The sequence below is a fragment of the Haemophilus parainfluenzae genome, from assembly GCF_036288925.1.
GTDB lineage: Bacteria > Pseudomonadota > Gammaproteobacteria > Enterobacterales > Pasteurellaceae > Haemophilus_D.
In genome coordinates, this window is sequence record NZ_CP127167.1 from 1,376,329 (window position 1) to 1,491,671 (window position 115,343).

The following is a 115,343-nucleotide window of genomic DNA, read 5'->3' on the forward strand; positions in this document are numbered from 1 at the left end:
TACCAACATATGAAGCGCAATTAATAATATGCTGCTACCGATGGCGGGTTTGAGTTGTGGAAAAATCGCATGCCAAAATGTGTAAGCATAGCTTTTAGCCAATGAAAGGCTCACTTCTTCTAAAGAGCGGTCAAGTCTTTTTAAGGTAGCAGCGACGGGAAGATAGGCAAGCGGGAAAGAACTTAGCGTCATAATCCCAATCGTTCCCCAAAAGCCTTCCACTTTAAAAGTGAGACTGATCCAAGTAAAACAACTCACAAAAGCGGGGATACAAAGGGGGAGCGTCATGGCGACTTGGAAAAAGCCTTTTCCCCAGAAGCGATAACGTTCCAATAAAAAAGCACATGCCGTGCCGAGGATAATGGCAAAAAGCGTGACAAATACCATTAAAAGTAAGGTATTACTGAGCAATTCCCACATTCTTGGACGCCAAAGTAATTCAATGCTGCGAGCCAATCCGACATTTGCTGCTCGCTCAATAACATATAAAAAAGGGAGTAATAATGGCAAACTAATCAGCACGATTAAGGCAATAAGCCAGCGAGGTGGGCGATTAGACACAGAAAAATCCTTTAAAAAATATCAGAGTAGAGTAAATAGTAAAAGGGCGTGTATTACACGCCCTATATTGTATAGCAAATCAAAAATTATTTCAGGCCAGCTTCTTCAATAAGTTTGTTTGCATTGTTTTTGTCTTCAGAAGTCGTTGCTGAAACAACTGGTGCTTCTAATTTTGAGTAAGGTTCCATTTTGAATGGAGAAACTACGTCGGTACGAAGTGGGTATTCTGCACGTACGGAAACAAATGCTTCTTGTCCTTCTTTACTTGCTAAGAAATCGACAAATTTTTTCGCTTCTTCTTTATTTTTAGAGCCTTTTAATACAGCTGCCCCTGAATAAGTTACTAACGCACCAGGATCTTTATGACGAATAAAGTAAAGACGAGTTTTGAGGTTTTCAGCACCTTTTTCTTTTGCCATCGCATACCAGTAATAGTTATTAATTAACGCTGCGGGTACTTCACCATTTTCAACCGCTTGAAGAGCAACGCTGTTTTTCGCATAAAGTTTACCGTTTTCTTTTAAGCCTTTTAACCATTTAAGAGCGGCATCTTTACCTTTCAATTTGGTAATCGCAACCACTTGCTCTAAGAATGCGCCTGAAGTTGGAACGTAACCAATTTTATCTTTCCATTTTGGTGTTGCATAATCTAATACGGATTTTTCCATGTCTTTTTCAGATAATTTAGTGTGATCGTAAACCACAACACGAGAACGACCGCTTAATGCGACCCAGTCTTTTTTCGGTGCAACAGGCACGCCATTGTGTGCAGTTTGTTTAATAGTATCTGCAGAAAGCGGTTCTAATAAGCCTGCATCAGACAGGGCAGCGAAAGGTGCAGTTTGTTCAGAAAAGAATACGTCAGCAGGGGTTTTATCGCCCTCTTCTTTTAATTGACCTGCAAGTTGATCGCTTTTCGCACTGTTTAAGGTCACTTTAATGCCCGTTGCTTTTGTAAATGCATCAGCAACGGCTTGAGAACCTTCTTTGTGTTGGCCGTTGTAAACGGTAATATCTGCAGAAGCGAATCCTGCAAACGCCATTAAGCCAGTTAGTGCGGCAATTTGGAAGTGCTTAATTTTCATGAAAACTCCTTATGTTATTGGGCAAATCGCCCATTTTCTGAAAATAAAAGTTGCCCTATTCTAATCACTTAAAATAGATAATGCAAATAATTATCAGGTATTTTTTCTTATATCAAAATTTCATATCCCATTCCATTTTCTTCCTTTGTTCTATAGTGATTTTTTTACATAATGTGAAGTAGAAATATCTAATAAGGACGGCTATGAATATTCAGCAAATTATTAAGCAACATCATTTGGAACTCTTATTTCAACAAGGTTCTTTCGGCATAGAGAAGGAAAGTCAACGTGTACATGCTAATGGCTCAATTGTGACAACACCACATCCGAAAGCCTTTGGTAATCGTCGCTTTCATCCTTATATTCAAACGGATTTTGCGGAAAGCCAGTTGGAACTGGTGACTCCGCCTATGAAAAAATTAGAGGACACATTACGTTGGCTCTCGGCAATTCATGAAGTCACCTTGCGAACATTACCCGACAATGAATTTATTTTTCCTTTCAGTATGCCAGCCGGTTTACCGCCGGAAGATCAGATTAAGGTCGCTCAATTAGATAATTCAGAGGATGTGGCTTATCGTGAGCATTTAGTTCAATCTTATGGTAAATACAAGCAAATGGTCAGTGGTATTCATTATAATTTTCAGATTGAACCTAAGTTTATTGATGCCTTATTTTATGCGCAAAATGAAACACAAAGTGCGGTTGATTTTAGAAATGATTTTTACCTAAAAATAGCGAAGAACTTCTTACGCTATCAATGGATTCTGCTTTATCTGTTTTCTGCGACACCGACGGTAGAGGAAAAATATTTCAGAGGTAATTCCCCCCTTAAATTGCATCAATATGTGCGCAGTTTACGGTCAGGAAAATATGGTTATGTGAATGATCCGAAGATCCACGTCTCTTATGACAGTTTGCAAGACTATGTTGAGACGTTAGAACACTGGGTGAAATCAGGTGATCTGATTGCTGAAAAAGAGTTTTACTCGAGCGTACGTTTACGCGGTGCGAAAAAAGCGCGAGATTTACTCAAAAATGGAATTCAATATTTGGAATTCCGCTTGTTTGATCTCAATCCGTTTGCACCTTACGGAATAGAACTTAGTGATGCGAAATTCATTCATTATTTTATTTTATTAATGGCATGGCTTGATGATACCGCTGATCAAGAGGGTGTAAAATTAGGCAAAGCACGTCTTGCTGAAGTGGCATGGGAAGATCCAAAAAAGCAAAGTGTTTATGCGGTAGAAGGGGAATTAGTCCTCCTTGAAATGCTTAAAATGCTTGAGCAACTCAATGTAAGTGATGAGATTAAAACCATTGTTAAAGACAAATTAGGACAATTTGCTGATCCAAGCCAAACGCTTTGTGCAAAAGTTGTCTCGGCAATTGAACAGGTCGGCAGTTACCAACAATTAGGGGCTGATATCGCGCAATCCAATAAAGCAAAAGCCTTTGAATGTTTTTATGCATTAAGTGCGTTTGATAATATGGAACTGTCAACACAGGCGTTATTGTTTGATGCAATCCAAAAAGGATTAAACATTGAGATTTTGGATGAACGTGATCAATTTATTAGTCTTCAATTTGGCGAACATTTGGAGTATGTGAAAAATGGTAATATGACTTCTCATGATAGCTATATTTCTCCACTCATTATGGAAAATAAAGTAGTGACGAAGAAAGTGTTAGCAAAAGCAGGTTTTAACGTACCGCAAAGTATCGAATTTACCGATGTGAAAAGTGCGGTCGAAAATTTCCCACTTTTTGAGAATCGAGCCGTCGTGATTAAGCCAAAATCAACGAATTTTGGTTTAGGGATCAGCATTTTCCAACAGGGTGTAACGAATAGAGAAGATTTTACAAAAGCAGTAGAAATTGCTTTCCGTGAAGATAAAGAGATCATGGTTGAAGATTATCTACTTGGCACCGAATATCGTTTCTTTGTGTTGGGTGATCAAACGTTAGCTGTCTTATTACGCGTTCCTGCAAATGTAATTGGAGATGGTGTACACACCGTTGCTGAATTAGTTGCAGCTAAAAATGATCATCCTTTACGGGGCGATGGCAGTCGTACACCATTGAAAAAAATTGCATTGGGAGATATTGAGCAGTTGCAGCTTAAGGAGCAAGGATTAACCGTGAATTCTATTCCTGCAAAAGATCAACTTGTTCAATTACGTGCGAATTCTAATATTAGTACAGGCGGTGATTCTATTGATATGACGGATGAAATGCATGCCAGTTACAAAGAAATTGCGGTAGGGATTAGCAAGGCAATGGGGGCGGCAGTTTGTGGTGTAGATTTAATCATTCCTGATTTGAAACAGCCGGCAGAACCGAGTTTACGTTCGTGGGGTGTGATTGAGGCAAACTTTAATCCTATGATGATGATGCATATTTTCCCATTTAGTGGACAATCTCGACGATTGACAATGAATGTAATTAAGATGCTTTTCCCTGAATTGCCTTAATTTAGTTATCGGGCTTCATCAGTTGGTGAAGCCCGTTTTACATTCATCGTAATTAGGCTAAAATGGAAACAGTATTAACAATTCTAAAATGAAATTTAATGACAACTTTTACCTTAGAACCTCAAGAAAATGATCGTCTGCAATCCCTTTGCGGTGCATTCGATGAAAATATCAAACTGATTGAAAAAGAATTTAACCTCAATATTTCTCGCAATAACTTCACTTTTACCGTGAAATCAAATGATGAAAATCCAAAATCTCACCATGAACAATTAATTGATTGTGCGGTTAAATTAATCCAAACATTATATGTGGAGACTGCACCAATTAAAGGGAAAGTGAAAGAACTTGATTTGGAAAATGTGCATATTGCCTTGCAAGAGAGCAGAATGTTATCGCAAGAAGGTAGTGAGTCACGCAGTGAAAATCACGTCTATAGCACCACAATTAAAACCAAGCGTGGTTTGATTAAACCGCGTGGTGAAAATCAAATTCAGTATTTACATAATATTCTTACGCACGATATTAGTTTTGGGATTGGCCCTGCTGGTACAGGGAAAACCTTTTTAGCCGTCGCAGCGGCTGTAGAGGCATTAGAACGCCAAGAAATTCGTCGCATTTTGCTGACTCGTCCTGCGGTGGAGGCAGGCGAAAAATTAGGTTTCCTGCCCGGTGATTTAGGCCAAAAAATTGAACCTTATTTACGACCGCTTTATGATGCGTTATTTGAAATGCTTGGCTTTGAACGTGTACAAAAGTTGATGGAGCGAAATGTGATTGAAATCGCACCATTGGCTTATATGCGTGGTCGCACACTCAATGACAGCTTTATTATTTTAGATGAAAGCCAAAATACGACGGTCGAACAAATGAAAATGTTTTTGACCCGTATTGGTTTTAATTCTAAAGCCGTGATTACAGGGGATGTGACTCAAATCGATTTGCCGCGCAGCACAAAATCGGGTTTACGCCACGCTATGGAAGTGTTAAGTAAAGTGTCAGAACTAAGCTTTAACTATTTTGAGAGTAAAGATATTGTGCGACATCCTGTGGTAGCAAAAGTGGTGCAAGCTTACGAAGAATGGGAAGCTCAAGATGAAATTCGCCGTCAAGAAATCACAGCGCAGCGTCGAGCTGAACGTGAGCAAAAAGTGCGGTCAGAAAATGAAACGAATTTAGGAGAATAGCATGGGCAATATGATTATCGATTTGCAACTGGCCTGTGAAAATACAGAAGGCTTGCCATCAGAAGCGCAAATTCAGCAATGGGCAACCGCCGCAGTGCAACCAGAAAGTGATAATGTGGAAATGACGGTACGCATTGTGGATGAAGCAGAAAGTCATGACTTGAATTTGACTTATCGTGGTAAAGATCGTCCAACCAATGTATTGTCTTTCCCTTTTGAATGTCCTGACGAAGTGGAATTACCGCTGTTGGGCGATTTGGTGATTTGTCGCCAGGTAGTAGAACGCGAAGCTATCGAGCAAGAAAAGCCTTTAATGGCCCATTGGGCGCATATGATAGTGCATGGTAGCTTACATTTACTTGGTTACGATCACATTGAAGATGATGAAGCCGAAGAAATGGAAAGTTTAGAAACTGAAATTATGCAGAGTTTAGGCTTTGCCGATCCTTACCTTTCCGAAAAATAATGACGATTTGGAGCAATTATGTATAAAGCCGTATTCAGCGATTTTGATGGTACCTTATTAACGTCGGATCATCGAATTTCGCCTAAAACCTTAGATGCACTTCAACGCATTACCAAACAAGGTATTCCATTTACACCAATCTCTGCTCGTTCACCGCTGGGTATTTGGCCTTATGCGAAACTCATTGAAAATTACAACATCATTGTGGCATTTAGTGGTGCCTTGATTTTAGATAAAAAAGCTACACCTATTTATTCGGTACAAATTGATTCCGCTGATATCCAAGCCATTAATCAAGTATTAGCAGATCATCCTGCGTTGGGTGTCAATTATTATACTTATGATGATTGCGTCGCTCGCGATTTGGATAATAAATGGGTGATTTATGAGCGTAGCGTAACAGGCATTCAGATTGATCCTTATGATGAAAGTGCGGTCTATTCTCCACATAAAATTCAAATCATTGGTGAAACAGATGAAGTGATTGCTATTGAGCAAATCTTGAAAGAGAAATTCCCACATTTAAGTATTTGCCGTTCTCATGCGAATTTCCTTGAAGTGATGCATAAATCGGCGACAAAAGGTAATGCAGTACGTTTTCTCGAAGATTACTTTCATGTGAAGATGGAAGAATGTGTCGCTTTCGGTGATAACTTTAACGATTTAGATATGCTAGAAAGCGTGGGATTAGGCGTGGCAATGGGCAATGCACCGGATGAGATTAAACGGGCCGCCAATCGTGTCACCGCTTCGCATAATGATGATGGGATTGCATTGATATTGAATGAAATCTTTCCTGAATAAATAAAAGGCGCTTTTTATGAAAAAGCGCCTTATTCATTATAGTGCGGCTAGCGCAGCTTCATAATTTGGCTCATCTTTAATTTCAGACACCAATTCACTATATAACACGTTATTGTTTTCATCTAAGACAATCACTGAACGAGCAGTTAAACCTGCGATTGGACCTGTTGTGATGTTTACCCCTAAGTTTTCATGGACTTCTTTATGACGGAAAGTAGAAAGCGTTTCTACGTTCCCAATACCTTCTGCACCGCAGAATCGTGTTTGTGCAAAAGGTAAATCAGCTGAAATGCAAAGTACCACAGCATTTTTTAAATTAGCTGCTTGTTGATTGAATTTGCGAACCGAAGTTGCACATACACCTGTATCAATACTTGGAAAAATATTTAAAACTTTGCGTTTTCCTGCATAAGTATCAAGCGTGACGTCAGCGAGTTCTTTATTGGTGAGTGTAAGTGCGGTCACTTTCTCTCCTTTTTGGGGAAAGTTGCCGCTTACTTCAATGGGATTACCCATCATTGTTACTTGGGTCATAAAAGCTCCTATTTTTTATTGCTTAAATTAAGCACTTTTTTAAGTGCAGTAAAAAATTTGTCATTTTCTTGTGGCAAGCCAATGCTGATACGTAAGTGATTTGGCATGCCATAACCTACAATCGGGCGAACAATAATGCCTTCGTGCAATAATGTATCATAAATTGGTTTGGCAGGTTGTTTAAAATTAATGGTAATAAAGTTACCTTTAGACGGAATAAAGTCTAAACCATATTGCTGACAGAAGGCTTCATAACGTTTCATTTCTTGGCGATTATTCTCAGCTACTTTTTCAATAAAAGTATCATCGTTCATCACCGCAACCGCACTGGTTAAAGCTAGACTATTACAGTTAAACGGTTGACGAACACGGTTTAATAAATCTGCAATTTCAGAATTAGAGACTGCGTAGCCAATACGTAACCCCGCCAATCCATAAGCTTTTGATAGAGAACGAGAAACGATAAGGTTCGGGTATTTTTCCAGTAATGCAAAAGAATTAACGCGTTCGCTTGGATGAGTAAATTCAGTATAAGCTTCATCTAGTACCACAATCACATTTTCAGGTACTTTGGCCAAGAAAGCATCTAATTCTGCTTCCGTTAAGAAATTCCCCGTTGGATTGTTTGGATTAGCAATAAAAATCAGCTTGGTTTTATCTGAAAGTGCGGTCAAAAATCCGTTTAAATCATGACCCCAATTCTTAGCTGGAATTTCTTTTGCGACGGCATTAATGGCTTTGGTCACTAAAGGGTAAACAATAAAAGCATATTGTGAATAAATCACTTCATCATGCTCACCTGCAAAGGTATGAGCAAAGAGCTCTAATAAATCGTTAGAACCATTGCCAAGGGTGATTTGGTTTGGTTGCACACCAAATTTTTTTGCAATAGCCGCTTTAAGTTCAAAACCATTCGCATCAGGATAACGAGTTAAATGATCAAGTTGGGCTTGAATGGCTTTTTTCGCACTTTCAGGAAAACCGAAAGGGTTTTCATTTGAGGCAAGTTTAACGATATTAGTAATGCCTAATTCGCGTTCGAGTTCTTCGATTGGTTTTCCCGCTTGATAAGGCGAAAGAGATTTTACGCCTTGATTGGCGACGTTGATGTATTGCATAGGCTTTCCTTATAAAAACGAGCGGGCCTTTCAGCCCGCACGTTGAGTTTAATGAATCAGATAATTAGCTATTTTCAGCTTCAAATTTTTTCATGAATTCAATGAGCGCTTGTACACCCTCTAATGGCATCGCATTATAGATAGAGGCACGCATGCCACCTAGTACTTTGTGGCCTTTTAAGGCTTGAAGACCGGCAGCGGTAGATTCTGCGACAAATTTAGCATCAAGTTCAGGATTGCCTGTCACAAATGTGACATTCATGGTTGAACGGTTTTCTTTAGCTACGACGTTACGATAGAGTTTACTGCTATCAATGTAGTCATAAAGGGTTTGTGCTTTCACTGCGTTACGTTTTGCAATTTCTTTTAAGCCGCCGATTGCTTGAATATGTTTAAAGACCAATGAACAGAGATACCAAGCAAATGTTGGTGGGGTATTGATCATAGAATCCGCATCACGCTGCGTGGCATAATTCCAAATTGATGGGGTAGCTTGGCGAGCATGACCAATCAAATCATCGCGAATAATCACAAGCGTAATTCCTGCCGGACCAAGATTTTTTTGCGCACCCGCATAAATGACACCAAATTTGCTAATATCAATTTCACGAGAAAGAATATTAGATGACATATCTGCCACGAGAATAGCATCACCCACATTTGGTACATCAAAAATTTCCACACCACTGATGGTTTCATTTGGACAATAGTGAACGTAATCGTATTGTTCCGCAATGTCACTGAAATCAAGATTAGTAATGCGTGTGTGATCACCATTTTCCACAATGGTAATTTCATCAATTTCAGCAAAGTTACGTGCTTCTTTCGCTGCAGTTGCAGACCAGTGGCCGCTATTTAAGTAAAGTGCTTTGCCTTTCTCACCGATTAAGTTCATCGGTAATGCCGCAAATTGACCACGTGCTCCACCTTGTAGGAATAACACACGATAGTTATCTGGAATGTGATACACCTCACGTAGATCTTTTTCTGCTTGAGTAATCAATTCCATAAAATATTTGCCACGGTGGCTAACTTCCATCACAGACACACCTTGATCAAGCCAGTTAGTGAGCTCAGCTTGTGCTTTTTGTAGGACCTCAGGGAAAATCATGGCTGGACCCGCACTAAAATTAAAGACTTTTGACATTGTGTTTCCTTATTTTATTTTGAATAGATTCTTCATTTTTACCACTACCAAACAGGATAATCAACTAAATCACAGTGTTTTTTGATCTAACCCATCAATTTTACGTTAAGCTTTTGACGGACAGAAAAAAAAACGATACATTACGTTGAGTTTGTTTTTTAATTTTTAGAGAGTCAATCATGGGAAATGTAAATAAATCCTTCCAAGAAGTATTAGAGTATGTGCGTTTATATCGTTTAAAAAATAAACTTAAACGCGACATAGAAGACAACAACCGCAAAATTCGTGATAACCAAAAACGTGTCTTATTGTTAGATAACTTAAATCAATATATTCATGATGATATGAGCATTGAAGATGTTCGTGCGATTATCGAAAATATGCGTGATGACTATGAAGGCCGTGTTGATGACTATAATATTCGTAATGCGGATCTTTCTACTCAACGTCGAGAAGTGAGCGCGAAAATGAAAGAGCAGAAAAAAGCGCATGCGAAATTAGTAAAAGATTCATCAAATAAAATCACATTATAAACCCTCAAAATAAATGACCGCACTTTATCGAAGTGCGGTCATTTTTTATGGCATTTTTAGGATGATCTATAAATGATTAAACATCATAGGTGCCTATTACCACAGCTTGATCTAAAATATGCCCTTGCATCGCAAAATGTAGATCATTAAAACGGAATCCTGGTTTGAGGTTTAGTTTAGTATCGAGCGCATACACAATAAGCTCGTAACGATGTAAACAGTTTGGTGGTGCCATACCGCCATAGAATGAGGCTTCTTCAATATCAAATTGACCTAATTTACTCGCCCAAGTGTTTGCACCTTGCACATAATCTGTTGCAGTTTGGCTTTCATTTTCTTGAATAACTGTACGTTCAAGATCTGCAATAAGCCAATGAATCCACACAAAGCCACTTGCAGTAATTGCGTCTTTATCTTCTAAGACAACTGCAAAGGATTTAGTACCTTGAGGTGCATCATGAATTTCAAACGGGATAGAGTAGGTTGGCATACCATTTGGGCTAAATTGTGTGCCGCGTTTGCCATATTTATCTTCAAAGGCACCATTTTGAATGGCTGAACTGGTTACAAACATTGTTTTCTCCTTAATTTCTCACGGAATACACTTTAAATTTGGTGGTTTGAGCAAGGACTTCAAATTTCCCGAAATGTTGTGCTAATAAATCGGGATAGGGAAGAAATGCATTAGCTACGATACGCAGTTCTCCACCTGCCGTTAAATGCCATTTAGCCTGTTGAATAAGTTCTTTCACCGCACGATAAGCAGTGTCGATTCCATCGTGGAAAGGCGGGTTTGAAATAATCAGATTAAATTTCCCTTCAATATGGGAAAAAATATCGCTTGCGATAACCTGACCTTCAAGCTGATTTTCAGCAAGCGTTTGACGAGCAGATTGAATTGCCATTGCATGAATATCAGTCATTGTAACATCCGCTTTAGGATGATGTTTTTTGATCATGGAACCAATGACACCCGCCCCACAACCAATATCTAACACTTTGCCTTGAATTGGTGACGTTAAGGTAGAAAGTAGAAGTGACGTGCCACTATCAAGTTCATTAGCACTGAATACACCTGGCAAACTGAAAATACGGAGATCACCTAACGCATCATTTTGGTAGCATTTCCAATAAGATTGAAGATCAAAGTGCGGTTGTTTTTGTAAGGAAAAATGGTATAAACCGCAACGACGCGCTGAGTCGATTTTGCCAATTTCACCATAAGGTTCAAGCAATTTTTCAGCTGAACGGACGCCACAACGATTTTCACCGATAATCAACACTTCTTGACCAATTTTACTTTTGGCGAGTAGTTGCATCAGCTGAAAATTCACTTCTTGTTTATTCTTCGTCCAATAATAAATAATCAAATCAGATTGCGGCTGAAATTCAACCTCAAAATTGACCGCACTTTGGGTTTTGGCATAATCAAAATACCAACTCCAAACCTGCACAGATTGGCAATGTTTTTGCAATATTTGAGGAAAATCATCATTAATGCCGCCGGCAAGAAGAATTGATTTACCGCTAAAAAGGGGAAGATGGCGTTGTAAAACTTCGCTTTCGAGAGAAATCACGCTTTAAATCCTGTGGTTTATTGGTTAAAATTACGTGTTATTCTAACAAAAGAAAACGATTTAAACGTATTTATTAAGGAATTATTTATGAAAAAAATCATCACCGCAGTCGCAATGGCAAGTTTATTGTCTGGCTGTCAATTAATCGAACAACTTCAAGGTAGCAAACAAAAAACTTCAACCTTACCAACAACAAGCTCAAAAGTTGAATTACCTGCTGCACAAGCGCAAAGCTTAGATGCGCAGTTTGAGCGCATTAAAAAAGGTAACCAAGAAGTCACATTCAACGGTGAGAAATTCTATAAACAAACGAAAGCCTTTGATAAATCAGAAGATCCGCGTTTCTTAAGTGGAGCAGCGAATGTAGATCGTAGCAATCGTAAATTCATTATGAGCGAAACCTATTATTTAAAAGATGTTTCTCATGTTCCGGCATTAACGACAAAATATCTTGATGCAAACAAAAAAGTATGTGAGTTAAAAACAATTGGTAACGCTTCAGATGTTTACTATGCTTGTGATGGTAAAGATTTCCAACGTTTTATCGCCGTGATTTATCAAGCGAAAAACATTCTTTCTTTCCGTAGCTTAAAAGCGTATCAAGAAAAACCAACAGATGCGCAAGAAAAAGCGATTGTTAAAGGTTTAAGAGATTATCCGCTAGATACTATCGCTCGTTAATCTATGGATAGACGCAATCTTCTTTTAAATGAAATGGGGATAACCCGTTGGCAGCTCTATCGCCCCGAAGTATTGCAAGGGGCGGTTGGTGTGAGTGTGTCTGAACAAGTGAAATTTATTGTGGTGACTAATGATAATCTCTCGAGTTCACCACTTTTTGCAGATGTTCGACTTGCGCTAGAGCTCAAAAAAGAAGATTGCCTTTGCTTGAATTTTGATCAAATTCAACATATCACTTTACAGCATTCTGTGCGGTATTGGTTATTGGCTGAAAATGCTGATGAAATCGACCGCACTTTGCCTTATTGCTTAAATGCAGAGCGTGTTTATCGCTCTGTTGATTGGCAACAATTCCAGCAAAATAGCCAAGCTAAGCGTGAGCTTTGGCAACAAATCCAACAAATTTAATCATGATGCCTTCTCTTTTTCCTATTGAAGAATGCGATATGGATCGCTTATATGAAATTGAACAAGCAGCACATATTGTGCCTTGGTCATTGGGAACATTGAAAAATAATGTCGGCGAGCGTTATCTCAATTTGAAATTAGTGGAAAAGGAGAAAATGCTGGGTTTTGCTATTTGCCACACGGTATTAGATGAAGCCACATTATTTAATATTGCGATTGACCCCGCTCAACAAGGAAAGGGCTACGGTTCGTTTTTATTGCAAGGTTTAATGGATAAGCTTAGAGAGAAAGGTATTCAAACGCTTTGGCTTGAAGTGCGTGAATCGAATCCCGCTCGTTTCCTTTATGAAAAGTTAGGGTTTAATGAGGTTGATATTCGTAAGAATTATTATCCCAAACCAGATGGTGGACGAGAAAATGCTGTCGTGATGGCATGTTATCTCTAGAATGCAAAAGTGCGGTCAATGTGATCTGACCCCAAAAAGTTAGACTGTTATTTAAAGGATTGTTTTCGATATTGTATCGGACTCAGTCCTTTTAATTTTAGTTGAATCCGTCGGTGGTTATAGTAATCCAAATAATCTCTGACAGCATCAACTATCTCTTCTTTTGTTTTAAATTCCCGACCATAAAAACATTCCGTTTTTAATCGCCCAAAGAAACTTTCCATTGCGGCATTGTCCAAGCAATTCCCTTTTCTCGACATACTTTGAATGATGCCATGTTCAGCTAAAATTCGACGATAAGCTACCATTTGATATTGCCATCCCTGGTCTGAATGTAAAATGACACCACAAGCTTTATTTAATCCTTTGACGGCTTGCATTAACATGTCCTCTACTTGCGCCCAATTTGGGGAATAGCTGAGATTATAGGAGACTATCTCATTGTTAAATAAGTCTAAAATTGGAGATAAATAGACTTTACTCCCATCTTTCGCCTTAAACTCGGTGATATCTGTCACCCATTTTTGTTTCGGGGCCGTTGCACTAAAATCGCGTTCAAGATGATTCGGTGCAATTACCCCTATCGTGCCTCGATAGGTGGTAAATTTCTTGCTTTTTCTTGACCGCACTTGAAGCCCAAGTGTCTGCATTAAACGTTGAACTTTTTTATGATTCACGCCTGGCAAGCTGGCATGAACACGTCGGTAGCCATAATCAGGATGATTGGCTTTGATGCGTTTAATGGCCTTTTTCAGCTCCTCATCCTTATCCGGTTTAATCTGAAGTTTCGCAAAAAACGTACTACGCGCTAACTGTGCAAAGCCTAAAAGCCATTTTAACGGATAGCGTGTTCTTAACCTTTGGATAATTTCCGTTGCTCGGCTTCGTCCTGAAGTCTGAGCCTTCTCAACTCCTTTAGGTAGGCTACCTCCGCTTCAAGCTGTAAAATTCTCAGGCGTAAACGGTCTTCTTCAGTTTTGGGTGGCGGTGGCATTCTGGCATATTTAGGTTTCATAGGCGGTCGTCCTGATGGTTTACGGGGAATAAGTCCCTTTATGCCACTTTTTTCAAACCGTTTCAACCATGTCCCGACTAGGGCGTTGGAAGGAATATTGTAAAAACGAGCTGCTTCTCTAATACTCATTTTTCCATTCAAAATAGGTTGAAGAATTTGTAATTTAAATTCGATTGTGTAGTGTTTACCCATAAAAAATCTGCACCTCAATTGTTGGTTTGTTGAGTCCAACTTTTGGGGTGCAGATCAATGTTGATCGCACTTTGTTTATCTCAAAAATAAGACATTACACTTCTTCTGCAGGGAATACAAATGGATTTAATCCACTGCGTGCGAAGCCTTTTTCTTCCATTTCAATATCTAAGAAAATTGATGCTAAATCATCCGCTACTGCTTCAACATTTGGATCTTTTTCTTGGAACATGATTTTTAAATAGCTTTGGCAATCACCACAGGTTTCAGCACGAATGAGTGCAAGCTCTTCATTTAATGACCACATTTCAAGATTTTTGTGCTCATTGCAGTTTGTACATTGTGCGCGCACTAAATTCCACTCACTTTCACAGAGATTGCAGTGCAAATAGCGTAACCCTTGTGAAGTACCGATATGCACCACACTTGACACGGGTGCAGAACCACAAACAGGGCAGTAATGTAGGTTATCTGTGCCTTCTTGGCGGCTGTTATGAGGAATTTGTTGAGCCAGTTGTAGCCAATAAAGAGAAAGCGCCGCCCAGATAAAGACAGCTTTATCGGTGCTCACCAAATTAAATTCTTGGCTTAAAAGATGGCTAGCCATTTCTTCAAGTTCTTTATCAGAGGCTTTTTCAAGATTCTCAATCGTAGCAAGAACCTGTTCGTTTGCTTTTGGTTTAATGGTATGTAAAATTTCTTTGAGATATTCAATCCAAATGCTTGAGCGTTTAAATGTTTGAGTATTTAACGGTTCAAGTTCATTTAAATTATCGAGATGCTGTTTTTCTAATGGATTTTTTTCAAATACGCTTAATTGGCTTTCCACAACATCTGCAGCAAAGAGTAAATAATCAGCCAATGGATGATCTTTCGCTAATTCTCTTAAACGTTTTGCACGACGTTGATAAAGATTTTTAGGGTTAGCAAATAGCACAGGCGGAATATCGTATGAATTTGTTTTTTGTTTGATTTCGTTTGCAGATAAGATTTTGATACTCATAATAGTCTCTTAAGTATTGATAAGAAAAAGTGCGGTCATTTTAACCGCACTTTTTGATTTTAGCCATTGATACCTTTGAACAATGCTTTGGTTTTTACTTTTTTACCTTCAGCTTCGTTTTTAAGATCTTCTTCTAGCTTAGGAAGTACTTCGTCGTTATACCATTTAGGGTGGTGTTTTTTCGCCCAGCGAACGGTTACCCAACCTTCCACGATACCACGAATGGAGCCTTTCACCCAGAATGCCATGTACATGTGTACCAAGATACCGGTGAACAACATGAATGCACTTAGTGAGTGAAGTAAAATCGCAAAACGCAACACTGGGATAGAGAAGTAGTGTGAGAAATATTGACGCCACATAATGATGCCTGTTACAAGCAAGGTAACCATCGCCAAGTTCAATGTCCAGAATAACATTTTTTGACCAAGGTTATACTTACCGTTATAAGCAACAGCGTGTTCATTTCCTTTCAATACTTCAAGCATGCCTTTTAACCAGCGGATATCGTTTTTCTCTGGAATATTGTGATCCCAGTAAAGATAGCCAAGGAAAATAAAGGCTACGAACATAATGATACCGGTGAACGGGTGAATTGCTCGAGCCAGTTGCGGAGTACCTAAAATTTCAGTTAACCACGCAAAATCTGGGAAGAAGAATGCCACACCAGTGAACATCGTCATAAAGAAGCAGATTACGAGTAACCAGTGGCTAAAACGAGCAGGCGTTCTATGACGAATGATTCGAGTATCATTGCTAATCTCAATCTTACTCATCTTTGCCCCCTTTTTTATCTTCTTCTTCAAATTCATGGTGATGATCTTCTACGTCTTCTTCAACGTTTGGACCCACAGCTAAGTAGTGAGCGATTTCAGCAAGTGCTAGACCACCCATTGCTACAGCCGCTACTGGTTTCAATACATCTTTCCAAAGGGTGACGGTGAGGTCAACTTTTGGATCTTTTGGAAGACCAGAATAAAGCTCAGGTTTATCCGCATGGTGTAATACATACATTACGTGAGTACCACCTACGCCTTCAGGGTCGTAGATACCTGCGTTTTCGTAACCACGTGATTTTAAGTCAGCAACACGTTGTTCTGCGTAGAGTTTCATCTCTTCTTTAGAACCGAAACGAATTGCACCGGTTGGACAGGTTTTCACGCAAGCCGGTTCTTGGCCCACAGAAACACGATCTACACAAAGGGTACATTTGTACACGCGGTTGTCTTCTGGGTTCATACGTGGAATGTTGAACGGACAACCTGCGATACAGTAACCACAACCGATACATTTATCAGATTGGAAATCCACGATACCGTTCGCATATTGGATAATTGCGCCTGGTGCAGGACAAGCTTTTAAACAGCCTGGTTCTGAACAGTGCATACAACCATCTTTACGGATTAACCATTCTAAACGATCATTTTCTTCAACTTCGTTAAAGCGCATTACCGTCCATGCTTTTGCATTAAGATCTACTGGGTTATCGTAGATCCCCACACATTGAGCATTAACATCAGAACGGATGTCATTCCACTCTGAACAGCCCACCTGACAGGCTTTACAACCGATACAGGTGGATACATCGATTAATTTTGCTACTTCAACTTTATGATCACGCGCTTGAGGTGCTGGTGTTAAACCAGACGTAGCGGAGACCTTGATAATGTCTTGCGATTGAACGCCTTGACCACTTCCTGCCATATTATGCCTCCGCTTTCTCAATGTTTACCAAGAATGTTTTATATTCTGGTGTTTGAGTGACTGCTTCACCCCAAGATGGTGTTAAGGTGTTGGTGGAGAAACCACGATTACCTTTACCATTTAAGGCTTTCATATTCCAGTGAATTGGAATACCCACGTGATGTACGGTACGTCCGTCGACTTCTAAATCTTTCAAACGTTTTGTTACCACTGCAACGGCTTTAATGTAGCCACGGCGAGAAGTAATTTTCACCATATCACCTTTTTGGATGCCTTTTTCTGCTGCTAATTTCTCACCAATTTCCACGAATTGTTGTGGTTGAGCGATGATATTTAACGCAGATTGAGCTGTCCAACTGTGGAAGTGCTCGGTCAAACGATAAGTCGTTGCCACATAAGGGAAGTCTTTGTTTGAACCGATAAATTCACGGTCTTCTTTGTAAATACGAACAGTCGGATCAGAGACGACACTTGGATGTAGTGGGTTAGTGTCAATCGGACTTTCAATTGGTTCATAGTGCTCAGGCATAGGACCATTCGCAATTTTATCTACAGCGAATAGACGGCCCACACCTTCCGCAGACATAATAAATGGACCTGCGTCAGAACCTGGTGGCTGTGTACCATAGTCAGCGACATCTAACCAGTTCCAGTTTTTACCGTTCCATTTGATTAATTGACGGTGTTTATCCCAAGGGTTACCGTTAATATCAAGTGAAGCACGGCTATAAAGGATACGACGGTTTGCTGGCCATGCGAAGCCCCAACCTAATGTACAACCTAAACCTGATGGGTCAGAGTTGTCACGGTTTGCGGTTTGGTTACCTTTTTCAGTCCATTGACCCACATAGATCCAGTTACCTGCAGAGGTTGTACCATCATCACGTAAGTGAGCGAATCCGTTAAGTAATTGACCTTTTTTATACATGACGTTGCCATCAGCATCGAGAAGATCAGCAAGCGCGTAGCCGTTTAATTCTTTCGCTAACTCTACAGAACTTGGTGAATGTGGTTGAGCATAGTTCCAAGTCATTGCTTCGAAAGATTCGATACCACGACCACCTTCTTTTTGGTAAAGACGGTGCATCTCTTCACGAATCATAGAAAGAATTTCAACATCCGGTAATGCTTCACCTGGTTGATCACAGCCTTTCCAGTGCCATTGAGCCCAACGACCAGAGTTAGCAATCGAACCATCTTCTTCAGCAAAACAGGTGGTTGGTAAACGGAATACTTCAGTTTGAATATCTGCTGGAGTTACATTGTTTGATTCACCAAAGTTTTTCCAGAATTCAGAAGATTCAGTTTGAAGCGGATCCATCACGATTAAGAATTTCAATTTACTCATACCCGCAACAGTTTTGTTTTTGTTCGGTAATGAGTTTAATACGTTGAAACCTTGTAAGATCCAACCGTTTAGTTTGCCATCATTCATTAACTTCACATGAGTGATAGGGTCGTATAAGCGATCTGCTTTTGGTAAGAAATCGAAGCCCCAACCATTTTCTTTGGTGGCTTTATCACCATAGAACGTTTTCATCATACTCACGAAGAATTTCGACGTATTACGATAGTAGTTCACTTGGTTTGGTACGATATCTTTTGGTGTAATCGCGTTGATGTACTGCTCATAAGAGGTATCTTTATCATTTGGCAAACGCATATAGCCCGGTAAAGACATCGGCAACAAGCCCATATCTGTTGTACCTTGTACGTTTGAGTGTCCACGTAATGCATTGATACCGCCACCTGGCATACCCATATTACCTAAGAGTAATTGGATCATCGCCATTGAGCGAATGTTTTGTGTACCGATTGTGTGCTCAGTAAAGCCTAACGCATATAAGTGCGTCATGGTTTTATTCGGTGCAGAGGTTTTACCAATTTCTTCACAGATTTGTAAGAAGAGTTTTTGCTTAACACCGGTAATACGTTCAACCATTTCTGGCGTATAGCGAGAAACGTGATCTTTCAAGATATTAATCACACAACGTGGATCTTGTAAGGTCATATCACGTTTAGCATTACCATTTTCATCAAATTGGTAATTCCATTTAGATTTATCGTAAGTGTGTTTTTCTTCATCAAAACCTACGAATAAACCATCTTCAAATTTGAAGCCTTCATCAACTAAGAATGAAGCATTGGTATAGTATTTAACGTATTCGTGTTGGATTTGATTGGTTTCCAATAGGTAACGGATCACACCCATTAAGAATGCGATATCAGAACCGGAACGAATTGGTGCGTGAAGGTCAGCGACAGAAGCTGTACGGTTAAAGCGAGGGTCAACCACGATGATTTTCGCACCGTTTTTCTTCGCTTCGATCGCCCAACGGAAGCCAACAGGGTGAGCTTCAGCAGGGTTACCACCTTGAACAATAATAAGATTGGCGTTTTTGATGTCAACCCAGTTATTTGTCATGGCACCGCGACCAAATGATGGAGCAAGACTTGCTACCGTTGGTCCGTGTCAAGTATTCGCTTGGTTACACATCGGCACCATGCCCAACATCCGCACCCATTTATGAGTAAGAAGTGCGGCCTCGTTGCTCATGGCGGAGGCGGTCATAATACCTGTAGATGTCCAACGGTTAACGGTTTTGCCACTTGCATCTTTTTCAACAAAGTTAGCATCACGGTCATCTTTAAGTAAACGAGAAATGCGTTTGATTGCTTCTTCCCAAGAAAGACGAACCCATTTGTCAGAACCCGGTGCGCGGTATTCAGGGTATAATGCACGGCTTTCACTATTAACATAGTCCAACGCGCCAGCACCTTTAGGACATAATGCCCCACGGCTTACCGGATGGTCTGGGTCACCTTCAAGGTGGAATAATTTAGAACGGGTATTGGTGCCTGTATGGCTACTTAAGGAATCGTAAGGTTTACCTGTGCTATATAACAACATACCACAGCTTACAGCACAATATGTACAGGTGTTACGAGATTCAAATGCTCGTAATAGTTTATATTCGCGTGGCGCTGCCAAAACCGATGAAGGGGCAAACCCCAACATTGCCGCAGACGTCCCCGCCATACCACCTGCACAGATCTTAAAGAACTTACGTCTAGAGACCTGCATAATCACTCCTTCATAACGGCGAACCGTTAAGATATTTTGATAGTATAAATTCGTATAGATAATTTATTTGATTTCGTTAAAATAACGTATCAGCCATTAAATCGGTTATAACAATGACCAATTTAAACGGAGATAATTTTAACTATTTTTTAACCGAAAAGCTATAATCAATCCTTGTTATAGTGGCTTAAAAAATTGAGCTAGATCACAAAATGAACGTTATTTGTTAAGAAAACGTAACATTTTTGATGAGGCCATTTTATTGGAATAACATCATGCACTGGGTAATTCAAAAAACGATCAGTTTCTTTAAAAAAACATCAGAAAATCAGACCGCACTTTGTTGCGAAAAACAAGATAATTTAGCTGCTGAAGTCCCCGTATCTCTTGTCTATAATGGTATTGCACATACCGTCATGATGTGCTCTCCGCAAGATTTAGAGGATTTTGCTTTAGGTTTTTCACTCGCAGAAGGTATTATTGAGAAAAAAGCAGACATTTATGGTATTGATGTGGTGGAAGTATGCAATGGCATTGAAGTACAAATTGAATTATCTAGCCGTCAATTTGTGGCATTAAAAGATCATCGTCGTACTTTAACGGGAAGAACAGGATGTGGTATTTGCGGCACAGAACAAATCTCACAAGTCTATAAAAAATTGCCGAAATTAGACCATACTTTCCAGTTTAATTTAAATTTATTAGATGGCTGTTTAGAACAATTACAAGCTAATCAAGCACTCGGAAAAGAAACGGGAGCAACGCATGCAGCCGCCTTTTTTGATTTATCTGGTCATTTACTGGCGATTCGAGAGGATGTCGGGCGGCATGTAGCGCTAGATAAATTAATCGGTTGGCATGCTAAACAGAACCAACCTCAGGGATTCATCCTTGTTTCAAGTCGAGCCAGTTATGAAATGGTGCAAAAATCGGTGGCTTGTGGTATCGAATTACTTGTCGCGATTTCTGCCGCAACAGATCTTGCTGTCAATATGGCCGAACAACACAATCTCTCCCTTATCGGCTTTGCTCGCCCTGGAAAAGCGAATATCTATGCAGGGAAAGAGCGGTTGGTTTTAGTTTAGTTTCATATGTTGAAAACAAGTGCGGTCAAAATATCATAATTTTTGATCGCACTTTGTGTATTTCTGTTATTCTTTTGGCGATTTACCCTCTAAGAGTACTTCAGCAACCCAACGTTGGGTAAGGCGTTTGCCTTCTTGATCTGTACCAAATTTCATAAAATCAATATCCACCAATTTTAATTTGCTAGCTGGTAAGAAACCAGGTGCAGGTTCTGCATGGATATTGGTTGGAAGTTGATAAGAGTCTGATTCTTTCCACGGAATTTCTTGTGCTTCTTTGCTTAGCACGAAATCCATAAACAGTTTGGCATTATCAAGGTTTCTCGATCCTTTAATGATGCTTGCCCCGCCTAAAGAATAGCCTACGCCTTCGCATGGTAAAATGCCTTCAACTGGCGCACCATTTTTCTTCTCACGCGGGTAAACCAGCATAAAACCTAAATCAATCGCCACGGTACCGTTAGCCAAATAATTGCTTGCTAGGCCTGTTTTGGTATGTTGCATGAGATTGGGTTCTAGTTTTTTCAGATAATCAAAGGCTTTTTCTTCTCCCCATAATGTGGAAAAAGTACTGATAAGTGAGTAACCCGTGCCGGAAACACGTGGATCCGGATATTGAATTTGCCCTTGATATTCAGGTTTTAGTAGATCTGCATAACATTTTGGTGCAGGAATATTCAATTCTTTTAATTTTTTAGTATTGACCCCAATGCCAAGTTCCATTAAGTAAATTGCAGAGGTGAAATTGCCGCGTTGCTCCATTAAAGATTTAAACTGCGGCATGATGTCTTTTTGTAATGGGGAGCGATAGGATTCAAGTAAGCCTAATTCTGCAGCTTGAAGATGGGGTTCAATTGTGCCACCAAACCAGAAGTCAGCTTGTGGGTTTTCTTTTTCAGCTTTAATTTTGCCTAATACGACGCCTGTACTATTACGTACAAATTGTGTATCTACATTGTATTTTTTACTAAAGGCTTGCGTGACTTTTTCGCATACAACGTTTTGTACGCTGCAATAAACAGTGAGTTTTCCTTCAGCCTGTGCGTGAGAAGTGTACGCGAGGGCGGTTAGGGCTGAAAGTGCGGTTAATTTTAGCGTTGTTTTAATTGACATTGTGTCTCCTTTAACTTCGTCAATGTTTAGTAATTATTTGATATTGCTAATATAAAGGGGCGGAGTAAATTTGTAAATATTAGGTTGTTTAAAAATATAATTCCCACTATAATCCCTGTAAATTTAACCAGATTAAAATAGAGCAATGGATATTTCAGAATTACTTGATGGCTTGAATGATAAACAACGTGAAGCAGTGGCTGCACCGCTTGACAATTACCTTGTGCTTGCAGGTGCAGGAAGTGGTAAAACTCGCGTCTTGACTCATCGTATTGCTTGGTTGATTGCTGTAGAAAATATTTCTGAAGGCAGCATTATGGCAGTTACTTTTACGAATAAAGCCGCTGCTGAAATGCGCCATCGTATTCAAGATACCTTATCCAAACATGCTCAATCGAATCTATTTGGTATGTGGATTGGCACATTCCATAGCATTGCCCATCGATTATTACGCGCTCACCATTTAGATGTAAACTTGCCACAAGATTTCCAGATTTTGGATTCTGAAGACCAACTTCGTTTAGTAAAACGCTTGATGAAATTGCACAATTATGATGATAAAGCATTTCCACCGAAACAAGCGTGCTGGTATATCAATAATAAAAAAGATGAAGGTTTAAGACCGCAAGATATTAATGATTTTGGTGATCGCCAGGAAAAAGAGTGGATTAAGATTTATCAAATTTATCAAGATACTTGTGATCGTGCGGGCTTGGTGGATTTTGCTGAATTGTTAATTCGTGCGTATGAATTATTTGCTAAAAAGCCTGTGATTTTGCAACGCTATCAGCAACGTTTTCAGCATATTTTGGTGGATGAGTTTCAAGATACCAATAAAATCCAATATGCCTGGATCAAAATTCTTGCTGGTAATACGAGCAAAGTGATGATTGTGGGCGATGATGACCAATCCATTTATGGTTGGCGTGGTGCACAGATCGAAAATATTCAAAAATTCCTAAAAGATTTCAACGCTGAAACTATTCGTTTGGAGCAAAACTATCGTTCTACCGGCAATATTCTAAAAAGTGCCAACCAACTTATTTCGAATAATAGTGATCGCCTCGGTAAGAATTTATGGACCGACGGTGAAATGGGTGAGCCAGTGGGTATTTATGCGGCATTTAATGAGTTAGATGAGGCGAAATTTGTGGCTTCTCAAATCCAAAATTGGGTAGATGAAGGTGGGAAATTAGATGATTGTGCTGTTTTATATCGTAGTAATAGCCAATCTCGTGTCATTGAAGAAGCGTTGATTCGTTGTCAAATTCCTTATCGTATTTACGGTGGGATGCGATTCTTCGAGCGCCAAGAAATTAAAGATGCATTGGCATATTTACGTTTAATTAATAATCGTCAAGATGATGCCGCGTTTGAACGTGTGATTAATACGCCTACACGCGGTATTGGTGATCGTACTTTAGATGTGTTACGAAATTTAACCCGTGAACGTCAAATTACCTTATGGCAAGCTGTGCAAGTGGCCACACAAGAAAATATGCTAACGGGACGTGCTTCAACCGCCTTGTTACGCTTCCAAGAGTTGATTAATTCTTTACAGGTGGATACAGCCGAGATGCCACTGTTTGCAAAGACTGATTTCGTGATTAAACATTCTGGTTTATACGATATGTATAAACAAGAAAAAGGCGAGAAAGGTGAAGTGCGTATTGAAAACTTAGAAGAATTGGTGACGGCAACCCGAGAATTTATCAAACCTGATGAAGCAGAGGATATGACCGAACTTACCGCCTTTTTAACTCATGCTTCTTTAGAAGCGGGAGAAGAGCAGGCTTCGCCGCATCAATCTTGTGTAGAAATGATGACCTTACACTCTGCAAAAGGCTTGGAGTTCCCGCGCGTATTTATGGTGGGGGTAGAAGAGGGGGTATTCCCAAGTTTCCGTTCATTTGAAGAGCCTGGTCGTTTGGAGGAGGAACGTCGTCTTGCTTATGTGGGCATTACTCGAGCTAAGCAAAAACTCACCATTTGTTATGCTGAAAGTCGTCGTGTTTACACGAAAGAAGAACGCCATTTGCCTTCACGATTTATCACAGAATTGCCACCAGAGTGTATTCAAGAAATCCGTTTGCGAGGAACGGTGACTCGAGTATTAAACCAAGCGAAAGTAGGGAGTTTAAGCATGAGTTTGCCAGAAAATGAATGGAAAATGGGGCAAAAAGTGAAACATGAAAAGTTTGGTTTTGGCACTGTCATAAACGTTGAAGGCTCAGATAATAACACTCGTTTACAAATTGCTTTCCAAGCTCAAGGCATTAAGTGGCTGATTGCGCATTTGGCAAAATTAGAAAAAGTGCGGTAGAATCGGGAGGATTTTATTGCAACGAGTATGAATATTAGTGTTCATATTCAATATGCCAGTGCGAAAACGTTCGCAGAAACGACCGCACTTTTATCATGTGGGAAGTAGATGTTTAAATTTATTTTAAAACGTATTTTAATGGTGATTCCTACCTTTATCGCCATTACTTTTGTGACTTTTGCTCTCATTCATTTTATTCCGGGTGATCCTGTGGAGATTATGATGGGAGAGCGAGGTTTAACGCCCGAAGTTCATCAACAAATGATGAAGCAACTTGGTCTGGATTTACCGTTGTATCAGCAATATTTCAACTATATTGGCAATGTGATACAAGGCGACTTTGGTGAATCATTCCGTACTCGACAACCTGTACTGACTGAGTTTTTCACACTCTTTCCTGCGACGTTTGAATTAGCTTTCTTTGCGCTATTTTGGTCGTTAATTGCGGGTATTACGCTCGGAACGATTGCTGCCGTCAAGAAAGATAGCTGGATTTCTCATACCGTAACAGCGATGTCCTTAACCGGTTATTCCATGCCAATTTTCTGGTGGGGATTGATTTTGATCTTATATGTTTCACCTTGGTTTGGTTTGCCACAAGGGGGACGTTTAGAAGATAGTTTCTGGATCGATACACCAACCGGTTTTATGTTAATCGATACTTGGCTTTCAGGTGTGCCAGGCGCTTTTGAAAATGCAGTTAAGTCATTGATTCTACCCGCTATTGTATTAGGTACTATTCCACTTGCAGTAATTACTCGAATGACACGTTCTTCAATGTTGGAAGTGTTAGGCGAAGATTATATTCGCACTGCAAAAGCGAAAGGCTTAAGTTATACCCGAATTGTCATTTTTCATGCGCTACGCAATGCACTTATTCCCGTAGTGACCGTTGTGGGCTTGATTGTAGGACAGTTATTATCTGGTGCGGTTTTAACCGAAACGATTTTCTCATGGCCGGGCATTGGTAAATGGATCATTGATGCGATTACCAATCGCGATTATCCCGTCTTACAAGGCGCCGTGTTGATTATTGCTACAATTATTATTGTGGTTAATTTGACGATCGATTTACTTTATGGCGTGGTAAACCCACGTATTCGCCATCAATAAGGAGCCTTATTAATGACGGAACAAACTTTATCTATTGAAACCTTTGCTCCTCGAACACCGTTGCAGGAGTTTTGGTTTTATTTCAAACAAAATAAAGGGGCGGTGATTGGACTCACTTTTATCCTTGCTTTGGCATTAATCAGTATTTTTGCCCCTTGGATAGCACCTTTTGATCCTATCGAACAAAATCGTTCAGCTTTATTGCTACCACCAGCTTGGTATGACGGTGGTAATTCTGCTTATTTACTGGGTACAGATGACATTGGTCGAGATATTCTTTCTCGCATTATTTATGGTACGCGCATTTCTGTTTTTGCGGGTTTCATTATTGTGATTTTATCTTGCATTTTAGGGACGAGTCTTGGCTTACTTGCCGGCTATTATGGCGGGGCATTAGATACATTAATTGTTCGTTTTATTGACATTATGTTGGCTATCCCAAACTTGCTTTTAACCATTGTGGTGGTGTCAATTTTAGAGCCTTCTTTAACGAATGCGACGTTGGCGATTGCCGTGGTTTCGATTCCAAGTTATGTGCGCTTAACACGTGCGGCAGTATTAAATGAGAAAAACAGAGATTATGTCACCTCTTCTCGCGTAGCGGGAGCAAGCGTATTACGTTTAATGTTTATTGTCATTTTGCCGAATTGCCTAGCACCTCTCATTGTACAAATGACGATGGGGATTTCTAACGCCATTTTAGAATTAGCGACTTTAGGTTTCTTAGGTATCGGCGCAAAACCACCCACACCAGAATTGGGTACTATGTTATCTGAATCACGTAGCTTTATGCAGGCTGCAAACTGGTTGGTTACCATTCCGGGTTTAGTGATTTTATCGCTTGTTTTAGCATTTAACTTAATGGGCGACGGGTTGCGTGATGCGCTCGATCCAAAATTAAAACAATAGGGGGCAGAATGGCATTATTAGATGTAAAAGAGCTTTCTGTTCATTTTGGTGATGAAAAAGCACCTTTTAAAGCGGTGGATCGTATTAGCTACCAAGTTAATCAAGGCGAAGTGTTAGGTATTGTCGGCGAGTCAGGTTCAGGAAAATCAGTAAGTTCCCTTGCTGTGATGGGCTTAATTGATTTTCCAGGGCGTGTTTCAGCGAAAGGCCTAGAATTTGGAGGAAAAGATCTTTTAAGCTTACCGCCAAAAGAAAAGCGGAAATTAGTTGGCGCAGATATTGCCATGATCTTCCAAGATCCAATGACAAGCTTAAATCCGGCTTATACGGTGGGTTTCCAGATTATGGAAGCCATTAAAGCGCATCAGGGTGGCAGCAAAAAAGAGCGCCGTGAGCGCACCTTAGAGCTATTACGTTTAGTCGGTATTCCTGATCCTGAATCACGTATTGATGTCTATCCGCATCAGCTTTCTGGCGGGATGAGCCAACGCGTTATGATTGCTATGGCGATTGCATGTAAACCGAGATTGCTCATTGCAGATGAACCAACCACCGCACTGGATGTGACCATTCAAGCTCAAATTGTAGATTTGTTGCTTGAGTTACAGCAAAAAGAATGTATGTCGTTGATTCTGATTACGCACGATCTTGCGTTAGTCGCAGAAGCGGCGCATCGTATTATTGTGATGTATGCAGGACAAGTAGTGGAAGAAGGACGAGCAGAAGATATTTTCCGTGAACCAAAACATCCTTACACTCAAGCGTTATTGCGTTCTTTACCGGAGTTTGCAGAAGGTAAATCTCGTTTGCAATCTTTACCCGGAGTGGTGCCAGGTAAATACGATCGCCCACAAGGCTGTTTGTTAAATCCACGCTGTCCGTATGCAACGGATCTTTGTCGAAGTGTGGAACCTGAATTACGCCAAGTAGGAAATCGACAAGTTAAATGTCACACCCCATTAAATGCTCAAGGAGAACCAAGCAATGTTTGATGTCGCACAAGAAAATGCACCATTGCTCAATGCCATTGGGCTGAAAAAATATTATCCTGTGAAAAGAGGCATGTTTGCGAAAACACAGCAAGTGAAAGCATTAGATGGCGTGTCTTTTTCCTTAGAGCGAGGTAAAACCCTTGCCGTAGTGGGTGAGTCTGGTTGTGGTAAATCGACACTTGGTCGTCTTTTGACGATGATAGAAGAACCGACAGAAGGCGAGTTATATTATAACGGACAAAATTTCTTAGAGAATGATCACGAAACGAAAGCATTGCGCCGTCAGAAAATCCAAATCGTGTTTCAAAACCCTTATGCATCACTAAATCCGCGTAAGAAAATCGGCACAATTTTGGAAGAACCTTTAGTCATTAATACCAATCTATCGGCTAAAGAACGTAAAGAAAAAGTATTGTCCATGATGGAAAAAGTAGGATTGCGAGCAGAGTTTTATGATCGCTATCCACATATGTTTTCGGGCGGACAACGCCAGCGTATTGCGATTGCTCGAGGTTTAATGCTTGATCCTGACGTGGTTGTAGCGGATGAACCAGTTTCAGCGTTAGACGTATCTGTTCGTGCGCAAGTGCTGAATTTGATGATGGATTTACAAGTTGAGCTTGGTTTATCTTATGTGTTTATTTCCCATGATCTTTCGGTGGTTGAACATATTGCTGATGAAGTGATGGTGATGTATTTAGGTCGTTGTGTTGAAATGGGCACAAAAGAGCAGATCTTTAAAAATCCACAGCATCCTTATACGCAAGCGTTACTTTCGGCAACGCCAAGATTGTCACCTGAATTACGTCGTCAACGGATTAAATTAACCGGAGAATTGCCAAGTCCAATTAATCCGCCAAAAGGTTGTGCATTTAATCCGCGTTGTTGGAAAGCAACGGATAAATGTCGAAATGAGCAGCCTAAATTGGAAAAATATCCTGATGATAAGCTCATTGCTTGCTTCCATCTCGATTAGAAAAGATAAAAGAAAATGACCGCACTTGAGTAAGTGCGGTCATTTTTTTAGATATTTTGAGAACGATAGCGGAAATTAAAGAAGACGAAGATACCGAGTGCAATAATGGCTAACGCTGCACCACTAAAGCCAATGTATTCAAGTCCTACATGTCGCATAATTTGATTCCCGAAGAGCGCTCCCGCACCAATCCCCGCATTAAAAATACCCGAGAAAATGGCTGTTGCTACATCAGTGGCATCGGGGGCAAGTTGCAATACACGCATTTGTAGTGCTAAACCAATGCAGGAGATGCCAATTCCCCAAATAAAGGATAAGGCAAACATTGTTGCGGTATAGCCAGCTGAAGTAAGCATAAATCCTAAAGAAAGCGCTAATAACAGTATCGCATGGATAATAAATTGTGCGGCACCTAAACGGTATAATCGATTAAAAATCACACTCGCTGTTACACCTGAAATACCAAAGACCAAGAGAATCATTGTGGCTAGATTAGGATCCATCTGTCCAATTTGAATCATAAATGGCTCAATGTAGGTGTAGGCTGTAAAGTGGGCCGAAATAATAATTACCGTGGTTGCATAAAGTCCAATAAGTAATGGACGTTTTGCCAAAATCGGCAGACTAGAGAGTGAGCCGGCATTTTTACTCGGTAACATTGGTAATAAACGAATAATCAAGAACATTATCATCAAAGCTAATATACCAATAATCGCAAAGGTAACGCGCCATCCCACAAGTTGACCGACTAGTCGTCCCAGTGGCAAACCGAGAATCGTAGCCAGTGATGTACCAATGGCTAACATACCAATGGCTTGTGTCTTTTTATTTTTAGGCGCAACGCGCATCACTAAAGAGGCAGTGATGGACCAGAATACGGAATGGGCCAACGCAATACACATACGGGCAATAAGAAGAATCCAATAATTCCATGCAATTACAGAAAGAATATGCCCGATGATAAAAATGATGAAAAGCTTAACGAGTAAGCTTTTACGTTCCATTTTTCCTGTGGCGAGCATTGCGGGCAGGGACATGATGAGAACAGTCCACGCATAAATGGTCATCATTAATCCGACATCAGAGGTTTGCATATTAAAGCTTTGCCCAATATCGGTGAGTAACGCAACGGGCACAAATTCCGTAGTATTAAAAATAAAAGCGGCGCAAGCCATGATAACTACGCGCCAAAATTGAGTTTTTTCTGCTTTTTGGTAAAACGACATTATTTTAATTTCTCTTTAATTAATTCCTTAAGTTGATGGCGGAAATTTTTATCAATATTTAACTTATATTGTGGGGCGTAACAGCTATCGAAAAAACGAATAGGTAACGCAAGTTTTTTGTATTTTTCGTTAGTCGATCTTAAAGTTAAATTGACGTCGCATTGTACATTATCTAAATCAATGGCTCCAGAACCTTCACCTAAAAGTGCGGTTGTTTTTAAGCTTATTTTATCTACTTTGAGTAAGTGGTTTTCAAGCGAAAGATTTGATTCAAAACGCTCGTAAGGCGTATTCATATTTCTGCTCGCAGTTAAATCACTGTTATAATTAATTGGTAAATACTGTGCTGCCATATCTAATAAATTCAATCCTAAAAGCTCGCCATCACGTGCATTAAAATCAAATTTCCCTTCGATTAATTCTGAATTTGTAAAGGCTAATTGAGTGTTAAAATCACTCGTGCCTGTCATGGTTTGTGGAAAATTGAGTAAAGCTAACAACTGCTTTAAAGGAAAATTTTTACCAGAAAAATTAACCACGCTTTTTTGTAGATAGCTATTAAATTTAAGTATGGCAAGGCAATTCGTGGCGCATATCGGTCGAATGTAAGCAATGGCCAGTTTTTGTGGTTTTGTTAGATCTGCATGAATTTCAATATAACCCAATTTTTGCTGATTAAGTTGAACATCATCAAATTGAATAAGAGATTCCCCTTTTTGACGAAGGGCTATATTGCCTTTGTTAAAAATAAAATCAAATGTGGTGGCATTGCCATAAACTGGCTTTTCAAGTGTTACCCAAACGTGATGGGTACCATTTAAAATAAGATCTTTTCTTAAAAATTGTTTGAGTGGAAAATCCGAAAATGCCATGCGAATATTGGCTGAATTTAGCGCATTCTCGGTAAAACTAGCTTGCTGAATTTGAATTTCATCAAGCATCGGATTGCCAAAAATAAATGAAAAAAAGGATAATTTTCCTTCAATTTTTTTTGCAGAAACAGCGTGGTATTTAACTTGTTCTAAGGAAATAGAGAGATGAGGAAAGAAGCTAAGACTAACTGCTTCAAGTTTTATATCACGTCTTGCAAATTGTTCGACAACCAGTGTTTTTGCTTGTTGAAGTTGAAGATAAAAAAAGAAAAAGATCGCAAACAGTACGATCGACAGGCTAATTGCGATCTTTTTCATTGATTAGTCCTCATTAATTCGACTCGCTACCGCATTTTGCTGATGTTTATATTTGGCATCTTTACGGCTAGTGTAAGGGCGCGCTGCCGAGCCGCTTAACACTTCGAAACTCAATGCGCCAATCACCATATTAGGACGCAATGCTAAAGGTAATTTGCCAGAATTGTAGAATTCCAACACAATTTTACCTTCCCAACCTGGGTCGATACGATGAGCGGTAACATGCACCATTAAGCCTAAACGGGCAAGAGAGGAACGACCATCTAACCAACCGATAATATTGGCAGGGAGTTTCACCGACTCTAATGTGGTTGCTAAGGCTAATACACCAGGGTGTAAGAAGAAGGCCTCATCATCTCCAATAATAATTTCATCACTCATGACTGATTCAAGTTGAGCTGAGACTTCTTCTTTCGGGCCACTTAAATCAATGTAAGGGGCAGAATGTTCACGAAATACGCGAAATGAATTGCCTAAACGCACATCAATGGTTGCACCATTGATTTTGTCGTTATCAGGACGAGGCGTTAACGAAATAAGACCATTATCCAAATAGCGTTCGATATCGGTATCGCAAAGACGCATGATTTTTCCTATTTTTCGTTTAATAAATGCAGAATTTGAGCTTTTAACATATTAATCGCAATACGGTTCTTGCCGCCACGAGGAATCACGATATCCGCATATTGTTTGGATGGCTCAATAAATTGTAAGAACATTGGACGAACGGTTGCGCGGTATTGGTCAATTACAGATTGTAATGAACGACCACGTTCTTCCATATCCCGTTGTAAACGACGGATAAAACAAATGTCTAATGGGGTATCTACGAAAACAGAAATATCAGCCAATTGGCGAACTCGCTCATCAGTGAGCAATAAAATCCCTTCTAAAATCACAATTTTTTTCGGGGTGAAGTGTTTGGCTTCGTCTGTTCTAGTGTGATCAACATAACTATAGACCGGAATATCGACAGCCTTTCCATTTTTTAAATCTTTTAAGTGTTGAATGAGTAACTCTCTATCCATTGAATTGGGGTGGTCATAGTTGGTTTTGACTCGAACACTCATCTCCAAATGGCTTTGATCTTTATAGTAGCTGTCTTCAGCAATAATTCCGATTTCTTCGCAACCTAAATCGTTACAAAGCTCTTTATGAACAGTAGAAGCAATAGAACTTTTGCCTGAAGCCGATGCGCCGGTAATGGCAATAATGATGCAAGATGAGTTTGACATAAAAAAAACTAAAATTTAGAAAGGTAAGAACTAAAGGAAATTATAAAGAAAAATCCGTTTAAATTCATCTTTCTTTTTCTTATATTTTTTCAAATTTGTGAAGCGCTTCACGGAAATTTTTTCCATTTTCATTTAACATTCATTCGCTTCCCTTATTTCATCTGTGTTATTTATAAGGAGTGTAAGATGAAAAAGAATAAAATTTCTCTCTCTATTTCAACCGCACTTTTAGCTGCAGGTTTCATAACATCATCCGCTGTTAATGCTCAAGGGCGTTTGGTGGTATATTGTAGTGCAACCAATATTCTGTGTGAAACGACAACGAAAGCCTTTGGCGAAAAATATGATGTGAAAACTTCATTTATTCGTAATGGTTCAGGTAGTACTTTTGCAAAAGTTGAAGCAGAAAAAAATAACCCACAAGCAGACGTGTGGTTTGGCGGTACGTTTGACCCTCAAGCACAAGCTGCAGAGTTGGGTTTAATCGAACCTTATAAATCTAAACACATTGATGAAATCGTGGAACGTTTTCGTGATCCAGCGAAAACCAAAGGTCACTATGTGTCATCTATCTACATGGGTATCTTAGGCTTTGGTGTGAATACTGAGCGTTTAGCAAAATTAGGGATTAAAGAAGTACCAAAATGCTGGAAAGATTTAACCGATCCTCGCTTAAAAGGCGAAGTCCAAATTGCTGATCCACAAAGTGCGGGTACAGCATACACCGCATTAGCGACTTTCGTTCAACTTTGGGGCGAAGATAAAGCCTTTGATTTCTTAAAAGCATTACATCCAAATGTCTCTCAATATACAAAATCAGGTATCACGCCATCTCGTAATACAGCACGTGGAGAAGCCACTATAGGGGTTGGTTTTTTACACGATTATGCACTTGAAAAACGTCAAGGTGCACCATTGGAATTAGTCGTACCTTGTGAAGGTACGGGCTATGAATTAGGTGGCGTGAGTATCTTAAAAGGTGCGCGTAACATTGATAACGCAAAATTATTCGTGGATTGGGCATTATCTAAAGAAGGTCAAGAGTTAGCGTGGAAACAAGGTGATTCTTTACAAATCTTAACCAACACAACCGCGGAACAATCGCCAACTGCGTTTGATCCAAACAAACTTAACCTCATCAATTATGACTTTGAAAAATATGGTGCAACCGAACAACGCAAAGCCTTAATTGAAAAATGGGTTCAAGACGTTAAATTAGCGAAATAATGTTTAAAGTGCGGTTGAAAACAGAGAAATTTTTGACCGCACTTTGCATTTGAACCCATAAAGTGGTTACTGCGATGAGCGCCAACTCATCTTATTTTTATAAAAAACACAGGAGTGAACCAATGAAATTGTCTAACGTTGCTTTAGCACTTTCTGGTATTGTATTTGGAGGCATGTTATTGAGTTCTCACGCATCTGCTGCAGAAGGGCGTTTAGTCGTTTATTGCAGTGCGCAAAACACGATGTGTGAGCAAGAAACCATGGCTTTTGAGAAAAAATATGGTATCAAAACCAGTTTTATCCGTGGTGGCACAGGCACAATTTTAGCTAAAATTGATGCTGAGAAAGACAACCCTCAAGGGGATGTGTGGTATGGCGGTACGCTTGATCCTCATTCTCAAGCCGGTGAAATGGGCTTGCTTGAAGCGTATAAGTCGCCAAATCTTGCACAAATTCCTGAACAGTTTAGAGATCCCGCTAAAATTAAAGGCAACTATTCCTCTGCGATTTACCTCGGTGTATTAGGTTTTGGGATTAACCCAGAACGTTTAAAAAAACTTAATTTACCAACCCCAAAATGTTGGAAAGATCTCGCTAATCCTGCTTACCGTAATGAGATCCAGGCGGCAGATCCGCAAAGTTCAGGAACAGGTTATACTCAGTTAGCGACCTATATCCAACTTTGGGGTGAAGATGAAGCGTTCAAATATCTCAAAGAACTCAATAAAAACATTTCCCAATATACCAAATCAGGTAACACGGCAACCCGTAATACAGCACGTGGTGAAACCGCAATCGGAATTGGTTTTTTACATGAATATTCTTTAGAGAAAGCAAAAGGTGCCCCAGTGGAATTGGTTGTACCTTGTGAAGGCACAGGCTATGAAATCGGCGGTGTGAGCGTGATTAAGGGTGCAAGAAACCTTGAAAATGCGAAATTGTTTGTGGATTGGGCATTATCAAAAGAAGCGCAAGAGCTAACCTGGAAAAAAGGGGAAGCATATTCTATTTTAACCAATAGTACCGCTGAGCAATCGCCTTATGCGCTCGATTTTAAATCCATCAATTTAATTAATTATGATTTTAACAAATACGGCTCAAGTGATTTACGTAAACGTTTGATCACAAAATGGGTTGATGATGTTAAATTAGCAAAATAATGATGTATACATAGCGAAATAATAGCTATTGTATTATTTCGCTTTTTTCTTTTATGCGAGGTTGTATGAACGCAAATAAACGTCCTATTATCCAATCAGCCAATTTTTGGATAATTCTTGCAGTGATTGCATTTCTTCTTCTTCCTTCTCATGCATTAGATTACGGCTTGTTTGAGAGTACTAGTGATGAATATTATGATGCAATGGGTTGGTCTTCGTTAAATATTACGGTCTTATGGTTTTTACCGATTCTTTTATACGGTTTAGTACCTTATCTTAAATTACCGAGGGCTACGCAAGCGAAAGTGGAACTTTATCTTATTGCCGCTGCGACGTTGTTTATCTTCGTCAGTGCGACCATTTATAAAGTCAGCCTAGGATACTCTGTGATTGTATTAATTGCGAGTTTAACCGCATTGGCGACGTTTTCTTTTGCAAAATTGCAGGTAATGCAAGGGGATAAATTTATTATTGCCTCTTTGCTTTGCATTATCTTATTAATTTTCTTCTTCATCGTTTATCCAACATTGGCGATCTTTGTATCCATGTTTTATGACGGTGATACCTTTGCACCGCAACAAGTGATGCGAATTTTGACTCAAAGCTATATTGTACGTGTTATTAGTAACTCGTTATTCTTATCAGGCTTTGTTGGCATTGTATCAACGATTTTCGGTTTGGCATTTGCGCTTTATACCACCCGCATTGCACGTAGAACGGCATTTGTTGGTAAAATTTTCTCTATTTTACCAATCGTCACACCACCGTTCGTTGTGGGTTTAGGGGTAACATTAATGCTAGGCCGTTCTGGTTATGTAACTGAGTTCTTATCCTCAACATTTGGATTTGAGAACCATAACTGGTTATACGGCTTCAACGGGATTGCCATTGCGCAGATTCTTGCTTTTGCGCCGATTTCATTCATGATTTTAGACGGCGCATTAAAATCTGTTCACCCATCAATTGAAGAAGCGTCTTACACCTTGCGTGCAAATCGTTATCAAACATTCTTCAATATCATTTTCCCATTACTACGTCCAGCATTAGCAAACTCATTCTTAATCGTGTTTATCCAATCCTTAGCGGACTTTAGTAACCCGTTAGTACTGGGCGGTAGCTTTGACGTCATCGCAACACAAATCTACTTCTATATCGCAGGCTCACAATTAGATTATGCTTCAGCAAGTACCTTAGGTTCGATGCTTTTAATTTTCTCATTAGCCGTATTTATCATCCAATATATTTGGATTGGTAACCGTTCTTATGTGACCGTTTCAGGCAAATCCTATCGTGGTGACGTGCAAGATTTACCAACCGGCTTGAAATATACCATCATCGGTATGCTTGGTTTCTGGGTACTCTTTAACTTAGCGTTATACGGCAGTATTTTCTACGGTAGTTTCACCGTGAACTGGGGTGTGGATTACACCTTAACCTTCAAAAACTATGCGATGTTATTCGGACAAAGTTTAAGCGATGGGGCATGGCCATCATTGATTAATACCTTAATCTATGCAGGAATTGCCGCACCATTGACCGCACTTTTCGGTTTATTAATTGCGTATATTGTGGTGCGTAAAGATTTCCAAGGTAAAAAATCTCTTGAGTTCTTAACCATGCTTTGCTTTGCCGTACCAGGAACAGTAGCTGGGGTATCTTATATTTTAGCCTTTAACAATGCACCGCTTTACATTACGGGTACTAGCATCATCGTGATCATCTCAATGGTCATGCGTGATTTACCAATCGGTATGCGTGCAGCCATTGCAGGTCTTGGTCAATTAGATAAATCACTCGATGAAGCGTCTCTTTCTTTAAAAGGTAGCTCATGGAAAACCTTGTGGTTTATCGTTTTACCATTGTTAAAACCAGCTTTACTTTCTGCATTGGTCACCAGCTTCGTTCGTGCGATGACCACCGTGAGTGCGATTATCTTCTTAGTCACCGCTGATACTCGCGTGGCAACCGCCTATATTTTAAACCGTGTAGAAGATGGTGAATATGGTGTTGCGATTGCATACGGTTCGATTTTAATCATCGTGATGATGGCCATTATTTTATTCTTTGACTGGATTGTGGGTGATACCCGAATTTCCCGTTCTAAAGCGAAAAAAATGAATTAACTCGTTAAGTTGTAGGTAAATATTATGAGTAATAATGATTTCTTAGTATTAAAAAATATCACTAAATCTTTTGGTAAATCCACAGTCATTGATAATTTAGATTTAACCATTAGACGTGGCACGATGGTGACCTTATTAGGCCCATCTGGTTGTGGTAAAACTACGGTGTTACGTTTGGTGGCAGGCTTAGAAAATCCCACTTCAGGTCAAATTTTTATTGATGGTGAAGATGTAACTAAATCCTCTATTCAAAACCGTGATATTTGTATCGTATTCCAGTCTTATGCGTTGTTCCCGCATATGAGTATCGGTGATAACGTCGGCTATGGTTTGCGTATGCAAGGCGTGAGCAAAGAAGAGCGCGCTAAACGTGTAAAAGAAGCGTTAGAGTTGGTTGACTTAGCGGGGTTTGAAGATCGTTTTGTGGATCAAATTTCGGGTGGTCAACAACAACGTGTGGCATTAGCACGTGCATTAGTGTTAAAACCAAAAGTATTACTTTTTGATGAACCATTAAGTAACTTAGATGCAAACTTACGTCGTTCTATGCGTGAAAAAATCCGTGAATTACAACAAAGTTTAGGTATTACCTCACTTTACGTAACGCACGACCAAACCGAAGCATTTGCGGTATCCGATGAAGTTATCGTCATGAATAAAGGTAAAATCATGCAAAAAGCGTCAGCAAAAGAGCTTTATTTGCGTCCAAACTCTTTATTCCTGGCAAACTTCATGGGCGAATCGAGTATCTTTGAAGGTAAATTGGAAAATAACACCATTGATGTGAATGGCTACAAATTACTATTAAGTAATGCGGCACAATTTAATTTATCGGATGGCGAATGTTTAGTGGGTGTACGTCCTGAAGCGATTTACTTAAAAGCAGAAGGTGAGGCAGCGCAACAATGTGAAATTAAGAGTGTGGTCTATATGGGTAACCACTGGGAAGTAGTGGCAATTTGGGCAGGCAAAGAATTGCTCATTAACACCAAACCAGAAGACTTCAATGCCGATCTCAAACAAGCTTATGTGAATTTCTCTGAACAAGGCATTTTCTTGCTGAAGAAAGAGAAATAATATCAATCTAAAGGCGTATGGAAACATACGCCTTTTCTTTTCAAACCCTTTCAACATTGATGGCAGATCGCACTTTTTCCAGATTTTCTTTTTTGATTTCAATCTGTATAATGCGCCCTTTTATGAATAAAGGTATTAAGTATAGATGAAATTAGTGATAGAACCTGATGCGTTGTTATTATTTTTACAACAGAAAATTGAGCAAAAAGACGCTTTTGGTCTTGTTGAAGGCATATGTCAATTGTTACGTAAAAGTAAGCCAACACAAATTCTTTTAGTTTTACAATTGTTGAAACATACTTTTCTACAAGATAAAGCGTTAGGGGAGGCCGTTGCAAAATTATTATGTGGTTGGCTATGTAGTTTACGCCTTTATCCTTTGTTTATTAGTAGTGGTATTCTTTCTCGTGAAGGCTTTGGACGAGAAATGAAAACACGTATTTATGAACGTTTTAATCCATCTTTCAAAGATATTAATGACTTACGTGATATTTTTTATCTCTTATTTAGTGACAAAAATGATATTCAGTGGATTAATACTATCCCATTAAAAGCATGGCGTTCAATATTTGTCGTTTTAGTTCATTATACTACAGAAAAAGATCGTGACCGTTTAAAAACACATATTGAAAGTGAAGGATTATTTGCTATTGAAATGCTTTCAATTTGGGTTGCGGCTGAAGATATGGAACCAGAACTAATGAGAATGGAGCCTTCTTTATTAAATGCTGATTCACCTTTTGTCGCTTTGCATCGAGAAGTTGTTGATTGGTTACAAGCACGTCGTCAATTTATATATTTTGATGATAGCCATTTACAGGTGATGTTTAATCAGTGTAAAAGATTAGTAGAGCGTTTAAAAAAGCGAGGAGCAATTATGGGATCCTCGCTAAATGTCGCCTATTTATTAGAACGTCTTTCTCAAACGTTAGAGCGATTGGAAACTTTAATGGCACTTTTTGCTTCAGAGCGCTATTTATCAAATAGAATATTGCTCCTTATTAATCATTTCGCACGCGCTGCCGCTGAGAAACATAGTATTTCTCGACTTTGGCAACAAAGTTCAAAATTAATTGCTCGCAGTATTACACAAAATGCAGGTGATCACGGTGAACATTATATTACCCGAGATAAAAAGGAATATTGGTCGATGTTTTATTCCGCAGCGGGGGGCGGTGTATTAATCGCATTAATGGCATTATTTAAAACCTATTTAGGTAGCATCATTGATGACAAAGTATGGAAAGGGATTGCTGAAGGCTTAAATTACGGCTTAGGATTTACACTCATTTTTATGTTGCATTTTACAGTGGCAACCAAACAGCCAGCAATGACTGCGGCTCGTTTTGCGGAGGCGGTAGAGAAAAACCCGCAAGGTAAAACCTTAAATATGACCTTAGCACAGTTATTGGTGGATGTATTTCGTTCACAAAGTATTGCCGTATTAGGCAATGTGGTCGTTGCGATGGGACTTGCAGCATTGATTGCTTTTATTTACCAATACCAGATGGGAGAGCCGTTAATGAATACTGAGCAAATCGCTTATCAGTTACATAGTATCGATCCTTTGGCAGGAACCTTATGGTTTGCGGCCATCGCTGGCGTTTGGCTATTTTGTTCAGGACTTATTTCTGGCTATTTTGATAATCGTAGTAATTATTTGAATATTCGTATGCGTTTAATACAACATCCGTTGCTGAAAAAAGTAATGACTGAAAAATGCCGAATTAAATTCGCTAATTATATGCATGAAAATTATGGGTCGATTATCGGTAATCTTTGTTTTGGGATGTTGCTCGGCATTACTGGCGTAGTAGGATACTTAACGCATCTTCCATTAGATATACGTCATGTGGCATTTTCATCAGCAAATGTAGGTTATATTGCCGTGAGTGGGCAATTTACTTATTCATTGCTTTTACAATGTATTGCTTTTGTTCTGTTGATTGGCTTGATGAATTTAATTGTTAGTTTTTCACTCACGCTTTGGGTTGCCTTGCGTTCTTTAAATGCTGAAATTGAGAGTTGGTGGGGAATTTGGCGAGAAGTTTGTCAAATTATGAAAAAACGACCATTGAGCTTATTTCTCCCTATTCAATTAGATAAATAATTGCGTTAAGTGCGGTCACAAATATTAATGTTTTTGACCGCACTTTCTTTTCGGCAAATTTAATTTGCGTTATTATGTTACTCATCTAATCTTATAACTTGATGAATTATTCTAATGAAACCCACATTTCTTGAACTTCGTCACCTTAGAACTTTGCTTGCGTTGAAGGAAACGGGCAGCGTTTCGATGGCGGCAAAACGTGTTTATTTAACACAATCCGCACTCTCTCATCAAATTAAGTTAATGGAAGAACAATTCGGTTTGCCCCTCTTTGAGCGCAAAAGTAATCCATTACGTTTTACTGCCGCTGGTGAACGTTTGATTCGTCTTGCAAATGAAATTTTGCCAAAAGTGATTGATGCCGAACGAGAGCTTGCTCGCGTAAAACATGGTGATGCAGGACAATTACGAATTGCAGTAGAGTGTCATACCTGTTTCGACTGGTTAATGCCTGCAATGGATGAATTTCGTCAGCATTGGAGTTTGGTGGAGTTAGATATTGTGTCAGGTTTCCATACCGATCCAGTAGGCTTATTGCTATCTCACCGTGCTGATTGGGCGATAGTATCAGAAGTTGAAGAAAATGATGATATTTTATTTAAACCATTGTTTTCTTATGAAATGGTGGGTATTTGCGCTAAGGATCATCCATTAGCTAATAAAGACGTTTGGCAAGCGGAAGATTTCGCTGAAGAAACTTGGGTAACCTATCCCGTTCCTGATGACATGTTGGATTTATATCGTCAAGTGTTGAAACCAAAAGATATTAATCCGCCGCGTCGTACAACGGAGTTGACGATCGCATTAATTCAATTAGTTGCGAGTCGTCGTGGTATTGCTACCGTGCCTTATTGGGCAGCCTTGCCTTATTTAGAAAAAGGTTATGTGGTGGCGCGCAAAATTACAGAAGAAGGGTTGTATAGTAACCTTTATGCGGCAATTCGTAAAGAAGATGCTAATTTAGCTTATAGCGAAGATTTCCATCAAACAGTAAAAGCACAAAGTTTTTCGACCTTACCTGGTTTGTCTGTTTTAGAGCTGTAGTAGGTCAATATGTCAGAAGTTGTGACAGAAAATCCCATAAAAGCCGCGGCAAAAGCGGCATTTCCTTACAGCATGCCAATGCTTGCTGGCTTTTTATTTTTAGGCATTGCATATGGCATTTATATGAAAGCACTTGGATTCGGTGTTTGGTTCCCCGTTGCAATGGCAGCGCTCATTTATGCCGGATCTATTGAATTTATTGCCGCCGCCGCCTTAGTCATGCCTTTTTCGCCTTTAAGTGTTGCCTTGGTTACGCTGATGGTAAGTGGTCGCCAAATTTTTTATGGTATTTCCATGTTAGAAAAATATGGTGCTCAAATTGGGAAAAAACGTTGGTATTTAATTAGTACATTAGTAGATGAAAGTTTTTCCCTAAACTATATGGCGAAGATCCCCGATCATTTAGATAAAGGGTGGTATATGTTCTTTGTCAGTTTTTATCTCCACATTTATTGGATCGTCGGTGCAGGATTAGGTAACCTATTTGGTTCAATCATTCCTTTTGATTTAAAAGGGGTAGAGTTTGGGATGACAGCACTTTTCCTCGTAATCTTTGCTGAAAACTGGCTAAAAGAAAAATCTCATGAAAGCTCATTATTAGGTTTAGGCGTAGCTTTTGCATCACTGTTAGTTGTTGGGAAAGAACACTTTTTAGTGCCAACGCTAATCAGTATCTGGATTCTATTAACGGTACGACGTCCTAAACTTTCATCTAAATTGGAGGCACTAAAATGACATTGATGGAACAAATTATCACCATTATGATTTGTATTGTGTGCGTGCAATTTACTCGATTATTGCCATTCTGGATCTTTCCCGCAAATCGTCCGATTCCGGAATATGTTCGTTATCTAGGTAAAGTATTACCTGCCGCGATGTTTGGAATGTTAGTCGTGTATTGCTATAAAAATGTGGATGTGTTGAGTAGTTATCACGGCTTGCCCGATTTTATTGCGGGAGCTTTGGTATTGGGATTGCATTTCTGGAAAAAGAATATGTTTCTTTCCATCTCGGCAGGCACAATTTTTTATATGTTTTTAGTGCAAAAAGTCTTTATCTAAGGGAATGTTGAGCGAAATAAAAATTTCTTGATATTGCAATCGGTTGCTTTTATTTCGCCTCTTTCCCTGAATTCCAAAATCTTTTATGATGCCGCTTCAATCATTGTTGAGGGAGAGATTTATGGAATTTAATTTCATTGAATTATTAGGTTATTTGGCAACATTCTTTGTGGCTGTGTCTTTTTTATTTAAATCAATTGTTCATTTGAGAGTTGTCAATGCTATTGGGGCGATACTCTTTGTCATTTACAGTTTGATCATCAAATCTTATCCAGTTGCGCTTCTAAACGCATTCTTATTTTTCGTTAATTTGTATCAACTTTATCGTTTGAAAAAAGAGCAATCGGCATCAAAAGTGCTTAAATAATTGACCGCACTTTTTTTCTATTTACCCCCACATTTGATATAACGCAATCACTAGTGGCATAGTAAACATACAAAGCAGCGTCGTTATCCCATAAATAGCGCTGGCTTTTTGTGGATTGTTGTTATAAATCACCGCCATTTGTGTCACTGTCGAAGCTGAAGGGCTAGTGGTAGCTAAAAAGCTAATCAGCACGATAATTTCACCTTTTTCAACCCAATGTACAAAGCCAATGAGCTTTATTAATACCAACAACACAAGCGGAATAATCAACAAGCGCAATAGTGTGACTAAATAAATGCGTTTAGATGAAACAATGCTTTTTAATGGAATTGCGGCAATTAACATACCTGCAACAAGCATGGCATTTGGACCAATAAACAAACCTATGGAAGAGAGCGTGCCATTGATAATGTTTGGCAACTTAATTTGAAAAGCAAACAAAAATGCGCCGACGAGAATTGACCAAATATTGATATTTTTGGCGATCGTCTTCAGCGACAAATTTCCTTTTCCTACAATAATCAAACGGCAATGTGTCCAAAATAGAAAGGTTTGAACCACAATAAAACAGCTTGCGTAAATGACCCATTCTTTACCAAATAGCGACATCACAATCGGAATAATCAAGTTGCCAGAATTAGAATAAATGGCAGTGGCATGCTCAATGGGATCAAGGTTTAATAAGCGCTTTAATAGACTGCCAATAATAATCAGAATACCCTGAAGAAATACGGCCATAAGTAGTGAAAGCTGCAAACCTTGCAGGATTTCAGGTGTGTAATCAATTTGAAATGCTTCAATCATCACCGCTGGACTGATGACATAAAGTCCAATAATGGAAAGCGGCTTGCTATCTTCTGATTTTAATAATTTTGATTTAACCAACCCATAGCCGATAAGCACAATAAGTGTTAGTTCAATAATTTTAGTGCCGAGTAAAAAAGTGATATCCATAGTGAATCTTGATAAGAAAAGTTGTGGATATTAAACAATAGATAAAAGAAAAGGGCAAAATAATTTGCCCTTTAAATTGATTTAGGTTATTCCCACTCGATCGTTGCTGGGGGTTTTCCGCTGATGTCATACACGACGCGGGAAATGCCGTTCACTTCATTGATGATGCGGTTAGACACTTTGCCTAATAAATCATAAGGTAAGTGAGCCCAATGTGCGGTCATAAAATCGATGGTTTCTACTGCACGTAGGGAAATAACCCAATCGTATTTACGACCATCGCCCATCACACCTACAGATTTCACTGGTAAGAATACGCTGAAAGCTTGGCTCGTTTTTTCATACCAACCGCTGTTGCGTAATTCTTCGATAAAGATCGCATCCGCACGGCGTAATAAATCGCAGTATTCTTTTTTCACTTCGCCTAATACACGCACGCCTAAGCCTGGGCCAGGGAATGGGTGGCGATTGATCATTTCAGCCGGTAAGCCTAATGCTAAACCGATTTTACGTACTTCATCTTTAAATAATTCACGTAAAGGTTCAACTAAACCAAGTTTCATATAGTCTGGTAAGCCACCTACGTTGTGGTGTGATTTAATCACATGTGCTTTACCGGTTTTGCTTGCTGCTGATTCGATCACGTCAGGGTAGATCGTACCTTGTGCCAACCATTTCACGTTAGTGAGTTTTTTTGATTCATCATCGAATACATCCACGAACACTTTACCGATAATTTTGCGTTTCGTCTCAGGATCGGATACGCCAGCAAGTTCGCCTAAGAAACGGCTTTCAGCATCAACACGGGTAATGTTCAAGCCGAATTTGTCACCGAACATTTCCATGACTTGATCGCCTTCGTGTAAGCGGAGTAAACCGTTATCCACGAATACGCAGTGTAAGTTTTTGCCGATAGCACGGTGTAAAAGTAATGCAACCACAGAAGAGTCTACACCACCAGATAAACCTAAAATCACTTCATCATCGCCCACTTGCTCTTTAATGCGAGCAACAGCATCTTCGATAATGTTTTCTGCTGTCCATTTGGTTTCGCAACCACAAATGTTCACCACGAAATTCATCAATAATTCCAAACCTTTTTTTGTATGGGTTACTTCAGGGTGGAATTGTACACCGTAGAAACGACGGCTTTCATCAGACATTGCGGCAATTGGGCAGGTTGGAGTCGTACCAGTAACTTGGAAGTTTTCAGGTAAACGCGTTACTTTATCGCCATGGCTCATCCATACATCTAATTTGCTATCGCCATCATTTAAATGAGCGAAAAGTGCGGTTGGATTATCCATTAAAACAGAAGCATAACCGAATTCACGATGATCAGAGGTCTCAGTTAAACCACCAAGTTGCATTGCCATGGTTTGCATGCCGTAGCAAATACCCAATACAGGCACGCCAGCATTAAATACGTATTCAGGTGCACGCGGGCTGTTTTCTTCAGTGGTACTTTCAGGGCCACCAGAAAGAATGATACCGTCTGGATTAAATTCACGGATTTGTTCTTCAGTCACATCCCACGCCCAAAGTTCGCAGTACACACCGATTTCACGCACACGACGCGCAATCAGTTGAGTATATTGTGAACCAAAGTCGAGGATCAGGATTTTATGGTTGTGGATGTTTGTCATTTATAATGCTCTTATTCTTGATAGTGTGGACGGTCAATTTCCCCTAAAATTTTGCAAAAATCAACCGCACTTTAAAATAACAAAAGGCGGGCAAAGCCCACCTTACGGATTAGCCCATACGATAGTTTGGCGATTCTTTAGTAATCGTTACATCATGAACGTGGCTTTCTTTAATGCCTGCACCACTAATTCGAACGAATTCTGCTTTTGTGCGTAATTCTTCGATAGTTGCGCAGCCAGTTAAGCCCATGCAAGAACGTAAGCCACCCATTTGTTGGTGGATGATTTCTTTTAAGTAACCTTTGTATGGAATACGGCCTTCGATACCTTCTGGTACGAGTTTGTCTGCAGCGTTATCCGATTGGAAGTAACGGTCTGAAGAGCCTTTCGCCATGGCACCTAATGAGCCCATACCACGGTAAGATTTAAATGCACGACCTTGGTAAAGTTCGATTTCACCTGGAGCTTCTTCAGTACCTGCAAACATAGAGCCAACCATTACACAGCTTGCGCCTGCAGCGATAGCTTTTGCAATATCACCAGAGAAACGAATACCACCGTCCGCGATAACTGGAATACCACGATCTTTTAATGCCGCAGCAGCATCTGCGATAGCGGTGATTTGTGGAACACCTACACCGGTCACGATACGAGTTGTACAAATTGAACCAGGGCCGATACCTACTTTCACTGCGCTTGCGCCTGCGTCTGCAAGTGCGATAGCACCTTCAGCTGTTGCGACGTTACCCGCAACAATAGGTAAGTTTGGATATTTTGTACGAGTTTCACGAACACGTTGTAATACGCCTTCTGAATGACCGTGAGAAGAGTCGATTAACAATACATCTACGCCTGCTTTCACTAATGCATCAATGCGTTCTTCGTTACCTGGGCCTGCACCTACTGCTGCGCCTACGCGTAAACGACCGAATTCATCTTTACATGCATTTGGTTTTTGTTCCGCTTTTTGGAAGTCTTTAACGGTGATCATGCCTTTTAATTTGAAAGCATCATCTACAACAAGTACTTTCTCTACGCGGTTTTGATGCATTAATTCTAAAATTGTTTCACGGCTTGCACCTTCTTTTACGGTAACTAAGTCTTCTTTTTTCGTCATTAATTGTGAAACAGTTTTGCTTAAATCTTTTACGAAACGCGTGTCACGGCCAGTGATGATACCGATTAAGTTATTTTCACCGTCTACAACAGGGTAGCCAGCGAAGCCGTTTTTCTTCACCATTTCAGCAAGTGCTGCAAGAGTTAAATCTGGTGAAACAGTCACAGGTTCAGAAACGATACCACTTTCGAATTTTTTCACTTTACGAACACGATCCGCTTGGCGTTCGATCGTCATATTTTTGTGAATAAAGCCGATGCCGCCTTCTTGTGCTAAAGAGATCGCTAATTTGGTTTCTGTGACAGTATCCATCGCTGCAGAAAGCATCGGAATATTTAAGCGAATTTCTTTGGTGAGTTGAGTTGAGAGGTTGGCTGTGTTCGGAAGAACAGTTGAATGAGCTGGGACGAGTAGAACGTCGTCAAAAGTCAGAGCTTCTTGTTTGATTCTAAGCATGGCAATATCTCACTGTTAAGAATTGTGTTAAAAAATATTGCGGCGGGATTATACAGATTTTTCATGTGGTTGAAAATGAATTTTTTCGCTTTTATGGTAAGATTTGCCAAGATTTTTATGAGAAGGAATGAATATGCCATCGTTATTGGATTGTTTGTCTGATTGCCACCCTAAAGTGCGGTCAGATTTGATGTCGTTTTTAAATATTACGTCAAATGAATTGGCGCAAGAAATAGCATTATTGAGAGAATCGGGATTGAATATTCAAGAAGAAAATGATGTTTATCAGTTAGTGCCAGAAATGCCTTTGTTAAATCCGCAAACAATTTCGACCGCACTTTTCCCTTATTCTGTGCATTATCATCGAACCATTTCTTCAACAAATGAATTTATAACGAATCAAATTAACCAATTAAAAAAAGGTGATTTGTGTCTGGCAGAATATCAAACCGCAGGGCGGGGACGTCGTGGTCGTCAATGGCTTTCACCGTTTGCAGGGCAGTTAATTTTCAGTTTTTATTGGACTATCGATCCTAAAAAAGCATTGGATGGATTAAGTTTAGTAATCGGTTTAGCGATTGCAGAAGCGTTAAATGCGAAAGTGAAATGGCCAAATGATATTTTGCTTTCAGGGCGGAAGCTTGGTGGCATTTTAGTGGAAATCATTAATCATAAGAATGGGTTGCTTAATTTAGTGGTTGGTATTGGGATCAATGTAAAATTACCACAATCAACCGAAATTAGTCAGCCGTATGCGCAGCTAACCGAACAGGATCCAAATATAGATCGTGAAACGATCCTTATTAAAGTGATTCAACGTATTTATTCTCGATTAGCTCAATTTGAAGAAAAGGGCATTGATGAGGAATTTATGCAACAATGGATAAACCATAATGAATTTTTTGGTGATAAAGTGAATGTCTTTACTGAACAAGGTGCGATTTCAGGTATAGAGCAGGGAATTGATAAGCGCGGTTATTTGAAACTCATAACCGATGAAGGCGAGCGGTATTTTAATGCCGGAGAGGTTTCTTTAAGAAGAAGGTAAATAAAAAGTGCGGTTAAAATTAACCACACTTTTTATATGTATGCTAAACCACTTTTTGAATAAGCGCTGAAATGTCATCTGCAAATTTTTCATCTCTTGCCATTTTCTCAATTTCCTCAGCAGAATATTTTTCACCGTTATACACGACAACAATGCTGAGATCATTGGGTTGTAAGAAATGCGTTTCGCCGAACTCGGTATAACGGGTGGCGCCAATACTAATAATCGCTTGTTCAGGATAGTTTGCTTGCTCTAACAAAGAAGCAATATGATTCATCGGTCCCTCATCGGGTTGATTATTCATTCTATCCACGATCCAATCTAATAATTGTTGGTGGAAATAGCTATAACCAATAGCAGGGCTGTCAATACCATACGTATTGAGCTCGCCATTGCGTTTATGGAAGCAAGCGATACGATATTGATCAATTTCACTTCCCTTAACAAAGAAAGAAAGTGGAATCAGTTTTGATGAAATACCTTTACTTGCCGATCCCCAGTTTTTCTTTTCACAGATTTTTTTCGCATTAGGGCGACGAATAGAGCAGTCATTATAGGCTGCAAAATAGTGCGGAATAATATGCTCAACTTGCTTTCCTTTATAGGTAAGATCACAAATAAGCGTAATTTCAGGTTCAATTTGAAGATTATCCGCGCCTTGTGGAAAATTAATTTGATTGTGACTTAAAGGAAAGGTAGAAAGAAAGCCCGCTTTTTCGCTTGGCACATAAAACGGGAAAATCGCTTTGGGTTGAATGGCATTTTCTGTTTTTACTTGAGTGAAATCAGCCGCCTCGCCGGCTTGTTCCAAATGTCCTGCGAAATTGCCTGCCACACCTAAACCAATCATTTGTTCAAAATTCATGAAGACCTCATTAGATTGCTTACTCTTTTTGGGGTAATTTACCTTGAATGTTGAACAAATACAAATCACTTTGATGATTAAATCATCATGTGATAAAAAAATTGAATTTTTTTGTAAAAAGCACTTGCAAAGAATTCTGAAATATCTATAATACGCCCCACACAACGACGCACTGTTGTGAAACGTAATAAAACCAGTGCGTCGTTCTTTTTTTGCTCTTTAACAATATATCAGACAATCTGTGTGGGCACTTGTTGATTGACTTGTTTTAAAAATATTTTTTAATTTTGAAGTCTTAATAGGTGCTAACTAGAAATTCATTATACTTTATTAAGTAGTGACATTTTATGTCAGCAGTATTGAGCGATTGAACTTGAATTGAAGAGTTTGATCATGGCTCAGATTGAACGCTGGCGGCAGGCTTAACACATGCAAGTCGAACGGTAACATAGAGAAGCTTGCTTCTTTGATGACGAGTGGCGGACGGGTGAGTAATGCTTGGGAATCTGGCTTATGGAGGGGGATAACTACGGGAAACTGTAGCTAATACCGCGTAATATCGAAAGATTAAAGTGTGGGACCTTCGGGCCACATGCCATAGGATGAGCCCAAGTGGGATTAGGTAGTTGGTGAGGTAAAGGCTCACCAAGCCGACGATCTCTAGCTGGTCTGAGAGGATGACCAGCCACACTGGGACTGAGACACGGCCCAGACTCCTACGGGAGGCAGCAGTGGGGAATATTGCGCAATGGGGGCAACCCTGACGCAGCCATGCCGCGTGAATGAAGAAGGCCTTCGGGTTGTAAAGTTCTTTCGGTAGCGAGGAAGGTGGTTAGTTTAATAGGCTAGCCAATTGACGTTAACTACAGAAGAAGCACCGGCTAACTCCGTGCCAGCAGCCGCGGTAATACGGAGGGTGCGAGCGTTAATCGGAATAACTGGGCGTAAAGGGCACGCAGGCGGACTTTTAAGTGAGGTGTGAAAGCCCCGGGCTTAACCTGGGAATTGCATTTCAGACTGGGAGTCTAGAGTACTTTAGGGAGGGGTAGAATTCCACGTGTAGCGGTGAAATGCGTAGAGATGTGGAGGAATACCGAAGGCGAAGGCAGCCCCTTGGGAATGTACTGACGCTCATGTGCGAAAGCGTGGGGAGCAAACAGGATTAGATACCCTGGTAGTCCACGCTGTAAACGATGTCGATTTGGGGGTTGAACTTTGAGTTTGGCGCCCGTAGCTAACGTGATAAATCGACCGCCTGGGGAGTACGGCCGCAAGGTTAAAACTCAAATGAATTGACGGGGGCCCGCACAAGCGGTGGAGCATGTGGTTTAATTCGATGCAACGCGAAGAACCTTACCTACTCTTGACATCCAGAGAACATTCCAGAGATGGAATGGTGCCTTCGGGAACTCTGAGACAGGTGCTGCATGGCTGTCGTCAGCTCGTGTTGTGAAATGTTGGGTTAAGTCCCGCAACGAGCGCAACCCTTATCCTTTGTTGCCAGCGATTCGGTCGGGAACTCAAAGGAGACTGCCGGTGATAAACCGGAGGAAGGTGGGGATGACGTCAAGTCATCATGGCCCTTACGAGTAGGGCTACACACGTGCTACAATGGCGTATACAGAGGGAAGCGAGAGTGCGAGCTGGAGCGAATCTCACAAAGTACGTCTAAGTCCGGATTGGAGTCTGCAACTCGACTCCATGAAGTCGGAATCGCTAGTAATCGCAAATCAGAATGTTGCGGTGAATACGTTCCCGGGCCTTGTACACACCGCCCGTCACACCATGGGAGTGGGTTGTACCAGAAGTAGATAGCTTAACCTTTTGGAGGGCGTTTACCACGGTATGATTCATGACTGGGGTGAAGTCGTAACAAGGTAACCGTAGGGGAACCTGCGGTTGGATCACCTCCTTACCAAAGACGAGAGACAATAAGTGTCCACACAGATTGATTGATATATTGTAGAAAATGAATGAAGAGAGAAAAGTGCGTAAGCAAAATGTAAGATAGAGTATCTTTATTTGTTGTCCCCATCGTCTAGAGGCCTAGGACATCGCCCTTTCACGGCGGTAACCGGGGTTCGAATCCCCGTGGGGACGCCAAATAAAGATAACTTTATTATCTTCTGTTCTTTAACAACCAGGAAACAAGCTGAAAAACTGAAGAGACTTTCAAGTCCTTTTAAAGGATAAGAAAAAGTCTGAGTAAGAATAAAATCTTGATTGAACAAAAGCAATCAAGTGTTTAGTTGAAAACACAACATCAAGAATTTTTGAGGTTGTATAGTTAAGTGACTAAGCGTACAAGGTGGATGCCTTGGCAATCAGAGGCGAAGAAGGACGTGCTAATCTGCGAAAAGCTTGGATGAGTCGATAAGAGGCGTTTAATCCAAGATGTCCGAATGGGGAAACCCAGTAGATGAAGAATCTACTATCACTGACTGAATACATAGGTAAGTGAGGCAAACCGGGAGAACTGAAACATCTAAGTACCCCGAGGAAAAGAAATCAATCGAGATTTCGTTAGTAGCGGCGAGCGAACGCGAAGGAGCCTGTTAGTGATAATGACAGAGACAGAGGAACAAGCTGGGAAGCTTAGCGACACAGGGTGATAGCCCCGTACTCGAAGTCCAGGTCATGGTACTAAGCTAACGACAAGTAGGGCGGGACACGTGATATCCTGTTTGAAGATGGGGGGACCATCCTCCAAGGCTAAATACTCCTGATTGACCGATAGTGAACCAGTACTGTGAAGGAAAGGCGAAAAGAACCCCGGTGAGGGGAGTGAAATAGAACCTGAAACCTTGTACGTACAAGCAGTGGGAGCCCTTTAAGGGTGACTGCGTACCTTTTGTATAATGGGTCAGCGACTTATATTTTGTAGCGAGGTTAACCGAATAGGGGAGCCGAAGGGAAACCGAGTCTTAACTGGGCGTCTAGTTGCAAGGTATAGACCCGAAACCCGGTGATCTAGCCATGGGCAGGTTGAAGGTTGGGTAACACTAACTGGAGGACCGAACCGACTAATGTTGAAAAATTAGCGGATGACTTGTGGCTGGGGGTGAAAGGCCAATCAAACCGGGAGATAGCTGGTTCTCCCCGAAATCTATTTAGGTAGAGCCTTGAGCGGACACCTTCGGGGGTAGAGCACTGTTTCGGCTAGGGGTCCATCCCGGATTACCAACCCGATGCAAACTACGAATACCGAAGAGTGATACTCAGGAGACACACGGCGGGTGCTAACGTCCGTCGTGGAGAGGGAAACAACCCAGACCGCCAGCTAAGGTCCCAAAGTCTATATTAAGTGGGAAACGAAGTGGGAAGGCTTAGACAGCTAGGATGTTGGCTTAGAAGCAGCCATCATTTAAAGAAAGCGTAATAGCTCACTAGTCGAGTCGGCCTGCGCGGAAGATGTAACGGGGCTCAAATATAGCACCGAAGCTGCGGCATCAGTAGCAATACTGTTGGGTAGGGGAGCGTTGTGTAAGCGGATGAAGGTGTGTTGAGAAGCATGCTGGACGTATCACAAGTGCGAATGCTGACATAAGTAACGATAAAACGGGTGAAAAACCCGTTCGCCGGAAGACCAAGGGTTCCTGTCCAACGTTAATCGGGGCAGGGTGAGTCGGCCCCTAAGGCGAGGCTGAAAAGCGTAGTCGATGGGAAACAGGTTAATATTCCTGTACTTGGTAAAGCTGCGATGTGGGGACGGAGCAGGTTAGGTTATCGCACTGTTGGATATGTGCGTTTAAGTTGGTAGGTGGGAAGTTTAGGCAAATCCGAACTTCCTTAACACTGAGAGATGATGACGAGGCTCTACGGAGCTGAAGTAACCGATACCACACTTCCAGGAAAAGCCACTAAGCGACAGGCTTTACTAAACCGTACTGAAAACCGACACAGGTGGTCAGGTAGAGAATACTCAGGCGCTTGAGAGAACTCGGGTGAAGGAACTAGGCAAAATAGCACCGTAACTTCGGGAGAAGGTGCGCCGGCGTAGATTGTAGTCCCTCGCGGGCGAAGGTTGAACCGGTCGAAGATACCAGCTGGCTGCAACTGTTTATTAAAAACACAGCACTCTGCAAACACGAAAGTGGACGTATAGGGTGTGATGCCTGCCCGGTGCTGGAAGGTTAATTGATGGTGTAATCGAAAGAGAAGCTCCTGATCGAAGCCCCAGTAAACGGCGGCCGTAACTATAACGGTCCTAAGGTAGCGAAATTCCTTGTCGGGTAAGTTCCGACCTGCACGAATGGCATAATGATGGCCAGGCTGTCTCCACCCGAGACTCAGTGAAATTGAAATCGCCGTGAAGATGCGGTGTACCCGCGGCTAGACGGAAAGACCCCGTGAACCTTTACTATAGCTTGACACTGAACATTGAATTTTGATGTGTAGGATAGGTGGGAGACTATGAAGATGATACGCCAGTATTGTTGGAGTCGACCTTGAAATACCACCCTTTAACGTTTGATGTTCTAACGAAGATTGCGAAACGCGGTCTCGGACAGTGTCTGGTGGGTAGTTTGACTGGGGCGGTCTCCTCCCAAAGAGTAACGGAGGAGCACGAAGGTTTGCTAATGACGGTCGGACATCGTCAGGTTAGTGCAATGGTATAAGCAAGCTTAACTGCGAGACAGACAAGTCGAGCAGGTACGAAAGTAGGTCATAGTGATCCGGTGGTTCTGAATGGAAGGGCCATCGCTCAACGGATAAAAGGTACTCCGGGGATAACAGGCTGATACCGCCCAAGAGTTCATATCGACGGCGGTGTTTGGCACCTCGATGTCGGCTCATCACATCCTGGGGCTGAAGTAGGTCCCAAGGGTATGGCTGTTCGCCATTTAAAGTGGTACGCGAGCTGGGTTTAGAACGTCGTGAGACAGTTCGGTCCCTATCTGCCGTGGGCGTTGGAGAATTGATTGGGGCTGCTCCTAGTACGAGAGGACCGGAGTGGACGCACCACTGGTGTTCCGGTTGTGTCGCCAGACGCATTGCCGGGTAGCTAAGTGCGGAAGAGATAAGTGCTGAAAGCATCTAAGCACGAAACTTGCCAAGAGATGAGTTCTCCCAGATTATAAATCTGTAAGGGTTGTTTAAGACTAAGACGTAGATAGGCAGGATGTGTAAGCGGTGTGAGCCGTTGAGCTAACCTGTACTAATTGCCCGAGAGGCTTAACTATACAACGCTCAAGGGTTTTGGGTGTTGGGTAAACAAAACAAACTCAGAGAAGAAGAAAGTTTTAAAGTTGAATCAGCTTGTTTGGTTGTGAGCGCTAGAGATAGCGGAGCAGAGAGAAATAGAAAAGTTATTAAAGGAATAATCCTGGCGGCGATAGAGCGGTGGTCCCACCTGACCCCATACCGAACTCAGAAGTGAAACGCCGATGCGCCGATGGTAGTGTGGGGTTTCCCCATGTGAGAGTAGGACACCGCCAGGTACTGAATGTAGAACCCCGAGCTGAAGAGCTTGGGGTTTTTGTTTATGGATTTTTATTAAAAATTATATAGAATGATCTCAATTTTTATTTCTCAATATAAACAATGAAAAACTTTAGATATTTTGCTCAACGTTATGTTGATTGGGTTATTCGATTAGGTCGAGTTCGTTTCTCTTTACTTGGCATTGCTATTCTTGCGATTTTGGCTCTTTGTATACAAATCTTATTAAGTACCCTTTTTAGTGATGGTATTCACTGGAGTGATATTGTTCGCTCGATCACTTTTGGTTTGTTTACTGCTCCTTTTGTTATTTATTTCTTTACGCTACTTGTTGAGCGATTAGAGCGTTCCCGTTTAGAGTTATCTAAAACGCTTGCACGATTAGAAAAAAATAGTCGTGATAAAAGTACTTTACTTGCAACAATTAGCCATGAGTTACGTACCCCATTAAATGGAATCATTGGTTTAAGTCGAATTTTATTAGATGATAAATTAACGGAACAACAACAGAATTATCTGAATACGATTAATCTAAGTGCGGTCAGTTTAGGCCATATTTTTAGCGACATTATTGATTTAGATAAGATCGACTCTAAACGTATTGAATTAAATATTCAACCTTGCGATTTCCATTCACTACTTAATGATTTTTATAATTTTGGTACCTTAATGGCAGAGCAAAAGGGACTAAAGTTTTCTTTAAATTGTGATGAAAATTTAGCTAATTGGCTTTATCTCGATCGTGCACGTATCAGCCAAATTCTTTGGAATTTAATTGGTAATGCTGTGAAGTTTACTGATAAGGGTGAAGTTATTCTAACAGTACAGAAAATACAGGATAATCAGTATCAATTTAGTGTTACTGATACGGGAGCAGGTATTGCACCTTATGAATTAGATAAGATTTTTACCATGTATTATCAGGTTAAAGATAATATTCATCGTTCAGCAGGAAGTGGCATCGGTCTTGCAATTTCTAAAAATCTTGCGCAGTTAATGCAAGGTGATTTAACCGTTGAAAGTGAATTGGATAAAGGTTCTACTTTTTATTTAACGATTATGGCTGAACAAGCGCAAGCTCATGATGGAAATGCTGAAAAAGCCATGCAGCATCTTTCTATTTTATTAGTTGAAGATGTTGAATTGAATGTGGTTGTGGCTAAAAGCATTCTTGAAAAGCAGGGGCATTATGTTGATGTTGCCATGAATGGTGAACAGGCGATCCGATTATTTGAGAAAAATACCTATGATATTGTTTTTCTTGATATTAAGTTGCCTGATATGTCAGGTTTTGATATCGCACAATATTTGCGAAAAAACTACGAAGAAGGGATTTACGATTTTCTACCGCCTTTAATTGCCTTTACAGCGAACGTGATGCATAGCGAAGAAGAATATCAAGAGCAGGGAATGGATGGCGTGTTACGCAAGCCACTTTCTTTGGTTGAATTACGTCAATGCTTTAAAACTTTTTTAGGCGATGATATTGAATGTATCTCTGATGAAGAAGAAACACCTCACGTTCAAGAAGGCATTAATATTTCACTTATTGAGTTAATTGGAAAATCTCAAGCTAAAGCTAATGTTGATTTATTTAAACAATGGATGCCAATTTATTTAGATGAATTAGAGACAGCTTATGAGGATTATCTTGCAAACTCAGATATGCAACAAACGGTGTCAGATGTCGCACATAAAATTAAAGGTGCAGCTGCATCAGTAGGACTTGTGAATGTTCAAAATATCGCAAAACAGGCTCAAGATATCTCATTACCAAATTGGACATCCGATATTGCTTCATGGATAAAGCAACTCAGTAATGAATGGTCTCAAAATTTAGCTGAATTAGAAGTGTATTTAGAAAAGTAATTTATGACACGTCATTTTCAAATTTTGGTCAGTGAGAATATGCCGTCTAATTTGCCGGCAAATACCTTGATCATTAATGAGTTTTCTAAAATTCAAAATCTTCTTGGGCAAGAGTTTGAAACGATCTTGTTTGATGCACGGAAAGGCATCCATTTAGAGGCACTCGCTATTGCGGCCGGTACATTGAAAATGAATGGTGTCTTAATTATCTTGCTATCAAATTGGGAGGAGCTTCATTCTCAAATAGATGAAGATAGTCTCCGTTGGTCAGGTATACTTGAGGCAATTGTTACACCAAGATTTATATCATATTTTAAGCATTGTATTCATAAATATGGCTTCCCCGTCCTTTATCATCAAAATGATTTAAAATTTGACCGCACTTTTCAGCAGTCATTTGTCAATCACAACGCGACCTTAGATCAGCAGAAAATCATTGAGCAAATCTTACAAAAAGAATCCGAGCTCTACTTTCTTACTGCCAAACGAGGAAGAGGGAAATCAGCTCTAGCAGGCTTATTAGCGAATCAACTGGATACTAAAATTTACCTCACAGCACCGAATAAAAGTGCGGTTAAAATTTTGGCTAAATTTTCACAAAAAGAGATTATCTTTATTTCACCAGATGAGCTTTTCCTTGCTTTGCAAAATGCTCCTTCTTTTTCTGAAAATGCTTGGCTTTTTGTTGATGAGGCGGCAATGCTGCCGATTGCTCAACTGAGCGCTTTTTTTCATCATTTTAAGCATATTTTATTTACGACTACCATCCATAGTTATGAGGGAACGGGGCGAGGTTTTGAGCTTAAATTTAAGCAAAAAATTAACCGCACTTTTTCTGACTTTGAGCTTATTGAACCGCTACGTTGGTCTAAAGATGATGTTTTAGAGGCGTTTATTGATGAGCTTTTATTATTAAATGTAGAGGATGACTTTAAACAAACGCCATACGATAAAAGCAAAGTATGCCAAATTACTGAACGATCACAAGAGGAAATACTTTCTTCATTGCCCCAATTCTATGGGTTGATGATATTAGCTCATTATCGTACATCACCAGTAGATCTCCGGCGATTGTTTGATGCCAATTCACAGTGTTTTTTTGCTGCTGAAAGCGAGCAAAATTTACTAGGGGCAGTTTGGGCATTAGAGGAAGGTGGGATTGACGATTCAGCCCTCATTGAAGCGATTCAACAAGGGACTAGACGCCCTAAAGGTAATCTTGTCCCGCAAGCACTTTGTTTTCATGTTCAACAACAAAAGGCTTGTGAATTGCATTCTTTACGTATTTCGAGAATTGCGGTTCAGCCTATGTGGCAGCAGCATGGTATAGGTACACAACTTATTGAATACATCACACAAAATGCCGATGTGGATTATTTATCAGTGAGTTTTGGTTATACCAAAGAACTGGCTAAATTTTGGCAGAAATGTGGTTTTTCTCTTGTTCATTTAGGCGAGCATTTAGAGGCAAGTAGTGGTTGTTATTCTGTTATTGCTCTAAAAGGGCTTTCTGCACAAGGGATTGAATTAGAAAAAGAAGCAACACAATCTTTTCAACGGAATATGCCTTTGTCTTTCCATCCCCTCGCTCAGCAATTTAATACCGCATTAGTAGATTGGGAATTGATTGGCGAAGATTGGTTCAGCTTAAAAAATTTTGCTTATTTTCACCGCACTTTAGCTTCCGCTTTGCCGGCAATTCGTCGATTTTTAATGAATTTAGATGAAAAAGATTGCCCTTTGATGAGAGATTATTTCATCACAAAAAAGGTACCCTATAATAAGAAAAATGGGTTAAAATTATTACGTTCGGAGATTGCACAAAAATTAAAAAAGGAGGCAAGATGAGCGAACAAGAAAAAAAAGGTTGGTTTCGCAAAGCCGTAGATGAATATAATAAGTTTTGCAAAGAGCTAGGTTTAGATAAAGGTAGCTGTCGAGGTTGTATGCCACGCATTGAATTTGATGATGATGGTAAGGTAAAAAAAGAGAAACCACTAGAACCACTCAAAAAATAAGAGAAACAGGGTTAAATAACCCTGTTTTTTTATACAGATAATTATTGAAAAGTAGGGTGGATTTGTTAAACTAATTCGCCATGTAAATCAAAAAATGAGATAAAAATTGACCGCACTTATGAAAACAACCTATTTTAATGTTGATATTCCAACTCAGCCGAATGACCATAAAATTCTTGGCAACGTATTAACGGGAGCGGATGCGCTTGCTGTCAGCGAAATTGCTGAGCAATATGATGGATTGACAGTGGTTGTGACACCAGATACCAAAAGTTCGGTTCGTTTATCACAAGTTTTACCAGATTTAACTTCTCAGCCCGTTCAGTTTTTTCCTGATTGGGAAACGTTGCCTTATGATTCTTTTTCTCCTCATCAAGAAATTATTTCTTCACGTTTAAGTGCGCTATTTCATTTGCAAAATACTAAAAAAGGTATCTTTGTTTTACCGATTAGCACATTAATGCAACGCGTGTGCCCGCCGAAATATCTACAGCATAATGTCCTTTTGATTAAAAAAGGCGACCGTCTTGTCATTGAAAAATTGCGATTACAATTAGAGTCAGCAGGATATCGTTCCGTCGAGCAAGTACTAGAACATGGTGAATATGCTGTGCGCGGATCACTTTTAGATCTTTTTCCAATGGGAAGTGAGGTTCCATTTCGCTTAGATTTTTTTGATGATGAAATTGATTCGATTCGTACTTTTGATGTCGATACGCAGCGAACGTTAGATGAAATTCAATCTATTAATTTATTACCTGCACACGAATTTCCAACTGATGAGAAAGGCATTGAATTTTTCCGTACACAATTTAGAGAAACTTTTGGAGAAATTCGTCGCGATCCAGAACATATTTATCAGCAAATCAGTAAAGGCACACTAATCTCAGGGATTGAATATTGGCAGCCGCTATTCTTTGATGAAATGGCAACATTGTTCGATTACTTACCCGAAAAAACGTTGTTTGTGGATATGGAAACAAATCAAGCACAAGGTGAACGTTTTTATCTTGATGCCAAACAGCGTTATGAGCATCGAAAAGTCGATCCAATGCGCCCTCTTTTGCCGCCAGAACGTTTGTGGTTAAGTATTGATGCGGTAAATCATGCATTAAAAAATTATCCTAAAATTAATTTTAAAGCAGAAAAAGTGCGGTCATCTGTTCGTCAGAAAAATTTATCGGTATCCGCATTACCAGCCGTGACCATTCAATCACAGCAAAAAGAACCGTTATCCCAACTTCGACAGTTTATTGAACATTTTAAAGGAAATGTTTTATTTTCAGTTGAAACCGAAGGACGACGTGAAACCTTACTGGATTTACTTTCACCCTTAAAAATTAAACTAAAACAAATTAAAACCTTATCTGAAGCCAATCAAGACAAGTTTAATCTCTGGGTTAGTCGTCTTGAGCAAGGTTTTATTCTTGATGAGGCTAAACTCGCCATCATTACTGAACATGAGATTTTGGGCGAGCGGGTACAGCAACGTTATCGTGATAAACGTAAAGCGATCAATCCAGATACCTTAGTGCGTAATCTGGCCGAATTAAAAATAGGGCAGCCTGTGGTGCATTTAGATCATGGCGTTGGGCGTTATGGTGGTTTAGTGACACTCGATACTGGAGGCTTAAAAGCAGAATATTTGCTGATCAATTATGCGAATGAATCCAAACTTTATGTGCCTGTTGGTTCTCTTCATTTAATTAGTCGCTATGTTGGTGGCTCAGATGAAACCGCACCATTACATAAATTAGGTAATGAATCGTGGGGTAAAACGCGTCAAAAAGCCGCAGAAAAAATTCGTGATGTGGCCGCTGAATTACTTGATGTTTATGCCCAACGAGAAGTGAAAAAAGGTTTTGAATTTAAATATGATCGTGAGGAATTCCAGCAATTCGCTGCAACCTTCCCTTTTGAAGAAACGCACGATCAAGCCATGGCGATTAATGCCGTCATTTCGGATATGTGTCAGCCCAAGGCGATGGATCGTTTGGTTTGTGGTGATGTGGGCTTTGGGAAGACGGAAGTGGCGATGCGCGCCGCATTTTTGGCGGTCATGAACCATAAACAAGTCGCCGTATTGGTTCCAACAACCTTGTTAGCTCAACAGCATTACGAGAATTTTAAAGATCGTTTTGCTAATCTGCCAGTTAATGTGGAAGTGCTTTCTCGCTTTAAAACAGCCAAAGAGCAAAAACAAATCTTAGAAAATTTAGCCGAAGGAAAAGTTGATATTCTGATTGGAACCCATAAATTGATTCAATCCGATGTGAAGTTTTCTGATCTTGGCTTGCTCATCATTGATGAAGAACATCGCTTTGGTGTGGGACAAAAAGAGAAAATTAAACAACTTCGAGCGAATATTGATATTTTAACGCTTACCGCAACACCAATTCCTCGAACTTTGAATATGGCAATGAATGGTATTCGCGACCTTTCTATTATTGCGACGCCACCGGCTCGCCGAGTGAGTATCAAAACGTTTGTTCGCCAGAAAGATGATTTAATTATTCGTGAAGCGATTCTGCGTGAGATTTTGCGTGGTGGACAAGTCTATTATTTGCATAATGATGTGGCAAGTATTGAAAATACGGCAGAAAAACTGACCGCACTTGTCCCTGAGGCTCGAGTCGTCATTGGTCATGGTCAAATGCGAGAACGTGAACTTGAACGCGTGATGAGTGATTTTTATCATCAACGTTATAATGTTTTAGTCTGTTCCACCATTATTGAAACAGGGATTGACGTACCAACGGCAAATACGATTATTATTGAACGTGCAGATAATTTTGGTTTAGCTCAGCTTCACCAACTGCGTGGGCGAGTAGGACGTTCTCATCACCAAGCTTATGCTTATTTGCTTACACCGCCGCCGAAGTTAATGACGAAAGATGCAAAACGTCGTTTAGAGGCATTAGAAAGTTTAGATAACTTAGGTGCAGGTTTCATTCTTGCGACGCACGATTTAGAAATTCGCGGTGCAGGTGAATTATTAGGGAATGAGCAAAGTGGACAAATTGAGAGCATCGGTTTTTCACTTTATATGGAATTACTTGATGCGGCAGTTAAAGCCTTAAAAGAGGGCAGAGAACCTTCGTTAGAAGAGATTACGCATCAACAAGCTGAAATTGAGTTACGTGTTCCCGCCTTATTGCCAGATGACTATCTTGGTGATGTGAATATGCGTTTGTCGTTCTATAAACGCATTGCAGCAGCGGAAAGTAAACAAGAGTTAGATGAATTAAAAGTTGAATTAATCGATCGCTTTGGCCTATTACCTGAAGCAACTAAAAATCTTTTACAAATTGCTGAAATGCGTTTAATGGTGAAACCATTAAAAGTACTGAAAATCGATGCAGGGGCTCAAGGTGGCTTTATTGAATTTTCACCTTCGGCAAAAGTTGATCCAGAAAAATTCATCAAATTAATTCAACAAAATCCAATTGTTTATCGCTTTGATGGACCATTAAAATTTAAGTTTGTGAAAGCACTTCCAGAAAACAAAGAGCGGCTAGAATTTGTGATGGATTTGGTGAAGACGCTTACTGAGTAGAAAGTAAATAAAAAGGCTGACAAAATGTCAGCCTTTTTTTTACGTTTGATTAGTGAAGCGCTTCAACAACGCTTAAGAACATTTTTAAGATACTGGCGTTTAATAAGTCGATAAAGAATGCCCCTACCATTGGTACGATTAAGAACGCTTTGTGAGATGGTCCGAAACGACTGGTAATTGCTTGCATGTTAGCAACGGCTGTTGGTGTTGCACCGAGACCGAAACCACAGTGACCCGCACTTAATACAATCGCATCATAATCTTTACCCATCATACGGTATGTGACGTAGATAGCGAAGAAAGCCATGAAGACAACTTGAACTGCTAAGATAACCAATACATCTGTTGCAAGACCTGCTAATTCCCAGAGTTTGAGAGACATTAAAGCAATCGCTAAGAAGATCGATAAACCCACGCTACCTAATACGTCAATCGCTGAATCTGCCACTTGGAATTTGAATAAGTGGGTTAAGCTATTACGAATGATGACACCCGTAAACAAACACCATACGAATGTAGGTAATTGAATGTGTGTACCTTTTGTTAAGCCATCCAAGTATTGACCGATAAGTAAACACAAAGAAAGCATTGCGATAGTTTCAATGATTGAGCGAGAATTTATTTTACGTTTGTAAGTTGGATGCTCAAATGCTTCTTGTACGTCATCAACTTCATCATTCTCTGGGTTTTCACCTTGTTTTTGATGATTTAATAAATAACGAGATACTGGGCCACCTAAAATACCACCAAAGACTAAACCGAATGTAGCACACGCCATCGCAATTTCTGTTGCTGCCGGTAGATTAAATTCTTTAGTGAATGTTTCTGCCCATGCAGCACCTGTACCATGACCACCTGTTAGGGTAACTGAACCTGCAAGTAAACCGTAAGCCGGATCAATACCTAATAATTGCGAGCCTAAAATACCGATGATATTTTGGCAAACAATGAGTATTGCGGCTGCAAATAGGAAGATAACTAATGGTTTTCCGCCTTTAATTAAGCGGGCAAAATTTGCACTTAAACCGATAGACGAGAAGAAGACTAACATCATCGATGTTTGTAAGCTTTTCTCAAAAGTGAATGAAGTGCCATTTACTTTGTATAAAATGGTTAAGGCAATAGCCACAATAAAGCCACCAACAACAGGTTCAGGGATATTGAATGTTTGTAAAACTCGAATACGTTTTACTAGAAAAAAACCAAGTAATAATACAAAACTTGCTAAAGCAAGCGTTTGATAGGTATCAAAAACAATATTCACGAAATATCCTCCTATTTAGTTTGGTTTCGAGAATTCTTATGAGTTGTGTTCGGGTTCAACTACCACAATATCAACATTGCTATGCAATCCACGTGGTAATTGAGAGCCTTTTCTGCCGCGTTCCGCACGGAATTTTTGCAGATCTTCCGGTTTTAATGTGATTTTTCGTTTACCGGAATGGAACTCAAGGCTAGCTTGCTCTGAAATTAAGAACAATTTCACCAATAATTCTGACCGCGCTTTTGCATTCGCTGCTGGAATACTGATGATTTTGTTGCCTTTCCCTTTTGATAATGCCGGTAAATCTCGTACCGGAAAAATCAGCATTCGCCCCGCTGAAGTGAGGGACACAAGAAGTGAGGCCGACTCGGAAAGTGTCTCAGGTTTCAAGACTTTCGCATTTTCTGGCAAAGAAATCAAGGCTTTTCCAGCTTTATTACGTGCAATTAAATCGTCAAATTTGCAAATAAAACCATATCCTGCATCTGATGCCATCAATAATTCTTGTTTTTCAGGTTCCATAATAACCTGTTCAATGGTTGCACCTGCCGGTAATGTAAGTTTACCGGTGAGCGGTTCACCTTGGGAACGCGCAGATGGCAAGCTTAATGGATCTAAAGCGTAGCTACGACCAGTACTATCAATAAAGATTACCGGTTGATTGCTTTTACCACAAGCGTGCGCCAGATATTTATCGCCTGCTTTGTAGCTTAATCCTTCCGGATCAATATCATGACCTTTCGCACAACGAACCCAACCCATTTCAGATAAGATGACGGTAACGGGTTCAGCCGGAGTCATTTCACTTTCAGAAATGGCTTTTGCTTCTTCACGTTCAACTAATTGAGACATTCTAGGGCTGGCGTATTTTTTTGCATCTTCTTGAATTTCTTTTTTGATCAAAGTATTTAAGCGACGCTCAGATCCTAAAATTAACTCTAAATTTGACCGCTCTTCTTCGAGTTTATCTTTTTCAGCCTGTAATTGATGTTCTTCTAATTTGGCTAAATGGCGTAAACGTAAGTTTAAAATGGCTTCTGCCTGTTCATCACTTAAGTTAAAGCGAGTCATTAAAACTTGTTTAGGTTCGTCTTCAGTACGAATAATCTCAATCACTGCATCAATGTTAAGGAAGGCAATCATCAAGCCATCTAAAATGTGCAAACGAGCGAGTACTTTATCTAAACGATGTTGTAAACGACGTGTCACAGTAGTACGACGGAATGTCAACCATTCGGTAAGAACTTGAAGTAAGCCTTTCACAGCTGGTTTATGATCAAGTCCGATCATATTCATATTCACACGATAGCTTTTTTCAAGATCCGTCGTCGCAAATAAATGCGCCATTAAGGCATCCGTGTCAACGCGATTTGAACGTGGCACAAGCACGATACGCACAGGATTTTCATAATCTGCTTCATCACGAATATCTTCCACCATGGGCAATTTTTTTGCGGTCATTTGTTCAGCAATTTGCGCAATGATTTTTGATGGAGAAGATTGATGAGGAAGTGCGCTAATGATGATTTCACCGTCTTCTTTATGCCATGTCGCACGCATCTTGATGGAACCACGACCGGTTTCATACATTTTGCGAATATCATCTTTTGGCGAAATAATTTCCGCTTCCGTTGGGAAATCAGGGCCTTGAATGATATTGAGTACATCATCTAATCCGGCTTTTGGATTATCTAATAGTAGGACAGCCGCATCCGCCACTTCATTAATATTGTGTGGTGGAATATCGGTTGCCATCCCAACAGCAATCCCGGTGGTGCCGTTCAAGAGAATATGAGGCAAACGTGCTGGCAAATATTGTGGCTCTTCTAAGGTGCCATCAAAGTTTGGTTGGAAATCAACAGTGCCTTGACCCAATTCAGTTAATAGAATTTCAGAAATTTTGGACAAGCGAGATTCGGTATAACGCATCGCTGCGAATGATTTAGGATCATCTGGCGCCCCCCAGTTTCCTTGGCCATCCACTAAAGGATAACGGTAAGAAAAGGGCTGAGCCATTAATACCATGGCTTCATAACAGGCTGAGTCGCCGTGTGGATGGAATTTACCCAATACATCACCGACGGTACGTGCGGATTTTTTAAATTTCGCAGCGGCATTTAAACCCAGTTCAGACATCGCATAGACAATACGACGTTGAACAGGCTTTAAGCCATCGCCAATAAAAGGCAATGCACGATCCATAATGACGTACATTGAATAATTAAGGTAAGCCTTTTCTGTAAAAGTGCGAAGTGGCATCTGCTCGATGCCTTCGTAATTAATATTGCTCATCTTCTTCTAATCTATTTTCTGGTTGCACCGGAATTCCCATCAGACTGTTCGTGATGAGAATGTCCCATATCCATTCCTTTATGACTGTCAATTTCGTAAGGAACAGGTTGTGGTTTTTGTGGATTGGCTTCTTTAAAGGCTTCGCCTTTTAATTTACCAGAATAAATATTCGGATTTTTTTCGCCTTCTACCACTATTTGTCCCATTGTACCTTTATTTACAGCACGGAAAATGGAGTGATCCATAAAGACGTAAGTACCCGGTACATCAATTCGTGTTTCCACCATGGTGGCACTGCCGGATGGAATCAGGGTAGTTTGAACATTGTGATTAACAAGCGTACCGCCTTCCACATATACATTGTGAAATACCGCACCAATCAAGTGGAAAGAAGAACATAAATTTGGCCCAGCATTTCCTACGAATAGACGAATGGTTTCACCTGTCTTCACTTTTAAGGCATTTCCATCCATGGTTGCGCCGACTTTACCGTTGAATAGTACGTATTCAGGACGTTCATCGATGGCTTTTTGCATACTGAATGGTTGCAAGCCAGGATCACCAAATTCACCTTTGGTATAGAATTCACTTTGCATAATGTAAAATTCGCGATCCACTTTTGGTAAACCTTCTTTGGGCTCAACTAAAACTAAACCATACATCCCTTTGGCAAGGTGAATATCCACAGGTTGGCTGCCGCAGTGGTATAAATAAATCCCCGAACGTAACGCTCTAAATTGGAAGGTGGATGTGCGTGTTGGTGGCGTTTCACTCGCAATAGCACCACCCATTGGCACAGCGGCAGCATGGAAATCGATACTGTGCGGCATCATTGAACTCGCTGAGTTGGAAAGTTGAACTTCCACCATATCGCCTTCGCGTACACGAATGAATGGCGCAGGCACGCTACCATTTAATGTCCAAAATTTAAATTGCACGCCATCCATTAAATCCATAATTTGTTCAAGTGCGGTCAGTTTTACCACGACTTTTGCAGGATAGTTACGTTCAATTGGTTTTGGCACATTGGGCGCAAGCGTCAGTTCAGCTTCAATTTCAGGTAATTTTTCAACCGCAGTGGCTGCCGTATTAGAGGGCTTTTCCTCTGCTTGAGCGGAGGGAATAAGGCTTAAACCTGCACCTAATGTAATCGTTGCAAGGCCTAGTGCACTATTCTTAAAAAAATCTCGACGTTGTTCGTTCATGATTGACCTCAAATAATTAAACGGCTAAATCCACTTGGTCGCCATTGGTTTGTAACCAATTTTTGCGATCTTCTGCTCGTTTTTTGGCGAGTAACATATCCATTAATTCTAATGTTTCAGCCCCTTGATCTTTGCCTAGCTCATAGGTTAATTGAACTAAACGACGTGTATTCGGATCCATGGTAGTTTCACGTAATTGTGACGGATCCATTTCACCCAAACCTTTGAAGCGTTGTACGTTTAAGGTACCTTTTTTACCTTTTAAGCGTTCTAAAATCGCTTCTTTTTCGTTTTCATCTAAGGCATAAAAGACTTCTTTGCCTAAGTCGATACGATAGAGTGGTGGCATTGCCACATAAACGTGCCCATCTTGTACTAATTTCGGGAAATGACGTAAAAAGAGTGCACAAAGTAGGGTGGCAATATGCAAACCATCAGAGTCCGCATCGGCTAAAATACAGACTTTACCGTAACGAAGCTGAGATAAGTCTTCATTATCAGGATCGATACCAAGCGCCACGGCAATATCATGAATTTCCGTTGAACCAAGCACTTGATCACTGGAGACTTCCCAAGTATTTAAGATTTTTCCGCGCAATGGTAGGATTGCTTGATATTCACGATCACGCGCCTGTTTGGCTGAGCCGCCCGCAGAGTCACCCTCTACTAAGAATAATTCGGTTTTTTCTAAATTTTGTGATGCACAATCGGCTAATTTGCCCGGTAGAGCAGGGCCACTCACTAATTTTTTACGCACGACTTTTTTGGCTGCATTTAAACGACGTTGTGCAGAGCTAATGGCCATTTCAGCTAAGCGATCGGCATCTTGTACGTTTTGATTCAACCATAAACTGAAGGCATCTTTTAAAACACCTGCAACAAAGACCGCACTTTGACGGGAAGATAAGCGTTCTTTGGTTTGGCCGGCAAATTGGGCATCCTGCATTTTCAGTGAAAGAATGTAAGCACATCGATCCCAAATGTCGTCTGCTGTTAATTTCACGCCGCGTGGTAATTTATTGCGGAATTCGCAATATTCGGTCATGGCATTAAGCAAGCCTTGGCGAAGACCATTTACGTGTGTTCCGCCTTGTACCGTTGGAATTAAGTTTACATAGCTTTCTGCAATAAGCTCTCCACCTTCAGGTAACCATAATAATGCCCAGCTTACTGCTTCTGTGGAGCCTTTAAATTCACCGACAAAAGGTTTTTCAGGTAAGGTTTCAAAACCATTTACTGCTTCGGTTAAGTAATCGGATAAACCGTCTTGATAGCACCACACATCTTCGGTGTTATTCACTTTATCGACAAATTTAATTTCTAAGCCTGAACAAAGTACGGCTTTGGCACGTAATAAGTGGCGTAAACGACTAACAGAAAAATTCTTGCTATCAAAATATTTTGGGTTTGGTTTGAAGTGAACGGTGGTGCCGGTTGTTCGTCTGCCACAAGTCCCAATGACTTCTAATTCTTCTACTTTTGTGCCATTTTCAAAGGCAATTTTATACACTTCAGCGTTACGTTTAACTTGAATATCAACGCGTTCAGAAAGGGCATTGACGACAGAAATCCCCACCCCGTGTAAACCACCGGCAAATTCATAGTTTTTATTCGAGAACTTACCGCCAGCATGAAGTTTGGTTAAGATAACTTCGACACCAGAAACGCCTTCCGTTGGATGGATATCCACTGGCATCCCGCGTCCATTATCAATGACTTCAAGTGATTGATCAGCGTGTAAAATCACTTCAACTTTGGTGGCAAAACCTGCAAGGGCTTCGTCCACACTGTTATCGATAACTTCTTGAGCAAGGTGATTTGGACGGGTAGTGTCCGTGTACATACCAGGGCGAATTTGCACCGGTTCAAGATCTTTCAGAACCGTAATTTCTTGAGCAGAATAATTTGTAGTCATTTTTTAAATTAGTTACTTATTTATAAAAAAATTGGCGTGATTTTATCAAAAAATGACGCGTTTATAAAATCAAAGATATGCAGGAAAGGAGGGAGATCTTGAAAAGTGCGGTTAAAGTTTGGTATGCATGATAACCGCACCTAGAACAGAGAAATGATAGCTATTGCATTCCAATTAATTTATGTGTTTGTAAACTTAATAGCCATCTGGGTCTATTCGTTCTTTGATTTAATTTTCCTAATTGTGTGATCGTTTCTAATAGATTCATCTTGCCATGAACTTCACAAGGAGAAAGATAGTAATATTTTGCTTGAATTTTATTTTCAATCATTTCACAAAAAGGAATAATATTGTCATCAGCAACAATACGAACTTCGTGTGCAAATGAAATACAACGCTTTTCGTATTTATGCGCATATAGACGTTTTGGACTAGTGGCAATAAAATCAATTTGACTAGGAACATTGCGAAGACCATTAGTTTCAATTGCTAAAAAATAACCTAAATTTTTTAATTGATTAAGTACAATCTCTAATTTAGGTACAATGGTTGGTTCACCACCTGTGATAATAATATTCTTTGCAGAAAATGACCGCACTTTATTGAGAATTTGTGACAATGACCAACGTTTAAATTGATGATAATTAGTATCACACCAAGGACAGGCAAGATTGCATTTACCAAAACGGATAAAAATAGCGGGCATACCTGTATTAAAACCTTCTCCTTGAAGACTTTCAAAAATCTCAACAATATTATAATACGGTTCTGAAATAGCTTGTTTTTCCACCGTACTTATTCCTGATATTCACAAAATGATGTTGGCGTTTCCCATAATCGGATAGCAGAAATCGGTAATTTTTCATCATATTTTAGACGATGAAAAATAAAACGAGCCATTTCTTCAGCAGTACTACGAAAATTCACGCCAAAGGTTTTTGATTGTAATTCTTCTAGAAGTATTGCAATTTTACTTTCACGTTTACTGGTTTGATCGTAGATAAAAGCATGATCCATGGGATCTAAAATAGATTTTTTCACAATAGATTTTAAATCTGAAAAGTCCATCACCATTGATTTTTTTGCGCCATGAGTAATTAAATGACCGGTTATTTCGACTTGGAGTTTATAGGTATGACCATGTAGATTTTGGCATTTACCATCATGACCATCTAATAAGTGGGCCATATCAAAACTAAATTCTTTGGATACTTTAAACATCTTTATTTTCTGCTTTTATTGATAAGTACTCTTGTAAACCTTTATGACGTAATTGACAGCTTAGACATTTACCACAGCCTCCTTCAACACCTTCATAGCACGTGTGGGTATGCTGACGAACATAATCTAAAGCATTTAATTCATCGGCAAGAGCCCAAGTTTGGGCTTTGGTGAGATACATGAGTGGTGTTTTTAAATTGAATGGATAATCCATGGCTAAATTGAGGGTGACATTCATTGATTTAATAAACACATCACGGCAATCGGGATAGCCACTGAAATCTGTTTCACATACGCCCGTGATAATGTCATTAATACCTTGTCCTTTTGCGTAAATCGCCGCATATAATAAGAAGAGCGCATTTCGGCCATCCACAAAGGTATTGGGTAATTCACCGTCTTTTTGCTCAATATTTACATTTGCATCCATTAAAGCATTATGAGTGATAGCTTTAATAACGGATGTATCAATTAGTGTTTGCTTTACGCCAAGATCGTTAGCGATCCAACGGGCTTTTTCTAATTCAATAGCATGGCGTTGGCCATATTGAAAGGTGAGGGTTTCGACATTTTCTACGCCATATTCGGCAATCGCCTGAATTAAACAGGTTGTGGAATCTTGTCCACCAGAGAAGATCACAAGAGCTTTACGATTGTGATTAGGATTTGAAATATTCATAGGATACCTAGTTTTTTTATGTAGGAGGTTTGCGAACTACAAGTTAAAAATGAGGCGCTATTGTAGAAGCTAGGTATGAATTTTGCAAGAAATCAGCTAATTTAAGCAGGAAAAGTTAATAAAAGTTATGATACAATTTTGGCAAGTCAGTTTAAAAAGGTAAACACAATGAAAAAATTACTTCTTATTGTTATTGGTGCATTAGCGATTTCAGCTTGTGCAAATAAAGACGTTTATTTTAATGGTTCTGAAGGATCCCATTCAGGAATGAAATTTGACAAAGATGCTCATCATTGGGGAGTAAATCAATAGGTTATACTTATAATCTAAAAGCCATACTATCGTATGGCTTTTTTACTAAATGACTTCTTCTTGACAATGTGGGCACGTCATTAAGTGTTCTTCATTATTGTGCACAATATAATGACCCATTTTTTTTGCCTTGGTATCAAGATATTTTGTATTATAGCGGTTTTCACCCACATTAAGAGGCACTCGCTCCACAATATTAATACCCGCTTTTTTCATGGTTTCTACTTTTTGCGGGTTATTTGTCATTAAGCGGACTTGCTTCACACCTAATAATTCAAACATATCGGCACACACATTAAAGTTACGCTCATCAGCTTTAAAGCCTAGTGCAAGGTTGGCTTCAATGGTGTCCATGCCTTGATCTTGTAATGAATAAGCACGAATTTTGTTAATTAACCCAATGCCACGACCTTCTTCACGATGATAGATCAAAACACCACGACCCGCTTCGCTAATTTGACGTAATGCGGCTGCAAGCTGGAAACCGCAATCGCATTTTAAACTGTGTAACGCATCACCCGTTAAGCATTCCGAATGAATGCGGGCGAGCACAGGCTCATCTTGGTTTGAAATATCACCCATCACTAAAGCGACATGTTCTTTTTTTGTATCGGGAAATTCAAATCCGACCATTTTAAATATGCCATATTCGGTAGGCAAATTGGCTTGAGCAACCAGTTGGATTTTTGACATAACGTATCCTTTTTCAACTTTATTCTGCTAAAATGTGTACTTTAATTTTTATTATCAAGAGGCAACAATGTTTAAAAGGCTGTCATTATATACGTTATTTCTTTGTCTTGTACCATTTTTTGTTTGGGGTTTTGCTTATCATTGGCATGGAAACAACCAATTAATGGAATGGGATTATTGGCTTTATCTTTTAACCGAAACGGGTAGCGTACCTTATGCTTTAATTACCTGTGGTGTGTTTGCTTTACTTTTCCGTTTTCTTTTTGAAAACCGTAAACAGTGGATTATGGGTGTGATTGTAATGGGTCTGTCGGTATTATCCACACAAGTAATTAAAACAGGGTTAAAAACAGTTTTTGCCGAGCCACGTCCTTTTACCGTCTATTTAGCGGAAAAAACAGAAAGTACGACAGATGCTTTTTATCATCGAGATCGTTCAGAGCGTGCAAAATTAGTGGATAAATTTTATTCTACACAAGCGGATACACCAGCCTGGTTAAAAGCGCATTATGAAGATGAAACGGGTTATTCTTTCCCATCTGGACATTCTATTTTTGCAGCCACTTGGTTAATGTTAGCCGTCGGGTTTAGCCAATTATTAGGGAAACGTTCTTTTAAAGCGGAATTACTAATTGGAGCCATGACAATTTGGGGCGTATTAATGTTGATTAGCCGAGTCCGCCTTGGAATGCATTATCCAATCGATTTATTTGTGGCGATAATTTCGGCATGGATTGTTCATTTGATTATTTTTGGTTTCTTACAGAAGAAAGGCTTGTTTAACAATAAATAGCATCAAAGACTGGTTTTAGTGATAAAGCCGGTCTTTTTTATTGTTTGCACAAAATATGATTTTTGTCATAGATTTTCAGTGAGATTTCAAGGAAAATAAAGCCTATATATTCCAAGAATTTTGACCGCTCTTTTAAGGAGACAATATGTATTACGGTATTGATATTGGTGGCACAAAGATTGAATTAGCCGCTTTTAATGAAAAATTAGAAAAACTTTATACCGAGCGCGTGCCAACGCCACAAACAGATTATCAAGATTGGTTACAGGCAATCAAAACTTTAGTCGAACGTGCGGATGCCCACTTTTGTGAAAAAGGCACGGTAGGCCTTGGGTTGCCAGGATTTGTTAATTTGACAACGGGACTTGCTGAAGTGACGAATATTCGTGTCGCAGATAATAAGCCTATTTTAACTGATCTTGAAAAAATACTCGGGCGTGAAGTGCGAGCTGAAAATGATGCAAATTGCTTTGCGCTTTCTGAAGCTTGGGATGAAGAGAATACCCAATATCCTTCTGTATTAGGGCTTATTTTAGGCACTGGTTTTGGTGGTGGCTTTGTGATTAACGGCAAAATTCACTCAGGACAAGTGGGAATGGCAGGAGAGTTAGGTCATCTTCAATTAAATTATCATGCCTTAAAATTATTGGGTTGGGATAAAGCACCCATTTATCAATGTGGCTGTGGTAATCAAGCTTGTTTGGATACGTATATTTCAGGTCGCGGTTTTGAAATGTTGTACCGTGATTTAAAAGGGGAAGCATTATCAGCCAAAGACATTATCGATCGTTTTTATGCAAAAGAAGAAAGTGCGGTTGATTTTGTTCGCATTTTTGTGGAGTTAGCGGCTATTTCTATCGGTAACATTATCACTGCGTTTGATCCACATATGATTGTGCTGGGTGGTGGTTTATCGAATTTTGATTATCTCTATGAAGCATTACCAAAAGCTTTGCCTCCACACTTAATGCGTAGTGCTAAAGTGCCACCAATTAAAAAAGCAAAACATGGTGATTCAGGTGGTGTTAGAGGTGCGGCTGCGTTATTTTTAAAACGTGAATAGATTTAAGCTAAAAATATAGTAAAAATTTGAATAAACTTCGTTTTATGGGATAACAATCCAGTTTTTTTCTAAGAAAACTGGATTTTTTCTTTTATCACTCTACAATCAGGAGATTGATTTTTTTATGAGGTTTTTATGCTGACAGAATTTGGTAACTGGATTGAACAAGGTTTAACATGGATTGTTCAACATTTAGATGAGCCATTGTGGAACATCACTATTATCATTTTATTAGGTGTGGGCTTATTTTTTACGATTACGACTGGTTTAGTGCAACTACGTCTTTTACCTGCAAGTGTGCGAGAAATGTGGTTTGGGCGTGCTACTGAGGGAAATTCTTTAACGCCATTTCAAGCCTTTGCAACAGGTCTTGCAAGTCGTGTTGGTGTGGGCAATATAAGTGGGGTAGCGACCGCTATTGCTCTAGGTGGAGAAGGAGCCGTGTTCTGGATGTGGGTAACCGCATTTATTGGGATGTCGAGCGCTTTTGCAGAATCTACTTTAGCACAAGTATTTAAAATTCAAGATAAAGATGGTTCTTTTCGCGGAGGTCCCGCTTATTATATCGCTCAAGGTCTAAAATCGCGTTGTATGTCGGTCGCTTTTGCGATATCACTTATTTTTACTTTTGGGTTTGCATTCAATTCAGTGCAAGCAAACTCTATTGTTGAAGCAACCAATAACGCTTGGCATTGGCAAGGTGAATATGTTGGTCTTATTTTAGTTATTCTAACTGCGTCCATTATTTTTGGTGGAGTTAAACGTATTGCGACCATTTCCAGCCGTGTTGTACCAACGATGGCGTTATTTTATTTAATTATGGCCTTTATTATCTTAGGAATGCATATTGATATGATTCCTACTGTGATAGCCAATATTTACACGAGCGCTTTTACTTTCCAATCAGCTGCAGGCGGGATGTTTGGTGCTTTAGTCTCTAAAGCGATGATGATGGGAATTAAACGAGGATTATTCTCTAATGAAGCAGGGATGGGCTCAGCACCAAATGCGGCCGCTGCAGCTCACGTAAAACACCCCGTTAGCCAAGGTTTAGTGCAAATGCTTGGTGTATTTGTGGATACCATGATCGTCTGTACTTGTACGGCGGTGATTATCCTGCTTTCTGATAATTATGGTAGCGAAACGTTAAAAAGCATTTCTTTAACTCAAAATGCATTACGTTATCATGTCGGCGAATTTGGTGTACATTTTCTGGCTTTTATTTTATTACTTTTTGCTTATTCTTCTATTATTGGTAACTATGCTTATGCGGAAAGTAATATTCGTTTTATTAAAAATAAACCATGGTTTGTGTGGTTGTTCCGTTTATCGGTGTTGTTCTTTGTTTATTTCGGTTCAGTAAAATCAGGCAATGTCGTGTGGAATTTTGCAGATACTGTGATGGCTGTGATGGCAATTATTAACCTAGTCGCGATTGTTTTACTTTCCCCGATTGTGTGGAAGTTAATGAAAGACTATCAACGTCAATTAAAAGAGGGGAAAGAACCTGAATTTAAAATTGACTTTTATCCTGAAATTAAAAAGCGAGTATTAGAGCATCGAATTTGGAAATAAGTGTTCAATAAAATATGAAAGGCGGGGAATTCCCGCCTTTATTTTTAGATTTAAAATCTGCTTATAAAATTGACCGCACTTATAACAATCCACCTTGACCTAATGCTGGGTCAGTTTCACGTGCTTTTAATGCCTCTTCAACGGTTAAGCCCAATGCTTTTGCAACGCCTTCACCATATGCAGGATCACACCAGTGACAGTTACGGATATGACGGTATTTAATGAAGTCAGGTGCATCGCCCATTGCAGCTGCAGTGTTGTTGAATAACGCTTGTTTTTGCTCTGTGCTCATTAAGTTAAATAATGCACGTGGTTGGCTGAAGTAGTCGTTATCATCGTTGCGATAATCCCAATGTGCTGCATCTCCATTGATACGAAGTGGTGGTTCAGCAAAATCTGGTTGTTGTTGCCATTGGTTGAAGCTGTTTGGCTCGTAGTGTGGCAAGCTACCGTAGTTACCATCTACACGACCTTGACCATCACGTTGGTTGCTATGCACTGGGCAACGCGGACGGTTTACTGGAATTTGACGGTAGTTCACACCTAAACGGTAACGTTGTGCATCTGCATAGTTAAATAAACGAGCTTGTAACATTCTGTCAGGACTTGCACCGATACCTGGTACCAAGTTACTTGGTGCAAACGCAGATTGTTCTACATCCGCGAAGAAGTTTTCTGGGTTACGGTTTAATTCAAACTCACCAACTTCAATTAATGGGTAGTCTTTTTTCGGCCATACTTTAGTTAAGTCGAACGGATGATAAGGCACTTTTTCCGCATCTGCTTCTGGCATAATTTGTACAAATAATGTCCATTTAGGGAAATCACCACGTTCAATCGCTTCATATAAATCACGTTGATGGCTTTCACGGTCATTTGCAATAATTTCTGCTGCTTCAGCATCTGTTAAATTTTTAATGCCTTGTTGAGTACGGAAGTGGAATTTTACCCAAAAACGTTCGCCTGCTTCGTTCCAGAAACTATAAGTGTGAGAACCGAAACCGTGCATATGACGATAGCTTGCAGGAATACCACGATCACTCATTACAACAGTTACTTGGTGTAATGCTTCTGGTAATAATGTCCAGAAATCCCAGTTATTAGTTGCTGAACGCATATTAGTGCGTGGGTCGCGTTTTACCGCTTTGTTTAAGTCTGGGAATTTACGTGGATCACGTAAGAAGAATACCGGGGTGTTGTTACCCACTAAGTCCCAGTTACCTTCTTCGGTATAGAATTTTAATGCGAAACCACGAATATCACGTTCCGCATCTGCAGCACCACGTTCACCTGCCACGGTAGTAAAACGTGCGAACATTTCCGTTTTTTTACCCACCTCACTGAAAATTTTTGCACGAGTATATTGAGTAATATCGTGTGTGACAGTAAAGGTACCAAATGCACCAGAACCTTTCGCGTGCATACGACGCTCTGGAATAACTTCGCGTACGAAATCAGCTAATTTTTCGTTAAGCCATAAATCTTGTGAAAGTAATGGACCACGCGGACCTGCAGTTAAACTGTTTTGATTGTCAGCAACAGGGGCGCCATTTCCCATCGTTAGGTTAGTAGACGATAAATGCGAAAAAGGGCATTTTGAACTCATAGTTAACTCCTTGTATGAATAGATAGGGGGATGAAATAAATTTCTTAAGTATAATACAAAAGGTTTCAGTGATTAAAATCTATTAAATTAATCAAAATAATCTATTGATTTGAAGGAGGATTGAATTTTGTATCAAATTTCATGAAATGCTGTTGTATTCGCTTTAAATGACACAAAAATACTAGTCTAATTGAAACAATTACGTCCATTCATATCTAATAATTGCTTATTAGATATGAATAAAATTTTTATTATTTAGTTGAATTGCAATGCCGATAAGTCAGGAGATAGTAAGAGAGGGCTGAAATAACTACGCAAGCTGCCATTGTATAGAGCATTGGTGCTGCTGTTTCCATTTTAAAGCTCGCTACTAGGGAACCCATTACTGCGCCGACACCAAAACGGACACTTCCCATTAATGAGTTTGCAGTACCTGCCATCGTTGGGAATTTTTCTAGAATAGAGGCAGTCGCATTGGAGGAAATTAATGGGTTTTGTCCTACAAAAAAGGCTACACCAATTGCCATTGACCAAAAACCAAAATCAAAAAGTGCGGTTAAAAATAACCAAATTCCTGAAATGAATTGTATGGCAATACCAATTCGTAACATGGTTTCTGCACCTAGCTTCAATACAAATTTACCATTTAGATAAGATGCAACGGTCATAATGGCAATATTGATCATAAAGAAATAGCCGAATTGATCGACAGGAATACCATAAATACCGATATAGACAATCGATCCCGCAGTGACGAAGGCAAATAAACCACCAAATCCAAAAGAGGCTGCGGCCATATAACCTAACACTTCTTTTTGTTTAGAAAGCATCATGAAGTTACGGGCAATAATATTAAGACGCAAGGGAATACGATTTTCTTGTTTATGGGTCTCGGGAATAATGAAAAAGACAAGCAATGCTGCAAGAAATCCCATGATGCCAATCACATAAAAAATCATATGCCAGTGGAAATATTTCACGATATATCCGCCAATTATAGGCGCAACAAGTGGTGCGATCATAAAGACAAGCGTGATAGTGGACATGATTCTAGAGAGCTGATCTTTGCTAAATAAATCTCGTAATAAAGCGCCTGAAAGTACAACAGGCGCCGCTCCAAAGAAACCTTGAACGAAACGCAGAACAGTGAAACTGCCAATAGAATGAATATTCGTTAAAATAATGGATGTGATAGCACCAATAATGACCCCTAACAAAATAATCGGTTTACGACCAAAGCTATCACCAAAAGGCCCCCAGAATAATTGCCCTGCCGCCATACCATAAGCGAAGAATGTCAGCGTGTGCTGTACTTGCTCAGCGTTGATATTTAAGTCTTCAGCAATATTTAAAAAGGACGGAATATACATATCCACGCCCAAAGGCGGTAGCATCGAGAGAATGCCGAGCGTGGCGATAAAAATAAAGGTAGGTTTAATATTTTGGCTCATATTATTTCACTAAATTGTCGATTTCGTCCTGAGTAAGTGGACGAAATTCGCCTTCTTCTAAGCTTTCATCTAATTCAACGTTACCGATTCTCCAACGATGGAGTGCCACGACTTTATTACCCAGCGCGGCAAACATTCGTTTCACTTGGTGATAGCGCCCTTCAGAGATAGTCAGGTTCACGTTGTAATCATCTAACACTTCAAGTTTTGCTGGCTTAGTTGGTTCTTTTTCACCACGTAACAAAATGCCTTCTTCACAAGCTGAAGCATAATGGTTCTCAACTGGGTCAGCTAAAGTGACTAAATAGGTTTTCTCACATTGATGCTTTGGTGAGGTAATACGATGTGACCATTGCCCATCATCCGTTAATAGCACGAGGCCAGTGGTATCCACATCTAATCGTCCAGCGCTGTGTAATTTGCCTGAAAGAGGCGGTTCAAAGAATTGATAAATAGTTGGATAGTCACCGTCATCATGAGAGCAAACGTAGCCCTGAGGCTTATGCAACATAAAATATTGACCTTCTTCCACCCAAGTCAATAATTCATCTTCAAAATAAATTTCATCTTCTTGGCTTACTTTGGTCGCCCCATTTTTCACAATTTCACCGTTAATTTTGACCGCACTTTGGCGAATGGCCTTGGTAGCTTGTGAACGGGTTAAACCAGTATTCTCGGCAATAAATTTATCTAATCGCATCGTAAACTCTTATTTTTGATTGAACCAGCTGACGTAATCAAATTGGTCGTAATATTTTTCGCCATTCCAACCGGAAAAGGTAAATAAATCACCCACTTCGTTTTCATTTTCAAAGCCTTTAATATAGAAAGCGGATTTAAACTCGGGATAAGGCTTATGGGTAAAGACCACTTTGTTCGGATAAGGTAAGTTATCAAAGGCTTGTAAGTGCTCGTAATCCACACCTTTTCCTCTGTACTTATCCGTCATTATAATAAATAAATTATCAAAGTTTAAACGTTGTGAGCGAGCCTCCCATTTTTCTTTGGCTTCTTGCTCTGAACGATAGTGCATAAAGTGGATTTTGAGGTCACCTAAGATTCCAATAGGATAGTTTTTTTCTGTTTGTATAAATTGGAGCGGCAGTGATTGATAAAAACGGATATCTTGCAAATAACGAATAAAATCAAAAGGTTCTAAATAAAGATTAACAAATGGAGAATTAAAAGGTTGATTTAGATCGTGTAAAATAAACGCACCGACACAGTTTGCAGAAATCACCGACATGCCTTGATTGGTTAAACGTTTTTGATAGGTTTGATTAATCGCTTTCCGTTGTAATTTATTGATGGCGCTTCTAAATTTAGAAAACAAACTCATTATTTATATCCTGTATATTTTTTGCGATATAGTAACGTTTTTGCTTATGAATGTGAAGAAAAGACAAAGGTGTGGTCGATTTCACTCATATTTTTGTAATAAATTTGTAAAATTTTTGCGGTATGTCACAAAATTCTATTTAAAAGGGAGTATAATGGTGTAAATTTTATTTGTTATAAATGAAAATGGAGTATTTTTATATGAGCGAACAATTGCGCCAAGCCGCATTAGATTTTCATGAATTCCCTATCCCAGGAAAAATTGCAGTCACCCCAACCAAATCATTAGCTACTCAACATGATTTAGCCCTTGCGTATTCTCCAGGTGTTGCTGAGCCTTGCTTAGAGATTGAAAAAGATCCCTCAGCGGCAAGCCGTTATACAGCACGTGCTAATTTAGTGGCCGTTATTTCAAATGGTACAGCCGTGTTAGGCTTAGGAAATATTGGCGCACTTGCATCAAAACCTGTTATGGAAGGGAAAGGTGTATTGTTCAAAAAATTTGCAGGTATCAATGTATTTGATATTGAAATCAATGAACATAATCCAGATAAATTAATTGATATTATCGCTTCATTAGAACCAACATTTGGTGGCATTAACCTTGAAGATATCAAAGCACCGGAGTGTTTCTATATTGAAAAAGTGTTGCGTGAACGCATGGGTATTCCAGTTTTTCATGATGACCAACACGGTACAGCCATTATCGTGGGTGCGGCTGCATTAAATGGTTTAGAAATTATTGGTAAAAATATCTCTGATGTTCGCTTAGTGGTAAATGGCGCAGGTGCTTCAGCTATTGCGTGTACTAACTTGCTTCGAGCATTAGGCTTCAAAAAAGAAAACATCACCATGTGTGACTCTAAAGGCGTGATTTTCAAAGGTCGTGGCGATAACATGGATGAAACCAAACAATTCTACGCAATTGAGGATAACGGCTGGCGTACATTAGCCGATGCAGTAAACGGTGCAGATGTATTCTTAGGATGCTCTAAAGCGGGTGCGTTAAAACCTGAAATGGTTAAAACTATGGCTGAAAATCCGTTGATCTTAGCACTGGCTAACCCAGTTCCTGAAATTACACCAGATGAAGCCAAAGCTGTTCGTCCAGATGCGATTGTTTGTACCGGTCGTTCAGACTTCCCAAACCAAGTAAATAACGTACTTTGTTTCCCATTCTTATTCCGTGGTGCTTTAGACGTAGGTGCGACAGCGATTAATGAGGAAATGAAATTAGCCGCTTCTCATGCAATTGCGGGTTTGGCAAAAGAACAAGTTCCATTAGAAATTATTGCTAGTTACGGCGCATTATCATTTGGTCCTGATTATGTGATCCCAACACCATTTGATCCTCGTTTATTATTTACCGTGTCTTCTGCGGTAGCGAAAAAAGCAATGGAAACAGGCGTGGCAACACGTCCAATTACAGACTGGGTAGCTTATGAAAAACAATTAAAAGCGTTGGTTGCAGCTTAGTCTTTCTCTTTCAAAAAGTGATCTGCCCCCAAAAGTTGGACAGGTTAGTTAACTTAAATATTGAGCTCGGTATTGCACCGGGCTCAATCCTTTTAAACCAAGTTTAATTCGGTTTTGGTTGTAATACACTAAATATTCTTCAATTTCAGCCTGTAATTTAACAATTGAATGATAAGTCCGAGAGTAAAAACACGCTGATTTTAATATTGTAAAAAAGCTTTCAATCACCGCATTATCGTAGCAATTTTCTCGGCGACTCATACTTTGCACCTCAAATTAGGTGTCCAGGTTTTGGGGTGCAGATCACTTTGGAAATATCAAACCAAAGTGCAGTCAGTTTTTTAGGTGTTTTTTAATGCCAAGCGAAATGCCTCAATTCCGCTTTTTAGCACAAGAACACTCAATATCATACTGGCTAAGGGATCCACCCATTGCCATCCGAGGAAATAAGCGCTCAATCCTGAAAGAATCGCGATAACGGAGCCAAATAAATCTGTTAATACATGCAGATAAGCCGCTTTGATATTGAGATTGTCATGATCACTTTTCAACATTATCCAAGCAACGAAAAGATTGACGAGTAATCCTAGCGATGCCACACCAAGCATCGGTAATGCCATCATCTCGATGGGATTTTGCCAACGTTGAATTGCTTCAAACAAAATCATCAATGCGACGACGATCAATGAGCCGCTATTAAGTAGGGCAATGTATCGTTGTTTTTGAGCGGATAGAAACAACGCTAACAAGGCTAAAAATAACGATAAGCTATCATTTGCCATGTGACCCGCATCAGCCATGAGTGCCAAGCTGTTAAACCAATAGCCACCAATAAATTCGACAATCATAAAGCCAGTAATGATGGCAAAACTGAGCGCTAAGATTTTTTTATCCTGTGGAATATGCTCATGAGATGAATGATCATGATGTTCATGGGAATGATGTTCGGACATACGGCTCCTTATTGTCTATTTGATTAACTTGGGATAAAGTATAAAGTCCGTAGCAACTACAAGGTCAAGACTTGGTTTTAGAAAAATGAAAATTAACGAACTCAGCAAACAAAGCGGTATTCATTTAGAAACCATTCGGTATTATGAAAAAATGGGCTTGATGCCGGAACCTAAACGTCTTGCAAATGGTTATCGAGATTATGATGAAGCCAGTTTGAAACAATTAAAGTTTATTAAAACATGCCGAGCGTTAGATTTTAGCTTGGCCGAAATTAAATTTTTTAATGAGATGAAAACGCAGCAATCTCAACATTGTGAAGTGGATAGTATGTTGGCAAAACATTTGGTTTCAGTCGAAGAAAAAATTGCCGAACTGACTGAAATTAAACATTTCCTACAAAGTTTAATTACCGAAGATGATCATCAAGCTGCAGATTGTAAAGCAATGGCCCAATTAAAAGCCTATTAAGTGCGGTCTAAAAAATATCAAAAATCCGCACATTGATGTGCGGATTGGTCATTACTCCGGATCATCCGTAAAGGCATTGTTTCGGAATATCGGCACAAAGGTTGCGAGATACAGCACAAACACGATGGCAATTAAAATAGCCGGAATCGTGATAAAAAACAGCTCGTCCACAAACATTAAACAAGCTCGGGAAAGTGCCGCCGTGAAAAGACAAAGCACGGCAAGGCGACAGAGTTTTGGGTAATCCAGTTTCGTAAAGCCACTATGCCATAATCCCGCGGTGAGCCAAATCATCATCATACTGCCGAGAATGCCGCCAAGTGTCACCATGTGTAATGGATCGGCAGTAGGCTCATCAATTAATTTATTTATGCCAATCCACAAATAGCCAATCGCAGCGAACAATTGAAGGAAATAATAAGTGCGTATGTAATGTTTACGTAGCAGTTCGTGATGATGTAATTCGCGTAACTTGGCAAGCAAAATAAAGCCAACGGCAAAGGCTGTAAAAGCGGCTGTTTGTGCAGGCAACCAAAGCTCTGCTGCGGTATGAAGTAATAAAAATGTAATTGCGATATTTTTATACACGACATTCGGGATAAATACGGGATCTTTCAATGTACTTTCTTTCAGAGCCTCTGCGCCTAATAGAATGCTTACCCGAATCGATACAAACATTACCGCCGCCATGTTCAAATGCACCTGTGCCCGCAATAATTTCAGACTATCAGTCATGGCGTAAGCTGTCTGACAAACCATAAATGCTGCAAGTAACATCAGTAAAGTAAAATTGTCGGTATTGCGATCCAACCAAAACAGCCAAGCACAAAAGAGTAACAACGCGAGCCAATAAGCAGCCACTAAAAACGAGGCGGTTTGCGGGGAAAATGGCAATAACATCAATCCTGCAAGCAAGAGCACTGCTAATATTGTCGCAATAGGTTTTAAATTACCTTTGTAATTTGTCCATTCGAGCATGGAAGCCGTCAGAAAGCCGCCGTATGCGGCTGGTAGCATAAATTCTAAGAAAATTTTGCGGTGTAGGATGAGATCATCGGGGCTGATGAAAAAGCTCAATGCACCAACAATCGCAAGAATGGCTGCACCAACAAAAAAGGGTCGCATCGGATGGGTAAAGAAATTATTCATAGTAATGGATTCCTTGAAATTCGCGTGCGACTACGGTTTCTTCAAAGGCTGAATTGCGTTCGGATAATGGCGTTGGCAAGGTAATCACATTTTGCACATCCATCCCTTTTGGAGAAAGCTGCATAATCTCTCGGCTTAATCGAGCTGCTTCAAAACGATCGTGCGTCACTAAAATGCAAGCCATGCCTTGTTGCTCAATTTTTTCCACTAACATAGCGGCTAAAATATCCCGTAAATCGCGATCCAAACCGACAAAAGGTTCGTCCAATAAGGCTAAATCACAGCCACATAGCAATAGACGCAAAAATGCCACGCGTTTTGCCATACCGCCCGATAATTCGGTCGGGTATTTATTCAAATCACCCGAAGAAAGCCCGATCTTTTCTGCCAGTGCAATGATTTCATTTTCATTAGAATTATCCATAAAAATGGCGATATTCTGCATAGCAGTGAGATTTTCTAATAGACGGTTTTCTTGAAACAGAAAGCCCGTTTTACGAAATGTATTATTGATTTCGCCCGATTTTGGCGTTTCCAAACCTGATATTAAACGCAGCACGGTAGTTTTACCACAACCGCTTGGGCCGAATAAGGTTTTTACTTCGCCTGGTTGTAAATCCATACTGAAATCGCGCACGATGGGATCGCGGAGAATTTCAAAACGCACATTCTTTAAACTCAGCATTATCTTCTCCACGGCATAAACAGAATTTCCAATGGCTTGGTAATCAAATATTCAAAGAGGGAAACAAATACAATCACCAACAGCACATAAGCCATGACTGTTGACGTATCTAACATGGCTCTGGCATCGGCAATCTGTGCCCCCACACCCTCATTGGCACCCAAAAGCTCTGCCATAATTACGACTTTCACGCCCATCGCAACTGCGACGCCAATACTGGAAATTACATAGCCCGTGAGATGGGGAATATATAAATAGCGGATTTTTTTCCGCAATCCGAGTTTGTACGCATCAAACAATTCTTCATGTTGTTTATTTACACTTGCCATGCCCATGGCTGCACTGGCAAAGGTTAGCGGGGCAACTAATACGATAATGGTAAATAGCACACTTGGATTACCAAAGCCAAACCAAAATAAGGCCATTACAACCCAAATAATTGGCGGCATGGCTAACAAAATCGTAATGACGGGTTTAAGCAATGCCATAGCGGTTTTAAAGCTGCCCGCAATCAGCCCTGCGGCTAAGCCTGCGACTAATGCAATGGTAATACCCACCACAGAACGCCATAATGAAATACCGATTTCGTTTTGTTGGAAATGATCGAGCAGCTCAAGGGCTTTTTGAAAAACATCCGCAGGAGCAGGCAGCATAAATTCACCAAATATCGCACAGCCCCAAGCCCACAAGGCAACAATCATCATCGCCACACTCAAGCCGGTAAAGCCGCTCCAAAGGTAGTCGATGATGTAAAACAGGACAGGTTGTGGTTTACGGATTTTGTCAGTTTTAATCATGTTATGTGATTCAGTTTCAAATTAAGCTAAGAAGAATTTGTCATCTGGTAATTTACCGCCTAAGAGTTTTGGATTGAACTCCATCAAAGTTTCATAGAATTGCATGATTTCATTTTTCAGTTCACTGGCTTTGGTCACCGTTAAGCGCGCACCGTCTAAGCCCATTTCAATAGCGGCTTCTGGAGCAGGAAGATAATTAGCGCCAATTTCAGCCGCACTTTTGCGGTTGGCCATAATCCAGTTTAACGCATCACTTAAATCTTGGTGAAATAGATCAAACTCCGCCTTGTGTGCATGAAAGAATTCTTCATTGGCAATAATGCCCGCCATTGGAATAAGCGGTTTAGTGTTAAACGCTTGTCCCCATTCTTTCACTAAATCAAAACCACGTACAATTTCCGTACCAACAATTTTAGCTTTCTGCACAACGGCACTTGCCATTGGTTCTGGCAAGATAGCCACATGGAAATCTTTGAGCAAGAACAAACCAATTGCTTCAGTTGGTGTGGCTGCATAGGTAATATCTACTTTATTCATATCAATATTCAATTTTTTTAGTAAAGCTTGCAACACGATGTCTGGCATATCGTTTTTAAATGGCACAAGGATTTTTTTACCCACTAATTCTTGCGGTGAAGTAATAGCACCGCCTTTACACATCAACTGCGTAATCCCATTGGTGAGAATATTCACCATGCCGACTTGTTGCCCTTGATTACGTAAATTTACGCCCACATTGCTAGGGCTCATCATGACTTTAAATTGCCCACTTGCCACTCCTGCACGCAACTGATCAGGCGAACGCCAAATTTCTAATGCTACATCCGCTTGTTTGGCTAATTTACCTTGTGCTGCCGCCACCGCAATGGTCACACTTGGCATCGCGGGTGCGCCATAAATGGTAAATTGCTCTTTTGTTGTCGCAAAGAGAGAAGGCGACATGCCTGCTGCCGTAAGTGCTGCGCTCATTCTTAAAAAATCACGTCTATTCATTGTCATGGTTATCTCCTTATAATGAAACAAGTCTAACGCTTGTATTTTGATAATGGTTTTCATTTATTATCTTACTAGCTGTGACTAAAGTAAAGAAAGACAAAAGTGATCTGCCCCCCAAAAGTTGGACAGGTTAGTTAACTTAAATATTGAGCTCGGTATTGCACTGGACTCAATCCTTTAAAAGCAAGTTTAATGCGTTTTTGGTTGTAATACACTAAATATTCTTCAATTTCAGCCTGTAATTCAGCAATTGAATGATAAGTCCGAGAGTAAAAACACGCTGATTTTAGTATCGCAAAAAAACTTTCAATCACCGCATTATCGTAGCAATTTCCTCGGCGACTCATACTTTGCACCTCAAATTAGGTGTCCAGGTTTTGGGGTGCAGATCAAAGTGCGATCAAAAATGATGATGTTTTTAACCGCACTTTGTGTTTTTTTATCTGTCTATGAAAGGAATGGCACATTAGCGTGCTTTAAATTAATCAAAGGGTAGCGATTCCCTTAGGACTTATGAGTGTCAAAATGAAACAAACACGTTCTTCTTTATATCCAATTTTTCTCTTCGTCATCATTAATCTGATCATTTTCTCCTTATCTCGTCTTGGGCTTGCGATTTGGCAGGCAGACCGTGTTTCTGCGGTAGCGGGTTGGGGGCAATTATTCTTACAAGGCTTGCGTATGGACATCGTGGCTTTGTGTTATCTATTTGGTGTGCCGGCATTATTTACGGTGTTATTTCATCATAGCCGAATTTGGAAAATGATTTTACGCATTTGGCTTACCTTCGGTAGTGTGTTTATTCTATTCATGGAATTGGCTACGCCTGCATTTATCGAAACCTATGATTTCCGTCCAAACCGTCTATTTATCGAATATTTAATTTATCCGAAAGAAGTCTTTTCAATGTTGATGGAAGGCCATTTAACTGCGGTCATTTTTAGCCTTATTTTCACTGTTACGGCTTTCTTCTGTTATTGGAAATTATCTGGTTATGCGGTCAAAAATTTACGCCCAATGAGCTGGAAATTACGCCCTGTTGTAGCATTGCTCGTGATTGCTGTTGCTTTTTTAGGTGCGCGTTCGAGTTTCCAACACCGTGGTGTTAACCCTGCAATGGTCGCCTTTTCTTCCGATGGTTTAGTGAATTCTCTCGTGTTGAACTCTGGCTATTCTGTCCTTTATGTGGCACAGCAATTTAAAGATGAAGGAGCATCTTCCGAAGCCTATGGCAAAATGGATACTGATGAAATGTTGCGTATTGTCAAAGCAAGCCGTGGGCGCCCTGAAAGTGATTATATTTCAGAGAAGATTCCAACCTTAACGAAAAACCAAGCGACTTACCAAGGTAAACCGAAAAATATCGTCATTATTTTGGAAGAAAGTTTTGGGGCGCAATTTATCGGTACATTAGGCGGAAAACCACTTTCACCTGAATTTGATAAGTTAGCCAAAGAAGGCTGGTTATTTGAAAATCTTTATGCTACGGGGACGCGTTCTGTACGCGGTATTGAAGCTACAACTGCAGGTTTTACACCCACTCCAGCACGTGCAGTGGTGAAATTGAATAACAGTCAAAGTGGTTTCTTTACTATTGCAGATTTACTTGCCAAACAAGGTTATAACACTTCCTTTATTTATGGTGGTGAAAAACACTTTGATAACATGGCAAGCTTCTTCTATGGTAATGGTTTCCAAAATATTATCGATCAAAAGGATTATCAAAATCCGAAATTTACTGCGACTTGGGGCGTGAGTGATGAGGATTTATTTGATAAAGCGAACGAAACTTTTACCCAATTACAGAATGAAGGAAAACCATTCTTTAGCTTAGTGTTTAGTTCGAGCAATCACGATCCTTTTGAATTTCCGGATGGTAAAATTGAGCTTTACGAACAACCAAAAGCAACCCGTAATAACAGTGCAAAATATGCAGATTATGCCATTGGTTATTTCTTCAACTTAGCGAAACAATCTAATTATTGGAAAGATACCGTGTTCTTGGTAATTGCCGACCATGATTCTCGTGCAGCAGGGGCAAGCTTGGTGCCAATTAAGCATTTCCATATTCCTGCGTTAATTTTAGGTGATCATGTTGCACCTCGCCGAGACAGTCGTTTAGTGAGTCAAATTGATATGCCGACAACCTTACTTTCTATTGCGGGGGTAAGTGGTAATTATCCGATGATTGGCTTTGATTTAACGCAAGATGTGAATCCGAATCGTGCCTTTATGCAGTTTGATCAAACCCAAGCTTTAATGAAAGGCAATCATGATGTCGTTATCCAAACACCAAATAGCAAAGCAAAAGGCTATGTTTATGATAAGGAAAAAGACACATTAACCGAAAAAGACGTGTCGGAAGAAATGAAAAAAGAAGCGTTGGCACATGCCTTACTTGGCAGCTATTTGTATAAAAACCGTTTATATAAAGGCAGTGAAGAGAAGTAAAGTGCGGTCAGTTTTAGGCTAATTTTAAAGGGCGAATGATTTCGCCCTTTTTCTTTAGATGATTTGTTCTTAGTGATTTTCAGCAATCACACGAGGGAATAAAACATTATTTTCACGATGAATATGCATCATTAAATCATCTGCAAATTCTTGGATACCGCTATAAAGCGCACGCCATGTGTTACAAGCATCTGCAGGAGGTGTCATATTGTTTGTTAATGATTTTAATACGTCTAAATGTTCGCCATGTTCTGCGTGTTCCATTTCCATCATACGAATCGGCATTTGTGCCATCATATAATTTCCCGCTTTGATCATTGGGAAAAGCACGTGCTCTTCTTTCATCATATGGTTGCTTAAATCATCATAGACATTGCGTAATTCTGCTGCTACGCCGATAGGGCAATCATCGCGATCACCATGAACACTTTCTACGCGATCCGCTAATACGATTAATTCTTGAAGTTGTTCACGGTGACGTTGATGATAGCGAACTAAAATATGATCGATAACTTCACCATAATTTGCACCACCCCAATATTCTTCAGGGTTTTCTGCTTTGCTGTTTTGTAGCGCAGTTAAGCGCGTTTCGATGTCTACTAAATTGAGTCCTTTTTCTGCCGCTGCGTGAGCAAGTGTATCTGAGCCACCACAGCAGAAATCTAAATCATATTCACGAAGTAGTGAAGTTGAGCCGGGTACGCTGATTGCGATTTCACTTAATTTTTTATCTCCAAAAGACATAATGAATCTCCTTGTTGATGAGGTAGAGTTAGAAGTTGAGCAAAATACTAAGATAATAAAAGGAAAATGCAACGTTTTTTTTAGCAAAGTATGATTTAAATCAAAGCTAAAAATTAAAGTTACCATGTTGTAGGTAGGTATTAATGAGTATTAAAAGTGAAAGTTGCATTGCTTTGATGAGGTGTTATTATTCGAGCATAGAGAGAGGATCATCATGAAGCGAATTTATCGATTTTTAACTATTGGATTACTATTGCTGGTTTTAGGTGGTGGCTATTTTTTTGCGAATTTAACAATTTTTGCTCGTACATTTATCCAATTAAATACGTCACAAAAAGTGAGTTATATTCCTTTTGAAAACAAACTAAATATGCAATGTGACAAGGCTAATGGTTTGATGCCTAAATTAACGTCTTCACATTTTCGTTTGGTCAACTGGAATGTGCATAAAGGGCAAGATACGGGTTGGCAAGAAGATTTAGCGAGATTGTCTGAACAAGCTGATTTTGTGTTATTACAAGAGGCGACACAACATCAAAATTTAAACACATTTTCGACCGCACTTTTTGTGTCCTCTTTTTCTTTTAAAGATCTCTTATCCGGTGTAAAAACATTCACCAAAACGCAACCAGAATGGTATTGCGGTGGTGGCGTAGCAGAACCATTAATACAAATTCCCAAAGTGGCAAGTGTGATGAGTTTTCCATTAGAAAAAGGCGATAGCTTGCTACTTATTAATGTGCATTTGATTAATTTTGAATGGGGGATTTCCGCTTATCAAACTCAGTTAGAGCAGCTCTTTTCTTTTGTAGAAAATCATCAAGGCCCCATCATTATCTCTGGCGATTTTAATGCATGGAATGAGCGTCGTCTGAATTTAGCTAATAATTTGATGCAAAAATATGGATTAGATGTAGTGACGCTCTCTCAAGATGAGCGGGTTAGATTTTTAGGTTATCCACTTGATTATATTTTTACGCGAGGCGTAAAAGTGGTGAGTGCAACATCAGAAGTGGTTACTTCGTCAGATCATAATCCGTTACTAGTTGAATTTGAATTGGAATAAAGTGCGGTCAGATTTTGAGAAAATTTTAGGGCTAACGTTATGTTAGCCCTATGTGTTATTACTTGGTTTGATTAATTAAAAATTGCGTTAATAAAGAAACCGGACGGCCTGTGGCGCCTTTATTTGCACCTTGAAGCCAAGCTGTCCCGGCGATATCTAAATGTGCCCAAGTGTACTTTTTCGTAAAGTTGGAGAGGAATGCGCCTGCAGTAATTGCACCGCCCCAACGACCGCCAATATTAGCTAAATCAGCAAATGGGGATTTTAATTGCTCTTGATATTCTTCACTTAATGGTAAACGCCAAGCTTTGTCAGTAGTTTGCTGTGCGGCTAGTAATAACTGTTCGGCTAAGGCATCGTTAGTTGAAACTAAGCCGCTGTTATGTTGACCTAAAGCTACCACGCAAGCGCCTGTTAGGGTCGCAATATCAATCACATATTGCGGTTCAAAACGCTCTACATAAGTTAATGTATCACAAAGTACTAAACGGCCTTCAGCATCAGTATTTAACACTTCTACGGTTAAACCATTCATCGTGGTGAGAATATCACCCGGGCGATAGGCATTGCCGTCAGGTAAGTTTTCACAACCCGCTAATACACCGATAACATTGAGTGGTAGATTTAATTCTGCAATGGCTTTCATTGTGCCGAATACCGAAGCAGCACCACACATATCGTATTTCATCTCATCCATTTCTGCGGCTGGTTTTAACGAAATACCGCCTGCATCAAAGGTTAAGCCTTTACCCACTAATACGATAGGTTTCGCATTTTTATCTGGGGCGTTGTTGAAATGCAAAATAGATAGGTAAGCAGGGTGTTGAGAACCACCTGATACCGCTAAATATGCATTCATCCCAAGTTTCGCCATTTCTTCTTCATCAATCACATCTAAGGAAAGTGCGGTTGATGTTTTGGCTAAATTTTTAGCTTGTTCAGCTAAATAAGCCGGTGTACAAATATTAGATGGCATATTCGCGATATTACGCGCAGCTTTTACACCATTTGCAATGGCCTGTGCTTCTGCGATGGCTTGCTGAGCTTGTGAATCATCGGTATTAAAAATGATTTCTTGAAGTGAGATAGCATCCGCTTTTTTACTTTTAAATTCATCGAATTGATAGAGACTATGTTCGATGGTTTCAACAGTAAAACGTACATTCCAAAATAGATCGCGATCTTTAATTTCCACATCCGTTAAATTATTCACCGCTTGTTGAATATTTAATTCTTTTAATGTTTGGGTAACTCGTTGGATGATTTGTTTAAATTGGCGTTCAGTCGTTTCACCTTTTTTACCACAACCTGCTACTAACACGCGTTTAGTCGCAAGATTCGGTAACGAATGAAGCAGAGTCGCTTGCCCAATTTTGCCTGAAAGATCTTGGCTTTGAGCTAACTGGCTGAGGTAGCCTTGTGTGATTTGATCGATTTCATTGAAACTTTTTGTTAATTCATTGTTCTCATAAATGCCGATAATAAGGCAATCGGTTGATTGAGAAAGTGCGGTTGAGTTCGCTTGATATTTCATGTTATTTCCTTATGTTGCTAATTTGCTATTTAAATCAGTCAAAATAAGGTATCATACGCCATCTAAATTAGCCAGTTTCCCGTGTTTTTTAGTTAGAAAAAAAGAATGATATTAACCCGATATTTAACAAAGGAAGTTTTTAAAAGCCAGATTGCAATTTTGTTTATTTTGCTTTTAATTTTCTTCAGCCAACAACTTGTGCGCGTACTTGGTTCAGCGGCAAATGGTAAAGTACCTGCCGATCTGGTGTTCTCTTTACTCGGTTTAGGGATGCCGACAATGGCGCAATTAATGTTGCCATTATGTTTGTTTATCGCCATTTTACTGACTTTCGGTCGTCTCTATGCAGAAAGTGAAATCACCGTTATGCGTGCATGTGGTGTAGGCCAACGTATTCTTGTTCGCGTGGCGTTAATTCTTTCTTTGTTCACAGCTGGCTTGGCTGCTTATAACGCATTGTGGCTTTCTCCATGGGCGATTCAAAAACAAGTGGCAATTGTTGAAGATGCTAAAGCTAACCCAACAATGGGGGCATTGGCTTCTGGTCAATTCATGTCCACAAGTAACAATAATTTCGTTTTATTCATTGATAAAATTAATGGTAATCAAATCAGTGATGTTTATCTTTTCCAAATGAAAGCCAAAGGTCAAACGAAACCATCAGTGGTTACAGCTGAAAAAGGTGAGTTAAAAGCGTTACAAAATGGCGATCAAGTGCTGAATTTACAAAATACCTTGCGTGTAGAAGGTACATCTGTGCTTCCTGATTTCCGTATTACACATTTTGATGACTATCAAGCCTATTTAGGCCATCAAGAGACAAACACAGAAGGTGATGAAGCTGCTGAATTATCTTTTGAGCAATTATTAAAAGATAAAAGTGCAGCAGCAAAAGCAGAGTTGCATTGGCGCATAACCTTAATTTTAGCGGTGCCTTTAATGGCGCTTATCGCCGTACCAATGAGTAAAGTGAATCCTCGCCAAGGCCGTTTTGCGAAGATCTTACCGGCACTATTGCTTTATTTAATTTACTTCTTATTACAAAGCTCATTTAAATCTGCGGGTGGTGCAGGTAAGCTTGATGCAGGTTTATTAATGCCATTGGTAAATATCGCCTTTTTAATTTTAGGAATTGTGCTGAATAGTTGGGATAGTACCGCTATGCATAAATTCCGTCGTGTATTCAGAAAAGGGTAATAACAATGTTGATGAATACTCTTGATCGTTATATCGGTAAAAGCATCTTAGGGGCAATTTTTGCCACGCTATTTACGTTGGTTGGCCTTTCGGCAATTATCAAATTTGTAGAGCAATTCCGTAGCGTAGGGAAAGGTTCTTATGATATTTGGCAAGCGGTGGCTTATACAGGATTAACCATTCCTAAAGATGTGGAAACCTTTTTCCCAATGGCAGCCTTGTTAGGGGCCTTAATTGCGTTAGGTAATTTAGCCAGCCGCAGTGAATTAGTGGTAATGCAATCCGCAGGTTTTTCTCGCTTTAAAATAGGATTAGCCGTCATGAAAACGGCACTTCCACTGGTGCTTTTTACCATGATTATTGGAGAGTGGGGGATTCCTCAAACTGAACAGTTTGCCCGTGATATGCGTACTCGTGCACTTTCTGGTGGCTCAATGCTTTCGGTAAAAAATGGAGTATGGGCAAAAGACGGTAATAATTTCGTGTATGTTCGTCGTATTACCGATGATGCACAATTAGAAGATATTTATATTTATACCTTTGATGAACAGCGTAATCTCACGCATTTGAAGCATGCAAATCAAGCACAATATTCTGCTGAAAATAATCAATGGCAGTTACGTCAAGTGAATAATTCAGCGGTATCAAAAGAGCAAATTACCACAACAAACCGCTTAACCGAAGATTGGGCGACGAGTTTAACGCCAGATAAATTAGGCGCAGTTTCATTACGTCCAACGTCATTATCCATTTCAGGTTTATACGAATATATCGCTTTCTTAAAACAAACGGGGCAGGATTCTCGCCGTTTTGAATTAACCTATTGGCGTAAGATTTTACAACCCCTTTCTGTAGGTGTGATGATGATGCTTGCGTTATCTTTTATCTTCGGTTCATTACGCAGTGTCACTGCAGGAGCAAGAATCGTAACGGGGATTTGCTTTGGATTCTTGTTCTATGTCGTCAATGAAATTTTTGGACAAATGAGTGTGGTATTTAATGCGCCAGCTTTTTTAAGTGCACTGATGCCAAGCCTCTTGTTTATGGCGATTATTTGGTGGTTACTCGCAAGAAAACGGGATTAATTAAAAAGCATTAATGAAAAAGGCGAACTGATAAAGTTCGCCTTTTTATTCTCTAAGAAAGTGCGATTAAAATTGACCGCACTTTAGGAATTTAATCTTCTTTAAATTCTCTCATCATTTCTTCTGCTTTTTTCACCATTTCTGCAGAACCGATGAAAAGTGGTACACGTTGGTGAAGTTCAGTTGGCTGAATATCTAAAATTCGATTGTAACCATCAGATGCAATACCACCCGCTTGTTCTGCTAAGAATGCCATTGGATTGCCTTCATAAAGCAAACGAAGCTTACCATTTGGATAGTTGGTTGCACTTGGGTAAATGTAGATACCGCCTTTTAATAAGTTGCGATGGAAGTCTGCCACTAATGAGCCGATATAGCGTGAAGCATAAGGGCGGTTAGTTGCTTTATCTTCTTCTTGGCAGTATTTAATGTATTTTTTTACCCCTTGTGGGAATTTGAGATATTGTCCTTCATTGATGGAATAGATTTTTCCCTCTTTTGGCATTTGCATATTTTCATGAGAAAGGCAGAATGTACCGATAGATGGATCATAAGTGAAACCATTTACACCATGACCAGTGGTATAAACCAACATGGTAGACGAACCATATACGATATAACCCGCAGCCACTTGTTTATTACCCGGTTGCATAAAGTCTTCTAAGGTAACAGGTGAGCCAATAGGGGATACACGACGGTAAATAGAGAAGATTGTCCCAACCGAAACGTTCACATCAATATTGGATGAACCATCAAGTGGGTCAGTCAAAATAATATATTTTGCATTGCGAGCACGTTCAGTATCAAAAGCGATAAAGCTTTCTTCTTCCTCTGAAGCAAAACCTGCTACTTCTTCACGTGACATGAGTGCTGCATTCATGGTGTTATGGGCGAATAAGTCCAATTTCATTTGGCTTTCACCTTGCACGTTTTCGACACCAGATTGACCAAGGATATTCGTTAAACCTGCTTTATTGATATCACGATGAATGATTTTTGCTAGTAAACGAATAGAGGACAAAATACCACTAAGTTCCCCTTTTGCATTTGGGTACTCCGCTTGGCGTTCAACAATAAATTCACTCAATGTTTTCATGTTTATTCCTTTTTTATAATTGTTAAATAAATAATAGACCCTTTTATTATATGTTATTTGGCACTTCTGATTGAGATCAAAATGTGAAGAATGAGATCTGCATCACACTTTATTTTTAATACAAAGCCTTGACAAAACGTATATATCCTTTAAAAAAGATATAATAGATAAATAACGTCACAGTAAAGGAATACTGTTATGAAACTTACTCATTTTCCTTTCAAATCAAGTTTACTTGCTTGCAGTATCGCTTTGCTTACTGCTTGCAATTCAATTACTTATCATCCAACTAAAACGATTGAGCAAATAGATCCACAAAAGGGATATCGCTTGGAAAATGCGATGCAGCAGGCATTGCAAAAAGAAAATTTAGTGATTGTCACTTTTTCTGGTGGAGGATCTCGCGCGGCATCTTTAGGTTATGGCGTGTTAGAGCAGTTCCAAAATGTCTCAGTGCGTCCAACAGAGAAAGGTAGCACCTTATTGCAAAATATTGATATTGTGTATGGGGTGTCTGGCGGCTCAGTATTAGCAGCCTATTTTGCTTTGGAGGGACAGGATATTATCCCTAAATTTAATAATTCTTTTTTGAAAAAGAATTTCCAGAAAAAAGTCATCAATGAAGTATTTTCGATGGGTAATGTGCCTCGGCTTACTTCCCCACAGTTTGGTCGTAGCGATTTGTTGCAGGAACAGCTCAATCTTGCTTTATATCGTGGGAAAAAATTTGCAGATCTTGAACAACGTAAAGGACCTTTTGCCGTGATTAATACCACAGATATGACAGCAGGACAGGAAGTTTCTTTTACGCAAGATTTCTTTGATTGGCTTTGTGTTGATTTAAATGATGTTGAGATTGCTCGGGCAGTAGCGGCATCAAGCGCCGTACCATTAATTTTTTCACCGATTACGCAAAATAATCATGGTGGTTCTTGCCTCGTGGAAAATAAAAAAGAATTATTGATGCAGATGAATCCACCTAATCGGTTGTTGTTGAGTAACTTTGATGCCATGAAAAAACGCATGGAGCCTTATCAAAATAAGGCTGAAAAACCTTATTTGCACTTAGTTGATGGTGGCTTAACGGATAATTTAGGTTTGGCTAGCTTATTGGATGTGTCAAATTTACTTAGTGTCCGAAAATTATATACTGAGCTTAAGAATTATAATTTACGTAATATTGTCGTGGTAAACGTTAATGCTCAAAATGAACTTACTAGCGATATTGATAAATCAGCTGATGTACCGGGAATCAAAGATGTCGTGAATACAGTGATTAATGTACCAATTGATAAAACGACAGCATCGACAGTGAAATATTCACAACAATTTGCGGATCAATGGAATGCTTACGCTAAACGTAAAAAAGGAATAAAAATTAAAGCTCATTTTGTGAATTTAAATTTAAAAGATTTGCCAGAGGGGCAATTGAAGAATGATGTTCTTAATATCGGTACATCGTTATATTTGCCAGAATCGGATGTGGATAAACTGCGCGAAGCGGCTAAGATTTTATTGGAACAATCAAAAGAATACCATAAGGCAGTGAAAGCATTGCAATAGTTTATAGGCTTAAAGTGTGGTTAGAAATGACCGCACTTTTTCTTTTTAAATGTTATATCAATTCCATTCATATAAAATCACAATAAAATTCACATCCATCTAGACGTCTAAATCTTTAATGAAGACATTAATTTTGTTACACTCAGTCTATCATTAGAATGAATAAAATATAGGAAAGCAAAATGAGTAAACTTTTTCCAAATGCCACTATTCGCACTTCTGCACCATATCGTTTTGATATTGTAGGAAGTTTTTTACGTCCAGAGACTTTAAAACAGGCTCGTCATCAATGCAGCTGTGGTGATATTTCTTGTGCTGATTTAACGCAAGTTGAAGATGCAGAAATTGCTAAATTGGTTGAGCATCAAAAAAATGTTGGATTGCATGCGGTGACTGATGGTGAATTTCGTCGTACTTTTTGGCATTTAGATTTCTTAGCTGCATTAGATGGCGTGAAAGAAGTGGATGCGGAGAAATTCTCAGTGCAATTTAAACACGATAATGTACGCCCGAAAACATTAAAAATTGTGGATAAGATTGGTTTCTCAGAGAGCCATCCTTTCGTTGAACATTACCGCTCATTGCAAAAAATGGCAGGGGAGAGTGAAGTTAAATTAACCATTCCTTCTCCGTCAATGCTTCATTTAATTTGTACAGTACGAGCCACAGATTATCAGCCAATTGAACGTTATAAAGATAACAATCAGTTGTTATTAGATGATATTGCCGATACTTATATTGACGCAATGAATATCTTCTATAAATTAGGCTGTCGTAACTTACAGTTGGATGATACAAGTTGGGGCGAATTCTGTGCGGAAGATAAGCGTAAAACTTATACTGAACGCGGTTTAGATCTAGATCAAATTGCCAAAGATTATGTATATATGTTAAATAAAATTGTGGCAGCGAAACCAGCTGATTTAGCGATTACAATGCATATTTGTCGTGGTAATTTCCGTTCAACTTGGTTCTCTGCTGGTGGTTATGAGCCTATCGCAGAAACCTTATTTGGTCACTGTAATGTGGATGGTTTCTTCTTAGAGTACGACAGTGATCGTGCGGGAGATTTTAAACCTTTACGCTTTATTAAAAATCAACAAGTGGTATTAGGATTGATAACCTCTAAATCGGGCGAGTTAGAAAACCGTGATGAAATCATTGCTCGTATTAAAGAAGCGGCACAATATGTTGATATCAATCAACTTTGCTTAAGCCCACAATGTGGTTTCGCTTCAACGGAAGAGGGTAATATCCTGACTGAAGAACAACAATGGAAGAAACTCGAATTTATCCGTAGTATCGTGGAAGAAGTTTGGGGGTAAATAATTTCAAATTGGAATGTAAAAGAGATAATCGTTAAGATGGTTATCTCTTTTTTTCATGAAAGTGCGGGTAAAAATGACCTCACTTTTACACAATAAAAAAGGAAGTCGATAGACTTCCTTTTATGTTATTTCAATTTAATTATTTTTGACGCATTGCAGGGAATAGGATCACATCACGGATAGATGGTGCATTAGCATAAAGCATTACTAAACGATCAATACCAATACCTTCTCCTGCTGTTGGTGGTAAGCCGTGTTCAAGTGCGACAACGAAATCATCATCTTTAAACATTGCTTCATCATCACCAGCATCTTTTGCTGCGACTTGAGCATCGAAACGTTCATTTTGGTCTTCTGCATCATTTAATTCTGAGAAACCATTACCAATTTCACGACCACCGATGAACAATTCAAAACGGTCTGTTACTTCTGGATTTTCATCGTTACGACGTGCAAGTGGTGAAATTTCTGCTGGATGCGCCATTAAGAAGGTTGGTTGAATTAAGTGATGTTCAGCCACTTCTTCAAAGATCGCATTTACGATAGAGCCTAAGCCCCAAGATTTTTGTACTTCAATACCTAAGCGTTCAGCGGTTGCTTTTGCACGATCGAAATCATAAAGATCTTCTTTTACGATACCTTTATCTGCACCATATTTAATGGTTGCATCATGTAATGTTATACGCTCAAATGGTTTGCCGAAGTCAAATTCTAAATCACCGTATTTCACAATGGTTGTACCAAGAATATCAATGGCGAGTTTGCGTAATAATTCTTCGGTGTTATCCATTAAATCATGATAATCTGCATAAGCTTGGTAGTATTCAAGCATGGTGAATTCTGGATTGTGACGGACAGAAACTCCTTCATTACGGAAGTTTCGGTTTAATTCGAAGACACGCTCAAAACCACCAACCACTAAACGTTTTAAGTAAAGTTCTGGCGCAATACGAAGATACATATCAACATCTAATGCGTTGTGGTGTGTGATAAATGGACGAGCAGATGCGCCACCTGGAATCACTTGTAGCATAGGCGTTTCAACTTCCATGAAACCTTTAGAAATAAAGAATTCACGAATACCGGCAACCACTTTTGAACGAATAATAAATGTACGGCGAGATTCTTCATTAGAAATTAAATCTAAGTAACGCTGACGATAACGCGCTTCCATGTCGGTTAAACCATGGAATTTGTTTGGTAACGGACGAAGTGCTTTGGTTAAAAGTTGTACTTCAGTTGTTTTAACGGTTAATTCATTGGTTTTGGTTTTGAAAAGTGTTCCTTTCACGCCAATAATATCACCTAAATCCCAGCTACCTACATCTTCTGCATAAACGCCTTCAGGAAGATTATCACGAGCAACATATAATTGAATTTTGCCACTCATATCTTGTAAGGTAATAAAGGTGGCTTTACCCATTGCGCGACGAGTCATAATACGACCGGCAACAGCTACTTCAATGGCTTTTTCTTTTAATACTTCGCCCTCTTCGGCTTCGTACTTATCATGTAAATCTTGGGCAAGGGCGTTACGACGGAATTGGTTTGGAAACGCATTACCTTTTGCGCGTAATGCGGCTAATTTTTCACGGCGAACGAGCATTTCGCCATGGAGATCTAATTCTTTTACTTCTTGCTCTGACATATCCTTTACCTCGTTAGTTTTTACTTAGAATGTGATTTATTTAATAATAAATAGAATTTTTCTATTCTACCTAGAGCATTGTTTTTTGTTAAGCCTTTTTTAATTAAGTTATCCTTTTTATCTAGAAAGTTGTCGAAATTGAATTGGTAGAGATGGAATTACGCCATTTTTCCACATAAGATAATTTTATCCTTGGTTCTTGAATAAGGTTCACCGTGTACGCAAACAAAAGAGCGGTCAATTTTTCAGAGGTTTTAAACGCTGAAAATACTGATCGCTCTTTGCGTAGAATGATTAATTAAAGATCGAAATCGCCGAAATCATTGGTATCGACTTTAGAATCAATTTGACCAACAAGGTAAGAACTCACTTCCACTTCTTGTGGTGCAACTTGTACGTTGTCAGAAACAAGCCATGCGTTAATCCATGGAATTGGGTTAGAACGCGCACCAAATGGTAATGGAAGCCCAACCGCTTGCATACGGATATTAGTGATGTATTCCACGTATTGCACCAAAATGTCTTTGTTCAAACCAATCATTGAACCGTCTTTGAACAAGTAATCCGCCCATTCTTTTTCTTGCTCTGCTGCGGCTAAGAATAAATCATAGGCTTCTTGTTTACATTCTTCCGCAATTTCAGCCATTTCAGGATCGTCTTGACCTGCAGCCATAATGTTTAAAATGTGCTGTGTGCCGGTTAAGTGTAACGCTTCATCACGAGCGATGAATTTAATGATTTTCGCATTACCTTCCATTAATTGACGTTCTGCAAAGGCAAAGGAGCACGCGAAAGATACATAGAAACGAATGGCTTCAAGTGCGTTCACACTCATCAAGCAAAGATAAAGTTGTTTTTTCAAGTTACGTAACGTTACAACACATTCTTTACCATCTACCGTGTAAGTACCTTCACCGTACAGGCTGTAAAGTTGGCTATCACGGATTAAATCATCGTAATAAGAAGAAATGTCACGCGCACGTTTGATGATTTCTTCGTTCGTCACGATGTCATCAAACACGATAGATGGATCGTTCACAATGTTACGAATGATGTGTGTGTAAGAACGAGAGTGGATGGTTTCTGAGAATGTCCAAGTCTCGATCCAGGTTTCTAATTCCGGAATGGATACCAATGGCAACAACGCAACGTTCGGACTACGACCTTGAATGGAATCCAACAAGGTTTGATATTTTAAATTGCTGATGAAAATGTGTTTTTCATGTTCAGGTAACGCGGCATAGTCGATACGGTCTTGCGACACATCCACTTCCTCCGGACGCCAGAAGAAAGAAAGTTGTTTTTCAATGAGCTTTTCAAACGTCTCATATTTTTGTTGATCGTAACGCGCAACGTTAACGTTTTGACCAAAGAACATCGGTTCTTTTAATTGGTCGTTTTTATTTTGTGAGAAAGTGGTGTATGCCATTTTTGTCTCCATATCGTAGGGTGGGCTTTAGCCCACCATTTTAATAAGAAAGTTTTGGTGGGCTAAAGCCCACCCTACAAGAATAGAAAGAAATGTCTAATTTAAATCTTACACGCTCCACCAGCACAGCCATCGTCTAAATCTTCTTGGCTGTCTTCAGCACCATCACGGGTGTTTTGATAGTAGAGGGTTTTTAAGCCGTATTTGTAAGCGGTTAAAAGATCTTTTAACAACACTTTCATTGGCACTTTACCGTCTTCAAAACGTTTTGGATCGTAGTTGGTGTTGGCAGAGATCGCTTGGTCCACGAATTTTTGCATAATGCCCACTAAGTGTAAGTAACCGTCATTGCTTGGAATATCCCAAAGCAACTCATAGTTATCACTTAAGTTTTCATAATCCGGTACAACTTGTCTTAAGATACCATCTTTTGATGCTTTAATACTCACATGACCACGTGGTGGTTCGATACCATTTGTTGCATTAGAAATCTGTGAAGAAGTTTCTGACGGCATTAATGCGGTCAAGGTTGAGTTACGTAAACCGAATTCTTTGATTTCTTGGCGCAATGTTTCCCAATCATAATGCAATGGTTCTTGCGTTAAGTTATCGATATCTTTCTTATAGGTATCGATTGGTAAAATACCTTTTGCGTAATTGGTTTCATTGAAGTACTCACATGCACCTAATTCTTTCGCTAAGTTCATGGAGGCTTTTAATAGATAGTATTGAATTGCTTCAAATGTACGGTGAGTTAAATCGTTCGCTGAACCATCAGAATAACGCACGCCATTTTTCGCTAAGTAATACGCATAGTTAATCACACCGATACCCAGTGAACGACGACCTAATGAAGAGCGTTTCGCTGCAGGAACAGGGTAGTCTTGGTAATCTAGTAATGCATCTAATGCACGTACTGCAAGATCTGCCAGGTTATCTAACTCGTCTAAATCGTCTAATTTACCTAAGTTAAATGCAGAAAGCGTACAAAGGGCAATTTCACCATTTTCATCATGGAAATGTTGTAATGGTTTAGTTGGTAACGCAATTTCTAAACATAAGTTAGATTGACGTACCGGTGCAACAAACGGATCAAACGGTGAATGAGTATTACAGTGATCCACGTTTTGGATATAAATACGACCGGTTGATGCACGTTCTTGCATTAATAAAGAGAATAACTCAACGGCTTTTACCGCACGTTTACGAATATTTGGATCCTGTTCGTATTTCACGTAAAGTTCTTCAAATTTATCTTGATCAGCAAAGAAGGCTTCATAAAGTCCAGGTACGTCTGAAGGGCTAAATAAAGTAATATCCGCGCCTTTGATTAAGCGTTGATACATTAATTTGTTTAACTGTACGCCGTAATCCATATGACGAACACGGTTATCTTCCACACCACGGTTATTTTTCAATACTAATAAGCTTTCAACTTCTAAATGCCAAATCGGGTAGTAAACTGTCGCCGCACCACCACGTACGCCACCTTGTGAACAAGATTTAACAGCACTTTGGAAGTGTTTATAAAATGGAATACAGCCAGTATGGAATGCTTCACCACCACGAATTGGGCTACCCAATGCACGAATTGCACCTGCATTTATGCCGATACCCGCTCGTTGTGAAACGTATTTCACGATTGCTGCAGAGGTAGCATTGATAGAGTCTAAGCTGTCGCCACATTCAATTAATACACAAGAGCTGAATTGACGCGTAGGCGTACGAACCCCCGCCATGATAGGCGTAGGTAATGAAATTTTAAAGGTTGAGGTCGCATCGTAGAAACGACGAATATAATCCAAACGGGTTTCTTGTGGATATTTTGAGAATAAGCTCGCTGCAACTAATAAATAAAGGAATTGCGCAGATTCATAGATTTCACCGGTTACACGGTTTTGAACTAAGTATTTCCCTTCTAATTGTTTTACTGCGGCATAAGAAAAGGTCATATCACGCCAGTGATCAATAAACCCATCCATTTCATCCCATTCTTCACGAGTATAGTCGGCTAAAAGTGCAGGATCGTATTTGCCCATTCGCACTAATTTTTTCACATGATCGTATAAACGAGGCGGATCAAAATGGCCATAGGCTTTTTTGCGTAAATGGAAAACCGCAAGACGTGCCGCAAGATATTGATAATCAGGGGTATCTTTGCTGATTAGATCTGCTGCTGCTTTAATAATGGTCTCGTGAATATCGGAGGTACGAATGCCTTCATAGAATTGAATATGAGAACGTAATTCAACTTGAGAAACAGAGACGTTTTCCAACCCTTCTGCAGCCCAAGTAATCACACGGTGAATTTTGTCTAAATTGATTTGTTCAAGCGTACCATCGCGCTTCGTAACCATTAATCCTTTGTTCATGGAAGATAAACCTACTAGAGAGATGATTTAAAAAAACACAAGATATAGTGTTGTGAAAAATAGTGATGCACAAGATAGAGGGTTTTGAAATTGAATTCAAGTGATAAATTTTTACTGATATTATTGACAAAGATAAGTCATTTAAAATAAATAACTTTTTATTGAAGTGCGCTTTTTTAAGATTGAATCTTTTTGGGGAAAGTATTGAGAAAATATAAGTGCGGTTAAAACAACATGATTTTTAACCGCACTTTAAGTATAAAAATTAACTAATTCAAATACTTAAATACCTTGATAACTTTTTGAACACCTGCAACATTGCTTGCAATTTCTGCGGCAGAATTGCCTTGTGATTGAGTGACATTGCCGAGTAAGAACACTTCGCCATTTTCGGTGATAACTTTGACATCGGTAGCCTTAACATTATCACCTACGAAAAGTTTTGATTTAATTTGTGTAGTAATCCAGCTGTCTTTTGTAATTTGACCAAATGTAATTTTGGGGGCAATACGTAATTCGTTATAAACATCATTTACACCTTCGACACCTTTAGTAAGACTTGTTGCCGTGTCTTTTACATTTTCATCAGGAACTTGACCAATTAACAATATACGACCACTGTAAGAAACAGCATTTACACGGCCTTCAGATTTAATTTGAGCATCTTTATCCAATGCATTTTCTACTTTGACTTCTAGCGTTTCATCATCGACCTGCGTACCCATCGTGCGGGGATCCGTTGCAACTTTTGTTCCTGCTGCCGCACCACCTACAAGTGCGGCTGCACAGCCCTGCAAGAGGGCTGCTGTACCTAAAATAAGGGCAATTTTTTTTAATTGTGATAATTTCATTGTGTTCTCCTTATTGAGTGACTAATTCATGCATTAATTGCTCCTTAAAAGTGTGAGGTGTAATCGAAGATTTGTCAAGCTCTTGGGAAAAGTGTGCAATCAATAAGCTCACAAAGCGCATTAATGACAAATAAATGATTCTCTAAAATACGTGATTCTTTGGTAGTAGGAATAGATATTTCCAAATCGCTATCAGCTAAGACACCTTGGATAGCGTCATTATTGGCACCAGTTAAAGCGATAACTTGAACTTCTTTGTGTACGGCATTGGCAATTGTATTCAGCACCGCTTTTTCAGAACCAAGAGGGGCAAATGCTAAAAGAAGATCGCCTGATTTAGCAATAGCATTGAATTGATGTTGATAAAGTTGATCAATTGGCTGATCAAAAACCAGTGAAGAACCGACCGCACTTTCCAGGCTAAGCAGTACAGATGGCAGGCTAGGACGCTCGAAATCGTAACGATTAAGCAAATTTGACACTAAAAATTGCGCATTGGCATAAGAACGAGATACCCCACAAGCAATGACTTTATTACCGCTCAGTAAACATTGCATCACCATTTGTGCGGCAGTAGCAATATTTTCTGATAGTAGGCTAGAAGCAGAGATTTGAATCTGAATACTTTCGCTATAAATATCTTTGACTTTTTGTAACATAATTAGAAACGATTAATCGAGGAAATTAGGAAACCATTGAATATCACTGGTCGTTTTACCAAAGGCGATAAGATCAAAACGGCAATCCGCATCTTCAAGGCTCAAATCGTGTTTAGCAAGCCATAAATTTGCAGCATTCAGCCATTTTTGTTGCTTTTGCCAATCGACGCTTTCAACAGCAGATCCAAATGCTGAGTTGGATCGTTGACGTACTTCAACAAAAACAATCGTTTGACCGTCTTGCATAATAAGATCTAATTCACCACATTTGAAATATTGATTCGCAGCGATGAATTTGAGGCCTTTGGTTTCTAAGAAAAGGCGGGCTTGATGTTCAAAGCCCGCCCCTTGTTGGCGTTTTAATGAAAACATAGATTAGTTTGCAACTGTAACTATGTGACCATCTTGTACTTGATACCATGTCATATCACGATTTATATTGCAGTTTGAATCAGCATTAAGCTGCCCAGTTAAACCGCTTAAGGTATAACCCGGTACTTGGCGTAATTCGTTAAAGTGATTGATGAGCAACCATGCATCAGCACCCATTGCATATAAACGCATTAATTGGAACTCACCACCAGTTGAATCCGCTACTTTTTGGTATTGTGAAGAATCATTTTGTTTAAAGAACGGAATATCACTAAATTGAACGCCATTCATTTTTGCATAGTATTCCGCAGTATTGCTTGCCGCATTTGAACGAGAACTTGCATAAATGCGAACATTCGGATTGCTGGTATCTAAGTAACCTTTAATTTCTGCTAATTCATCTGGCGATGACACGACATAAAGCCCAGCTGTATCTTGTGAAGCACCTTGGAAGAAATAGGTAATATCAGCTGGTAAGTTATAGTAGCGAATATTCGCATCTGTACCCGCTAAACGTTGCCAACGTACATTGAACGCATTACCAACACGTTGTCCTAAATCATTTTGTGGCATCGCAACGATGGGCTGGCGAATACCATCTTGCCACATTTTATTTGCAGCCGATTCCGCTTCATCCTCTGGAGATAAACCGTAATAACACATTTGGTTAATTGTGCGCACATTCGGTGTCGCATTTAATGCTAACACATCTATACCTTGCACTTCTGTAGGATTTGAAATAATCGTATCCACATTCTGTTTGAGCAATGGTCCGACTAATGCTTTAATACCAGCGTTTTTAGCTTGTACAATAATTTCGTTAATTGGTGTGGTTGATGAGTCAAAGACCTGCACTGGGATAGTTGAGTCACCTTTGGCATTATTGAAACCTGATTGAATCGTTGTACCTAAAATTTGTCCATCTCCACTTAAGGGTAAGATTAACCCAATTTGAGCTAAATTTGTTTGTTGGAAATTTAATAAGCTTTCTAGCTCTTTAGGGAAAAAAGTAGCTGCAACGTGACTTGGATAAGCGGATTTCCAGCTTTGTAGCGCTTGACTTAATTGTACTGGCTGACGAATGTTGTCATTATAGGCTTTAATTAAAGTGAGCCACCCCCCGAGTGCTACGCTGCCTTCATCTGAGGCATTATTAATGACCCCTGTATTAGCAGAGTGGAGTAATGCCCAAGTCTTATCGACATTATTTTTACGACGTTGTATATCTGTTAAGTTTTCATCCATTTTGATGCGTGCTTTCACCGCTTCAATCACATCTTTACGATTTTCTGCAGTTTGCGCAAAGGTTTCGTAATAACGGGATTTTTGTGATGGACTTAATTTCGTAAGATCAAGCGCACGTAATTGACTTTCAGCCATCTCATTAGCGCCTTTCGCCGCAGAGATACTCGCTTCAACTAACGTACGGTCTAATTGTTGCGCTTCGTTTAAGTCAACCAATTCATTTAATAATTCTTCGGCTTGTGGCACTTTATTTTCAGTAATTAATACACGTGCGGCTAAGAGTTTGTAAGTTTGTTGATCTTCCTTATCTCGTGCTTGTCCTAATTTGTTCATATAAAATTCAGAACTTGCATTAGCATCACGTTGTAATGTTTGGGTAAAGCTGCTACCGAATAAGTTAGAACAACCCACTAATGCAACAGACAATAAAATCGGCATTAAACGTTTTTTAAAACGACCGCCTTGTAATAGAATAGACATATTCGCTCCATAATGAATAAATCAATAATGGTCGATCTTACTTATCTCACAATGTAAAAGCAAACAAAAATGAATGATTTAACCGGAATTTTATATATTGTCGCCACGCCAATCGGGAATTTACAAGATATTACACAACGTGCTTTAGAGACCTTTTCACAAGTGGATTTAATTGCTGCGGAAGACACACGCCACAGTGGTTTATTGCTCAGTCATTATGGTATCAAAAAGCCTTTTTTTGCCTTGCATGATCACAATGAACAAGAAAAAGCACATGTGTTGGTAGAAAAGCTAAAACAAGGTATCAATATTGCATTAATTTCCGATGCAGGAACCCCCTTAATTAGCGATCCAGGTTTTCATTTAGTGCGTCAATGTCGTGAAGCGGGCATTAAAGTAGTGCCACTACCAGGTGCTTGTGCAGCGATTACTGCATTATGTGCATCAGGCATTGCGTCAGATCGTTTTTGCTTTGAAGGTTTTTTACCTGCGAAAACCAAGGCACGTAAAGATAAGTTAGAAAACGTCGCAGAAGAAGACCGCACTTTAATCTTCTATGAATCAACTCACCGCATTTTAGATACCCTTGCCGATATGCAAGATGTATTAGGTGGTGATCGTTATGTTGTGCTTGCACGTGAAATTACGAAAACGTGGGAAACCATTGCAGGGGATAAATTAAGTGATCTTCGTCAATGGTTAAGTGAAGATCCGAATCGCACAAAAGGTGAGATGGTGTTAATCTTGGAAGGCAAACCCAAATTAGAAGATAGCGAAGAATTTTCACCACAAGCAATTAAAGCACTCACTTTGATTGCCAAAGAACTCCCTTTAAAAAAGGCTGCGGCGATTGTAGCAGAACTTTATGGTTATAAGAAAAATGCCTTATACCAATTTGGATTAGATAATTTAGATTAGTCAAAAAACTATCTCCCTCTTTAGCAAAGAGGGGCTAGGGGAGATTTGGCTGAATTAATTTTTATAAATTTCGGAGAACAAATGTTAAAACAGGTTTCAGATACCTTACTTGCACCAAGCAATTTATCGCATCAATCATTGCTTAATATTTTTGATGTAATGTCGCATCGTCATATTGATTATGCGGATCTTTATTTTCAATTAAGCCAAGATGAAAGCTGGGTATTAGAAGACAGCATTATTAAAGAAGGTGGCTTTCATATTGATCGCGGTGTTGGTGTGCGCGCCGTTTCGGGTGAAAAAACAGGCTTTGCGTATTCTGATCAAATCAATTTAGCCTCATTACAACAATGTGCTGAAGCTGTAAAAGGCATTGCACAAATTAAAGAAGGTAATTTAATTTCGCCTCAGGCATTTAATGCGGTGAATGCGGTTCAGCGTTATGCGGCGATTAATCCGTTAGAAAGTTTAAGTAAAGAGAAAAAGATCGAGTTATTACACTTAGTAGATCGTACAGCGCGATCTGAAGATCCTCGTGTTACACATGTTTCTGCAGCATTAAGTTCGATTTATGAAGAAGTGTTAGTCGTCGCAACAGATGGCACACTTGCCGCAGATATTCGTCCGCTTGTGCGTTTATCCATTTCTGTTCTTGTTGAAGAAGATGGCAAGCGTGAGCGTGGTAGCTGCGGTTCTGGTGGACGCTTTGGCTTAGATTGGTTCTTTGAAGTGGTAAATGGGGATATTCGTGCCGTTAATTTTGCAAAAGAAGCGGTTCGTCAAGCCCTTGTCAATTTAAGTGCGGTCGCTGCGCCAGCAGGATTAATGCCTGTGGTATTAGGGGCTGGCTGGCCTGGCGTATTGCTTCATGAAGCAGTGGGACACGGTTTAGAAGGGGATTTCAACCGCAAAGAAAGCTCTTTATTTACAGGAAAAATTGGTGAGTTAGTGACGTCGCCATTATGTACAATTGTGGATGATGGTACATTGCAAAACCGTCGTGGATCTTTGACCATTGATGATGAAGGCGTGCCAAGTCAGTGTAATGTTTTAATCAAAGACGGGATTTTGCAAGGTTACATGCAAGATAAACTCAATGCACGATTAATGGGGGGAAAACCAACGGGGAATGGTCGCCGTGAATCTTATGCGCATTTACCAATGCCACGCATGACCAATACTTATATGTTGGCGGGCCAAAGCAAATTTGAAGATTTGGTAGCTTCAGTAGATCGCGGTATTTATGCTCCGCACTTTGGTGGTGGCCAGGTAGATATTACGTCGGGTAAATTTGTATTCTCGACGTCTGAAGCTTATCTCATCGAAAAAGGCAAAATCACCAAACCGGTTAAAGGAGCAACGTTAATCGGTAGTGGTATCGATGTGATGCAAAAAGTCTCTATGGTCGCAGATAAAACAGACTTAGATCTTGGTATTGGTGTATGCGGCAAAGATGGCCAAAGCGTGCCAGTCGGCGTTGGTCAGCCTGCCTTGAAAATCGATGAAATCACCGTTGGTGGAACCAATTAAACATACAGCCCGACAAACCATGTCGGGCTTTTTGTTCCTCCATTTAAGTGCGGTCAATTTTTTAGATATTTTTATTAATCGATTTTTGATGAATAATCATTGAGTTATGTGAAAAACTAAGCGCACTATATTTCTATTTCAATCCTTTTGTGATCCCTATCACAATATCTTGTAAAACCAGTTAAAAATTTCCCCAAACAATCCCAATAAGTGGTACATTTACCGTGCATGACTTTTTGTCATTTAAGAGGTAGAGACAGGCGTGAGTTTGTCTGAAATTTTATCAACTAGAGGGAAACATTTATGTTAATTGGTGTACCTAGAGAACTGCTTGATAGCGAAAATCGTGTGGCGGCGACGCCAAAAACGGTTCAGCAGATCTTAAAGCTGGGCTTTGATGTCATCGTAGAACACGATGCGGGATTCAAAGCGAGTTTTGAAGACCAAGCATTTATCGACGCTGGCGCAAAAATTGGCTCAAGTTCAGAAGTGTGGCATTCGGATGTGATTTTTAAAGTGAATCCACCAACGGATGCAGAAATTGATCAAATGAAGGAAGGTGCAACACTTGTGAGCTTCATTTGGCGTGCACAAAATCCGGATTTAATGAAAAAACTCACGTCGAAAAAAATTAATGTATTAGCGATGGATTCGGTGCCACGTATTTCTCGTGCGCAAGCGCTTGATGCATTAAGCTCTATGGCGAATATTTCTGGTTATCGTGCGGTGATTGAAGCCGCTCATGAATTTGGTAGTTTCTTCACTGGACAAATTACTGCGGCAGGTAAAGTACCACCAGCAAAAGTGTTAGTCATTGGTGCGGGTGTAGCAGGTCTAGCGGCGATTGGTGCAGCGAATAGTCTTGGTGCGATTGTACGTGCTTTTGATTCTCGTCCAGAAGTAAAAGAACAAGTACAAAGTATGGGCGCGTCTTTCTTAGAAATTGATTTCAAAGAAGAAGGCGGTAGCGGCGATGGTTACGCGAAAGTGATGTCAGAAGAATTTAACCGTCGTGCGATGGCGCTTTATGCGGAACAAGCCAAAGAAGTGGATATCATTATTACCACCGCGGCGATTCCAGGTAAACCAGCCCCTCGCTTAATCACGAAAGAAATGGTTGATTCCATGAAACCAGGTTCTGTGGTGGTGGACTTAGCGGCTGCAACAGGTGGTAACTGTGCTTACACTGAAGCTGGTAAAGTCGTAACCACTGAAAACCAAGTGAAAATCATTGGTTACACCGATTTCCCAAGTCGTTTACCAACACAATCTTCCCAACTTTACGGAACAAACTTAGTTAATTTATTAAAACTACTTTGTAAAGAAAAAGACGGCAAGATCAATATCGATTTTGACGATGTGGTATTACGCGGTGTGACTGTGGTACGTGATGGTGAAGAAATTCCACCAGCACAAATTCAAGTGTCAGCACAACCAAAACAAGAAGCGAAAGCGGCACAAAGTGCGGTTAAAAAAGAGGAAGAAAAACCAGCAGATCCTCGCATCAAATACGGTGTAATGGCGGGTGTAGGTGTGTTATTCCTCTGGCTTGCATCTGTGGCGCCAGCGGCATTCCTTTCTCACTTCACCGTATTCGTATTGGCTTGTGTAGTCGGTTACTATGTGGTTTGGAATGTCAGCCACGCTTTACACACACCACTTATGGCGGTAACCAATGCGATTTCAGGTATCATCATTGTGGGTGCATTACTGCAAATTAGACAGCCAACAGGCAACTTCTTTATTGATGCCTTAGCCTTTGTGGCAATCTTGGTGGCAAGCATCAACATCTTTGGTGGCTTCCGTGTAACTCAACGTATGTTGGCGATGTTTAGAAAAGGTTAAGGAGAAGACGATGTCTGAAGGTTTAGTACAAGCAGCCTATATTATCGCTGCATTACTTTTCATTATGAGCTTAGCCGGTCTTTCTAAACATGAAACGGCAAAAGCCGGTTGTTGGTATGGTATTGTCGGTATGACTATTGCCCTTGTTGCAACCATTTTTGGCCCGCAATCTGAAGGCACATTATGGATCATCATTGCAATGATCATCGGTGGCGTGATTGGTGTTCAACGTGCATTAAAAGTTGAAATGACTGAAATGCCAGAACTCGTTGCGATCCTTCACAGCTTTGTAGGTTTAGCAGCAGTGCTCGTAGGCTTTAACAGCTACGGCTTAACACATGAAACTGATCCTGTGTTAATGAATATCCATAACGTTGAAGTATTCTTAGGGATCTTCATCGGTGCGGTAACATTCACGGGTTCTATCGTAGCATTCGGTAAATTAAGCGGCAAAATCAATTCAAAAGCATTAATGCTGCCACATCGCCATAAATTAAATTTAGCGGCCTTAGTGGTTTCTGCTTTCTTGATGGTGGCATTTTTAAATAACCCGGATAATATCTTCCCAGTGTTACTCATGACTGCGATTGCACTTGCATTCGGCTGGCACTTAGTGGCATCTATCGGTGGTGCGGATATGCCGGTTGTGGTCTCAATGCTTAACTCTTATTCTGGTTGGGCAGCGGCTGCAGCAGGTTTCATGCTAAGCAATGATTTGCTTATCGTCACCGGTGCATTAGTGGGTTCTTCTGGTGCGATTCTTTCTTACATTATGTGTAAAGCGATGAACCGCTCATTTATCAGCGTTATTGCAGGTGGTTTTGGTAATGATGTTCAAGTGTCTTCAGATGAAGAACAAGGCGAACACCGTGAAACAACCGCAGAAGAAGTGGCTGAATTACTTAAAAATGCAAGCTCTGTCATCATCACGCCAGGATATGGTATGGCGGTAGCACAAGCGCAATATCCAGTAGCTGAGATTACGGCGAAATTGCGTGAGCGTGGCATTAACGTGCGTTTTGGTATTCACCCTGTTGCAGGTCGTTTACCGGGTCATATGAACGTACTTTTAGCAGAAGCAAAAGTGCCTTATGACATCGTGCTTGAAATGGATGAGATCAATGATGATTTTGCGGATACCGATGTGGTATTGGTTATCGGTGCAAACGACACCGTAAACCCAGCGGCAATGGAAGATCCAAACAGCCCAATCGCAGGTATGCCAGTGTTAGAAGTATGGAAAGCACAAAACGTTATCGTATTCAAACGCTCTATGGCGGTGGGTTACGCAGGCGTTCAAAACCCATTATTCTTCAAAGAAAACACTCAAATGCTTTTTGGTGATGCAAAAGAACGTGTTGATGACATTCTTACTGCATTAAATAAATAAGCAAAAAACTAAAGTAAAACTGACCGCACTTTGAGAGATTAAAGTGCGGTTTTTTTACATTAACGTTGAATCAAATAGCGTAATTTGGTGCCATCTTGTTCTACGCTTAATAGAGTGTAACCGTGATTTTTAGTATCAACAGGAATGTTGTTGATAGATTGAGCACAGTCACTTAATAGCTCTAAAATTTCGCCTTTCTGTAATTGGGGCATGGTTTCGAGCATCGTGATTGCTGGATACGGGCAAGGTTCACCTAGCGTATCTAACGTGTAATCTGGGGTGATGTCTTTTGGATCTTTATCTAATTTTTGAACAACGGTAAATGCCATAATAATGTCCTCTTTTTTTGAATGAATTCGTTAATATTTAATTAGCAACCACAAGCTTGTGGATTCGCTGCCGCAATTTTTGCTTTAGCCTTTTTCAAGAAGTGATGTTCCCACCAAACGACAGCGATTAAGCAGAGAATAAGCAAGCCATAATTCACTAATAAACCACCAACTGGGCCAAAGGATTTCAATAAGTTAAGTTTTTCGTAATCTAACGCAAGCACAGGGGCAAGATCGTCCCATGCGTAGGCTAAATAGGTTGAGCCAACAACATTACCCACGCCCACCCACATAAAGTGAACTTGACCTTCCATTGAGCGATACATCCAACCGGTTTCACATCCGCCCGCTAACACAATACCGAAACCAAATAATAAACCACCGATAATGGCATTTGGACCCGCCCACATGATTTTGGCTGGCACACCTAATTGAATGTAGCTGAATACGCCAAGTGTACCTACGATAATACCGAAGATAATCGCTTTTGCCATATAAGCACGGCCTGTTACCCATAAATCACGGAAGGCAGAAGTAAAGCAAATTTGAGCACGTTCGATTAACAAGCCGAAAGCTAAACCACAAAGCATTGCAAAGCCCAGTTTGACTGAGTTTGTCATCACATAAAGGGAAGCGATAAGATAGGCAAAAAAGATGACCATACCAATCCAGAAACGACGATTAGCTTGTTTCGGGTCAGTTTCTTGTAATTTTGCAGCGCCTTTTTTCAATTCTAATTTCACGCGAAATATCGGAAGTAAGGTGACTTTTACCCCCGCGTAAGTGCCTATGGCTGTCGCAATAGTGAAGAACCAAGCGTGGACAGAAAATTGTGGAATACCAGTGAAGAGAGAGGCAAGGTTACAACCCATCGCTAAACGAGCACCAAACCCCGCTAATGCACCACCAATGAGGGCTTGGACAATACGACGTTTGTGTGGTTGATTACGCCATTTTACGTTGTTTGCCCAAAGTGCAGCAGAAATACACCCCGCAAACATACCTAAAATCATCACACCATCAATACGGGTGAAGATCGTGCCTTGCATGCCGATAATTTTATAATAGCTCCAGTCGGACACATCCACGCCTAGCGCTTGCAAAGCATGACCGCCCCAACGGGTAAATTCTCCTGTAACCGCCCAATAAGTGCCGGTTACCCCAAAGTAATAAGCTGAAATGAGCCCCGCAGCAATGACTGCCGCGACAGGATTCCAGTATTTGATCAGATAATTTTGTTTGAATTGCTGCAAAATCTCTTTCATGAGTGAGTAAATCCTTAAAATGAAATGATGATTTGCAAGTGCGGTATAAAATGAAGAGATTTTTGAAGTGTCTGCCATTTTCCTATACACAAAACTTGCGATATAAGACAAATGAATTGTCGAGCAAGATAATAGCATTTGTTTTTTGTTAATGCACGAGGGGAGGGATAATTATTTGTGGGTAATTTAGGATTTAGACAGACTTACTGTCTGTCTAAATGTTAAGAGAAAACTTAAACGGGCAATTTCATTTCTCGTACACGCATGGTTAATCCATCGATTAACAATAAGCGTCCACATAAATTTGAACCGATTTTTAACCGCACTTTGATGGCTTCTAAGGCTTGAATAGAGCCCACAATCCCCACGATTGGCGCCAGTACGCCAGCTTCTACACAGCTTAAAACATTTTGTCCAAAGAGTTGGCTAAGTTGGCGATAGGTTGGGGTATTGGGTTCATAAGTAAAGACGGAAATCTGTCCTTCTAAACGGATTGCAGCACCAGAAACAAGCGGGGTCTTCGCTTGTTCGCACCCACGATCGAGCGCATTACGAATATCCACGTTATCGGTACAATCTAATATCACATCAAAGTGCGGTATGATTTCCGCGAATTTTTCTTCGGAAAGTTGTGCATTGATGGTTTCAATTTCGACATGAGGATTAATCTGCTGCAAGGCGATTTTTGCCGATTCCACTTTAGGCATATTCAATCGGCTATCCGTATGCAACACCTGACGTTGCAAATTAGAAAGCGATACGGTGTCAAAATCCAATAAGGTTAAATGACCCACGCCAGCGGCGGCAAGATATTGACTTGCCGCACAGCCTAAACCGCCTAGACCGACAATTAACATTCGGCTGTCTTTCAGCTTTTCTTGTCCGTCAAAATCAACCGCTTTTAAGATGATTTGGCGGTTATAACGCAGTTCTTCTTCGTAGCTTAATTCAGCCATTATTGCCCCAATAGGTGATTAAACGGTTCAATGGTGACGATTTCGCCCGCAGACACATTACCACGATCTTTTTCAAGACGAATAAAACAGTTACTTTTCACAAAGGAACTGAATAAATGCGAGCCTTGGAAACCCACCGGTTGCACTTCAAGTTGACCATTTTCATTGATTTGATAGAAACCACGTTGGAAATCTAAACGTCCTGGCGCTTTTTTCAAATTGGTTTGGGCAATCGCTTGAAAGTGCGGTTGTTTTTTCGGGTGTTTTTTACCGCTTAATTTGGCGATAGCAGGTTGAACCAATTGATAGAATGTCACTAATGCAGAAACGGGATTGCCGGGTAAACCGCAGAACCAAGCATTTTCTAATTTACCGAAAGCAAATGGCTTGCCGGGTTTCATTGCAATTTTCCAGAAATTCACTTGACCCACTTTTTCTAATACGGTTTTCGTGAAGTCAGCTTCACCCACCGAAACGCCACCGCTTGTGATCATAAGATCGGCCTGAGCTTGTGCTTTCACAAAGGCCGCTTCAAATTCTGCTTGGTTATCCGGCAGAATACCAAAATCGAGCACATTGCAATTTAACTTTTCGAGCATTAATTTGACGGTGAAACGGTTGGTATCGTAGATTTGTCCCGCTTGTAATGGTTGGCCGACAGGCACTAATTCATCACCCGTTGAAAGCACGGCCACTTTTAAGCGAGGGTAAGCTTTCACTTCAGCGATGCCTA

At 39.8% G+C, this 115,343-nt stretch carries 97 protein-coding genes, 1 tRNA gene, 3 rRNA genes, 2 pseudogenes and 1 riboswitch (2 of these 104 only partly in view); of the genes and pseudogenes, 48 read left to right on the forward strand and 55 right to left on the reverse strand.

All coding sequences use genetic code 11. From position 1 onward, the window contains the following. Both QQS40_RS07100 and QQS40_RS07105 read right to left on the reverse strand, forming a co-directional pair. Positions 1-561, reverse strand: the beginning of a protein-coding gene (locus QQS40_RS07100; RefSeq protein ID WP_289901240.1) for an ABC transporter permease. It extends 960 nt beyond the left edge of the window; only the first 561 of its 1,521 coding nucleotides appear in the window; its start codon is at positions 559-561; its stop codon lies beyond the left edge, outside the window. Between the two features lie 86 nt (positions 562-647). Then, a complete protein-coding gene (locus QQS40_RS07105; RefSeq protein ID WP_289901239.1) occupies positions 648-1,646 on the reverse strand; it encodes an iron ABC transporter substrate-binding protein in 999 nt (332 codons plus the stop codon). Between the two features lie 203 nt (positions 1,647-1,849). Between QQS40_RS07105 and gshAB the strand changes: the two genes are divergently transcribed. The 4 genes from gshAB (at position 1,850) to QQS40_RS07125 (ending at position 6,580) form a co-directional block, all read left to right on the forward strand. Beyond that, positions 1,850-4,123: a bifunctional glutamate--cysteine ligase GshA/glutathione synthetase GshB gene (gshAB, locus tag QQS40_RS07110; protein ID WP_297568645.1), complete on the forward strand. Its 2,274-nt coding sequence runs from the start codon at positions 1,850-1,852 to the stop codon at positions 4,121-4,123. A gap of 98 nt (positions 4,124-4,221) precedes the next feature. Further along, complete coding sequence (locus QQS40_RS07115; RefSeq protein WP_049355940.1) at positions 4,222-5,310, forward strand: PhoH family protein; 1,089 nt, start codon at positions 4,222-4,224, stop codon at positions 5,308-5,310. Between the two features lies 1 nt (position 5,311). Beyond that, entirely contained in the window at positions 5,312-5,776 is a 465-nt protein-coding gene (ybeY, locus tag QQS40_RS07120) for an rRNA maturation RNase YbeY (RefSeq protein WP_329504560.1), read from the forward strand. An 18-nt stretch (positions 5,777-5,794) separates the two neighbouring features. Further along, on the forward strand, positions 5,795-6,580 hold the full coding sequence (locus QQS40_RS07125; RefSeq protein WP_329504562.1) for a Cof-type HAD-IIB family hydrolase: 786 nt from the start codon (positions 5,795-5,797) through the stop codon (positions 6,578-6,580). Between the two features lie 36 nt (positions 6,581-6,616). Here the strand turns inward: QQS40_RS07125 and tpx are convergent, their stop codons facing one another. The 3 genes from tpx to serC form a co-directional block, all read right to left on the reverse strand. Continuing rightward, positions 6,617-7,114 carry a thiol peroxidase gene (tpx, locus tag QQS40_RS07130; protein ID WP_289901234.1) on the reverse strand — a complete coding sequence of 166 codons (498 nt, stop codon included), beginning with the start codon at positions 7,112-7,114 and terminating at the stop codon, positions 6,617-6,619. 8 nt (positions 7,115-7,122) lie between these two features. Next, positions 7,123-8,232: a histidinol-phosphate transaminase gene (hisC, locus tag QQS40_RS07135; protein WP_329504565.1), complete on the reverse strand. Its 1,110-nt coding sequence runs from the start codon at positions 8,230-8,232 to the stop codon at positions 7,123-7,125. A gap of 64 nt (positions 8,233-8,296) precedes the next feature. Continuing rightward, positions 8,297-9,379, reverse strand: a complete 1,083-nt coding sequence (gene serC, locus QQS40_RS07140; RefSeq protein WP_329504567.1) for a 3-phosphoserine/phosphohydroxythreonine transaminase — start codon at positions 9,377-9,379, stop codon at positions 8,297-8,299. 179 nt (positions 9,380-9,558) lie between these two features. Between serC and QQS40_RS07145 the strand changes: the two genes are divergently transcribed. Further along, on the forward strand, positions 9,559-9,912 hold the full coding sequence (locus tag QQS40_RS07145) for a DUF496 family protein (protein WP_049355951.1): 354 nt from the start codon (positions 9,559-9,561) through the stop codon (positions 9,910-9,912). Positions 9,913-9,988: 76 nt separating this feature from the next. Here the strand turns inward: QQS40_RS07145 and QQS40_RS07150 are convergent, their stop codons facing one another. Together QQS40_RS07150 and rsmC are read right to left on the reverse strand one after the other, a co-directional pair. After that, positions 9,989-10,486: a YbhB/YbcL family Raf kinase inhibitor-like protein gene (locus tag QQS40_RS07150; RefSeq protein WP_049355953.1), complete on the reverse strand. Its 498-nt coding sequence runs from the start codon at positions 10,484-10,486 to the stop codon at positions 9,989-9,991. A 10-nt stretch (positions 10,487-10,496) separates the two neighbouring features. Next, entirely contained in the window at positions 10,497-11,489 is a 993-nt protein-coding gene (rsmC, locus tag QQS40_RS07155; protein WP_289901230.1) for a 16S rRNA (guanine(1207)-N(2))-methyltransferase RsmC, read from the reverse strand. 87 nt (positions 11,490-11,576) lie between these two features. On the opposite strand from rsmC, the gene QQS40_RS07160 reads away from it, so the two are divergent. From QQS40_RS07160 to rimI, 3 genes are read left to right on the forward strand one after another with little or no spacing between them, the layout of a single operon-like run. Then, positions 11,577-12,170, forward strand: a complete 594-nt coding sequence (locus QQS40_RS07160; RefSeq protein WP_329504571.1) for a hypothetical protein — start codon at positions 11,577-11,579, stop codon at positions 12,168-12,170. Positions 12,171-12,173: 3 nt separating this feature from the next. Continuing rightward, on the forward strand, positions 12,174-12,578 hold the full coding sequence (locus QQS40_RS07165; protein WP_329504573.1) for a DNA polymerase III subunit psi: 405 nt from the start codon (positions 12,174-12,176) through the stop codon (positions 12,576-12,578). Between the two features lie 5 nt (positions 12,579-12,583). Further along, the gene (rimI, locus tag QQS40_RS07170; protein ID WP_329506744.1) at positions 12,584-13,024 is read left to right on the forward strand and encodes a ribosomal protein S18-alanine N-acetyltransferase; all 441 of its coding nucleotides are present in this window, start codon (positions 12,584-12,586) and stop codon (positions 13,022-13,024) included. 47 nt (positions 13,025-13,071) lie between these two features. Here rimI and QQS40_RS07175 read toward each other — a convergent pair whose 3' ends face one another. From QQS40_RS07175 to fdnG, 6 genes are all read right to left on the reverse strand, one after another. After that, positions 13,072-13,893: an IS3 family transposase gene (locus QQS40_RS07175; RefSeq protein WP_128787665.1), complete on the reverse strand. Its 822-nt coding sequence runs from the start codon at positions 13,891-13,893 to the stop codon at positions 13,072-13,074. Further along, positions 13,878-14,231 carry a helix-turn-helix domain-containing protein gene (locus QQS40_RS07180; protein WP_128787400.1) on the reverse strand — a complete coding sequence of 118 codons (354 nt, stop codon included), beginning with the start codon at positions 14,229-14,231 and terminating at the stop codon, positions 13,878-13,880. The genes QQS40_RS07175 and QQS40_RS07180 overlap by 16 nt, the downstream gene beginning before the upstream one ends. Before the next feature lie 94 nt (positions 14,232-14,325). Further along, on the reverse strand, positions 14,326-15,234 hold the full coding sequence (gene fdhE, locus QQS40_RS07185) for a formate dehydrogenase accessory protein FdhE (RefSeq protein ID WP_329504575.1): 909 nt from the start codon (positions 15,232-15,234) through the stop codon (positions 14,326-14,328). A 59-nt stretch (positions 15,235-15,293) separates the two neighbouring features. Next, on the reverse strand, positions 15,294-16,010 hold the full coding sequence (locus tag QQS40_RS07190; protein ID WP_049355964.1) for a formate dehydrogenase subunit gamma: 717 nt from the start codon (positions 16,008-16,010) through the stop codon (positions 15,294-15,296). Beyond that, entirely contained in the window at positions 16,003-16,938 is a 936-nt protein-coding gene (fdxH, locus tag QQS40_RS07195) for a formate dehydrogenase subunit beta (RefSeq protein WP_049365401.1), read from the reverse strand. The genes QQS40_RS07190 and fdxH overlap by 8 nt, the downstream gene beginning before the upstream one ends. Before the next feature lies 1 nt (position 16,939). Then, positions 16,940-20,023 carry a formate dehydrogenase-N subunit alpha gene (fdnG, locus tag QQS40_RS07200; protein WP_329504578.1) on the reverse strand — a complete coding sequence of 1,028 codons (3,084 nt, stop codon included), beginning with the start codon at positions 20,021-20,023 and terminating at the stop codon, positions 16,940-16,942. Positions 20,024-20,298: 275 nt separating this feature from the next. Here fdnG and fdhD point away from each other — a divergent pair, with 275 nt between their 5' ends. Beyond that, on the forward strand, positions 20,299-21,108 hold the full coding sequence (gene fdhD / locus QQS40_RS07205) for a formate dehydrogenase accessory sulfurtransferase FdhD (RefSeq protein ID WP_049355972.1): 810 nt from the start codon (positions 20,299-20,301) through the stop codon (positions 21,106-21,108). Between the two features lie 66 nt (positions 21,109-21,174). Here the strand turns inward: fdhD and QQS40_RS07210 are convergent, their stop codons facing one another. Beyond that, entirely contained in the window at positions 21,175-22,221 is a 1,047-nt protein-coding gene (locus QQS40_RS07210; RefSeq protein WP_049355974.1) for an ABC transporter substrate-binding protein, read from the reverse strand. 145 nt (positions 22,222-22,366) lie between these two features. On the opposite strand from QQS40_RS07210, the gene uvrD reads away from it, so the two are divergent. The 5 genes from uvrD (at position 22,367) to QQS40_RS07235 (ending at position 28,534) form a co-directional block, all read left to right on the forward strand. Then, entirely contained in the window at positions 22,367-24,544 is a 2,178-nt protein-coding gene (uvrD, locus tag QQS40_RS07215) for a DNA helicase II (RefSeq protein WP_297569526.1), read from the forward strand. A gap of 108 nt (positions 24,545-24,652) precedes the next feature. Continuing rightward, the gene (locus QQS40_RS07220; RefSeq protein ID WP_049355977.1) at positions 24,653-25,657 is read left to right on the forward strand and encodes an ABC transporter permease subunit; all 1,005 of its coding nucleotides are present in this window, start codon (positions 24,653-24,655) and stop codon (positions 25,655-25,657) included. A gap of 12 nt (positions 25,658-25,669) precedes the next feature. After that, positions 25,670-26,566, forward strand: coding sequence for an ABC transporter permease subunit (locus QQS40_RS07225; RefSeq protein ID WP_049355979.1), 897 nt, complete (start codon positions 25,670-25,672; stop codon positions 26,564-26,566). Between the two features lie 8 nt (positions 26,567-26,574). Then, positions 26,575-27,558: a dipeptide ABC transporter ATP-binding protein gene (dppD, locus tag QQS40_RS07230; RefSeq protein WP_289901223.1), complete on the forward strand. Its 984-nt coding sequence runs from the start codon at positions 26,575-26,577 to the stop codon at positions 27,556-27,558. Next, positions 27,551-28,534, forward strand: coding sequence for a peptide ABC transporter ATP-binding protein (locus QQS40_RS07235; RefSeq protein WP_289901222.1), 984 nt, complete (start codon positions 27,551-27,553; stop codon positions 28,532-28,534). The genes dppD and QQS40_RS07235 overlap by 8 nt, the downstream gene beginning before the upstream one ends. Before the next feature lie 47 nt (positions 28,535-28,581). Here the strand turns inward: QQS40_RS07235 and QQS40_RS07240 are convergent, their stop codons facing one another. Genes QQS40_RS07240 through udk form a run of 4 tightly spaced genes read right to left on the reverse strand, consistent with a single transcriptional unit; the run spans position 28,582 to position 32,185 of the window. Continuing rightward, positions 28,582-29,760 (reverse strand): sugar transporter, encoded by a 1,179-nt coding sequence (locus QQS40_RS07240; protein ID WP_297569531.1) that lies wholly within the window; start codon positions 29,758-29,760, stop codon positions 28,582-28,584. Then, entirely contained in the window at positions 29,760-30,950 is a 1,191-nt protein-coding gene (locus QQS40_RS07245) for an AsmA-like C-terminal region-containing protein (protein ID WP_289901220.1), read from the reverse strand. The genes QQS40_RS07240 and QQS40_RS07245 overlap by 1 nt, the downstream gene beginning before the upstream one ends. Positions 30,951-30,953: 3 nt before the next feature. Then, the gene (gene dcd, locus QQS40_RS07250; protein WP_126471029.1) at positions 30,954-31,535 is read right to left on the reverse strand and encodes a dCTP deaminase; all 582 of its coding nucleotides are present in this window, start codon (positions 31,533-31,535) and stop codon (positions 30,954-30,956) included. An 8-nt stretch (positions 31,536-31,543) separates the two neighbouring features. Then, positions 31,544-32,185, reverse strand: coding sequence for a uridine kinase (gene udk / locus QQS40_RS07255; protein WP_126471031.1), 642 nt, complete (start codon positions 32,183-32,185; stop codon positions 31,544-31,546). Between the two features lie 186 nt (positions 32,186-32,371). Between udk and QQS40_RS07260 the strand changes: the two genes are divergently transcribed. The 9 genes from QQS40_RS07260 to QQS40_RS07300 all read left to right on the forward strand — a co-directional run bounded on the left by QQS40_RS07260 (position 32,372) and on the right by QQS40_RS07300 (position 42,354). Then, entirely contained in the window at positions 32,372-33,412 is a 1,041-nt protein-coding gene (locus QQS40_RS07260; RefSeq protein WP_049355993.1) for an ABC transporter substrate-binding protein, read from the forward strand. A gap of 122 nt (positions 33,413-33,534) precedes the next feature. Beyond that, positions 33,535-34,572, forward strand: coding sequence for an ABC transporter substrate-binding protein (locus tag QQS40_RS07265; protein WP_289901219.1), 1,038 nt, complete (start codon positions 33,535-33,537; stop codon positions 34,570-34,572). 65 nt (positions 34,573-34,637) lie between these two features. After that, positions 34,638-36,695: an ABC transporter permease gene (locus QQS40_RS07270; RefSeq protein ID WP_289901218.1), complete on the forward strand. Its 2,058-nt coding sequence runs from the start codon at positions 34,638-34,640 to the stop codon at positions 36,693-36,695. 24 nt (positions 36,696-36,719) lie between these two features. Then, entirely contained in the window at positions 36,720-37,772 is a 1,053-nt protein-coding gene (gene fbpC, locus QQS40_RS07275; protein ID WP_329504590.1) for a ferric ABC transporter ATP-binding protein, read from the forward strand. Positions 37,773-37,917: 145 nt separating this feature from the next. Continuing rightward, positions 37,918-39,882: a site-specific recombinase gene (locus tag QQS40_RS07280; RefSeq protein WP_329504592.1), complete on the forward strand. Its 1,965-nt coding sequence runs from the start codon at positions 37,918-37,920 to the stop codon at positions 39,880-39,882. Between the two features lie 114 nt (positions 39,883-39,996). Then, positions 39,997-40,926 carry a LysR family transcriptional regulator gene (locus tag QQS40_RS07285; RefSeq protein ID WP_128787502.1) on the forward strand — a complete coding sequence of 310 codons (930 nt, stop codon included), beginning with the start codon at positions 39,997-39,999 and terminating at the stop codon, positions 40,924-40,926. Positions 40,927-40,935: 9 nt separating this feature from the next. Then, positions 40,936-41,661: an azaleucine resistance protein AzlC gene (gene azlC, locus QQS40_RS07290; protein ID WP_049356002.1), complete on the forward strand. Its 726-nt coding sequence runs from the start codon at positions 40,936-40,938 to the stop codon at positions 41,659-41,661. Then, positions 41,658-41,987: a branched-chain amino acid transport AzlD family protein gene (locus QQS40_RS07295; RefSeq protein ID WP_049356005.1), complete on the forward strand. Its 330-nt coding sequence runs from the start codon at positions 41,658-41,660 to the stop codon at positions 41,985-41,987. The genes azlC and QQS40_RS07295 overlap by 4 nt, the downstream gene beginning before the upstream one ends. A gap of 121 nt (positions 41,988-42,108) precedes the next feature. After that, on the forward strand, positions 42,109-42,354 hold the full coding sequence (locus QQS40_RS07300) for a YgjV family protein (protein ID WP_049356007.1): 246 nt from the start codon (positions 42,109-42,111) through the stop codon (positions 42,352-42,354). Positions 42,355-42,375: 21 nt separating this feature from the next. Here the strand turns inward: QQS40_RS07300 and QQS40_RS07305 are convergent, their stop codons facing one another. The 3 genes from QQS40_RS07305 to guaB form a co-directional block, all read right to left on the reverse strand. After that, complete coding sequence (locus QQS40_RS07305; RefSeq protein ID WP_329504596.1) at positions 42,376-43,308, reverse strand: AEC family transporter; 933 nt, start codon at positions 43,306-43,308, stop codon at positions 42,376-42,378. 86 nt (positions 43,309-43,394) lie between these two features. Beyond that, the gene (gene guaA / locus QQS40_RS07310; protein ID WP_049356010.1) at positions 43,395-44,954 is read right to left on the reverse strand and encodes a glutamine-hydrolyzing GMP synthase; all 1,560 of its coding nucleotides are present in this window, start codon (positions 44,952-44,954) and stop codon (positions 43,395-43,397) included. A gap of 109 nt (positions 44,955-45,063) precedes the next feature. Next, positions 45,064-46,527 carry an IMP dehydrogenase gene (gene guaB, locus QQS40_RS07315; RefSeq protein ID WP_329504599.1) on the reverse strand — a complete coding sequence of 488 codons (1,464 nt, stop codon included), beginning with the start codon at positions 46,525-46,527 and terminating at the stop codon, positions 45,064-45,066. Positions 46,528-46,654: 127 nt separating this feature from the next. On the opposite strand from guaB, the gene birA reads away from it, so the two are divergent. Beyond that, complete coding sequence (gene birA / locus QQS40_RS07320; protein WP_329504601.1) at positions 46,655-47,575, forward strand: bifunctional biotin--[acetyl-CoA-carboxylase] ligase/biotin operon repressor BirA; 921 nt, start codon at positions 46,655-46,657, stop codon at positions 47,573-47,575. Positions 47,576-47,618: 43 nt separating this feature from the next. On the opposite strand, the gene QQS40_RS07325 is transcribed toward birA, so the two are convergent. Further along, positions 47,619-48,440 (reverse strand): DUF5718 family protein, encoded by an 822-nt coding sequence (locus QQS40_RS07325; RefSeq protein ID WP_329504603.1) that lies wholly within the window; start codon positions 48,438-48,440, stop codon positions 47,619-47,621. A 375-nt stretch (positions 48,441-48,815) separates the two neighbouring features. Between QQS40_RS07325 and QQS40_RS07330 the strand changes: the two genes are divergently transcribed. The 8 genes from QQS40_RS07330 to mfd all read left to right on the forward strand — a co-directional run bounded on the left by QQS40_RS07330 (position 48,816) and on the right by mfd (position 61,325). Further along, a 16S ribosomal RNA gene (locus QQS40_RS07330) occupies positions 48,816-50,355 on the forward strand. Positions 50,356-50,467: 112 nt separating this feature from the next. Beyond that, positions 50,468-50,543 (forward strand) — tRNA-Glu (locus QQS40_RS07335). Positions 50,544-50,725: 182 nt separating this feature from the next. Next, a 23S ribosomal RNA gene (locus tag QQS40_RS07340) occupies positions 50,726-53,623 on the forward strand. 142 nt (positions 53,624-53,765) lie between these two features. Further along, positions 53,766-53,881, forward strand: a 5S ribosomal RNA gene (gene rrf / locus QQS40_RS07345). Together the 16S, 23S and 5S rRNA genes with 1 tRNA gene alongside form the textbook arrangement of a ribosomal RNA operon. A 103-nt stretch (positions 53,882-53,984) precedes the next feature. After that, on the forward strand, positions 53,985-55,751 hold the full coding sequence (locus QQS40_RS07350) for an ATP-binding protein (RefSeq protein ID WP_329504605.1): 1,767 nt from the start codon (positions 53,985-53,987) through the stop codon (positions 55,749-55,751). Positions 55,752-55,754: 3 nt separating this feature from the next. Further along, positions 55,755-57,599 carry a tRNA(Met) cytidine acetyltransferase TmcA gene (locus QQS40_RS07355; RefSeq protein ID WP_329504607.1) on the forward strand — a complete coding sequence of 615 codons (1,845 nt, stop codon included), beginning with the start codon at positions 55,755-55,757 and terminating at the stop codon, positions 57,597-57,599. After that, on the forward strand, positions 57,596-57,769 hold the full coding sequence (locus tag QQS40_RS07360; protein ID WP_164757064.1) for a DUF5363 family protein: 174 nt from the start codon (positions 57,596-57,598) through the stop codon (positions 57,767-57,769). Before QQS40_RS07355 ends, QQS40_RS07360 begins: the two co-directional genes overlap by 4 nt. A gap of 118 nt (positions 57,770-57,887) precedes the next feature. After that, positions 57,888-61,325: a transcription-repair coupling factor gene (gene mfd, locus QQS40_RS07365; RefSeq protein WP_289901979.1), complete on the forward strand. Its 3,438-nt coding sequence runs from the start codon at positions 57,888-57,890 to the stop codon at positions 61,323-61,325. A gap of 49 nt (positions 61,326-61,374) precedes the next feature. Here the strand turns inward: mfd and gltS are convergent, their stop codons facing one another. From gltS to queC, 7 genes are all read right to left on the reverse strand, one after another. Further along, positions 61,375-62,589 (reverse strand): sodium/glutamate symporter, encoded by a 1,215-nt coding sequence (gene gltS, locus QQS40_RS07370; protein WP_329504615.1) that lies wholly within the window; start codon positions 62,587-62,589, stop codon positions 61,375-61,377. A gap of 36 nt (positions 62,590-62,625) precedes the next feature. Continuing rightward, entirely contained in the window at positions 62,626-64,881 is a 2,256-nt protein-coding gene (gene parC / locus QQS40_RS07375; protein ID WP_128787489.1) for a DNA topoisomerase IV subunit A, read from the reverse strand. Positions 64,882-64,892: 11 nt separating this feature from the next. After that, positions 64,893-66,086, reverse strand: coding sequence for a copper-containing nitrite reductase (gene nirK / locus QQS40_RS07380; RefSeq protein WP_297570015.1), 1,194 nt, complete (start codon positions 66,084-66,086; stop codon positions 64,893-64,895). A gap of 16 nt (positions 66,087-66,102) precedes the next feature. After that, positions 66,103-68,001 (reverse strand): DNA topoisomerase IV subunit B, encoded by a 1,899-nt coding sequence (gene parE / locus QQS40_RS07385; protein ID WP_289901983.1) that lies wholly within the window; start codon positions 67,999-68,001, stop codon positions 66,103-66,105. A 160-nt stretch (positions 68,002-68,161) separates the two neighbouring features. Then, on the reverse strand, positions 68,162-68,791 hold the full coding sequence (locus QQS40_RS07390) for a 7-carboxy-7-deazaguanine synthase QueE (protein ID WP_128787486.1): 630 nt from the start codon (positions 68,789-68,791) through the stop codon (positions 68,162-68,164). Positions 68,792-68,796: 5 nt separating this feature from the next. Next, on the reverse strand, positions 68,797-69,222 hold the full coding sequence (queD, locus tag QQS40_RS07395; RefSeq protein WP_049357348.1) for a 6-carboxytetrahydropterin synthase QueD: 426 nt from the start codon (positions 69,220-69,222) through the stop codon (positions 68,797-68,799). Further along, positions 69,215-69,901, reverse strand: a complete 687-nt coding sequence (gene queC, locus QQS40_RS07400) for a 7-cyano-7-deazaguanine synthase QueC (RefSeq protein ID WP_128787485.1) — start codon at positions 69,899-69,901, stop codon at positions 69,215-69,217. Before queC ends, queD begins: the two co-directional genes overlap by 8 nt. 1 nt (position 69,902) lies before the next feature. After that, a riboswitch (PreQ1 riboswitch) is annotated at positions 69,903-69,947 on the reverse strand. Between the two features lie 122 nt (positions 69,948-70,069). On the opposite strand from queC, the gene QQS40_RS07405 reads away from it, so the two are divergent. Further along, on the forward strand, positions 70,070-70,213 hold the full coding sequence (locus QQS40_RS07405; RefSeq protein ID WP_128787484.1) for a hypothetical protein: 144 nt from the start codon (positions 70,070-70,072) through the stop codon (positions 70,211-70,213). Between the two features lie 45 nt (positions 70,214-70,258). Here the strand turns inward: QQS40_RS07405 and ribA are convergent, their stop codons facing one another. Next, entirely contained in the window at positions 70,259-70,906 is a 648-nt protein-coding gene (ribA, locus tag QQS40_RS07410; protein ID WP_005696347.1) for a GTP cyclohydrolase II, read from the reverse strand. A gap of 67 nt (positions 70,907-70,973) precedes the next feature. Between ribA and QQS40_RS07415 the strand changes: the two genes are divergently transcribed. The 3 genes from QQS40_RS07415 to QQS40_RS07425 all read left to right on the forward strand — a co-directional run bounded on the left by QQS40_RS07415 (position 70,974) and on the right by QQS40_RS07425 (position 74,337). Next, positions 70,974-71,699: a phosphatase PAP2 family protein gene (locus QQS40_RS07415; RefSeq protein WP_172622012.1), complete on the forward strand. Its 726-nt coding sequence runs from the start codon at positions 70,974-70,976 to the stop codon at positions 71,697-71,699. Positions 71,700-71,844: 145 nt separating this feature from the next. Next, positions 71,845-72,762: an N-acetylglucosamine kinase gene (gene nagK, locus QQS40_RS07420; protein WP_128787483.1), complete on the forward strand. Its 918-nt coding sequence runs from the start codon at positions 71,845-71,847 to the stop codon at positions 72,760-72,762. A 135-nt stretch (positions 72,763-72,897) separates the two neighbouring features. Continuing rightward, positions 72,898-74,337, forward strand: coding sequence for an alanine/glycine:cation symporter family protein (locus QQS40_RS07425; RefSeq protein WP_289901984.1), 1,440 nt, complete (start codon positions 72,898-72,900; stop codon positions 74,335-74,337). Between the two features lie 79 nt (positions 74,338-74,416). On the opposite strand, the gene QQS40_RS07430 is transcribed toward QQS40_RS07425, so the two are convergent. The 4 genes from QQS40_RS07430 to QQS40_RS07445 all read right to left on the reverse strand — a co-directional run bounded on the left by QQS40_RS07430 (position 74,417) and on the right by QQS40_RS07445 (position 78,733). Further along, the gene (locus QQS40_RS07430) at positions 74,417-75,943 is read right to left on the reverse strand and encodes a catalase (protein ID WP_289901985.1); all 1,527 of its coding nucleotides are present in this window, start codon (positions 75,941-75,943) and stop codon (positions 74,417-74,419) included. A 251-nt stretch (positions 75,944-76,194) separates the two neighbouring features. After that, the gene (locus QQS40_RS07435) at positions 76,195-77,394 is read right to left on the reverse strand and encodes a Bcr/CflA family multidrug efflux MFS transporter (RefSeq protein WP_297569198.1); all 1,200 of its coding nucleotides are present in this window, start codon (positions 77,392-77,394) and stop codon (positions 76,195-76,197) included. 1 nt (position 77,395) lies between these two features. Further along, on the reverse strand, positions 77,396-78,094 hold the full coding sequence (rsuA, locus tag QQS40_RS07440) for a 16S rRNA pseudouridine(516) synthase RsuA (RefSeq protein ID WP_289901987.1): 699 nt from the start codon (positions 78,092-78,094) through the stop codon (positions 77,396-77,398). Between the two features lie 9 nt (positions 78,095-78,103). Continuing rightward, positions 78,104-78,733, reverse strand: a complete 630-nt coding sequence (locus QQS40_RS07445) for a DUF1919 domain-containing protein (protein WP_289901988.1) — start codon at positions 78,731-78,733, stop codon at positions 78,104-78,106. A 200-nt stretch (positions 78,734-78,933) separates the two neighbouring features. Between QQS40_RS07445 and QQS40_RS07450 the strand changes: the two genes are divergently transcribed. Continuing rightward, positions 78,934-80,208 carry a malic enzyme-like NAD(P)-binding protein gene (locus QQS40_RS07450; protein ID WP_297569202.1) on the forward strand — a complete coding sequence of 425 codons (1,275 nt, stop codon included), beginning with the start codon at positions 78,934-78,936 and terminating at the stop codon, positions 80,206-80,208. A 48-nt stretch (positions 80,209-80,256) separates the two neighbouring features. Here the strand turns inward: QQS40_RS07450 and QQS40_RS07455 are convergent. Together QQS40_RS07455 and QQS40_RS07460 are read right to left on the reverse strand one after the other, a co-directional pair. Further along, positions 80,257-80,472: pseudogene (locus tag QQS40_RS07455) on the reverse strand (IS3 family transposase); the annotation flags it as partial. Positions 80,473-80,549: 77 nt separating this feature from the next. Beyond that, positions 80,550-81,161, reverse strand: coding sequence for a cation diffusion facilitator family transporter (locus QQS40_RS07460; RefSeq protein WP_297569205.1), 612 nt, complete (start codon positions 81,159-81,161; stop codon positions 80,550-80,552). An 85-nt stretch (positions 81,162-81,246) separates the two neighbouring features. Between QQS40_RS07460 and QQS40_RS07465 the strand changes: the two genes are divergently transcribed. Further along, positions 81,247-81,630 carry a MerR family transcriptional regulator gene (locus QQS40_RS07465; protein ID WP_111326316.1) on the forward strand — a complete coding sequence of 128 codons (384 nt, stop codon included), beginning with the start codon at positions 81,247-81,249 and terminating at the stop codon, positions 81,628-81,630. A 51-nt stretch (positions 81,631-81,681) separates the two neighbouring features. Here the strand turns inward: QQS40_RS07465 and QQS40_RS07470 are convergent, their stop codons facing one another. The 5 genes and pseudogenes from QQS40_RS07470 to QQS40_RS07490 all read right to left on the reverse strand — a co-directional run. Then, positions 81,682-82,779 (reverse strand): NnrS family protein, encoded by a 1,098-nt coding sequence (locus QQS40_RS07470; protein WP_297569209.1) that lies wholly within the window; start codon positions 82,777-82,779, stop codon positions 81,682-81,684. Then, complete coding sequence (locus QQS40_RS07475; protein ID WP_297569211.1) at positions 82,772-83,464, reverse strand: ATP-binding cassette domain-containing protein; 693 nt, start codon at positions 83,462-83,464, stop codon at positions 82,772-82,774. Before QQS40_RS07475 ends, QQS40_RS07470 begins: the two co-directional genes overlap by 8 nt. Continuing rightward, positions 83,464-84,261 (reverse strand): ABC transporter permease, encoded by a 798-nt coding sequence (locus QQS40_RS07480; RefSeq protein WP_297569214.1) that lies wholly within the window; start codon positions 84,259-84,261, stop codon positions 83,464-83,466. Before QQS40_RS07480 ends, QQS40_RS07475 begins: the two co-directional genes overlap by 1 nt. A gap of 21 nt (positions 84,262-84,282) precedes the next feature. Continuing rightward, on the reverse strand, positions 84,283-85,260 hold the full coding sequence (locus QQS40_RS07485; RefSeq protein WP_297569216.1) for an ABC transporter substrate-binding protein: 978 nt from the start codon (positions 85,258-85,260) through the stop codon (positions 84,283-84,285). A 131-nt stretch (positions 85,261-85,391) separates the two neighbouring features. Further along, positions 85,392-85,610: pseudogene (locus QQS40_RS07490) on the reverse strand (IS3 family transposase); the annotation flags it as partial. 160 nt (positions 85,611-85,770) lie between these two features. On the opposite strand from QQS40_RS07490, the gene QQS40_RS07495 reads away from it, so the two are divergent. Further along, entirely contained in the window at positions 85,771-87,708 is a 1,938-nt protein-coding gene (locus QQS40_RS07495; protein WP_420485550.1) for an LTA synthase family protein, read from the forward strand. Positions 87,709-87,777: 69 nt separating this feature from the next. On the opposite strand, the gene ytfE is transcribed toward QQS40_RS07495, so the two are convergent. Beyond that, a complete protein-coding gene (gene ytfE / locus QQS40_RS07500; protein ID WP_289901991.1) occupies positions 87,778-88,452 on the reverse strand; it encodes an iron-sulfur cluster repair protein YtfE in 675 nt (224 codons plus the stop codon). A 214-nt stretch (positions 88,453-88,666) separates the two neighbouring features. Here ytfE and QQS40_RS07505 point away from each other — a divergent pair, with 214 nt between their 5' ends. Next, complete coding sequence (locus tag QQS40_RS07505) at positions 88,667-89,518, forward strand: endonuclease/exonuclease/phosphatase family protein (protein ID WP_289901992.1); 852 nt, start codon at positions 88,667-88,669, stop codon at positions 89,516-89,518. Positions 89,519-89,576: 58 nt separating this feature from the next. Here QQS40_RS07505 and QQS40_RS07510 read toward each other — a convergent pair whose 3' ends face one another. Beyond that, positions 89,577-91,052, reverse strand: a complete 1,476-nt coding sequence (locus QQS40_RS07510) for a leucyl aminopeptidase (RefSeq protein WP_289901993.1) — start codon at positions 91,050-91,052, stop codon at positions 89,577-89,579. Between the two features lie 105 nt (positions 91,053-91,157). Between QQS40_RS07510 and lptF the strand changes: the two genes are divergently transcribed. Both lptF and lptG read left to right on the forward strand, forming a co-directional pair. Then, positions 91,158-92,249, forward strand: coding sequence for an LPS export ABC transporter permease LptF (gene lptF, locus QQS40_RS07515; RefSeq protein ID WP_329504638.1), 1,092 nt, complete (start codon positions 91,158-91,160; stop codon positions 92,247-92,249). Between the two features lie 11 nt (positions 92,250-92,260). Then, positions 92,261-93,334: an LPS export ABC transporter permease LptG gene (lptG, locus tag QQS40_RS07520; protein ID WP_369866806.1), complete on the forward strand. Its 1,074-nt coding sequence runs from the start codon at positions 92,261-92,263 to the stop codon at positions 93,332-93,334. Positions 93,335-93,425: 91 nt separating this feature from the next. On the opposite strand, the gene fbp is transcribed toward lptG, so the two are convergent. Next, positions 93,426-94,430 (reverse strand): class 1 fructose-bisphosphatase, encoded by a 1,005-nt coding sequence (gene fbp, locus QQS40_RS07525; RefSeq protein ID WP_049357539.1) that lies wholly within the window; start codon positions 94,428-94,430, stop codon positions 93,426-93,428. A 198-nt stretch (positions 94,431-94,628) separates the two neighbouring features. Here fbp and QQS40_RS07530 point away from each other — a divergent pair, with 198 nt between their 5' ends. Both QQS40_RS07530 and QQS40_RS07535 read left to right on the forward strand, forming a co-directional pair. Further along, positions 94,629-95,993 (forward strand): patatin-like phospholipase family protein, encoded by a 1,365-nt coding sequence (locus QQS40_RS07530; RefSeq protein WP_111327597.1) that lies wholly within the window; start codon positions 94,629-94,631, stop codon positions 95,991-95,993. 182 nt (positions 95,994-96,175) lie between these two features. Then, positions 96,176-97,318, forward strand: a complete 1,143-nt coding sequence (locus QQS40_RS07535) for a 5-methyltetrahydropteroyltriglutamate--homocysteine S-methyltransferase (RefSeq protein WP_111327598.1) — start codon at positions 96,176-96,178, stop codon at positions 97,316-97,318. 142 nt (positions 97,319-97,460) lie between these two features. Here the strand turns inward: QQS40_RS07535 and lysS are convergent, their stop codons facing one another. The 7 genes from lysS to QQS40_RS07570 all read right to left on the reverse strand — a co-directional run bounded on the left by lysS (position 97,461) and on the right by QQS40_RS07570 (position 106,377). Beyond that, positions 97,461-98,969, reverse strand: a complete 1,509-nt coding sequence (gene lysS / locus QQS40_RS07540) for a lysine--tRNA ligase (RefSeq protein ID WP_329504642.1) — start codon at positions 98,967-98,969, stop codon at positions 97,461-97,463. 298 nt (positions 98,970-99,267) lie between these two features. Then, positions 99,268-100,398, reverse strand: coding sequence for a class Ia ribonucleoside-diphosphate reductase subunit beta (gene nrdB, locus QQS40_RS07545; RefSeq protein ID WP_005637108.1), 1,131 nt, complete (start codon positions 100,396-100,398; stop codon positions 99,268-99,270). A gap of 101 nt (positions 100,399-100,499) precedes the next feature. After that, complete coding sequence (gene nrdA, locus QQS40_RS07550; protein ID WP_128787458.1) at positions 100,500-102,770, reverse strand: class 1a ribonucleoside-diphosphate reductase subunit alpha; 2,271 nt, start codon at positions 102,768-102,770, stop codon at positions 100,500-100,502. 269 nt (positions 102,771-103,039) lie between these two features. Continuing rightward, entirely contained in the window at positions 103,040-103,621 is a 582-nt protein-coding gene (gene dolP / locus QQS40_RS07555; protein ID WP_329504646.1) for a division/outer membrane stress-associated lipid-binding lipoprotein, read from the reverse strand. A 74-nt stretch (positions 103,622-103,695) separates the two neighbouring features. Beyond that, positions 103,696-104,280, reverse strand: coding sequence for a D-sedoheptulose-7-phosphate isomerase (locus tag QQS40_RS07560; RefSeq protein WP_329504648.1), 585 nt, complete (start codon positions 104,278-104,280; stop codon positions 103,696-103,698). A 12-nt stretch (positions 104,281-104,292) separates the two neighbouring features. Beyond that, on the reverse strand, positions 104,293-104,652 hold the full coding sequence (locus tag QQS40_RS07565; RefSeq protein WP_126471092.1) for a YraN family protein: 360 nt from the start codon (positions 104,650-104,652) through the stop codon (positions 104,293-104,295). Between the two features lie 3 nt (positions 104,653-104,655). After that, entirely contained in the window at positions 104,656-106,377 is a 1,722-nt protein-coding gene (locus tag QQS40_RS07570) for a penicillin-binding protein activator (RefSeq protein WP_329504651.1), read from the reverse strand. 69 nt (positions 106,378-106,446) lie between these two features. Between QQS40_RS07570 and rsmI the strand changes: the two genes are divergently transcribed. From rsmI to pntB, 4 genes are all read left to right on the forward strand, one after another. Next, positions 106,447-107,295: a 16S rRNA (cytidine(1402)-2'-O)-methyltransferase gene (rsmI, locus tag QQS40_RS07575; RefSeq protein WP_297569240.1), complete on the forward strand. Its 849-nt coding sequence runs from the start codon at positions 106,447-106,449 to the stop codon at positions 107,293-107,295. A gap of 81 nt (positions 107,296-107,376) precedes the next feature. After that, the gene (tldD, locus tag QQS40_RS07580; protein WP_308602807.1) at positions 107,377-108,825 is read left to right on the forward strand and encodes a metalloprotease TldD; all 1,449 of its coding nucleotides are present in this window, start codon (positions 107,377-107,379) and stop codon (positions 108,823-108,825) included. Between the two features lie 303 nt (positions 108,826-109,128). Continuing rightward, entirely contained in the window at positions 109,129-110,670 is a 1,542-nt protein-coding gene (pntA, locus tag QQS40_RS07585; RefSeq protein WP_308602809.1) for a Re/Si-specific NAD(P)(+) transhydrogenase subunit alpha, read from the forward strand. 10 nt (positions 110,671-110,680) lie between these two features. After that, the gene (gene pntB / locus QQS40_RS07590) at positions 110,681-112,060 is read left to right on the forward strand and encodes a Re/Si-specific NAD(P)(+) transhydrogenase subunit beta (RefSeq protein ID WP_014065528.1); all 1,380 of its coding nucleotides are present in this window, start codon (positions 110,681-110,683) and stop codon (positions 112,058-112,060) included. Positions 112,061-112,119: 59 nt separating this feature from the next. Here pntB and yedF read toward each other — a convergent pair whose 3' ends face one another. The 4 genes from yedF to moeA form a co-directional block, all read right to left on the reverse strand. Further along, positions 112,120-112,389 (reverse strand): sulfurtransferase-like selenium metabolism protein YedF, encoded by a 270-nt coding sequence (gene yedF, locus QQS40_RS07595; protein ID WP_049357517.1) that lies wholly within the window; start codon positions 112,387-112,389, stop codon positions 112,120-112,122. Positions 112,390-112,430: 41 nt separating this feature from the next. Further along, positions 112,431-113,654, reverse strand: a complete 1,224-nt coding sequence (gene yedE, locus QQS40_RS07600; RefSeq protein ID WP_128788019.1) for a selenium metabolism membrane protein YedE/FdhT — start codon at positions 113,652-113,654, stop codon at positions 112,431-112,433. 233 nt (positions 113,655-113,887) lie between these two features. Further along, positions 113,888-114,610 (reverse strand): molybdopterin-synthase adenylyltransferase MoeB, encoded by a 723-nt coding sequence (moeB, locus tag QQS40_RS07605; protein WP_128787454.1) that lies wholly within the window; start codon positions 114,608-114,610, stop codon positions 113,888-113,890. Continuing rightward, a protein-coding gene (gene moeA / locus QQS40_RS07610) for a molybdopterin molybdotransferase MoeA (RefSeq protein ID WP_329504659.1) crosses the window boundary here: on the reverse strand, positions 114,610-115,343 show its 3' portion. It continues 484 nt past the right edge of the window; 734 of the gene's 1,218 nt are visible here — the last part of the coding sequence; its start codon lies off the right edge, out of view; the stop codon is at positions 114,610-114,612. Before moeA ends, moeB begins: the two co-directional genes overlap by 1 nt.

Bases quoted from the DNA above. Each gene is read 5' to 3' on its own strand.
- fbp (WP_049357539.1), bottom strand. From the start codon at position 94,430: ATGAAAACATTGAGTGAATTTATTGTTGAACGCCAAGCGGAGTACCCA.
- pntB (WP_014065528.1), top strand. From the start codon at position 110,681: ATGTCTGAAGGTTTAGTACAAGCAGCCTATATTATCGCTGCATTACTT.
- moeB (WP_128787454.1), bottom strand. From the start codon at position 114,610: ATGGCTGAATTAAGCTACGAAGAAGAACTGCGTTATAACCGCCAAATC.
- QQS40_RS07480 (WP_297569214.1), bottom strand. From the start codon at position 84,261: ATGATTAAAACTGACAAAATCCGTAAACCACAACCTGTCCTGTTTTAC.
- QQS40_RS07240 (WP_297569531.1), bottom strand. From the start codon at position 29,760: ATGTCGTTTTACCAAAAAGCAGAAAAAACTCAATTTTGGCGCGTAGTT.
- QQS40_RS07245 (WP_289901220.1), bottom strand. From the start codon at position 30,950: ATGAAAAAGATCGCAATTAGCCTGTCGATCGTACTGTTTGCGATCTTT.
- QQS40_RS07355 (WP_329504607.1), top strand. From the start codon at position 55,755: ATGACACGTCATTTTCAAATTTTGGTCAGTGAGAATATGCCGTCTAAT.
- udk (WP_126471031.1), bottom strand. From the start codon at position 32,185: ATGTCAAACTCATCTTGCATCATTATTGCCATTACCGGCGCATCGGCT.
- yedF (WP_049357517.1), bottom strand. From the start codon at position 112,389: ATGGCATTTACCGTTGTTCAAAAATTAGATAAAGATCCAAAAGACATC.
- QQS40_RS07300 (WP_049356007.1), top strand. From the start codon at position 42,109: ATGGAATTTAATTTCATTGAATTATTAGGTTATTTGGCAACATTCTTT.
- tldD (WP_308602807.1), top strand. From the start codon at position 107,377: ATGTTAAAACAGGTTTCAGATACCTTACTTGCACCAAGCAATTTATCG.
- QQS40_RS07535 (WP_111327598.1), top strand. From the start codon at position 96,176: ATGAGTAAACTTTTTCCAAATGCCACTATTCGCACTTCTGCACCATAT.
- ybeY (WP_329504560.1), top strand. From the start codon at position 5,312: ATGGGCAATATGATTATCGATTTGCAACTGGCCTGTGAAAATACAGAA.
- guaA (WP_049356010.1), bottom strand. From the start codon at position 44,954: ATGACAAACATCCACAACCATAAAATCCTGATCCTCGACTTTGGTTCA.
- QQS40_RS07505 (WP_289901992.1), top strand. From the start codon at position 88,667: ATGAAGCGAATTTATCGATTTTTAACTATTGGATTACTATTGCTGGTT.
- QQS40_RS07280 (WP_329504592.1), top strand. From the start codon at position 37,918: ATGAAATTAGTGATAGAACCTGATGCGTTGTTATTATTTTTACAACAG.
- QQS40_RS07405 (WP_128787484.1), top strand. From the start codon at position 70,070: ATGAAAAAATTACTTCTTATTGTTATTGGTGCATTAGCGATTTCAGCT.
- nirK (WP_297570015.1), bottom strand. From the start codon at position 66,086: ATGAACGAACAACGTCGAGATTTTTTTAAGAATAGTGCACTAGGCCTT.
- rsmI (WP_297569240.1), top strand. From the start codon at position 106,447: ATGAATGATTTAACCGGAATTTTATATATTGTCGCCACGCCAATCGGG.
- queD (WP_049357348.1), bottom strand. From the start codon at position 69,222: ATGTTTAAAGTATCCAAAGAATTTAGTTTTGATATGGCCCACTTATTA.
- QQS40_RS07465 (WP_111326316.1), top strand. From the start codon at position 81,247: ATGAAAATTAACGAACTCAGCAAACAAAGCGGTATTCATTTAGAAACC.
- QQS40_RS07270 (WP_289901218.1), top strand. From the start codon at position 34,638: ATGAACGCAAATAAACGTCCTATTATCCAATCAGCCAATTTTTGGATA.
- QQS40_RS07350 (WP_329504605.1), top strand. From the start codon at position 53,985: ATGAAAAACTTTAGATATTTTGCTCAACGTTATGTTGATTGGGTTATT.
- mfd (WP_289901979.1), top strand. From the start codon at position 57,888: ATGAAAACAACCTATTTTAATGTTGATATTCCAACTCAGCCGAATGAC.
- dppD (WP_289901223.1), top strand. From the start codon at position 26,575: ATGGCATTATTAGATGTAAAAGAGCTTTCTGTTCATTTTGGTGATGAA.
- rsuA (WP_289901987.1), bottom strand. From the start codon at position 78,094: ATGCGATTAGATAAATTTATTGCCGAGAATACTGGTTTAACCCGTTCA.
- QQS40_RS07435 (WP_297569198.1), bottom strand. From the start codon at position 77,394: ATGAGCCAAAATATTAAACCTACCTTTATTTTTATCGCCACGCTCGGC.
- QQS40_RS07180 (WP_128787400.1), bottom strand. From the start codon at position 14,231: ATGGGTAAACACTACACAATCGAATTTAAATTACAAATTCTTCAACCT.
- QQS40_RS07305 (WP_329504596.1), bottom strand. From the start codon at position 43,308: ATGGATATCACTTTTTTACTCGGCACTAAAATTATTGAACTAACACTT.
- QQS40_RS07220 (WP_049355977.1), top strand. From the start codon at position 24,653: ATGTTTAAATTTATTTTAAAACGTATTTTAATGGTGATTCCTACCTTT.
- QQS40_RS07225 (WP_049355979.1), top strand. From the start codon at position 25,670: ATGACGGAACAAACTTTATCTATTGAAACCTTTGCTCCTCGAACACCG.
- dolP (WP_329504646.1), bottom strand. From the start codon at position 103,621: ATGAAATTATCACAATTAAAAAAAATTGCCCTTATTTTAGGTACAGCA.
- QQS40_RS07460 (WP_297569205.1), bottom strand. From the start codon at position 81,161: ATGTCCGAACATCATTCCCATGAACATCATGATCATTCATCTCATGAG.
- gshAB (WP_297568645.1), top strand. From the start codon at position 1,850: ATGAATATTCAGCAAATTATTAAGCAACATCATTTGGAACTCTTATTT.
- QQS40_RS07475 (WP_297569211.1), bottom strand. From the start codon at position 83,464: ATGCTGAGTTTAAAGAATGTGCGTTTTGAAATTCTCCGCGATCCCATC.
- QQS40_RS07285 (WP_128787502.1), top strand. From the start codon at position 39,997: ATGAAACCCACATTTCTTGAACTTCGTCACCTTAGAACTTTGCTTGCG.
- parE (WP_289901983.1), bottom strand. From the start codon at position 68,001: ATGACTACAAATTATTCTGCTCAAGAAATTACGGTTCTGAAAGATCTT.
- fdxH (WP_049365401.1), bottom strand. From the start codon at position 16,938: ATGGCAGGAAGTGGTCAAGGCGTTCAATCGCAAGACATTATCAAGGTC.
- lptF (WP_329504638.1), top strand. From the start codon at position 91,158: ATGATATTAACCCGATATTTAACAAAGGAAGTTTTTAAAAGCCAGATT.
- nagK (WP_128787483.1), top strand. From the start codon at position 71,845: ATGTATTACGGTATTGATATTGGTGGCACAAAGATTGAATTAGCCGCT.
- rimI (WP_329506744.1), top strand. From the start codon at position 12,584: ATGCCTTCTCTTTTTCCTATTGAAGAATGCGATATGGATCGCTTATAT.
- QQS40_RS07325 (WP_329504603.1), bottom strand. From the start codon at position 48,440: ATGAATTTTGAACAAATGATTGGTTTAGGTGTGGCAGGCAATTTCGCA.
- QQS40_RS07485 (WP_297569216.1), bottom strand. From the start codon at position 85,260: ATGACAATGAATAGACGTGATTTTTTAAGAATGAGCGCAGCACTTACG.
- QQS40_RS07150 (WP_049355953.1), bottom strand. From the start codon at position 10,486: ATGTTTGTAACCAGTTCAGCCATTCAAAATGGTGCCTTTGAAGATAAA.
- QQS40_RS07115 (WP_049355940.1), top strand. From the start codon at position 4,222: ATGACAACTTTTACCTTAGAACCTCAAGAAAATGATCGTCTGCAATCC.
- uvrD (WP_297569526.1), top strand. From the start codon at position 22,367: ATGGATATTTCAGAATTACTTGATGGCTTGAATGATAAACAACGTGAA.
- ytfE (WP_289901991.1), bottom strand. From the start codon at position 88,452: ATGTCTTTTGGAGATAAAAAATTAAGTGAAATCGCAATCAGCGTACCC.
- queC (WP_128787485.1), bottom strand. From the start codon at position 69,901: ATGAATATTTCAAATCCTAATCACAATCGTAAAGCTCTTGTGATCTTC.
- QQS40_RS07235 (WP_289901222.1), top strand. From the start codon at position 27,551: ATGTTTGATGTCGCACAAGAAAATGCACCATTGCTCAATGCCATTGGG.
- QQS40_RS07190 (WP_049355964.1), bottom strand. From the start codon at position 16,010: ATGAGTAAGATTGAGATTAGCAATGATACTCGAATCATTCGTCATAGA.
- lptG (WP_369866806.1), top strand. From the start codon at position 92,261: ATGAATACTCTTGATCGTTATATCGGTAAAAGCATCTTAGGGGCAATT.
- QQS40_RS07160 (WP_329504571.1), top strand. From the start codon at position 11,577: ATGAAAAAAATCATCACCGCAGTCGCAATGGCAAGTTTATTGTCTGGC.
- QQS40_RS07470 (WP_297569209.1), bottom strand. From the start codon at position 82,779: ATGAATAATTTCTTTACCCATCCGATGCGACCCTTTTTTGTTGGTGCA.
- QQS40_RS07560 (WP_329504648.1), bottom strand. From the start codon at position 104,280: ATGTTACAAAAAGTCAAAGATATTTATAGCGAAAGTATTCAGATTCAA.
- QQS40_RS07510 (WP_289901993.1), bottom strand. From the start codon at position 91,052: ATGAAATATCAAGCGAACTCAACCGCACTTTCTCAATCAACCGATTGC.
- azlC (WP_049356002.1), top strand. From the start codon at position 40,936: ATGTCAGAAGTTGTGACAGAAAATCCCATAAAAGCCGCGGCAAAAGCG.
- QQS40_RS07450 (WP_297569202.1), top strand. From the start codon at position 78,934: ATGAGCGAACAATTGCGCCAAGCCGCATTAGATTTTCATGAATTCCCT.
- fdhD (WP_049355972.1), top strand. From the start codon at position 20,299: ATGCACTGGGTAATTCAAAAAACGATCAGTTTCTTTAAAAAAACATCA.
- QQS40_RS07565 (WP_126471092.1), bottom strand. From the start codon at position 104,652: ATGTTTTCATTAAAACGCCAACAAGGGGCGGGCTTTGAACATCAAGCC.
- ribA (WP_005696347.1), bottom strand. From the start codon at position 70,906: ATGTCAAAAATCCAACTGGTTGCTCAAGCCAATTTGCCTACCGAATAT.
- QQS40_RS07425 (WP_289901984.1), top strand. From the start codon at position 72,898: ATGCTGACAGAATTTGGTAACTGGATTGAACAAGGTTTAACATGGATT.
- QQS40_RS07530 (WP_111327597.1), top strand. From the start codon at position 94,629: ATGAAACTTACTCATTTTCCTTTCAAATCAAGTTTACTTGCTTGCAGT.
- yedE (WP_128788019.1), bottom strand. From the start codon at position 113,654: ATGAAAGAGATTTTGCAGCAATTCAAACAAAATTATCTGATCAAATAC.
- dcd (WP_126471029.1), bottom strand. From the start codon at position 31,535: ATGCGTCTTTGCGATACCGATATCGAACGCTATTTGGATAATGGTCTT.
- QQS40_RS07265 (WP_289901219.1), top strand. From the start codon at position 33,535: ATGAAATTGTCTAACGTTGCTTTAGCACTTTCTGGTATTGTATTTGGA.
- QQS40_RS07360 (WP_164757064.1), top strand. From the start codon at position 57,596: ATGAGCGAACAAGAAAAAAAAGGTTGGTTTCGCAAAGCCGTAGATGAA.
- QQS40_RS07415 (WP_172622012.1), top strand. From the start codon at position 70,974: ATGTTTAAAAGGCTGTCATTATATACGTTATTTCTTTGTCTTGTACCA.
- birA (WP_329504601.1), top strand. From the start codon at position 46,655: ATGAATATGCCATCGTTATTGGATTGTTTGTCTGATTGCCACCCTAAA.
- pntA (WP_308602809.1), top strand. From the start codon at position 109,129: ATGTTAATTGGTGTACCTAGAGAACTGCTTGATAGCGAAAATCGTGTG.
- fbpC (WP_329504590.1), top strand. From the start codon at position 36,720: ATGAGTAATAATGATTTCTTAGTATTAAAAAATATCACTAAATCTTTT.
- QQS40_RS07260 (WP_049355993.1), top strand. From the start codon at position 32,372: ATGAAAAAGAATAAAATTTCTCTCTCTATTTCAACCGCACTTTTAGCT.
- lysS (WP_329504642.1), bottom strand. From the start codon at position 98,969: ATGTCAGAGCAAGAAGTAAAAGAATTAGATCTCCATGGCGAAATGCTC.
- QQS40_RS07430 (WP_289901985.1), bottom strand. From the start codon at position 75,943: ATGAGTTCAAAATGCCCTTTTTCGCATTTATCGTCTACTAACCTAACG.
- QQS40_RS07295 (WP_049356005.1), top strand. From the start codon at position 41,658: ATGACATTGATGGAACAAATTATCACCATTATGATTTGTATTGTGTGC.
- QQS40_RS07570 (WP_329504651.1), bottom strand. From the start codon at position 106,377: ATGTCTATTCTATTACAAGGCGGTCGTTTTAAAAAACGTTTAATGCCG.
- QQS40_RS07125 (WP_329504562.1), top strand. From the start codon at position 5,795: ATGTATAAAGCCGTATTCAGCGATTTTGATGGTACCTTATTAACGTCG.
- hisC (WP_329504565.1), bottom strand. From the start codon at position 8,232: ATGCAATACATCAACGTCGCCAATCAAGGCGTAAAATCTCTTTCGCCT.
- tpx (WP_289901234.1), bottom strand. From the start codon at position 7,114: ATGACCCAAGTAACAATGATGGGTAATCCCATTGAAGTAAGCGGCAAC.
- guaB (WP_329504599.1), bottom strand. From the start codon at position 46,527: ATGCTTAGAATCAAACAAGAAGCTCTGACTTTTGACGACGTTCTACTC.
- QQS40_RS07145 (WP_049355951.1), top strand. From the start codon at position 9,559: ATGGGAAATGTAAATAAATCCTTCCAAGAAGTATTAGAGTATGTGCGT.
- parC (WP_128787489.1), bottom strand. From the start codon at position 64,881: ATGAGCAATATTAATTACGAAGGCATCGAGCAGATGCCACTTCGCACT.
- QQS40_RS07445 (WP_289901988.1), bottom strand. From the start codon at position 78,733: ATGAGTTTGTTTTCTAAATTTAGAAGCGCCATCAATAAATTACAACGG.
- QQS40_RS07105 (WP_289901239.1), bottom strand. From the start codon at position 1,646: ATGAAAATTAAGCACTTCCAAATTGCCGCACTAACTGGCTTAATGGCG.
- fdhE (WP_329504575.1), bottom strand. From the start codon at position 15,234: ATGAGTATCAAAATCTTATCTGCAAACGAAATCAAACAAAAAACAAAT.
- QQS40_RS07210 (WP_049355974.1), bottom strand. From the start codon at position 22,221: ATGTCAATTAAAACAACGCTAAAATTAACCGCACTTTCAGCCCTAACC.
- QQS40_RS07495 (WP_420485550.1), top strand. From the start codon at position 85,771: ATGAGTGTCAAAATGAAACAAACACGTTCTTCTTTATATCCAATTTTT.
- nrdA (WP_128787458.1), bottom strand. From the start codon at position 102,770: ATGAACAAAGGATTAATGGTTACGAAGCGCGATGGTACGCTTGAACAA.
- QQS40_RS07165 (WP_329504573.1), top strand. From the start codon at position 12,174: ATGGATAGACGCAATCTTCTTTTAAATGAAATGGGGATAACCCGTTGG.
- nrdB (WP_005637108.1), bottom strand. From the start codon at position 100,398: ATGGCATACACCACTTTCTCACAAAATAAAAACGACCAATTAAAAGAA.
- serC (WP_329504567.1), bottom strand. From the start codon at position 9,379: ATGTCAAAAGTCTTTAATTTTAGTGCGGGTCCAGCCATGATTTTCCCT.